Origin of the sequence: Paraclostridium sordellii, assembly GCF_000953675.1 — a bacterium.
Taxonomy (GTDB): domain Bacteria; phylum Bacillota; class Clostridia; order Peptostreptococcales; family Peptostreptococcaceae; genus Paraclostridium; species Paraclostridium sordellii.
This window is the reverse complement of record NZ_LN679998.1, coordinates 2,761,802-2,877,144: the sequence shown is the minus strand read 5'-3', so window position 1 is coordinate 2,877,144 and position 115,343 is coordinate 2,761,802. Positions and strand designations below refer to the sequence as shown.

At 27.7% G+C, this 115,343-nt stretch carries 112 protein-coding genes and 3 other annotated features (2 of these 115 running past the window's edge); of the genes, 106 read left to right on the top strand and 6 right to left on the bottom strand.

What is annotated here, in order from left to right:
* The 13 genes from ATCC9714_RS13950 to wecB all read left to right on the top strand — a co-directional run.
* A protein-coding gene (locus ATCC9714_RS13950) for an O-antigen ligase family protein (protein WP_057545395.1) crosses the window boundary here: on the top strand, positions 1-758 show its 3' portion. The gene continues 517 nt to the left of window position 1, outside the view; only the last 758 of its 1,275 coding nucleotides appear in the window; its start codon lies beyond the left edge, outside the window; its stop codon occupies positions 756-758.
* A gap of 16 nt (positions 759-774) precedes the next feature.
* A complete protein-coding gene (locus tag ATCC9714_RS13945) occupies positions 775-1,785 on the top strand; it encodes a glycosyltransferase (protein ID WP_057545396.1) in 1,011 nt (336 codons plus the stop codon).
* A 16-nt stretch (positions 1,786-1,801) separates the two neighbouring features.
* Positions 1,802-2,938, top strand: a complete 1,137-nt coding sequence (locus tag ATCC9714_RS13940; RefSeq protein WP_057545397.1) for a glycosyltransferase — start codon at positions 1,802-1,804, stop codon at positions 2,936-2,938.
* A gap of 70 nt (positions 2,939-3,008) precedes the next feature.
* Positions 3,009-3,773 carry a glycosyltransferase family 2 protein gene (locus tag ATCC9714_RS13935; protein WP_206541467.1) on the top strand — a complete coding sequence of 255 codons (765 nt, stop codon included), beginning with the start codon at positions 3,009-3,011 and terminating at the stop codon, positions 3,771-3,773.
* Positions 3,774-3,792: 19 nt separating this feature from the next.
* Entirely contained in the window at positions 3,793-4,587 is a 795-nt protein-coding gene (locus ATCC9714_RS13930; protein WP_057545398.1) for a glycosyltransferase family 2 protein, read from the top strand.
* Between the two features lie 159 nt (positions 4,588-4,746).
* Positions 4,747-6,420: an N-acetylmuramoyl-L-alanine amidase gene (locus ATCC9714_RS13925; RefSeq protein WP_057545399.1), complete on the top strand. Its 1,674-nt coding sequence runs from the start codon at positions 4,747-4,749 to the stop codon at positions 6,418-6,420.
* 77 nt (positions 6,421-6,497) lie between these two features.
* Positions 6,498-8,141: a family 10 glycosylhydrolase gene (locus ATCC9714_RS13920; protein WP_057545400.1), complete on the top strand. Its 1,644-nt coding sequence runs from the start codon at positions 6,498-6,500 to the stop codon at positions 8,139-8,141.
* A 205-nt stretch (positions 8,142-8,346) separates the two neighbouring features.
* Positions 8,347-8,967, top strand: coding sequence for a sugar transferase (locus ATCC9714_RS13915; protein WP_243130354.1), 621 nt, complete (start codon positions 8,347-8,349; stop codon positions 8,965-8,967).
* An 82-nt stretch (positions 8,968-9,049) separates the two neighbouring features.
* Positions 9,050-9,793 (top strand): WecB/TagA/CpsF family glycosyltransferase, encoded by a 744-nt coding sequence (locus tag ATCC9714_RS13910; RefSeq protein ID WP_057545401.1) that lies wholly within the window; start codon positions 9,050-9,052, stop codon positions 9,791-9,793.
* A gap of 2 nt (positions 9,794-9,795) precedes the next feature.
* The gene (locus ATCC9714_RS13905; protein ID WP_057545402.1) at positions 9,796-11,757 is read left to right on the top strand and encodes a DUF5693 family protein; all 1,962 of its coding nucleotides are present in this window, start codon (positions 9,796-9,798) and stop codon (positions 11,755-11,757) included.
* A gap of 14 nt (positions 11,758-11,771) precedes the next feature.
* Entirely contained in the window at positions 11,772-12,845 is a 1,074-nt protein-coding gene (gene csaB / locus ATCC9714_RS13900; protein ID WP_057545403.1) for a polysaccharide pyruvyl transferase CsaB, read from the top strand.
* A gap of 40 nt (positions 12,846-12,885) precedes the next feature.
* Positions 12,886-14,733, top strand: coding sequence for an FAD-dependent oxidoreductase (locus tag ATCC9714_RS13895; RefSeq protein ID WP_057545404.1), 1,848 nt, complete (start codon positions 12,886-12,888; stop codon positions 14,731-14,733).
* A gap of 129 nt (positions 14,734-14,862) precedes the next feature.
* Positions 14,863-15,969 carry a non-hydrolyzing UDP-N-acetylglucosamine 2-epimerase gene (gene wecB / locus ATCC9714_RS13890; protein WP_057545405.1) on the top strand — a complete coding sequence of 369 codons (1,107 nt, stop codon included), beginning with the start codon at positions 14,863-14,865 and terminating at the stop codon, positions 15,967-15,969.
* A gap of 38 nt (positions 15,970-16,007) precedes the next feature.
* Here the strand turns inward: wecB and ATCC9714_RS13885 are convergent, their stop codons facing one another.
* The gene (locus tag ATCC9714_RS13885) at positions 16,008-16,979 is read right to left on the bottom strand and encodes an LCP family protein (protein ID WP_057545406.1); all 972 of its coding nucleotides are present in this window, start codon (positions 16,977-16,979) and stop codon (positions 16,008-16,010) included.
* Between the two features lie 150 nt (positions 16,980-17,129).
* Here ATCC9714_RS13885 and ATCC9714_RS13880 point away from each other — a divergent pair, with 150 nt between their 5' ends.
* The 13 genes from ATCC9714_RS13880 (at position 17,130) to ATCC9714_RS13820 (ending at position 30,535) form a co-directional block, all read left to right on the top strand.
* Positions 17,130-17,696 carry a polysaccharide deacetylase family protein gene (locus ATCC9714_RS13880; protein ID WP_057574329.1) on the top strand — a complete coding sequence of 189 codons (567 nt, stop codon included), beginning with the start codon at positions 17,130-17,132 and terminating at the stop codon, positions 17,694-17,696.
* Position 17,697: 1 nt separating this feature from the next.
* Positions 17,698-18,216 (top strand): amidase domain-containing protein, encoded by a 519-nt coding sequence (locus ATCC9714_RS13875; RefSeq protein WP_057545408.1) that lies wholly within the window; start codon positions 17,698-17,700, stop codon positions 18,214-18,216.
* Positions 18,217-18,458: 242 nt separating this feature from the next.
* Positions 18,459-19,103, top strand: coding sequence for a polyprenyl diphosphate synthase (gene uppS / locus ATCC9714_RS13870; RefSeq protein WP_021129297.1), 645 nt, complete (start codon positions 18,459-18,461; stop codon positions 19,101-19,103).
* Positions 19,104-19,174: 71 nt separating this feature from the next.
* Complete coding sequence (locus ATCC9714_RS13865; RefSeq protein ID WP_057545409.1) at positions 19,175-19,957, top strand: N-acetylmuramoyl-L-alanine amidase family protein; 783 nt, start codon at positions 19,175-19,177, stop codon at positions 19,955-19,957.
* Positions 19,958-20,044: 87 nt separating this feature from the next.
* Positions 20,045-20,953 (top strand): patatin-like phospholipase family protein, encoded by a 909-nt coding sequence (locus ATCC9714_RS13860; protein WP_057545410.1) that lies wholly within the window; start codon positions 20,045-20,047, stop codon positions 20,951-20,953.
* Positions 20,954-21,021: 68 nt separating this feature from the next.
* Positions 21,022-22,749, top strand: coding sequence for an Eco57I restriction-modification methylase domain-containing protein (locus tag ATCC9714_RS13855; protein WP_057574330.1), 1,728 nt, complete (start codon positions 21,022-21,024; stop codon positions 22,747-22,749).
* A 51-nt stretch (positions 22,750-22,800) separates the two neighbouring features.
* Entirely contained in the window at positions 22,801-23,145 is a 345-nt protein-coding gene (locus ATCC9714_RS13850) for a hypothetical protein (RefSeq protein ID WP_021129293.1), read from the top strand.
* A 192-nt stretch (positions 23,146-23,337) separates the two neighbouring features.
* Complete coding sequence (locus tag ATCC9714_RS13845; protein ID WP_057545412.1) at positions 23,338-24,543, top strand: patatin-like phospholipase family protein; 1,206 nt, start codon at positions 23,338-23,340, stop codon at positions 24,541-24,543.
* A 56-nt stretch (positions 24,544-24,599) separates the two neighbouring features.
* Complete coding sequence (locus ATCC9714_RS13840) at positions 24,600-24,860, top strand: HPr family phosphocarrier protein (RefSeq protein ID WP_021129291.1); 261 nt, start codon at positions 24,600-24,602, stop codon at positions 24,858-24,860.
* Between the two features lie 82 nt (positions 24,861-24,942).
* Positions 24,943-26,655 (top strand): phosphoenolpyruvate--protein phosphotransferase, encoded by a 1,713-nt coding sequence (ptsP, locus tag ATCC9714_RS13835; protein WP_057574331.1) that lies wholly within the window; start codon positions 24,943-24,945, stop codon positions 26,653-26,655.
* 251 nt (positions 26,656-26,906) lie between these two features.
* Positions 26,907-27,171 (top strand) — a binding site (T-box leader).
* 138 nt (positions 27,172-27,309) lie between these two features.
* The gene (gene asnA, locus ATCC9714_RS13830) at positions 27,310-28,314 is read left to right on the top strand and encodes an aspartate--ammonia ligase (protein WP_021129289.1); all 1,005 of its coding nucleotides are present in this window, start codon (positions 27,310-27,312) and stop codon (positions 28,312-28,314) included.
* A 71-nt stretch (positions 28,315-28,385) separates the two neighbouring features.
* Complete coding sequence (locus tag ATCC9714_RS13825; RefSeq protein WP_057545413.1) at positions 28,386-28,769, top strand: DUF1232 domain-containing protein; 384 nt, start codon at positions 28,386-28,388, stop codon at positions 28,767-28,769.
* Between the two features lie 83 nt (positions 28,770-28,852).
* Positions 28,853-30,535, top strand: a complete 1,683-nt coding sequence (locus tag ATCC9714_RS13820) for an S-layer homology domain-containing protein (RefSeq protein ID WP_057545414.1) — start codon at positions 28,853-28,855, stop codon at positions 30,533-30,535.
* 34 nt (positions 30,536-30,569) lie between these two features.
* On the opposite strand, the gene ATCC9714_RS13815 is transcribed toward ATCC9714_RS13820, so the two are convergent.
* Positions 30,570-31,652 carry a pyridoxal phosphate-dependent aminotransferase gene (locus ATCC9714_RS13815; RefSeq protein WP_057545415.1) on the bottom strand — a complete coding sequence of 361 codons (1,083 nt, stop codon included), beginning with the start codon at positions 31,650-31,652 and terminating at the stop codon, positions 30,570-30,572.
* A gap of 203 nt (positions 31,653-31,855) precedes the next feature.
* Between ATCC9714_RS13815 and hpt the strand changes: the two genes are divergently transcribed.
* From hpt to ATCC9714_RS13765, 10 genes are all read left to right on the top strand, one after another.
* Positions 31,856-32,377 (top strand): hypoxanthine phosphoribosyltransferase, encoded by a 522-nt coding sequence (gene hpt, locus ATCC9714_RS13810; RefSeq protein ID WP_021129285.1) that lies wholly within the window; start codon positions 31,856-31,858, stop codon positions 32,375-32,377.
* 95 nt (positions 32,378-32,472) lie between these two features.
* The gene (locus ATCC9714_RS13805; protein WP_057545416.1) at positions 32,473-33,411 is read left to right on the top strand and encodes an ROK family protein; all 939 of its coding nucleotides are present in this window, start codon (positions 32,473-32,475) and stop codon (positions 33,409-33,411) included.
* Positions 33,412-33,556: 145 nt separating this feature from the next.
* Positions 33,557-34,033: a PTS galactosamine transporter subunit IIB gene (agaB, locus tag ATCC9714_RS13800; RefSeq protein ID WP_054631577.1), complete on the top strand. Its 477-nt coding sequence runs from the start codon at positions 33,557-33,559 to the stop codon at positions 34,031-34,033.
* A 14-nt stretch (positions 34,034-34,047) separates the two neighbouring features.
* Positions 34,048-34,815, top strand: coding sequence for a PTS mannose/fructose/sorbose/N-acetylgalactosamine transporter subunit IIC (locus tag ATCC9714_RS13795; RefSeq protein ID WP_021129282.1), 768 nt, complete (start codon positions 34,048-34,050; stop codon positions 34,813-34,815).
* Complete coding sequence (locus ATCC9714_RS13790) at positions 34,805-35,644, top strand: PTS system mannose/fructose/sorbose family transporter subunit IID (protein ID WP_021129281.1); 840 nt, start codon at positions 34,805-34,807, stop codon at positions 35,642-35,644. Before ATCC9714_RS13795 ends, ATCC9714_RS13790 begins: the two co-directional genes overlap by 11 nt.
* Positions 35,645-35,654: 10 nt before the next feature.
* Entirely contained in the window at positions 35,655-36,059 is a 405-nt protein-coding gene (locus ATCC9714_RS13785) for a PTS sugar transporter subunit IIA (RefSeq protein WP_021123096.1), read from the top strand.
* A gap of 80 nt (positions 36,060-36,139) precedes the next feature.
* Positions 36,140-36,985, top strand: a complete 846-nt coding sequence (locus ATCC9714_RS13780; protein ID WP_057545417.1) for a phosphatase PAP2 family protein — start codon at positions 36,140-36,142, stop codon at positions 36,983-36,985.
* 4 nt (positions 36,986-36,989) lie between these two features.
* Positions 36,990-38,213 carry a BaiN/RdsA family NAD(P)/FAD-dependent oxidoreductase gene (locus ATCC9714_RS13775; protein ID WP_055340508.1) on the top strand — a complete coding sequence of 408 codons (1,224 nt, stop codon included), beginning with the start codon at positions 36,990-36,992 and terminating at the stop codon, positions 38,211-38,213.
* 185 nt (positions 38,214-38,398) lie between these two features.
* Complete coding sequence (locus tag ATCC9714_RS13770; protein WP_021123091.1) at positions 38,399-38,617, top strand: alpha/beta-type small acid-soluble spore protein; 219 nt, start codon at positions 38,399-38,401, stop codon at positions 38,615-38,617.
* Between the two features lie 125 nt (positions 38,618-38,742).
* Positions 38,743-38,910, top strand: coding sequence for a hypothetical protein (locus ATCC9714_RS13765; protein ID WP_021123090.1), 168 nt, complete (start codon positions 38,743-38,745; stop codon positions 38,908-38,910).
* Between the two features lie 27 nt (positions 38,911-38,937).
* On the opposite strand, the gene ATCC9714_RS13760 is transcribed toward ATCC9714_RS13765, so the two are convergent.
* Positions 38,938-39,411, bottom strand: coding sequence for a hypothetical protein (locus tag ATCC9714_RS13760; protein ID WP_057545418.1), 474 nt, complete (start codon positions 39,409-39,411; stop codon positions 38,938-38,940).
* A 104-nt stretch (positions 39,412-39,515) separates the two neighbouring features.
* On the opposite strand from ATCC9714_RS13760, the gene ATCC9714_RS13755 reads away from it, so the two are divergent.
* The 7 genes from ATCC9714_RS13755 (at position 39,516) to pduL (ending at position 46,554) form a co-directional block, all read left to right on the top strand.
* The gene (locus ATCC9714_RS13755) at positions 39,516-40,004 is read left to right on the top strand and encodes a hypothetical protein (RefSeq protein ID WP_021123088.1); all 489 of its coding nucleotides are present in this window, start codon (positions 39,516-39,518) and stop codon (positions 40,002-40,004) included.
* A 33-nt stretch (positions 40,005-40,037) separates the two neighbouring features.
* On the top strand, positions 40,038-41,801 hold the full coding sequence (locus ATCC9714_RS13750; protein WP_021129276.1) for a SpoIIE family protein phosphatase: 1,764 nt from the start codon (positions 40,038-40,040) through the stop codon (positions 41,799-41,801).
* A gap of 11 nt (positions 41,802-41,812) precedes the next feature.
* Positions 41,813-42,415 carry a flavodoxin family protein gene (locus tag ATCC9714_RS13745; protein WP_057545419.1) on the top strand — a complete coding sequence of 201 codons (603 nt, stop codon included), beginning with the start codon at positions 41,813-41,815 and terminating at the stop codon, positions 42,413-42,415.
* A gap of 45 nt (positions 42,416-42,460) precedes the next feature.
* A complete protein-coding gene (gene aroC / locus ATCC9714_RS13740; protein WP_280136263.1) occupies positions 42,461-43,633 on the top strand; it encodes a chorismate synthase in 1,173 nt (390 codons plus the stop codon).
* Positions 43,618-44,646, top strand: a complete 1,029-nt coding sequence (gene aroB / locus ATCC9714_RS13735; protein ID WP_054631890.1) for a 3-dehydroquinate synthase — start codon at positions 43,618-43,620, stop codon at positions 44,644-44,646. The genes aroC and aroB overlap by 16 nt, the downstream gene beginning before the upstream one ends.
* Positions 44,639-45,901 carry a 3-phosphoshikimate 1-carboxyvinyltransferase gene (gene aroA / locus ATCC9714_RS13730; RefSeq protein ID WP_057545420.1) on the top strand — a complete coding sequence of 421 codons (1,263 nt, stop codon included), beginning with the start codon at positions 44,639-44,641 and terminating at the stop codon, positions 45,899-45,901. The genes aroB and aroA overlap by 8 nt, the downstream gene beginning before the upstream one ends.
* An 83-nt stretch (positions 45,902-45,984) precedes the next feature.
* Positions 45,985-46,554: a phosphate propanoyltransferase gene (gene pduL / locus ATCC9714_RS13725; RefSeq protein ID WP_021129271.1), complete on the top strand. Its 570-nt coding sequence runs from the start codon at positions 45,985-45,987 to the stop codon at positions 46,552-46,554.
* 59 nt (positions 46,555-46,613) lie between these two features.
* Here the strand turns inward: pduL and ATCC9714_RS13720 are convergent, their stop codons facing one another.
* Positions 46,614-46,991, bottom strand: coding sequence for a winged helix-turn-helix transcriptional regulator (locus ATCC9714_RS13720; protein ID WP_021123074.1), 378 nt, complete (start codon positions 46,989-46,991; stop codon positions 46,614-46,616).
* 241 nt (positions 46,992-47,232) lie between these two features.
* On the opposite strand from ATCC9714_RS13720, the gene deoC reads away from it, so the two are divergent.
* The 3 genes from deoC to ATCC9714_RS13705 all read left to right on the top strand — a co-directional run bounded on the left by deoC (position 47,233) and on the right by ATCC9714_RS13705 (position 53,298).
* Entirely contained in the window at positions 47,233-47,907 is a 675-nt protein-coding gene (deoC, locus tag ATCC9714_RS13715) for a deoxyribose-phosphate aldolase (protein WP_021129269.1), read from the top strand.
* Between the two features lie 244 nt (positions 47,908-48,151).
* Complete coding sequence (nifJ, locus tag ATCC9714_RS13710) at positions 48,152-51,688, top strand: pyruvate:ferredoxin (flavodoxin) oxidoreductase (RefSeq protein ID WP_057574332.1); 3,537 nt, start codon at positions 48,152-48,154, stop codon at positions 51,686-51,688.
* A 155-nt stretch (positions 51,689-51,843) separates the two neighbouring features.
* Positions 51,844-53,298: a UDP-N-acetylmuramoyl-L-alanyl-D-glutamate--2,6-diaminopimelate ligase gene (locus ATCC9714_RS13705; protein WP_054631036.1), complete on the top strand. Its 1,455-nt coding sequence runs from the start codon at positions 51,844-51,846 to the stop codon at positions 53,296-53,298.
* A 32-nt stretch (positions 53,299-53,330) separates the two neighbouring features.
* Here the strand turns inward: ATCC9714_RS13705 and ychF are convergent, their stop codons facing one another.
* Entirely contained in the window at positions 53,331-54,428 is a 1,098-nt protein-coding gene (gene ychF / locus ATCC9714_RS13700) for a redox-regulated ATPase YchF (RefSeq protein ID WP_054631035.1), read from the bottom strand.
* 113 nt (positions 54,429-54,541) lie between these two features.
* Between ychF and ATCC9714_RS13695 the strand changes: the two genes are divergently transcribed.
* The 53 genes from ATCC9714_RS13695 to ATCC9714_RS13435 all read left to right on the top strand — a co-directional run bounded on the left by ATCC9714_RS13695 (position 54,542) and on the right by ATCC9714_RS13435 (position 108,247).
* Complete coding sequence (locus ATCC9714_RS13695) at positions 54,542-55,657, top strand: CbiX/SirB N-terminal domain-containing protein (protein ID WP_057545422.1); 1,116 nt, start codon at positions 54,542-54,544, stop codon at positions 55,655-55,657.
* 9 nt (positions 55,658-55,666) lie between these two features.
* On the top strand, positions 55,667-56,929 hold the full coding sequence (yfmF, locus tag ATCC9714_RS13690; protein WP_021129264.1) for an EF-P 5-aminopentanol modification-associated protein YfmF: 1,263 nt from the start codon (positions 55,667-55,669) through the stop codon (positions 56,927-56,929).
* Between the two features lie 9 nt (positions 56,930-56,938).
* Positions 56,939-58,225: an EF-P 5-aminopentanol modification-associated protein YfmH gene (yfmH, locus tag ATCC9714_RS13685; RefSeq protein WP_021129263.1), complete on the top strand. Its 1,287-nt coding sequence runs from the start codon at positions 56,939-56,941 to the stop codon at positions 58,223-58,225.
* Positions 58,226-58,352: 127 nt separating this feature from the next.
* Positions 58,353-59,132, top strand: a complete 780-nt coding sequence (locus tag ATCC9714_RS13680; protein WP_057545423.1) for a tyrosine-protein phosphatase — start codon at positions 58,353-58,355, stop codon at positions 59,130-59,132.
* 10 nt (positions 59,133-59,142) lie between these two features.
* Positions 59,143-59,886, top strand: coding sequence for a prolipoprotein diacylglyceryl transferase (lgt, locus tag ATCC9714_RS13675; RefSeq protein WP_057545424.1), 744 nt, complete (start codon positions 59,143-59,145; stop codon positions 59,884-59,886).
* A gap of 13 nt (positions 59,887-59,899) precedes the next feature.
* Positions 59,900-60,835 (top strand): 16S rRNA (cytosine(1402)-N(4))-methyltransferase RsmH, encoded by a 936-nt coding sequence (rsmH, locus tag ATCC9714_RS13670; protein WP_021129260.1) that lies wholly within the window; start codon positions 59,900-59,902, stop codon positions 60,833-60,835.
* A 127-nt stretch (positions 60,836-60,962) separates the two neighbouring features.
* Positions 60,963-61,319, top strand: coding sequence for a cell division protein FtsL (ftsL, locus tag ATCC9714_RS13665; RefSeq protein WP_021129259.1), 357 nt, complete (start codon positions 60,963-60,965; stop codon positions 61,317-61,319).
* Between the two features lie 12 nt (positions 61,320-61,331).
* Positions 61,332-63,311, top strand: coding sequence for a stage V sporulation protein D (locus ATCC9714_RS13660; RefSeq protein WP_021129258.1), 1,980 nt, complete (start codon positions 61,332-61,334; stop codon positions 63,309-63,311).
* 249 nt (positions 63,312-63,560) lie between these two features.
* Complete coding sequence (locus ATCC9714_RS13655) at positions 63,561-64,934, top strand: UDP-N-acetylmuramoyl-tripeptide--D-alanyl-D-alanine ligase (protein ID WP_055340205.1); 1,374 nt, start codon at positions 63,561-63,563, stop codon at positions 64,932-64,934.
* A 39-nt stretch (positions 64,935-64,973) separates the two neighbouring features.
* Entirely contained in the window at positions 64,974-65,939 is a 966-nt protein-coding gene (gene mraY, locus ATCC9714_RS13650) for a phospho-N-acetylmuramoyl-pentapeptide-transferase (protein ID WP_101509230.1), read from the top strand.
* A gap of 18 nt (positions 65,940-65,957) precedes the next feature.
* A complete protein-coding gene (gene murD, locus ATCC9714_RS13645; protein ID WP_057536802.1) occupies positions 65,958-67,316 on the top strand; it encodes a UDP-N-acetylmuramoyl-L-alanine--D-glutamate ligase in 1,359 nt (452 codons plus the stop codon).
* A 31-nt stretch (positions 67,317-67,347) separates the two neighbouring features.
* Positions 67,348-68,478: a putative lipid II flippase FtsW gene (gene ftsW, locus ATCC9714_RS13640; protein ID WP_077065721.1), complete on the top strand. Its 1,131-nt coding sequence runs from the start codon at positions 67,348-67,350 to the stop codon at positions 68,476-68,478.
* A gap of 16 nt (positions 68,479-68,494) precedes the next feature.
* Positions 68,495-69,703: an undecaprenyldiphospho-muramoylpentapeptide beta-N-acetylglucosaminyltransferase gene (murG, locus tag ATCC9714_RS13635; RefSeq protein ID WP_057545425.1), complete on the top strand. Its 1,209-nt coding sequence runs from the start codon at positions 68,495-68,497 to the stop codon at positions 69,701-69,703.
* A gap of 84 nt (positions 69,704-69,787) precedes the next feature.
* Positions 69,788-71,041, top strand: a complete 1,254-nt coding sequence (gene murA, locus ATCC9714_RS13630) for a UDP-N-acetylglucosamine 1-carboxyvinyltransferase (protein ID WP_057545426.1) — start codon at positions 69,788-69,790, stop codon at positions 71,039-71,041.
* Positions 71,042-71,222: 181 nt separating this feature from the next.
* The gene (locus ATCC9714_RS13625) at positions 71,223-71,963 is read left to right on the top strand and encodes a cell division protein FtsQ/DivIB (RefSeq protein ID WP_057545427.1); all 741 of its coding nucleotides are present in this window, start codon (positions 71,223-71,225) and stop codon (positions 71,961-71,963) included.
* Between the two features lie 754 nt (positions 71,964-72,717).
* Positions 72,718-73,893 carry a cell division protein FtsZ gene (ftsZ, locus tag ATCC9714_RS13620; protein ID WP_021129250.1) on the top strand — a complete coding sequence of 392 codons (1,176 nt, stop codon included), beginning with the start codon at positions 72,718-72,720 and terminating at the stop codon, positions 73,891-73,893.
* A 128-nt stretch (positions 73,894-74,021) separates the two neighbouring features.
* Entirely contained in the window at positions 74,022-74,864 is an 843-nt protein-coding gene (locus tag ATCC9714_RS13615) for a sigma-E processing peptidase SpoIIGA (RefSeq protein WP_077065722.1), read from the top strand.
* 20 nt (positions 74,865-74,884) lie between these two features.
* On the top strand, positions 74,885-75,616 hold the full coding sequence (gene sigE / locus ATCC9714_RS13610; RefSeq protein WP_054631023.1) for an RNA polymerase sporulation sigma factor SigE: 732 nt from the start codon (positions 74,885-74,887) through the stop codon (positions 75,614-75,616).
* Positions 75,617-75,705: 89 nt separating this feature from the next.
* Positions 75,706-76,479 carry an RNA polymerase sporulation sigma factor SigG gene (gene sigG, locus ATCC9714_RS13605; RefSeq protein ID WP_021129247.1) on the top strand — a complete coding sequence of 258 codons (774 nt, stop codon included), beginning with the start codon at positions 75,706-75,708 and terminating at the stop codon, positions 76,477-76,479.
* A 200-nt stretch (positions 76,480-76,679) separates the two neighbouring features.
* Complete coding sequence (locus ATCC9714_RS13600; protein WP_130624434.1) at positions 76,680-77,066, top strand: hypothetical protein; 387 nt, start codon at positions 76,680-76,682, stop codon at positions 77,064-77,066.
* Positions 77,067-77,076: 10 nt separating this feature from the next.
* On the top strand, positions 77,077-77,739 hold the full coding sequence (locus ATCC9714_RS13595) for an accessory gene regulator ArgB-like protein (protein WP_021123022.1): 663 nt from the start codon (positions 77,077-77,079) through the stop codon (positions 77,737-77,739).
* A 2-nt stretch (positions 77,740-77,741) separates the two neighbouring features.
* A complete protein-coding gene (locus ATCC9714_RS13590; protein ID WP_021123021.1) occupies positions 77,742-77,861 on the top strand; it encodes a cyclic lactone autoinducer peptide in 120 nt (39 codons plus the stop codon).
* 63 nt (positions 77,862-77,924) lie between these two features.
* Positions 77,925-79,610: a bifunctional diguanylate cyclase/phosphohydrolase gene (locus tag ATCC9714_RS13585; RefSeq protein ID WP_054631022.1), complete on the top strand. Its 1,686-nt coding sequence runs from the start codon at positions 77,925-77,927 to the stop codon at positions 79,608-79,610.
* A 70-nt stretch (positions 79,611-79,680) separates the two neighbouring features.
* Positions 79,681-79,944, top strand: coding sequence for a YlmC/YmxH family sporulation protein (locus ATCC9714_RS13580; protein WP_021123018.1), 264 nt, complete (start codon positions 79,681-79,683; stop codon positions 79,942-79,944).
* 27 nt (positions 79,945-79,971) lie between these two features.
* Positions 79,972-80,427, top strand: coding sequence for a transcriptional regulator NrdR (gene nrdR, locus ATCC9714_RS13575; RefSeq protein ID WP_021129243.1), 456 nt, complete (start codon positions 79,972-79,974; stop codon positions 80,425-80,427).
* 1 nt (position 80,428) lies between these two features.
* A complete protein-coding gene (gene pgeF, locus ATCC9714_RS13570; protein ID WP_081013641.1) occupies positions 80,429-81,142 on the top strand; it encodes a peptidoglycan editing factor PgeF in 714 nt (237 codons plus the stop codon).
* Positions 81,143-81,160: 18 nt separating this feature from the next.
* Positions 81,161-81,853, top strand: a complete 693-nt coding sequence (locus tag ATCC9714_RS13565; RefSeq protein ID WP_021123013.1) for a winged helix-turn-helix domain-containing protein — start codon at positions 81,161-81,163, stop codon at positions 81,851-81,853.
* Between the two features lie 13 nt (positions 81,854-81,866).
* Positions 81,867-83,153 (top strand): HAMP domain-containing sensor histidine kinase, encoded by a 1,287-nt coding sequence (locus tag ATCC9714_RS13560; protein WP_057545429.1) that lies wholly within the window; start codon positions 81,867-81,869, stop codon positions 83,151-83,153.
* Positions 83,154-83,212: 59 nt separating this feature from the next.
* Positions 83,213-84,139: a YIEGIA domain-containing protein gene (locus tag ATCC9714_RS13555; RefSeq protein ID WP_021123010.1), complete on the top strand. Its 927-nt coding sequence runs from the start codon at positions 83,213-83,215 to the stop codon at positions 84,137-84,139.
* 18 nt (positions 84,140-84,157) lie between these two features.
* Entirely contained in the window at positions 84,158-85,072 is a 915-nt protein-coding gene (locus ATCC9714_RS13550) for a YIEGIA domain-containing protein (RefSeq protein WP_021129239.1), read from the top strand.
* 14 nt (positions 85,073-85,086) lie between these two features.
* Positions 85,087-85,278: a capping complex subunit for YIEGIA gene (locus ATCC9714_RS13545; protein WP_021129238.1), complete on the top strand. Its 192-nt coding sequence runs from the start codon at positions 85,087-85,089 to the stop codon at positions 85,276-85,278.
* A gap of 91 nt (positions 85,279-85,369) precedes the next feature.
* Complete coding sequence (locus tag ATCC9714_RS13540; RefSeq protein ID WP_081010664.1) at positions 85,370-86,698, top strand: DUF512 domain-containing protein; 1,329 nt, start codon at positions 85,370-85,372, stop codon at positions 86,696-86,698.
* 14 nt (positions 86,699-86,712) lie between these two features.
* On the top strand, positions 86,713-88,035 hold the full coding sequence (gene der / locus ATCC9714_RS13535; RefSeq protein ID WP_021129236.1) for a ribosome biogenesis GTPase Der: 1,323 nt from the start codon (positions 86,713-86,715) through the stop codon (positions 88,033-88,035).
* A gap of 11 nt (positions 88,036-88,046) precedes the next feature.
* Positions 88,047-88,658: a glycerol-3-phosphate 1-O-acyltransferase PlsY gene (gene plsY / locus ATCC9714_RS13530; RefSeq protein ID WP_172975159.1), complete on the top strand. Its 612-nt coding sequence runs from the start codon at positions 88,047-88,049 to the stop codon at positions 88,656-88,658.
* A gap of 30 nt (positions 88,659-88,688) precedes the next feature.
* Positions 88,689-89,711: an NAD(P)H-dependent glycerol-3-phosphate dehydrogenase gene (locus ATCC9714_RS13525; RefSeq protein ID WP_054630708.1), complete on the top strand. Its 1,023-nt coding sequence runs from the start codon at positions 88,689-88,691 to the stop codon at positions 89,709-89,711.
* A gap of 83 nt (positions 89,712-89,794) precedes the next feature.
* Entirely contained in the window at positions 89,795-91,267 is a 1,473-nt protein-coding gene (gene spoIVA, locus ATCC9714_RS13520) for a stage IV sporulation protein A (RefSeq protein ID WP_057545430.1), read from the top strand.
* A 118-nt stretch (positions 91,268-91,385) separates the two neighbouring features.
* On the top strand, positions 91,386-92,615 hold the full coding sequence (locus ATCC9714_RS13515; protein ID WP_021129232.1) for an HlyD family efflux transporter periplasmic adaptor subunit: 1,230 nt from the start codon (positions 91,386-91,388) through the stop codon (positions 92,613-92,615).
* Entirely contained in the window at positions 92,616-93,317 is a 702-nt protein-coding gene (locus tag ATCC9714_RS13510) for a YggS family pyridoxal phosphate-dependent enzyme (protein ID WP_021122996.1), read from the top strand. It begins immediately after the preceding gene.
* 32 nt (positions 93,318-93,349) lie between these two features.
* Positions 93,350-93,820, top strand: a complete 471-nt coding sequence (locus ATCC9714_RS13505) for a cell division protein SepF (protein ID WP_021129231.1) — start codon at positions 93,350-93,352, stop codon at positions 93,818-93,820.
* A 17-nt stretch (positions 93,821-93,837) separates the two neighbouring features.
* Entirely contained in the window at positions 93,838-94,089 is a 252-nt protein-coding gene (locus tag ATCC9714_RS13500) for a YggT family protein (protein WP_021122994.1), read from the top strand.
* A gap of 21 nt (positions 94,090-94,110) precedes the next feature.
* A complete protein-coding gene (locus ATCC9714_RS13495; protein ID WP_057545431.1) occupies positions 94,111-94,896 on the top strand; it encodes a YlmH family RNA-binding protein in 786 nt (261 codons plus the stop codon).
* Between the two features lie 11 nt (positions 94,897-94,907).
* Complete coding sequence (locus ATCC9714_RS13490; RefSeq protein ID WP_021122992.1) at positions 94,908-95,417, top strand: DivIVA domain-containing protein; 510 nt, start codon at positions 94,908-94,910, stop codon at positions 95,415-95,417.
* Between the two features lie 65 nt (positions 95,418-95,482).
* Positions 95,483-95,715: a binding site (T-box leader), on the top strand.
* Positions 95,716-95,769: 54 nt separating this feature from the next.
* Positions 95,770-98,877 (top strand): isoleucine--tRNA ligase, encoded by a 3,108-nt coding sequence (gene ileS / locus ATCC9714_RS13485; RefSeq protein WP_057545432.1) that lies wholly within the window; start codon positions 95,770-95,772, stop codon positions 98,875-98,877.
* A 271-nt stretch (positions 98,878-99,148) separates the two neighbouring features.
* Entirely contained in the window at positions 99,149-100,834 is a 1,686-nt protein-coding gene (locus ATCC9714_RS13480; RefSeq protein ID WP_057545433.1) for an AbgT family transporter, read from the top strand.
* Between the two features lie 111 nt (positions 100,835-100,945).
* Positions 100,946-101,175, top strand: a binding site (T-box leader).
* Between the two features lie 48 nt (positions 101,176-101,223).
* Complete coding sequence (locus tag ATCC9714_RS13475; RefSeq protein ID WP_057545434.1) at positions 101,224-101,922, top strand: 5'-methylthioadenosine/adenosylhomocysteine nucleosidase; 699 nt, start codon at positions 101,224-101,226, stop codon at positions 101,920-101,922.
* 9 nt (positions 101,923-101,931) lie between these two features.
* The gene (trpS, locus tag ATCC9714_RS13470) at positions 101,932-102,936 is read left to right on the top strand and encodes a tryptophan--tRNA ligase (RefSeq protein WP_055330369.1); all 1,005 of its coding nucleotides are present in this window, start codon (positions 101,932-101,934) and stop codon (positions 102,934-102,936) included.
* 110 nt (positions 102,937-103,046) lie between these two features.
* Entirely contained in the window at positions 103,047-103,424 is a 378-nt protein-coding gene (locus ATCC9714_RS13465) for a DUF5665 domain-containing protein (RefSeq protein WP_021122980.1), read from the top strand.
* Positions 103,425-103,435: 11 nt separating this feature from the next.
* Positions 103,436-103,930 carry a TraR/DksA C4-type zinc finger protein gene (locus ATCC9714_RS13460; RefSeq protein WP_057545435.1) on the top strand — a complete coding sequence of 165 codons (495 nt, stop codon included), beginning with the start codon at positions 103,436-103,438 and terminating at the stop codon, positions 103,928-103,930.
* A 17-nt stretch (positions 103,931-103,947) separates the two neighbouring features.
* Positions 103,948-104,697, top strand: coding sequence for a polysaccharide deacetylase family protein (locus tag ATCC9714_RS13455; protein WP_054630717.1), 750 nt, complete (start codon positions 103,948-103,950; stop codon positions 104,695-104,697).
* 122 nt (positions 104,698-104,819) lie between these two features.
* Positions 104,820-105,263, top strand: a complete 444-nt coding sequence (gene lspA / locus ATCC9714_RS13450) for a signal peptidase II (protein WP_021122976.1) — start codon at positions 104,820-104,822, stop codon at positions 105,261-105,263.
* 8 nt (positions 105,264-105,271) lie between these two features.
* A complete protein-coding gene (locus ATCC9714_RS13445; protein WP_057545436.1) occupies positions 105,272-106,183 on the top strand; it encodes an RluA family pseudouridine synthase in 912 nt (303 codons plus the stop codon).
* 182 nt (positions 106,184-106,365) lie between these two features.
* Positions 106,366-106,899 carry a bifunctional pyr operon transcriptional regulator/uracil phosphoribosyltransferase PyrR gene (gene pyrR / locus ATCC9714_RS13440; protein ID WP_021129221.1) on the top strand — a complete coding sequence of 178 codons (534 nt, stop codon included), beginning with the start codon at positions 106,366-106,368 and terminating at the stop codon, positions 106,897-106,899.
* A 100-nt stretch (positions 106,900-106,999) separates the two neighbouring features.
* A complete protein-coding gene (locus ATCC9714_RS13435) occupies positions 107,000-108,247 on the top strand; it encodes a uracil-xanthine permease family protein (RefSeq protein WP_057545437.1) in 1,248 nt (415 codons plus the stop codon).
* A gap of 15 nt (positions 108,248-108,262) precedes the next feature.
* On the opposite strand, the gene ATCC9714_RS13430 is transcribed toward ATCC9714_RS13435, so the two are convergent.
* Positions 108,263-110,032 (bottom strand): Rqc2 family fibronectin-binding protein, encoded by a 1,770-nt coding sequence (locus ATCC9714_RS13430; RefSeq protein WP_057545438.1) that lies wholly within the window; start codon positions 110,030-110,032, stop codon positions 108,263-108,265.
* Positions 110,033-110,211: 179 nt separating this feature from the next.
* On the opposite strand from ATCC9714_RS13430, the gene dapF reads away from it, so the two are divergent.
* From dapF to priA, 7 genes are all read left to right on the top strand, one after another.
* Positions 110,212-111,042, top strand: coding sequence for a diaminopimelate epimerase (gene dapF / locus ATCC9714_RS13425; RefSeq protein ID WP_054630722.1), 831 nt, complete (start codon positions 110,212-110,214; stop codon positions 111,040-111,042).
* A gap of 3 nt (positions 111,043-111,045) precedes the next feature.
* Entirely contained in the window at positions 111,046-111,927 is an 882-nt protein-coding gene (locus ATCC9714_RS13420) for a YicC/YloC family endoribonuclease (protein WP_054630723.1), read from the top strand.
* A gap of 11 nt (positions 111,928-111,938) precedes the next feature.
* The gene (gene remA / locus ATCC9714_RS13415; RefSeq protein WP_021122962.1) at positions 111,939-112,199 is read left to right on the top strand and encodes an extracellular matrix/biofilm regulator RemA; all 261 of its coding nucleotides are present in this window, start codon (positions 111,939-111,941) and stop codon (positions 112,197-112,199) included.
* 14 nt (positions 112,200-112,213) lie between these two features.
* Positions 112,214-112,828, top strand: coding sequence for a guanylate kinase (gene gmk / locus ATCC9714_RS13410; RefSeq protein WP_021122961.1), 615 nt, complete (start codon positions 112,214-112,216; stop codon positions 112,826-112,828).
* A gap of 1 nt (position 112,829) precedes the next feature.
* Entirely contained in the window at positions 112,830-113,099 is a 270-nt protein-coding gene (rpoZ, locus tag ATCC9714_RS13405) for a DNA-directed RNA polymerase subunit omega (RefSeq protein WP_021122960.1), read from the top strand.
* Between the two features lie 4 nt (positions 113,100-113,103).
* A complete protein-coding gene (coaBC, locus tag ATCC9714_RS13400; RefSeq protein ID WP_021129215.1) occupies positions 113,104-114,303 on the top strand; it encodes a bifunctional phosphopantothenoylcysteine decarboxylase/phosphopantothenate--cysteine ligase CoaBC in 1,200 nt (399 codons plus the stop codon).
* A 133-nt stretch (positions 114,304-114,436) separates the two neighbouring features.
* On the top strand, positions 114,437-115,343 hold the 5' portion of the coding sequence (priA, locus tag ATCC9714_RS13395) for a primosomal protein N' (RefSeq protein ID WP_208872219.1). 1,550 nt of this gene lie beyond the right edge of the window; only the first 907 of its 2,457 coding nucleotides appear in the window; its start codon is at positions 114,437-114,439; its stop codon lies off the right edge, out of view.

Here is a 115,343-nt window from a genome sequence, read left to right as displayed (position 1 = left end):
TCGCAAATCCAAATACATTTGCTATGTACTTAAGTATCGGATTGTATAGTAATATGTTACTTATAAATATAAAAAGAGGAAAAAAACATGTAAACATTATAAATATATTAATATTAATGGTAGCTATTATACTTTCGGGTTCCAGAACAGCATTAATATCAACTGTATTAGTTATAGGATTATATTTAATATTTATTAATAATATATTAAAAAAAGTTATATACATCTTAGAAAAAAATAAAAAACTTGTTATATGTTTATCAGTTGGAGTGATTATATTAATGGTAGTTTTATTAACTAAAATAGATATAAGTAATATACCTCTAATGGAAAAGTTTTCAGGAGGATCTAGAGGAAGAGTCGAAAAATGGATAGGTGTGTTAGATTTAATAAAAGATAATAACATTATATTTGGCGTTGGAAATATTGATAATATTATGGATCCTTATTATATAGGATTGTCACAAACACATAATGCATATGTAAATCTTGCCCTAAGAGGAGGAATAGGGTTATTAACTATATTTAGTATATATATAGTTAAGACTTTTATCTATGTACATATAAGTATAAAAAAATTAGATATTTCTAAATCAAAACTATTAAAAACTATGATTATAATTATAGTAGGATTACTTATAACCCAAATGTTTGAAATGGGAATAATATTTACAAATGTAACTTATTTTGGATCAATTTTTTTTATGTTAATAATGGCATATATATATATAATTATAGACAAACCTAATGAAATATAAAGTGAGGGATAATAGATTGAAAAATATAAAAATTAGTATTATAGTACCTGTATATAACGTGAAACCGTACTTAAATAAATGTATGGATACATTAGTAAATCAAACACTAAATGAGATAGAAATAATTGTTGTGAATGATGGGAGTACAGATGGATCTATAGATATTATTAAAAAATATAAAGAAAAATATCCAAATAAAATAGTTGTCATAGACAAGGAAAATGAAGGTGTCGGAGAAGCTAGAAATAGCGGTATTAAAATAGCTAAAGGAGAATACTTAGGATTTGTAGATTCTGATGATTATATTGAAACAAATATGTTTGAAGTTTTATATAAAAATGCTAAAGATAAAAACTCTGATATAGCTATATGTCAATTTAAAAATGTAGATGAAAATTATAATCTATTAGACACCGAAAATATATACTTAAAGCCAAATATAAAAACTAGTGAAGATTTAGATCAATTAATAAAAATAAATCCTGCTCCTTGGAATAAAATTTATAAAAAAGAGTTGTTTATAAAAAATGATGTATATTTTACTAAGTATTGGTTTGAAGATTTAGAGGCAATAACTAAAGTATTATTGTCCAGCGAAAGAATATCATTTGTTGATCAAAAGTTATATTGTTATCTATATAGAAGATCAACATCATCAAGTAACATAATAAAAAAAGATAAAATATATGATATATTTAATATATTCGACTCAATAATTTTATATCTTAAAAATAAAAATAAATACAACTTATATAAAGAAGTTATAGAATTTTATTTTATAAAACATATAACTTCATACTTAATACAAATTAAATCTCTTGACAATGAGGATTATAATAACGTATCAAATAAAGTTAAAAATTATTTAAATACTAATTTTAAAGATTGGAAGAATAATAAATACCTTAGCCAATTGTGGATTGATAAAAATAAAACTGGTAAGATAGTCACAAAGATTCAGTTAACATTTTATAAAATAGGAATGATAAGTCAATTTAAAACTCTATTTAATATGTTAAAAAAATAAGACATAGGGGTGCTATATGAAAAGAATATTATTTGTTATTCAGACACTTGGAGGCGGAGGAGCTGAAAAAGTTTTATTAAATTTACTAGATAATATAAATTATGATAAATATAAAATAGATTTATTAACTATTAGTGACGAAGGAGTATACAAAAATAAGATAAATCCTAATGTAGAAAAATTTCACATATTCAAAGGAACTGACAGTATTGAGAGTAAACTTTCTCAAAATATATATAAGTTATATCGAAGAATATATATGAAAATGATAGAAATAAAACCAAATATTATAAATAAAAAGATTAAAAATAGAAAATATGATATAGAAATATCTTTTTTAGAAGGATTAGGAGCTATTATTGTTGCCAATAGAGATTGTGATAAAAAAATATCTTGGATTCATACTGATTTAAGTAAATATGAAAGTATAATATCAAAAGAAAAACTTGAAGAGTCTTATAGTAAAATGGATAAGATATTATTTGTGTCAGAAGAAGCTAAAAAAGGATTTTTGAAAGTTTTTCCAATATTTGAAGCTAAAAATGATATATTAGATGTAATATATAACCCAATAGATGAAGAACAAATTAAATTAAGAGCTAAAGAACAAATAAATTATAATAAAAAAGCTATTACATTAATAGCTATCGGAAGATTAATAAAGTCTAAAAGAATAGATAGACTAGTTAAGATACATAAAAGGTTATTAGATGAGGGAATAAAACATGAGTTTGTAATTCTAGGAGAAGGTCAAGAAAAAAAACAACTAGATGCATTGATAAATGAACTGGAGGTAGCTGATACTTTTAAGCTTATTGGGTTTACCGATAATCCATATAAATGGATAAATATGGCCGACATATATACTATGAGCTCTGAGTATGAAGGGTTACCTTTAGTAATAGCTGAAGCTATGACTTTGAATAAACCTATAGTATCTACTGGGGTTACAGGTCCTAATGAAATGCTTCATTTTGGCGAATATGGAATGCTTACTGAAAACAACATTGATAGTTTATATGATGGAATAAAGGAAATGATTTTAAACGAAAATTTAAGAAATCAATATATAGATAAGCTTAAGTGCAAAAAAAGCGAATTTGATAAACATGAAATAATAAATAAAATAGAGCATATGCTAGATAATTTATAAAATACCAAAAAGTGTAGGCACTGTACTACACTTTTTGATTTATATGAATTATAACATTAGGAGGAAGAAAATGAACAACCAAATGGATAGTTTAATATCTATCGTAACGCCTGTATATAATGCTGAAAAATTTTTAGAAGAGACTATTTTAAGCGTTCTTAATCAAACTTATACAAACTTTGAACTTATATTAGTAAACGATTGTTCTAAAGATAATTCAATGCGAATAATTAATAGATTAATGAAAGACGACCCTAGGATAAAGTGCATAGATTTAAAAGTAAATGGTGGGGCAGCTAAAGCAAGGAACATAGGTATAAAGGCAGCTAATGGAAAGTACTTGGCTTTTATAGATAGTGATGATTTGTGGAAAAAAGAAAAATTAGAAACGCAAATTAAATTTATGAAAGAGAATAACATAGTTTTTTCATATACTGGATATGACATGATAAATGAAGAAGGTCAAGAACTTGGAAAAACAATAAAATGCAAGAAAATAGTTAGCTATAATGAATTACTTAAGTATAATATAATTGGATGCTTAACTGTAATGATAGATATTTCTGTTATAAAAAATTTATCTATGGAATGTATAAATCATGAAGATTATGCAACTTGGCTTAAAATATTAAGACAAGGTTATAAAGCATATGGAATTAATGAATCATTAGCATTATATAGAAAAAGAGAAAATTCATTATCAGGAAATAAGGTTAAATCGGCAAAGTGGACATGGAATATAATAAGAAATGTAGAAAAAACATCGTTAATAAAATCTATCTTTTATTTTAATATATATGCATTTATAAATTTAAAAAAACATTTTATGAAATAATATGAAGGGAATTTAAAATATGAAATTTAGTCTTTTACTACCAACTCTAGGAACGAGAGAAAATGAGATAAAAAACTTGCTTGATAGCTTAAAAAAACAAACATACAAAAACTTTGAATTGATAATTGTATCTCAAGGAAATCATAAGTTTATAGATGAAACCTTAAAGAACTATAAATTTGACTATAAGCATATAACTATGAATGAAAAGGGAATTTCAAAGGCAAGAAATAGGGGAATACCGCATATAACAGGGGATATAATGACATTAGCTGATGATGATGGTTGGTATGATGAAAAAGCATTTGAAACAGTCAAAAAGTATATTGAAGAGTATGATCCAGATATAGCTTGTTTTAAACATTATGATCCGGATAAAAAAGAGTTTCCTAAAAAGTACCCAGAAAAAGAAATATTAAATTTCTCAAAATCAAATGTATTAAGGCAATCATCTTTTGATGTTTATGTAAATATTAAAAATGTTTCCGATTATAAGATTGGATTTGATGAAAGATTTGGGGTAGGAGGAACTTATAATTCAGGAGAGGAGAATATTTACTTAATGGATCTATATAACTTAGGATATAAGAAAATGTGTTTTTTCCCAGAAGTAATAGCATATCATCCAAATAAAGACTGTAATTACCTAGATGAAAAATCTTTTATGGCAAAAGGGCCTTTATTTAGGAGATTATTTGGATTTGTATCTGGATTTCCACTTTTTATAGCTTTTGGATTAAAGAAAAGCAGACAAATAGATAGTTTTTGGCGTGTATATTTTAAATCTATAAATGAATTTATAAAGTTTAAATAAAAAATAACGATAATATTAGATATATCTAATATTATCGTTATTTTTTATTTAAACATAAGATTTAAAATAATTTATTTATTACAATATACGATATATGGTAATATAATATATAGAAAATATTTTAGAAAATGTAAAAATTTAGAATTGGGAGGCGGATTAATGAGAAAAAGGAAAAAATTAATAAAAAAAATGCTTATATTAAATGTAATATGTACTATGACTCTTTTATCTAGTGTTACAATCGCTAATGCAAGTAACAGTACGGAAGGTGAGTTAAAATCTATTATACAAAATTATAATCAAAAAGATGTAATAGTAGAAGATGGAATATCCTTACACATCGGTGAAACAAAAGATTTATCACAACATCCCGATTGGAACCTATCAAATAACTCAGTAGTATCTATAGATAAAAATGGTCAATTAAAGGCTATAGGAAGTGGAACGGTATTTATAAGTCAAAAATTAGGTAATAAGTTACATGTAATTGAAATTTATGTTCCGGATAGCTCACCCAGATATTATAGTTTTTATAAAGCAGAGCCTAAAAGTAGAAATTATTATAAGGTGTTTATAGATCCAGGACACGGAGGAGATGACTCAGGAGCACCTGGGCTTGGTAGTAAAAATGAAGATGATTTAAATTTAGAAGTTGCAATGAAAGTAAAGAAAAAATTAGAAGCTAAAAATATAGATGTAAAAATGAGTAGAGAATCAGATGAGTTTATAAAGTTAGGTGAAAGGGCTAATATGGCAAATCAATACGGAGCTGATGTATTTGTATCTATACACCAAAACTCTGCTGATGCAGAAAGTGCACATGGAATTGAAACATATTACCATCCAAACAAAGGCATGTATGAGCCACTTGCAAAAGATATACAAGATAATGCTATTAATCAAACAGGAGCAAGAAATAGAGGAGTCAAAAGTTCTAATTTAGCTGTACTTAGAGAATCAAATATGCCATCGTCTCTATTTGAAAGTGGATTTGTATCGAATCTACAAGAGTACCAAAAATTGATAAATCCATCATATCAAGATAAGCTTGCAACAGGAATTGTAGAGGGAATTGAGACATATCTAAAAAATAATATACAGTTAGATGGACAAGATTTACCAGTAATTAACACAGGAGTAGTTACAACAGATGGGCTTAATGTAAGATCTGGTGTTGGAACATCTTATCCTGTGATAGGAACATTATCTAATGGAAATAAAGTCGACATAGTGGAAACTATAGATGGATGGCATAAAATAAAATATAGAGGATCGTATGGGTATGTATCAGGAAAATATATTCAAATAGATTCAAAAACAACTTTTAATGATATAGATGGTCATTGGGCTAAAAATGCAATTATTGATTTTGCAACTAAGGGGTACATAAATGGTTATGGAGACGGTACTTTTAAGCCAGATAATTCAATAACAAGAGCAGAATTTGTTAAAATTTTAAATAAGGCATTTGGATATACAAATGTAGGAAAAGAGAATTTTTCTGATGTTAATCCTTCAGATTGGTATTACAATGATATCTGCATAGGAGTTAATGCTGGATATATAAATGGATATGAAGATAATACTTTTAAACCAGATAAACAAATAACTAGAGAAGAAGCGTCAAAAATAATAGCAACAGCTCTAAATTTAAATGGGGATGGAAAGCTAAATTTTAAAGATAGTTCAGAAATTTCTAATTGGGCAAAGCCATATGTGGATGCGTTAAGTGATAATAACATAATAAATGGTTATGAAGATAATACATTTAGACCTCATAACAATATGACTAGAGCAGAAAATGTTACAATATTAAGCAGAGCTAAACATTAAAAGCTATAAAAGTAAAAAAGTACCCTATAAATTAGGGAACTTTTTTATTTTCATTTTAAATTAGGGAGATTGACTAGATGAAAAAGACAATAATTACAATCATAACATGTGCTTTATTTTTATTGGGCATAAATACTAATGTTTATGCCGCAAATAATGATGTAAAAGCGGCTTGGATTACAACTGTATACAATGCTGACTGGCCTAAAGTACAAAATAATGTTGTTAAGCAAAAAAATGAAATGATAAATATACTAGATAACTTGAAGGATACAGGAATAAATACTATTATGTTCCAAGTTAGATTAAAAGGAGATGCTTTATATAAATCTGATATAAATCCATGGTCTGATGTTCTAACAGGAATTCAAGGAAAGGATCCTGGTTATGATCCATTAGAATTTGTTATACAAGAAGCTCATAAAAGAGGTATGAAAGTACATGCATGGTTAAATCCATATAGAGTTACAACATCAGGTACAGATTTAAATAAACTCAGTAATAAGAGTCCAGCAAAACAACATCCAGATTGGACTTTAGCAAATGAAGGTAGATTATACTACAATCCTGAAATGCAACAAGTTAAACAACATATATATGATACTGTAGGAGAGATTGTAAAAAATTATAATATAGATGGAATTCATTTTGATGATTATTTTTATCCAGAAAACTATCCACTTCCAGCAGGTGAGGGTAGGGATGGAAAGGTAGCAAACAATAGAAGAAATCATATAAATGAAATGATATTAGGTGTAAAAAGAACTATAAAGAATATTAATCCAAATGTTAAATTTGGAGTCAGTCCAAGTGGTATATGGAAAAATAAAGATAGTGATCCAATGGGATCAGATACAAATGGAAAAGAAAGTTATTACTCTGATTACGCAGATACCTTAACTTGGATAAATAATAATTACATAGATTATATAGTTCCACAGATATATTGGAATATAGGTCATGATAAAGCGGATTACTCTAAATTGATCAATTGGTGGGCAAATAAATTAGATGGTAAAGGTGTAGATTTATATATAGGACATGGTATATATAAACCTGAAATAGCAAATGAAATTGATACACAAATAAATTTAAATAAACAGTACCCACAAATTAATGGAAGTGTATTTTACTCTACTTCAGATATAATATCTAATAAACAAGGTTGTAGAGATAAAATAAAACAATTATTTAAACAAGAATCTAATTTTACCGATATAAGAGGACATTGGGCAGAAAATTATATAAATGAATTTTACAACAATGGATATATAAATGGATATGAAGATAATACTTTCAAGCCTGAAAATCCAATAACAAGAGCTGAATTTGTAAAAATATTTAATAGAGTGTTTGGACTAACAAGTACTAGTGGAAAAGTTTTTACTGATACTATAAATCATTGGGCAAAAAAAGAAATAGACATAGCTGTAACAAATGGAGTGGCAAATGGAATGTCAGATGACATATTTGCTCCAGATAAACTAATAACAAGAGAAGAAGCTGCTAAAATGCTGGCTAATTATAAAGGTATAGCTGACGCTAATCATGATAAATCTAAAAGATTTAATGACTATAATGACATATCAGATTGGGCAAAAGATTCAGTTGAAGGAGCAATTGAATATGGTTATATAAATGGAATGGGAGATGGAACTTTAGCACCTAAGAATCCTATGAAAAGAGCAGAAGTAGTTGTAATGCTAAACAGAGTTAAATAAAAAACAAGTAAAATAAAAATAGTATTTATAAAATTTAGATTTTATAAATACTATTTTTATTTTATAATTAAAATATTTGTCAAAAAGTGAGTAAACACAGCTTAAAAAGTAAAAATATGTACAAAATAAAATTAAAATGATAAAATATATAGATAATTGACAAAAATAGTATTTTAAAATTAAATAAACAATTAGGAGGATATTTGTGGAAAATAAACTCAAGTTAAAGGCAGAAAATCAAATTAATAACTATAATAAATTAAAAAGATCAATAGATATAATTCTATCTACATTAGGAATAATAATACTATCTCCTGTATTTTTAATAATAAGCATAATTATAAAATTAGAATCAGAAGGACCTATTATATTTAAACAGTTAAGAGCAGGAAAAGATAGTAAACCATTTTATATTTATAAGTTTAGAAGCATGAAAGCGGATGCTCCAAACTTAAGTACAAATGAATTTGAAGATGTAAATCTATTTATTACGAAGATAGGTAAATTTATAAGAAGGACGAGTATAGATGAATTACCACAATTAATTAATATACTCAAAGGAGATATGAGTATAGTTGGACCAAGGCCAGTTATATTAGATGAAAAAGAGTTAATTTTGCTAAGGAAAGAGTATAATATAGACAGTATACTTCCCGGAATTACAGGACTAGCTCAAATAAATGGTCGTGATATTATAGGTACTGAAGAGAAAGTTAAACTAGACTATGAGTACTTAAAAAATAAATCTTTGAATTTAGATGTTAAAATAGTTTTTATAACTATATTTAAAGTTTTAAGAAAATCAGATATAAAAAAAGAAATATAATAAAGAGGCTGTCTTAAATACTATTACTTTAGGACAGCCTCTTTAAAGCAATTAAAATTAATAGTTAGGAGAATTTAGATTAATGAATTCAGTAAAAATATTTGACATACCATTTATGACTTTTAAAAAAAAGGATTTAATTGAAGAAATTTTAAAAAGAGTTAATAAAAATGAAAAAACATATATAGTAACTGCTAATGCTGAAATAGCAATGTATGCAAAACAAAATAAGGATTATGAAAATATTATAAAAAAGGCTAATTATATAGTGCCGGATGGTATAGGTGTTGTAAAAGGAGCAAAGATATTAAATCAATATATTCCAGAGAGAGTACCTGGAATAGAATTGATGGTAGATTTATTAGAGAAAGCAAATGATAATGGATATAGTGTATATTTTTATGGAGCAAGAGAAGAAGTTTTAAATATGATGATTAAAAATTTGCAAGTCAAATTTCCAAAGTTAAATATCATTGGATATAATCATGGCTATGATAATGATGATAATAATAAGATAACAAATGATATAATAAATTTAAAACCAGATTATATATTTGTTGCAAAAGGATATCCTGCTCAAGATTTATGGATAGATAAGGTTATTAATAAAGTTGATAAAGGATGTTTTATTGGAGTTGGAGGAAGCTTTGATGTTTTAGGTGGATTTGTAAAGAGAGCTCCAAAAATATGGATAAAATTGAATTTAGAATGGTTATATAGAATAGCAGGCGATCCTAAAAGGTGGAAAAGATCTATTGCTCTTCCAAAATTTATAATAGAGGTTTTAAAAGAGAAAGCGAGTATAAAAAGAAAGGATACTAAATAAATATGAAAAAAAACTTAAAAGTTGTGTTTGCATTAGTATTTATAATTTCGCTTATTTTAGGAAGTAAAATTCTAATAAATAGAGTAAAAGAAGAAAGTAAAAACAATACGTATGAAATAGGGATAAGCGACAGTTCTATTTCAAGTATGAATGATAGTGAGTTAAAAAATCTTTATAAACAAATGAATCAAGAAGGTGTAAAAAGTATAATTGTTAAAAATGAGTCCTTATATCAGGTTTCAAAATATAGATCACTACAAATTTTAGATTTAGATACTTTTTTAAAGAAAAATGAAAGATACAAAGATACAGATGTATTTAAAGAAAAATCTAAAAATAATATAGTTATAAGCTTAGATAAAAAAGAATTTTTGAAAAATGAATTAGATATTATAGAATCTTACTTATCGAGTTATAAAGTTTTAAACAATAAGGATAAAATGATATTCTACATAGATGAAAAAATGATGATAAATAATAATGGAAAGAAAGTAGAAAATCCAATACTTACAAATCAATTTTTTATAAATGAAAAAAGAGTTAGAGAAATAGAATTAAACAAATTTAACGCAGTTTTAGGAATTGCAAATGTAGAAAATGAAAGAAATCAAAAACTATTACTAAATCAAATAAAATATATGGCTAGAGTATATGGAACTGATCAAGTTCAATTAAGGGGACAATCTTTACTTGGATATCCAAATAATACAAAACATTACTTTGAAGAATTACAAAATGAAAAAATAACAGTGTTCCTTACAGAGTTTCAAAACAGTATAGGGTTAACTACCTACTCTGAATTAAATAAAGGAAATATAACAAGGGCTCATGAAGTTAATGTAAATGAGTTGAATTTAAATAAAAATGAACTTGCAGCAAGAATATCAAGAGCAATAAAAGAAAGAAATATAAGATTTATAGCCATAGGTGATTTTATAAACTATAAAAATAGTGGATCTGTGGAAAGTAGCATAAATGATTTAATGTATTCTATAAAAGAAGCTAAGGAACAAATAGGAAATAAATACAGCATTGGTATAGCTAAGCCGGTACCTATTATGCAGCAACACAATATATCTATAATTTTTATTTGTATGGCATTTGGGGCTCTTTTATCTCTTACTATATTAAGTTTATTTGAAAAAAATTTAAAAGTATCTATTGCTTTATTTTCAATAGTTACATTAGTATCTGTATTTGTAGTAAAAAGTGATATCGATATTTTAATAAAACTATACACTTTTTCAATAGCTATATTTGGAGCATTTTCATCTATAGTTATTCCATATAAGTCAAAGTTAAAATCATTTTTACTTAAATATATCTTGAGTTCATTTATAGCAATATCAGCAGGAGTGATTATAGCTTCAATAATGTATGGAACAGACTATATGCTTAAATTGAAATCATTTTCTGGAGTAAAGTTTTTATATGTGTTGCCACCTGTGCTAATAACTATATGGGTTGTTTTAAGTATTAATATGGGACAAATAAAAAATTTAAAATCATTAAAATCTATAAAGTATGAAATTATAAAAAAATTTAAGAAGTTGAGATTATATCACTTAGTGATAGGAATATGTATATTAGCAGCAATATATATATATGTAAGTAGAAGCGGTAATGGAGGAAATGCTAGTGAATTTGAATTGAAAATTCGAGCATTTATGGAAAAGATATTATATGTAAGACCTAGGACAAAAGAATTTTTAATCGGTTATCCTGCTTTATTTATATCTTACTATTTATATAATAAAAATAAAAAAATTTCTCAATATATATTAATACTTGGATCTATTGCTACAATGTCTACTGTAAATACATTTACCCATTTACATACGCCATTTTTATATTCACTATTAAGAACTATGTATGGAGTTGCCTTTGGAGCAATTATAGGGGTATTATATATTTTCCTACTTAATGTACTCATTAAGTTTATATATAATAAAAAGAGAATCTAAGAAGGAGAAAATTTATGAGGATATTAATTTCTGGATATTATGGTTTTAACAATGCAGGAGATGAAGCAATATTAAAGTCTATAATTATAGCTTTAAGAGACGTTAATCCAACTATAGACATAGTAGTTTTATCTAATGATGTTGAGCACACAAAAAAAACCTATAATGTAGATGCTATAAATCGATGGAATATATTTAAGATATATAGTGAATTAAGAAAAAGTGATGGATTAATTAGTGGAGGTGGGAGCTTATTACAAGATGTAACAAGTTCTAGGCCTATACTATACTATACAACTATAATTAGACTAGCTAAATTAGCTAAAAAACCTACCTTCATATATGCTCAAGGAGTAGGACCTATAAATAAAGAGAAAAGTAAAAAAATAATAAATAAAGTTTTAAATAATGTTGAATATATCACTCTTAGAGATAATGAGTCACTAAAATTATTGAATGAAATAGGCGTAAACAAGCCTATAACTATAGTTCCAGACCCTGTAATGGGATTGAATATAACTAGGTTAAATAAAAATAAAACTAGACAAGAAAAAGATTATATTACAGTAAGTGTAAGAGATTGGGATAAGTGTGATGAAAGCTTTTTAGAGAAAATTGCTATTGTATGTGATAAGATAGTAGAGTCTAATAAAAAAGTTATATTTGTACCTATGCATGGAGAACATGATTATAAAACATCTAAAAAAGTTGTAGATATGATGAAACAAGAGGCTAATATACTAGATCATAAATTAGATATAGAAGATAAGATTTTATATATAAAAGAGTCTAAACTTATGATAGGAATGAGGTTGCATGCATTGATATTTGCAGCAACTGTAAATACTCCAATGATAGGAATATCTTACGATCCTAAAATTGAATCTTTTTTAAAGTTAGTTAAACAGCCATGTATAGGCTCGGTTGAGGAGAAATGGTCTTCAGAAAGTCTATTAAAATTAAGTTTGAATATGATAGAGAACTATGAAACATTAAAAGAAGAATTAAATCAAAACTCAAGTGAATTAATTAAACTATCTAAAAGCACAGCTAATAAGGCAATAGATATTTTAAACAAAAAATATTAAGGCAGTTTACGCATAAACTAAGAGAAGGGAAAATATTAGTGTGAAAAAAATTTTAGGGATATTATCAGTTATAATTGTCATTGTATTAATTGGTATTTTTATTTTAAATAAAGAAAATAAAAATAAAATGATAACTCAATCTGAAGAAAATAAAAATAAAAGTATTATCGTTTTAGGAAGTGAGCCTGAATCTATAACAGCAGCCGTAACAGCTGCTAGGCTTGGGTACCATGTTGATATGATTACACAAGACAATAATTTAGGAGGACTGTTTACTGAAGGAATGCTAACGGCACTAGATTTAAACTATGTTAATGGAGATGAAATACTTCATGAAGGATTTTTTACTGAGTTTTATAATAGTGCAAGTAATGGGCACAATTTAGACCTTAAGAAAACTCAAGAATTTTTTAATGAAGTAGTAAAAAACAATAATATAAGTTTAGTAAAAGGTGTAACAGATATAACACCTATAGTTGACAAAAACAATAATAAAAAGGCAGTTGGAGTTTCTTATAATAAAGATGGTAAAATAAAAGAAGTAAGAGGATCATATATTTTTGATGGGTCATATGAAGCTGAATATACTAGAAAAATGGGTGGAGAATATAGAACAGGAAGAAGCGAGTTTGGACAGCCTAACGAATATGCAGCAGCAGGAGTAATATTTTCTGTAAAAGATGTGAATTGGAATGAAATAAAAAAGGCTCTTAAAAATGATAATGATCCAAACACTGGAGTTACAGGTAATGCCGCATGGGGATTTGCACAGATGTATAAATATATTCCTAAAAATGAATTATTGAAGATGAGAGGGTTAAATATATCTAGACAAGATGATGGAAGTGTAGTTTTAAATGCACTATTAGCTTTTAAAGTTAATCCTTTAGATAAAGAATCTTACAACAAAATAATAGATATATCTAAGCAAGAAGTCCCGCACATAGTGGAATATATGAGAAAAAATCTACCAGGGTTTGAAAATGCTAAGGAAGGTATAATTGCAAAAGAATTATATATAAGAGAAGGTGTTCGAATAGTTGGAGATTATACATTAAATGGATATGATATAATAGCCCACAAAAAATTTAATGATGTTATTGGTTTTGCAAGTTATCCTAGTGATTTACAAACTACATACAAAGAAGGTTATGGAAATGCTATGAATGGGAATAGTATATATGAAATACCTTTATCATCTATGTTACCAAAGAATATTGAAAATGTAGTAGTTTTAGGAAGAAATGCAAGTTTTGATGTTGTTGCACATGGTAGTGCAAGGACTGTACCTGTTTTAATGAATATTGCACAAGGAGCAGTACATGCCGTAGATTATGCTTTAGATAATAATATGAATTTAAGAGATGTTAGAGATAATCATATGGATGAAGTACATAAAGAAATGAAAGAAGTAGGTAAAATGAAATTTTCGGATATGCCTAAAAACCCATATGAAGGGCACTATGCTGAAAAGTATATAAAACATTTGAGGGTAAGAGGTTTATTAGGATCAAAATATAAAGGGTCAATACCTTTAGATGATAAAGCTAATAAGTCTGAAATAAAAAATATTGTAAATTTAATAAAAGAACATAGTAATGTGAAATTTGATGAAAAACAGAATCAATTTATAAACAATATGAGTGATAATATAACAAAACAAGATTTTATAAAATTAGCGTCAATACTATTTAACAAAGATTTTAAATCTTTAAATAATCTAAAAGAGGCAGGAATATTAAATAAAGTCGTTTATGATGAAATCAATAAATCTAAATATATAACAAATGCACAGATATATGTATTATTTAGTGAGTATATAGATTTTATACAGCCTAACTTTAAAGAAGATATAGAAAAACAAAAACTAGATGTTATAGAAAAATAAAAATATAATTAAAAATAAGTATATATTTTCGCATTTAGAATTATATATACTTATTTTATTTATTGATTCATATAGAAGCTGAATCGATATTAATTACAACTTATATAAAACTTAAAAGGAGTAGTATATATGAAAAAAATAAAGGTAATGACTATCTTTGGAACTAGACCTGAGGCTATAAAAATGGCTCCTCTAGTAAAAGAACTAGAGTCAAGAAAAGAAATTGACAGCATAGTTTGCGTAACAGCACAACATAGACAGATGCTAGATCAAGTTTTAGAAACTTTTAATATAACTCCAGATTATGATTTAAATATAATGAAACAAGGCCAATCTCTAGTTGATATAACAACTAGGGCTCTAAAAAGTTTAGATGAAGTTATTAAAAAGGTAATTCCGGATATAGTATTGGTACATGGGGATACGACAACAACATTAGCAGGAAGTTTAGCCGCTTTTTATAATAAGGTATTAGTAGGGCATGTGGAGGCAGGACTTAGAACGTACGATAAATATTCTCCGTATCCAGAAGAAGTAAATAGACAAATAACTGGTATTATTGCAGATATGCATTTTACACCAACCAAATCATCAAAATATAATTTAGTTATAGAGGGTAAAAGTGAAAAAGATATATATATAACAGGAAATACTGCTATAGATGCACTAAAAACGACTATAAAAAAAGATTATTCAAATCCGCTACTTGATAAAATAGAGTCGGATAGAATAATAATGTTAACCGCTCATAGGAGAGAAAACTTAGGGGAGCCAATGAAAAATATGTTTAGAGCTATAAAAAGGATAACTGATGAGTTTTCAGATGTACAAGTTATATATCCAATACATTTAAATCCATTAGTAAGGAAAGTTGCAGATGAGATTTTAGGAGATAATAAAAAAGTTCATATTATAGAGCCTTTAGAAGTATTTGACTTTCATAATTTTTTGAACAAATCATATATAATAATGACAGATAGTGGAGGAATACAAGAGGAAGCTCCATCTTTAGGAAAGCCTGTATTAGTATTGAGGGATACAACAGAGAGACCAGAGGGAATAGAAGCAGGGACTCTTAAATTAGTAGGGACTGATGAGGATAATATTTATAAACTTACTAAGGAGTTATTGATAGATGATGCAATGTATACAAAAATGAGTAAGGCTTCAAATCCATATGGAGATGGGAATTCAAGTAAATATATAGTTGATGCTATTATAAAAAATATAAAATAATAAAAAATACCTAGAGTTTAAACTCTAGGTATTTTTTATTATTGTTCTGGTTTTTCATACATTTTACTTTCAAATATAAAGTCATGTAGAATTGGTAAACACTTATCAGCATTATAACGCCAAACCCAACCAGCTTTACCATATATTCCCCCTATACTATATTCTTCCATAGGGAACTCTAATGATTTTATATTAAAATCACCTATTTGAAGTGCAGTAGCTCCAAGTGATAAAATAGTTGTAGGTTTCATGTTAGTTTTAATATAAGGTAAAATACTATCTACTAATTCTGGATACTTAGTAACTGGAAGATTTTTAATTCCATCTATTATACCTTGTATAAGAGCTCTTTGTCTTCCATCTCTTTCTAAGGCGCTATCATTTTTTCTGATACGGCCATAAGATAAGGCTTGGTATCCATTTAGTTTTTGAGTACCAGAATTCTCAATTAATTCCATTGGACCTTTATTTTTATTTTTATCAAATTCATAACACTCAGGAATAAATTTATTTAATTCATTAATTTCGCCTGGCTTAACATCTACAATAACTCCACCTAAAGTGTGAACTATATCCATAAATGAGAAGAAATTTACTATAGCATAGTTTTGTATATCTAGTTTAAAATTATTCTCAATAGTTTCAACTAATAAATTAATTCCACCATAAGCATATGCATGAGTAAGCTTTTGCATACCATGTCCAGGTATATCCACATATGTATCTCTAGCCAAAGAAGTAAGTTTTAAGCTTTTATTTTTATTATCTATAGTAAGAATCATCATAGAATCTGATCTAGATGTTTCCTCTAAAGTCCTACCATCTGTCCCAACAAGTAAAATATTTGTTATACCTTTAACTTCTTTATAATTGGTTTTATTAAGTATTTTGCTATCTGTACTTCCATCATACATGGTATCTAATTTAAAATATAAATACCCAAAAGCACCTGCTGGTATTAAGATAACTAACAATAGCAGGGCAATAACGAACTTTTTCAAATTCGACAAAATAATCCCTTCTTTCTCATGATTTTTAATGTACACCTAATTATATTAAACTATAAACATATATTCAATACATAAAGAATATAAAAAAATAACAAATTTGATACAAGTTACATACATAATAATATATCAATGAAACAGGGGGATATATAAATGGTAGATATAAAAACTAAATATATAAATATATACAATGATAAATTAAATTGTACAATAGAATATCCAGAAATATATATAAAAGAAAAAGATATTTTTATACAACAAATAAATAGTAGAATAAAGGAAGATATAAATATTTTTATAGATATGGAAAATGACAACTTTAAAATAGACAAAGACAAATCAAATATATTTATAGATTATAAACTTCATTTTAATAAAAATAATATAGTAAGTTTATCTATAATATTTTCTGAAATATATAGATATAAATGTTTAATTAACTATGTAAAAACTTACAATTTTGATTTGAATAAAGAACAAATAATAAATATACAAGATCTAATAAAAGAAAAATATATAGATAACAGTATCACAGGTAAAATATTAAATGAATATGTAGATTATATGCAAAACTTTTATATTGAAGAGGGTAGCATTAATTTCGTTTATTCATCATATGAAATTTATAATATGAATGAAATTATAGAAAAAGAAATAAAATTTAAAGATATATACAATTATTTAAGTGAGTATACAATTCAAAGAATAATGGGGGAGTAAGATGAGGCAACTAAAAGAATATAACAGAAACTTAGCTGTAGAATATGCTAGAATGTGGGCTTTATACAGAAATCCAAAGTATAAAGATTATGATCCGTGGGGAGGAGATTGCACAAACTATATATCTCAATGTATACATGCAGGAGGAATACCTTTTGATCATGAAGGTAAAGATGAGCTTCAAAAATGGTACTGGTATAGTGATTCAAGCAGAACTCCATCGTGGACAGCGGCAGATCCATTTGGTAGATATATATTAAATAATAATAATGATAATACTCAAAATAAAGGAATATATGCAGTAATTGCAGAATATAACGAACTTGAATTAGGCGATATTATACAACTTATATATCAAGGTAAAGCTTATCACACAATGATAGTAACGGAGGTAATTTTAGATGATAGAAACTATTTAATAGATTATCTCATATGTCAGCATACAGAGGACTTACTTGATTTTCCTTTAAGTGAAAAGATAGGAGAAAGAAAATATATTAAAATTTTAGGGTATTACTAAAAATCTGACTTTAATTAAAGTCAGATTTTTAGTTAGAATGAATATATATTTTATTATATTTAAATATTGTTTATATTTATTAATTTTATTTACAAAGTTAAGTTTAAAAATTACTAGTCTTTACAGTTTAAGATAGATCAAAAAAATGAATTTACTTACAAGAGAAAACAAAATTAATAAAACAAAGAAAAATGTGTAAAATTTTATTATATGGAAATAATCACACTCAAGAGGTGATTATAATGAGAATACCAAAACATGTGGGAATAATACCAGATGGAAATAGAAGGTGGGCTCAGTCAAAAGGGCTTACAAAAGATAAAGGATATGACAATGGATTAGATCCTGGGCTTGAGGCATATAGAGTGTGTAGAGACTTGGGAGTAGATGAAGTTACTTTTTATGGATTTACGACAGATAATGTAAAACGACCATCGTATCAAACAAAGGCATTTACAGATGCATGTGTAAGTGCTGCTCAAATGTTGGCAAATGAGGGTGCATCTTTATTAGTTATAGGAAATACAAACTCTCCTATGTTTCCTAAAGAGCTAATGAAGTACACAAAACGTACAGAGGCAAAAGAAGGACAGATAAAAGCAAATATTTTAGTGAACTATGGATGGCACTGGGATTTAAATACTCTTTCAACAGCTGAAGGGAATAATAAAAACAATATACATGAGTATATACAATCTTTTGATATATCTAGATTGGATTTAATTGTTAGGTGGGGAGGAAGACGTAGACTAAGTGGATTTTTACCAGTGCAATCTATATATGCAGATTTTTATGTGTTAGATGATTATTGGCCAGATTTTAAAAATGAACATATTTATGACGCTATAGATTGGTATAGTAAGCAAGATATAACCCTTGGAGGATAAGGTAGATATATTGAAAATATAGACAAAAAATGCTAAAATTAACCTTAATTATTGGATAGAAGGGTGAATATATGGCAAAGAAAAAAAAGATTATAAAAAAAAGAAGAATAAAAAAGTCTAGGTTAATTATTATAGTGTTTTTATTATTAATTTCTATATTTTCACTATCATTTTTATTTAAGCTATTATTTGTATCTGAAGCAGATGATAAAAATGGTAAAGAGAATGATGTAAAAGATAACCAACCGAAAAAAGTAGAGATTGAGCATCTCAGTTTAGACAATGAAAATTCTGATCATAAATTTAAAGTTTTAATAGACCCAGGTCATGGAGGAAGTGATACTGGCACAAAAGGGGTTGATGGAGTTTTAGAAAAGGATATATGCTTAAGTATAGGTAAAAAAGTAGCTGGGGCCCTATCTCAATATGATGACTTAGAAGTTATATTAACAAGAAGCGAAGACACTTATGTTTCAGGAGCAGATAGAATAAAAATGGCAAATTCTCAAAACGTAGATGCAGTAATATCTATAGAAGCAAATGCACAAAGTGGAAGAAATGATGCTTATGGCACAGAAACATATTACCAACAAAATGGAGTAGTGGACTCTGAAAAGTTAGCAAAATCAATACAAAGCACTATATGCTTATATTTAAATACAAGGGATAGAGGCATATATCCATCTAATCTTGAAATTTTAAAAAATACTGATATGCCATCAGCATTAGTTGAAGTAGGATTTATAACGAATGAAAAAGAAACTAAAAAATTAAAAACTGAAAGCTACCAAAATAAAATGGCAGAAGGTATTGCTCAAGGTATTTTAAGATACATAGACTCTAAAAATAAATAAAAAGGAAGTATATAAATTTATATACTTCCTTTTTGCATAGCAACATATAAATTTATTAAAACTACAATAAATGGAGGTTGCTTATTTATGTTTGAAGATATTAATAATTTTAATATATTGGCATTTGATGGAGGTGGGATAAGAGGAGCTATAAGTATATCTATACTAAATATGATACAGGAACACTACCCATCAATACTAGATAAAATGAGCCTTATAGGAGGAACTTCTACTGGAAGTTTTATAGCTATAGGAATAGCATACGGATTAACTTCAAAGGAGATATTAAATATTTATACTGGAGATGGGGGAAAGCAGGTATTTGGCAAAAGCTCACCGGGAATAATTATGAGTAAGTATGAAACTGATGATCTTAGAAATTTATTATTAACTATATTTCCAAAAGATTTAAGGTTAAAAGATTTAAGTAAATTTGTGGTTATACCAACTTTTTATCTAGGTGAAAATGGTGATAAGTGGGAACCTATATTTTACAATAATTTACCTGGTTCAGATAATGAAAATAGTAGGGTGATTGATGTTATGTTGGCTAGTAGTGCAGCTCCCATATATTTTCCAATATATAATAATCATGTAGATGGAGGAATAATTGCAAATGATCCTAGTCTAGTTTGTTTAATACATGCTCTAGATTGTGGGTTAGCTAAAAGTATATCAAACATAAAGCTTATTTCTATAGGTACAGGAGATTTAAATAAAAAAATAAGTATAGAAAAATCAAATTGGGGAGCTATAGATTGGATTATAAACAAAGAGGTTTCTTACCCAATAATAAACTTGATATTAGAAAGTAATTCTAAATTTAGCCAATATTGTATAAAAAAAATATTAGATGAAAATTATATAAGAATAAACCCTAGCATAGAAAAAAATATATCGTTAGATGATATTAAATTTATAAAAGAGTTAGTGAAAATAGGAGAATCTTATAGTATTGAAAAAGAACTAGAGTGGATAGGTCAAAATTGGAATTAATGTATAGAATACAGTCAGTTACATTTGCTATAATAAACTATATGAAAAGGTATTCTAGGGGGGATGATATGGAGGTATTAAGTAGTGATAATTATTATTTAGCGAACTTATATGAAAATAGCTTAATGGAAGAAGATAAAAGAAATTTAGGTATTTATTACACACCAAAGTATGTTATAGATTATATTATAAAACAAGCTTTGTATGATCATGACTTTATTAAAAATCCATATCCTAAAATTTTAGATATTTCTTGTGGTTGTGGTAATTTTTTATTAGAAGTTTATGATTTTCTTTATGAAATGTTTGAAAAATATAACTATGAGCTAAACATTAAAGATATTCATAATCATATTATTTGTAATTGTATATATGGCATAGATATAGATGAAAAAGCTGTAGAAGTACTTAAATATTCTCTAAAGAATAAAGATATATCTTCTACTTTTGATAAGCTAAATATATATTGCTTTGATAGTTTGGATAGGGATTGTGTCAATGATGAATTAAAGGAATTATTTTGGGAAGAAAAATTTGATTATATAGTTGGAAATCCACCATATATAGGGCATAAAAAGCTTACAATCAAGTATAAAAAGTGGTTAATAAAAGAATACAAAGATGTATATAAGGATAAATCTGATATTTACTTTTGTTTTTATAAAAGGATAATAGATTTATTAAAATCAAAAGGAATAGCAAGTATTATAACTCCTAGATATTTTATAGAGAGTCCTAGTGGGAGTTGTTTAAGACGATACATAATGGAAAATGTAAGTATAAAAGAGATTGTAGACTTTAATGGCATAAATATATTTAAAAATGCAAATATAGCAAGCTGTATAATAACTATGTCAAAGGAAAAAATTAAAAATGAATATATGAATGTGTATAAGTTAAACAATTCAAATCTAGGTTTAAAAGATAGAAAGGATATTTTATCTAAATTAAATGATATACATTATTTTGATAAGATTATATTAAATCAAAAGGATTTAGAGGAAGATTGGATTATAGATAAGATAGAAAATATTAAACTATATAATCAAATAGAAAAAAATTGTGATTATAAGTTAAAGGAAATATGTTTAAGTTTTCAAGGAATAATAACTGGATGTGATAAAGCGTTTGTAGTTGAAGATATGACACGATTTGAAGAAGATGAAATATTAAAAAACTGGATAAAAAGTAAAAATATAAAAAAGTATGTGATTAAAAATAATTCTCAAAAACTTATATATAGTGATGACATAGATGATTTAGAGAAATATAAAAAATTTATAGACTATATACAAAAATATAAGAGTAAATTAGAAAATAGAAGAGAATGCAGAAAAAATATAAGAAGATGGTATCAATTACAGTGGGGACGAGATAAATCATTATTTCAAAGAAAAAAAATAATGTATCCTTACAAGTCTAGTGAGAATAGATTTGCTATAGATACAATAGAGAGTTTTTGTAGTGCAGATGTATATTCTTTTTATATAAGACCTGAATATGAAAAAGAATTTTCTTATGAATATTTAGTAGGATTATTAAATTCAGATGTATATGATACATACTTTAAAACATTTGCAAAAAAGATGGGTAAAAACTTATATGATTATTACCCAAATAAAGTTATGGAAATAAGTATATTTAAAGATCATAATTACAAAAAAATAGAAAGTTTATCTAAAAAAATTATAAATATAATGAAAAATGATGATAATTACAATGAAGAATTGATTAATTTACAATGTAAAATAAATGATTTAATAATTAAATCACTGAATTTGAATTCACTAACTTAAAGTACTTTTCATATACTCATATTAATATAAATTTGAGGAGGAAATGTTGATATGATGAATGTTGATATTATAAATAGTGAAAGTAGTGTATATGTAAAAGTGGAAGGTAAATTAAGTGATAGAGAAATAAAATCGTTTACAAGTGATTATAAGCAAAAAATAAAGGGAATAAAAACACAAAGATATAATTTAATTATAGAGGTAGATCCGTTTGAATACGATAAGATTTCCACTATAAAAAATACATGTATGATGTTTTACAAAACAGGTTATAAAAATATATACTTAGTAGATCCTATGAACTATATAATGTCAAATATAAAACTAAATTCAATTGAGAGAAAAGTATTTTTAAACTCAATAAAAATAGTAAATTCTAAAAATGACATAAAATAAATTAAAAAATACATTATTTTTATATATATTAATTTAAAATATAAAGGCTAAAATATGAATGTAGAATGAAGTATAAAATTAAAATTTAATAAATATTATAAAAAAATATAATTTTTACTTGAAATAGGGTGAAACTTGTAATATATTTGTTTTTAGGAACACATATCTTTGTAACTTGATAAGGAGATATTTATGAAAGGATTAGTGCTTGAAGGCGGAGGCACAAAGGGTGCTTACCAGATAGGAGCATTTAAAGCTTTAAGAGAATTAGGTATAGAGTTTAAAGGTGTTGCAGGAACATCTATAGGAGCTCTAAATGGAGCTTATATAGTTCAAGATAATATTGATGTCTTAGAGGATATATGGACCAACTATGACTATACTCATTTTATGAATATAGATGAGGAAACATATAACCGTATAAAGCATGTTGACTTTACGCCTAAAAATATAAATATGGTACTTTCTTTGATGAATAAGGCTAGAAAAAATCAAGGTATAGATATAAGTCCATTTAGAAGTTTATTAGAAAAAACTATAAGCGAAGATTTAATAAGAAAATCTAATAAAGATTTTGGATTAGTAACTGTTATGTGGGATGGTAAAATAATTCCAAATCCAATGTTTTTAGATGATATCCCAAATGGCAAATTATTAGACTATTTAATAGCTAGTGCAAGTTTGCCTATATTTAAACTAGATAAGTTAGACGATAAACTTTTTTTAGATGGTGTTTTTCATAATAATATACCTGTAAGTTTATTAAGAGAAAAGGGATATGAAGATATTGTTGTAATTAGACTTATTGATGATTTATTTGGAAAAATAAATTTAAATCATCATCAAGATGCTAACATGAAGGTTATAGTTCCTTCAGAATATTTAGGTGGATGCTTAAATTTAGATCCTGATAATGTAAAGAGAAATATTAGCTTAGGATATATGGATACTATGAAAACCTTTAACAGATATGGTGGAGTTAGGTATTATTTTAACTTAGATTATAAATATGATGAAGATTATTGTTTTCATAAGTTAAGTAGTTTAAGTAAAAATGCAATTGAAGGATTATGTAAGATACTTAATATAAAAAGAGATATTAATAAAAGGACTCTTTTAGAATCTATAATACCAAAGTTAGGCGAGAACTTTAATTTGCCAAAAGAATTTTCATATAAAGATTTATTTTATTGTATATATGAAAAAAAGCTTGAAGAAAATAACATAAATAGAATTAATCTTTATGATTTTAATAAGGTAGTAGAAGTAGTAAACACTAATATAAATTCAAATTTGGATTGGGTGTCTAATTTTGAAAATAGACACATAATACCGACTCATAGGAATAGGTTTACTAAACTTTTAACAAATATAATAATAAATGATATAAAGTCATAAATTAAAAAATGGTATTATATCATAAAATAACAAATGAAATTTATGGAGGTATTAAAATGGAAAAAATAGTAACTATTAAAAATGCAAGTGGATTACATGCTAGACCAGCTGGAATGTTTGTTAAGAAAGCATCTGAATTCAAATCTACAGTAGAAATAAAAGCAAAAGATAAAGTTGTTAACGCTAAGTCAATAATGGGAATAATGAGTTTAGGATTAGCTCAAGGAGATGAAGTAGTTATAGTTGCAAATGGTGAAGATCAAGAAGCAGCAGTAAATGCTTTAGTTGAGTTAATAGAAAGTGGATTTGGTGAATAATAAAAACTAATAAACCTCGGTGAAAACCGAGGTTTATTGAATATATAGATATTGTATACAAGAGACAATAGGAGGAAGCCATATGTATAAAGGAACAGGAGCGTCGCCTGGAATAGCTCTAGGAAATGCATTAGTTATAGAACATAGTGAACTTAATATAGAAAAAAAGAATATAGAGAATATTGAGGTTGAAATAGAAAAATTACAATCAGCAGTAGAGACTTCAAGAATTGAGTTAGAAAAAGTTAAGGAAAGAGCTAAAGTTGAATTAGGTGAGCATGAAGCTGAAATATTTGAAGCTCATTTATTAGTATTAGCAGATCCAGAGTTAATAGATCAAACTATATCTAAAATAAAAGATGAAAAAGTAAATGCTGATTTTGCTTTAAATGAAGTTAAAGATATGTTTGTAAGTATATTTGAATCTATGGATAATGAATATATGAGAGAAAGAGCAGCTGATATAAAAGATGTTACAAATAGAGTACTAAGACATATATTAGGTGTAAAAGTAGTAGACCTATCTGCTTTAGATGAAGAAGTTATATTAATAGCTCATGATTTAACTCCATCAGATACTGCTACAATGAATAAAAAAATGGTTTTAGGATTTTTAACTAATATAGGTGGAAGAACTTCTCATACAGCTATAATGGCAAGAACTTTAGAAATTGCAGCTATAGTTGGATTAAATGATGCTACAGATCAAATAAAAGATGGTGACTTTATAGTATTTAATGGTGAAACAGGAGAAGTTATCATAAATCCGGATGAAGAAACTATAAATCAATATAGAAAATTAAAGGCTAAGCATGACGAAGAGAAAGAAGCTTTAAAACAATTAATAGGAAAAGCTTCTTCTACGCTTGATGAAAGACATGTGGAGCTAGCAGGAAACATAGGAAGCCCAAATGACTTAGATGGATTATTAAAAAATGATGCTGAAGGTGTAGGTCTTTATAGAACTGAGTTTTTATATATGGATAAGGAAGATGATTTCCCAACAGAACAAGAGCAATATGAGGCGTATAAAGCAGTTCTTGAAGGCATGAATGGAAAGCCTATAGTAATAAGAACATTAGACATAGGTGGAGATAAAGAATTAAAGTATTTTAAAATGGATGAAGAAATGAATCCATTCTTAGGATATAGAGCTATAAGATTATGTTTAGATAGAGTTGATATATTTAAAACTCAATTAAGAGCTTTATACAGAGCAAGTGTTCACGGAAAATTAAGAATAATGTTCCCAATGATATCTTCATTAGAAGAACTTTTAAAAGCTAAGGAAGTTATAAGAGAAGTTTTATCTGAATTAGATTCAGAAGGTATAAAATATTCTCATGAGGTAGAAGTAGGAATGATGATAGAGATACCATCAGCTGCTGTTATTTCGGATATATTAGCTAAGCATGTTGACTTCTTCTCTATAGGAACTAACGATTTAATACAATATACTTGTGCAGTTGATAGAATGAATCAAAAAATAAGTTACTTATATAACCAATTTAATCCAGCGGTACTTAGACTTATAAAAATGGTAATTGATAATGCTCATAAAGAAGGTAAATGGGTAGGTATGTGCGGTGAATCTGCAGGAGATAAGAGAATGATTCCTATACTTTTAGGAATGGGTCTTGATGAGTTCTCAATGTCACCAATATCAATACTTCCAGCTAGAAAATTTATAACTTCTGTAAATTATTCAGATATGAAAAAATTTGCGGATGAAGTATTAACTATGGGTACTGCAGAAGAAATAAAAGCTTATGTAGATAAAACTTTTAATATGTAGGAAAAAGGTCGCTTATTAAGCGATCTTTTTTATTAAAATTTAAATTAATCAGAAAAATTTAATTTTTTAGAAAAAATAATAAAGCAAAGGATTAACCTTATAAAATAAAGTTAATATTATTAAAACATAAAAAAATAAACTAAAGTAAATTAATATATAATTAAAATTAATTTATTAAAGAGTGGATTTTAAAAAAATTTATTGACAGAACTTATATATTAAATTAAAATTACTTTAAATAATTTCAATAAATAAAGACATTGAAAGGAAGAGTATTTATAGGAAGTAGTTAAGAGCGAGCTGGTTATGGTGAGAGTCCAGTACGAAGCCTATATTGAAGAACATCCTGGAGTTGCTAACCGAAATTTTTAAAAAGAGTAGGCTTAGACGGAACCAAACCGTTATCAAGTTGGAACGCACTAAGATAAGTCTTGCTGCGTTATTTGAGAGAACTTGATAATTAGTTTCAAGTTAATCAGGGTGGTACCGCGGAAAAGTTAAACTTTCGTCCCTATATTTTTACATATAGGAGCGAAAGTTTTTTTATTTTCAAAAGTATAATTTTGGCCAAATTATACTCAAATGTATGACGTCATACTCTCTAGAGGACATAAAAACTTAAAATCATAAATTAAATAAAAGGAGAGTATAAATATGAGCTTAATAATACCAAAAGGATATAAATCAAGTTTAGGAATTATAAAAACACAAGAAGCAATAAAAGACTTAAAAGATTTTTTTGAAAAACGATTAGGAGAAGAGTTAGAACTTACTAGAGTGTCATCACCATTATTTGTTCTACCTGAGACTGGTACAAACGATAACTTAAATGGTGTAGAAAAAGCAGTTAGTTTTGAAATTAAAGATATGAAAAAAAGAGCAGAGATAGTACATTCACTAGCGAAGTGGAAGAGAATGGCTCTTAAAAAATATGGATTTAGTATAGGTAAAGGTATATATACAGATATGAATGCAATAAGAAAAGATGAAGAATTAGATAATATTCATTCAATATATGTAGATCAATGGGACTGGGAGCTTATTATAGATAAAAAAGATAGAAATATAGATACTTTAAAGGCTAAAGTACAGAAAATATATTCCGTATTTAAAGAAACAGAAGAACATGTACACAAATTATATCCTCAAATAAAAAAAGTTTTACCTAAAGATATAACTTTTATAACAACACAAGAACTTTTAGAAATGTATCCAACATTAACACCAAAAGAAAGAGAAAATCAAATTGTAAAAGATAAAGGTGCAGTATTTTTAATGCAGATAGGGAAAGTTCTTTCTAGTGGAGAAAAGCATGATGGAAGAAGCCCTGACTACGATGATTGGGAGTTAAATGGAGATATTTTATTTTATAACCCTATTTTAGACAATGCTATAGAGTTATCATCTATGGGAATTAGAGTAGATGAAGAAAGTTTAGATAAACAATTAGAGGTATCTGGCTGTAAAGAAAGAAAATCTCTAGACTATCACAAAGCATTAATGAATGGGGAACTTCCATACACTATAGGAGGAGGAATTGGCCAATCTAGGATATGTATGTACTTTTTAAATAAAGCTCATATAGGAGAAGTTCAAGCAGGTATATGGCCAGCAGACATGATTAAAGATTGTGAAAAATATGGAATTAACTTATTATAAGGTTTAATACATTTATCAAACCACTTACATAGGTTATAATAATTTTAAATTATAACTTTAGGAGAAGGTAAATGAAAAAAGTAATTAAAGGATTTGAGCTATTTTTAGATATATTTAAGAAGAAGTTAGTTAAATTAAAGAATAATAAGTTTGGTATAACATATTTGATAAATTTATTCAAGGTTCCGAACTTTTATAAAGATAAAGATGTAAGCCTAATAAGTAAATTTAAAGTAACCTTTTCAATAATAATAGCTTTAATATACTTAATATTAGGAATTGATTTTATTCCAGAATTTCTTTTAGGGGCATTTGGATTTGTAGATGATTTAATAGTCATCATTTGGAGTTTAGAAATCGTTAATAATGAAATTGAAAAATATAAAAAGTTAAAAAAAGAAATAAAAAACTCTAATATTATAGAAGGTGTGACTTTTTCGATAAAAGATGAATAATAATATTTTTAATCTTTTATTTAGTATTTTGGATATTTTAGTTGTATGTGGTATTCATCAAAAAACTTAGAATGGGTGAAGAGATGGAGAATAAAAAAATAGTAAAAAATATATTGTTAATGATTGTAATGATAGTATGCATAGGATTCCCAAAAAGTATTTTTGCTGATAATGGATGTGTTATAGACCCATACATTAAAGAATCCAAAAAATATAGTTACAACTATGAAGACCCTGCAGAAATAAATAAGGGTCAAGAAATTTATAATTCTATATATAAGGCTCTTGTGAACTTAGATGATTCAGTTGATCTTTCAAAGTATGGAACACCAAAAAGTAGTGAGGTGTTTGATATAAGAAAGAAAGTTTTAGATGATCATCCAGAAATATTTTACTTTACACATCAAGGTTCTGTTTATTGGACTAATGGTAAATTAGAGTTTAAGTATATCTCATCAAAAGATGTAGTAAAAAATATGAAGAGTGAACTAGACAATAAGGCTAATAATATCATAAAAACACAAATATCAAACTCTATGAATAATATGGATAAGGTTATAGCAATACATGATTACTTAGTTTTAAATACTAAATATGACTTAAATGCAGAATATGCTTTTGATCCATATGGAGTAATTGTAAAAGGTAGCGGTGTATGTCAAGGATATGCTACAAGTATGAAATTACTTTTAAATAAAGTTGGGATAGATAGTGTATATTTATCTAGCCAAGCTATGAATCATATTTGGAATATTGTAAATATAGATGGACAAAACTATCAAATGGATGCTACATGGGATGATCCTGTTCCTGATAGAGAAGGAGTTGTAAGATATTCATACTTAGCTTTAAGCGATGATGAAATGAAAAAAGATCATAATTGGGAAGATAAAAATGCTCCAAGATGTGATAGTACTAAATACAACTATATGAGAGAAATGGACTATGTAGTAAATTACAAGAATTATAGATACTATTCGAATGTATCAGATGGACATAGAGTTTATAAAATAAATAAAAATGGAAGTGAGAAGCAAAAAATAGTTAGCTCACCAGGTACGCCTTTATATGTAAAAGAAGGATATCTTTACTATAAGGATTTATACACTGGAGGTATAAAAAAATTACAAATAGAAGAACAAAGTAAAGATGAAATAAATAAAGACGACCAAAATAAAGAAGATGAAAACAAAGATAAAGACAAAGATAAAGATGAAGTAAATAAAGGTGATGAAAATCAAAATAAAAAAATATTTAATGATGTAAAAAATCATTGGGCTGCAGAGAAAATAGATTTATTTACTCAAAAGGGTTATATAAATGGATATGAAGATAATTCATTTAGACCAGATAATTCAATAACTAGAGCTGAATTTGTAAAAATAGTAAATAAATACTTTGGGCTAAATAAAAAAAGTGGAAAAGTATTTAATGATACTGTAAATCATTGGGCTAAAGATGAGATTGATATAGCAGTTACAAATGGTGTTTGTAAAGGAATGTCAAATGAAGAATTTAGTCCAGATAAACCTATTACAAGAGAGCAAGCTAGTTTAATGATATCAAATTATAAAAAAATAGCAGATTACAACTATGATAAAATAAATAGATTTGCTGATAAATTAGAAATATCAGATTGGGCAAAAAGTGGTGTGGAAGGTGTGTTAGAAAAAGGATATATGAACGGATATCCAGATAATACATTTAAGCCACAATCAAATATAACAAGAGCAGAAGCAGTAGTTACTCTTAGTAGAGTTAAATAAAAAATAGCATGTAGATTTTTCTACATGCTATTTTTTATTTATTTATAAATATAGATTCAAGAGTTTTTATTAATAAACTATTTTGATTGTGATTTAAAGTGCAAACTCTAAAGAAATATTCATCTAGGCCTTCGAAGGATTTACAATCTCTAATTATAATTTGTTTGCTTATTAAAATTTCTCTAATTTCAGAAGCTTTTATTTTTTTTGATTTAATTTCACTTAATATAAAATTTCCTTTACTAGGATATACAGTTAAATCTTTAAAAGAAGAAAGCTCTTTTAAAATAAATTCTCTTTCGCTAGTTAAAGTTTGATATGAATTTTTTATAAAAGAATCATCTTTAAACATAACCTCGCCCATGATGGTTGCAAGTGTATTTATATTCCATAAATCTAGATTACTATTTATAGAATTTTTTATATTACTATTAGATGTAAGGCCATATCCTAATCTTATGCCAGGGGTACCAAAAAATTTTGAGGTACCTCTTATTATGAATAATTTATCAAAGTTATCTACTAATTTAGTAGATGAATAAATATTTGTATCTGTAAATTCAATATAAGTTTCATCTACCATAATTAGCGCATTAGTATTTTCTAAGATTTTTTTCATTTCACCATTTGAAAAAGCAAAACCAGTAGGATTATTAGGATTGCAGATAACAACTATATCATTGCAATCACTATTTATAAAATTTATAAATTCATCTACATTTACTTTAAAAAGATTTTCTTTTTTTGAAAAAAACTTATTTATTATACAGTTTGATTTTGACAATTCTTTTTCGTACTCTGAATACGAAGGTGATAATAAAACTGCCTTTTTAGGACTTACTATATTTATGAATGAAGATATAAGCTCTGTAGCTCCACTACCTAAAAGTATATTATCAGTAGCACAACCACAATAATTTGAAATTGAAAGTTTTAAATCATGATATGAAGGATCTGGATATATAGAAACCATATCAATATTATCTATTACAGCTTGTTTAGCCAATCTAGAAGAACCTAATGGATTTATATTAGAACTAAAGTCCATTAGTTCGTTTTTATTTAAACCTAACTTACTTGATAAGTCGTATAAGTTAGCACCGTGATTTGAACTCATTGGAAATTACCTCCTAAAAAATTATGACTATATTAATAATTATATATAATAATTTGTAGATAATATATAGAAATGTAGAATAAAAATAAAGTTCAAAACATAAACACGAATTATATTTAAAAAAAATAAAAAAACATTCTAAAAATATTAAAAGATATGATATAATGATATATATTAATATACGGTAAATTGGAGGTACAATTATGTACAAAGTTACAGGTGTAATGATAAGTGAAGAAGAAATACAAAAAAAAGTAAAAGAATTAGCTAAAAAAATAGAAAAAGATTTTGAAGGACAAGAACTTTTAGTTGTAGGAATACTTAAAGGGGCTAGTGTATTTGTTGCAGATTTAATAAGAAATATAAACCTAGACGTTAATATAGATTTTATGAGTGTTTCTAGTTATGGAAATTCAACTGAATCATCTGGTACAGTGAAAATTTTAAAAGACTTAGATGTAGATATAGAAGGAAAAAATGTTTTAATAGTTGAAGATATAATAGATAGTGGATTAACTTTAAGCAACTTAGTTGCAGCTTTAAAAACTAGAAATCCTAAATCTTTAAAGCTATGTACATTATTAGATAAGCCTGAAAGAAGAAAATCTAATATACATGTTGATTATGTAGGATTTGTTATAGAAGATAAATTTATTGTTGGATATGGAATTGATTATGCAGAAAAATACAGAAATTTACCATATATAGGAATAGTAGGAGAGTAATCTCCTACTATTTTTTTAAAAATTATTTTAAATAATTAAGTTTGAATGTATAATTAAATTATAAATAAAACTTAATTACTATAGGGGGAGAAGTTATGTACTATATAGGTATAGATATTGGAGGTACAGGAGTACAAGCTGGATTAGTAGATGAGTCAGGAAAAATAATCTTTACAAATGAATGTATAACAGATGTAGCTGCTGGATTTGATAAAGTTATGGAAGATATAAATATTATGGTAAGAGATTTACTGAAGGAAAACGATATAAAGATTAGCGATATTAAATCTATTGGTTGTGGAGTTCCTGGATTCATAAATAAAAAAGGTCAAGTTACTTGTGTTAACCTAAATTGGAAATCAGAAGAATTTATAAAAACATTACAATCTAAATTCCCAGAAGTTAAAGTCTATGCAGATAATGATGCAACAGTTGCAGCACTAGCAGAAGCCAAAGCTGGGAGCATGAAAGGTTGCGATGTTGGAGTGATGTATACATTAGGTACTGGTGTAGGTGGTGGAATTATAATAAATGGAAAAGCATTTAGTGGAGCTCATAATATGGGATCTGAGTTAGGTCATGTAATTATAGATTCAAATTATTATGATTGTAGTTGTGGAAATAATGGATGCTTGGAAACTTTTTGTTCAGCTACTGCTATAATAAATTATTCTAAGAAACTTATATCTGATGGCAGAAATAGCAAGATTTTAGAATTAGCAAACAATGACATAGATAATGTAAATGCTAAAAATATATTTGATGCATATAGAGAAAATGATGAGGTAGCAGTAGAAACTATAAATAGATTTAAAGAATATTTAGCAAAATCTATAGCTTCAATTATAAATACTATAGATCCAGATATTATATCAATAGGAGGAGGAATATCCAGATCTGGAGATATAATATTAGATGGATTAGATGAAATTGTTAGAAAATATGTAGTTTTTAAAGAAGAAGAATTTGCAGATATAGTTATAGCTACATTAGGAGCAGATGCAGGAATAGTTGGATCTGCATTTTTAAGCTAAAAAATAGAAGTCTTTTAGGCTTCTATTTTTTTATGGAAAATAAGTGAAAAATTAATAATAAATTTATAACTACATGCGTAAAATGAATCATAAGCAATATAAATTAATATTAAATCTAACATATGAAATTTAAGGGGGAGATATTATGCCAAATATAGTTTTAACTAGAATTGATAACAGATTAATACATGGTCAAGTAGCAACTATGTGGTCTTCAAGTGTAGGAGCAAATTTATTATTAGTAGCAAATGATGAAGTAGCAGGAAACGAATTTAGACAGGGTCTTATGGATATGGCTGCTCCAAGTTTTGCACAAACTAGATATTTCACAATAGAAAAAACAATAAATGTAATACACAAGGCCAGTGAATCTCAGCATATAGCTATAATTTGTGAAAATCCTCAGGATGTTTTAAAGCTTGTAGAAGGTGGGGTTCCTATAAAAAAGGTTAATATAGGAAATATGCATATGGCTCCAGGGAAAAAACAAGTTTCAAAAGCTGTATGTGTAGATGATGAAGACATAAAATCATTTAAAAAGCTTAAGGAGTTAGGTGTAGAGCTAGAAATCAGGAGAGTTCCTAGTGAATCTGCTGAAAGTATAGATGAATTATTCAAATAAGGGGGAAAGTGTTTATGGAACTTGGGTTTATGCAAATTGCTTTAATTTTAATTGTTACATTTATAGCAGCTATAGACCAATTTAATTTCTTGGAATCATTATATAGACCTATTGTAATGGGGCCTATAGTTGGAGCTATAATGGGTGATTTAAACACAGGGCTTATAGTAGGTGGATCATATGAACTTATGATGATAGGAGCAATGCCTGTTGGAGGAGCACAACCTCCAAATGCAGTTATAGGTGGAATAATGGCAACTGTATTTGCTATAACATCAGGACTAGACACAAGTGCAGCATTGCCACTTGCAATACCATTTGCATTGTTAGGTCAATATGCAGTAACAGCTTTATTTACAGTTATGTCTCCATTAATGAGATTATGTGATAAAGCAGCAGAGAACTCTAATCCAAAAGGAATAGACAAAGTTAATTATATGGCTATGGCAATACTTGGAATATCTTTTGCACTGATAGTTTTAGCAGGGTTATTATCAGGTCAGGCAATTGGGGATACTTTAACTAAAGTTTTACCAGAGCAAGTATGGACTGGATTAAGTGCAGCTGGAGGAATGATGCCAGCACTAGGATTTGCAATGTTACTTAAAGTTATGTTAAGTAAGGAATATGCAATATTTATGATGCTTGGATTTGTATTAGTCGCTTATTTAAATTTACCACTTTTAGCATTAGCTATGATAGGTTTAGTTGTAGCTATCTACGATTTTAATATGAGCATAAAAACTAAAAATATTGGAGGAGGTATGAGTGATGGCATCTAATATAAAAGAAACAGCAATGATTCATACTGAATATATAGATAAAAGTGAGAGCCAAACTTTAGATAAAAAGACACTAAATAAAATGGCTTGGAGATCTATGTTTTTGCAAGCTTCATTTAACTATGAAAGAATGCAAGCAGGAGGATGGTTATATTCTATACTTCCAGGTCTTCAAAAAATACACAAAAACAAACAAGACTTATCTACATCTATGAAACATAACCTAGAGTTTTTTAATTGCCATCCATTTTTAATAACATTTGTTATGGGGATTATTTTATCATTAGAGCAAAAGAAAGCAGATGTTCAAACAATACGTTCTTTAAGAGTGGCAGCTATGGGACCTTTAGGAGGAATAGGAGATGCAATATTTTGGTTTACTCTACTTCCTATAGCAGCTGGAGTTGGTGCCAACTTAGCCCTTGAGGGAAGTATAGCTGGGCCTATAATATTTTTACTAATGTTTAATATAGTTCATCTAGGTCTGAGATTTTGGCTAATGCATTGGTCTTATAAGACAGGTGTAGAAGGTATAACAAAACTTACTAAAAATGCTAAGGAATTTACAAGATCAGCTACAGTATTAGGAATGATAGTTGTAGGAGCTTTAATAGCTTCATATGTAAATATAGATATAGTTACAGAAATACCAATAGGAGAGACAGCTTTAAAAGTTCAGGAAATACTAGATGGTATAATGCCTAAGTTATTGCCTCTTGGATTGACTTTTGGTATGTATGGATTGGTTAAAAAGAATGTAAGCCCTATGATAAATATATTAATTATGGTAATTATAGGCATAGTAGGAGCTTATATAGGATTATTCTAGGGGGAATCAAATGATTATAATAACAGGGCATGGGAATTTTGCTACAGGATTAAAAAGTAGCTTAGATTTGATAGTAGGAAAATATGACTTTATAAAATCTATAGATTTTACAGAATTAAAAACACCAAAAGATTTAAAGTGTGAGATAAAAAGTGAAGTAATCAAATCTGAAAATGAGAAAATTTATATATTTACTGATTTAGCAGGTGGAACTCCTTTTAAAGTAAGTATGGAGTTAGCATTAGAAAATAAAAATGTAGAAGTATTTTGTGGAACAAATTTACCGATGCTTGTAGAATCTACAATGATGATATCATTAGGAAGCGATTTAGATTCAATAGCAATAAAGGAAGTAGGTATAAATAGTATAAATCCAAAAAGAAAAGTTGTAGAGTTTCAAGAAGAAGGCATATAAAAAAAGAGTAGCTTAAGCTACTCTTTTTTTATATAATGAAAAATACATAGTAAGATATCTCAAAATAAGGAGGATTAGATATGGGCATTCAAGTTGAAATATTAAAATATATACAATTATTTAAAAATCCTGTATTAGATGGGATATTTTTAGGTATAACCATGAGTACAGAAGTGCCTGTCATATTAATAATGGCATCTATTTTATACTGGTGTATAAATAAAAAATATGGACAAAGATTACTGTTTGCACTTACAGGGAACATAGCTTTAAATACTGGAGTAAAGGAATTTTTTAAATCGCCAAGACCAATAGGTGTGCCAGGAATAGAATCTATGAGAACTTCAACTGCTACAGGTTACTCATTCCCAAGTGGACATACTCAAATAGGTACTACATTTTGGGTTAGTATTATGAGTATAATTAAAAAAAATTATATGTATATAATAGGAACAATAATATTTATAAGTATAGGGTTATCTAGACTATACTTAGGCGTTCATTGGCCAATGGATGTATTGTTTGGTTGGATATTTGGAATTGGATTTACATTAATTTGTAACTATATACTAGTTAAAATAGAAAAAAATAATAAGTATACATATTTTGGATTTATAATAATACCTATGTTCTTTTGGATATTTATTGTAAATAGTGTCGAGTATGTAAAGATGTTTGGATTAATAACAGGATTTATAGCAGGATATATAATAGAAAGAGAGTATGTAGATTTCGATGTAAATGTTTGTATTAAATCAAAAATTTTTAGATATATATTTGGATTATTAAGTCTGGGATTAGTCTACTTAGTCTTGAAATTCATTATGCCTGAAAACTATATAGGTGGATATTTAAGATATGCATTATTAATGATATATGCTATAGCAGGAGCACCGATGATATTTGAAAAAATTTGGAAGGAATGATATTTTGAAAAAAGTAGTAGTTATAGGTGGTGGAGCAGCAGGAATGGTAGCAGCTTCTACTGCAGCGAATATGGGAAATGAAGTTATTTTATTAGAGAAAAATGATAGACTAGGAAAAAAGTTACTTATTACAGGTAAAGGAAGATGCAATATAACAAATAATTGTGATATAGAAGAATTAATAGAAAACATACCTACAAATGGAAAGTTTCTATATAGTGCATTTTATACTTTTACTAATGAACAAGTCATAGATATGTTTAACTCACTTGGAGTAAAAACGAAAACTGAAAGAGGAAAAAGAGTATTTCCAGAAAGTGATAAGGCAAAGGATGTAGTTATAGCGCTTGAAAAACAATTAAATCAAAATAATGTAAAAGTAATTTATAATGCTAAGGTTGATAAAATAGAACAAAAAAATGGACATGTTAATAGTGTAATATTAAGTAATAAGAAGACAATACAATGTGACAGTGTCATTGTAGCAACTGGAGGAGTAAGCTATCCAAGAACTGGATCTACAGGAGATGGGTATAAGTTTGCCAAAAACTTTGGGCATACTATAATAAAACCGACACCATCACTTATAGGATTAGAAACTATAGAAGATGTAAAGAGCTTAGAGAAATTAGCCTTAAGAAATGTTGAGATAAGACTTATTGATAAAAGAGGAAAATGTATATATGAAGATTTTGGAGAAATGGAATTTAGTAATGTAGGAATTGAAGGTCCTATAATTAGGTCTGCAAGTTGTAGAATGAAATCACTTGAAAATGAAAGTTATAAAATAATTTTAGATTTAAAACCTGCTTTAACAGAAGAAGTTTTAGATAAAAGAATTCAAAAGGATTTTAAGAAATATATAAATAAAAAATTTGAAAATAGCCTAGATGATTTACTTCCTAAAAAGCTTATACCATTTATAGTAAATTTAAGTGGAATAGATAGTGAAACTGTAGTTCATCAAATATCAAGAGAGCAAAGAAAAAGTTTAGTAAGTTTATTAAAAGGTATTGAATTTAATGTGAAAAGATACAAACCTATAGACGAAGCAATAGTAACCTCAGGTGGAGTTAAAACAAATGAAATAAACTCATCTACAATGGAATCTAAATTAGTAAAAGGATTGTACTTTGCTGGTGAAGTTATAGATGTAGATGCATATACAGGTGGATTTAACTTACAAATTGCTTTTTCTACTGGATATGTTGCAGGTATAAATTGCTAAGAGATTTTATTAGTTTTTTATATATTTTTTATAAAATTTAAGTATATAAAAAATATATTTTGGCATAATAAGAACATGAACAACACAAATAGTAAATGGAGATAAGTTGTTCAAAGTAAAAATTATCTTTAAAGATAAAGCTCCATAATTACTACAAAAAAACTAATAAAAGTGAGGTAATCAACATGACAAACAACAACAACCAAAACTCAATATCAGTACCAGAAGCTAAAGCAGCATTAAAACAAATGAAATTAGAAATAGCTAATGAATTAGGAATGTCAAACTATGACACTGCTGATAAAGGAAACATGACAGCTAGACAAAATGGATATGTTGGTGGATACATGACTAAAAAATTAGTTGAAATGGCAGAAAAACAAATGAGTGGACAACAACAATAATAAGTAAAAAAGGGAAGGTTAATTAACCTTCCTTTTTTTATAAAATACATACTAACTAGTGTAAAAAAATATAATATGGACAAAATAAAATTAAATACAAATATTTTTATTAAGGAGACTTATTTATGAATATGAACTTTCAAGAAGTAAAAAACAAATTTATAAATGCAGATTTAGATGAAAAAATAAGAATATATACAACTACTGAGGGTCTTACAGTTGATCAATTTAAGGAACTTTTAAAATATTATCCTATACAACATCTTAGTAAGTTAGAAAAAGCATTAGGATAGATTTTAAGCACTAAGGATAAAAAAGCCTTAGTGCTTATTTAATTTAACTACATAATTATAAATTTTTTCATTACCTAAATCTATGGTACCTGTAGAAATAAATTTTGAAATTTCAATAACATCACTAGAATTTAAGTATTGAATTGGAATGGCTAATTCATATCCTGTTTCTAGTAATAAGTTTTTTAATTCTATTCTTTGAGATATAGTTGGTTTAGAATTGTTTTGGATAAAATTCTTTCGGTTTGCCTTTTTTAGATTTTCATTTTGATTTTTTATCAATTTATCTATGTACTTTATATAAGAATCTTTAAAGTCTGCATCCTTTAATGTAGTTTCGTCTATTAAATCTAACATGTCATCATTTGATAATATATTTTCTGCAAAGTTAATAGATGTAAGTTTACCAGTAGTTATTCCTTTTTGATATTTTCTTAAAGTTTTTTTTGTATGAGCATAAATCTTACTTCTGGTTTCTAAATCTAATTGCTCTATAATCATTTTAAGCCTCCTTTTAAATTAGCCTTACATACTATTAGTATTGACAAGTATAAAAAAATTATAATTGTAAACATTACAAATATAGTTTAAAGGAGGTAATTTAAGTGATAAGTGGAATAATTAAGCTATTTTACTCAGAAATAGTAAAAACAAAAATGAAAAGTATGCCAAATAAACAGTATTCTATAAGAGATGAATACAAAGAAATGAGCAATATAGCTATGAAGGTAGATAGTATCTTTATGATATCTATAAAAGCTATACTAACTCTTCTTTTAATAGTCATGTCCTTACGTATAAACTTAATCTTTGGTATTGGTACAATATTAATTTTAGGAACTTACATATTATATAAAATATATATTGAAAACCAATTTAAAAATCATGTTAAAAATAGTGTAGGTAATTTAAAAAACAATATAGAACAAGGGACTCAATATATAGTTACAGATAAAATAAAACAAAAAATAAATGCATTAATAAGCTTATTATTAATAGGAATATTTTCAAATTTTAACTACATAATAATAGGTTGCTTTATATTAGTTTTTATGTTTACTATAAAAGATATATATAGTAATATTAATAAATAGACTTAATATAAAGAGGGGAGATGAAATACTTACATGAAATATTATAATGAAAACGAAAGACTTAAGAGAGTTGTAGAGATATCCACTTTAGTTACTGAGTCTAATAACTTTTTTGAAATAAAAGACAAAATTATAGAAAAGATGTTAGATGTAGTACACCCAGCTAAAGCATGTGTTAATTTATTTTATAAAAACAATTATGATTATGCTTACTTAGTGTGCTCTCAAACTTTAAACTATATATCGCAAGTATTTCCTATGGACCGACCGATAGGAGTTAAAATAAATTTTGATGAATATCCAAGATATATACATGAAGCTGTTGAAGGACAAAAAGTTGTTTATGTAGAAAATGTATTTGAAGATGAAAGAGCTTTAAATGAAAGAGAACTAGCTACTCAAGAAGGTTATGTAGGAAGGATTGTTTTTCCTTTAATTGTTAATGATAAAGTTACAGGGTTTATGACTTGTTTTTTAACTGCAGAAGATAAGATAAGTGATGATGACATGAATTTCATATCATCAGTAGCCTCTCTTATAAGTTTATCAATTGAGATAACTAGTAAGAATAATGATATTCAAACTTTAATAAATAAGCTAAGGGGAGCTATATCTTCTATAAATGAAGCAACTAAAAAACTATATCTAAATAAGGATATTAAAAGCTTTTTAGACCATTTGAGCAAACAAGCTTGTAACATAACTAACAGTAAAGAATCTGTTATACTTATAAAAAATAAAGATAAAAACAGAAGGGTATATAGCTTTTTTAGTTTAGATGGAAGTAAAAGTCTAGAGGCATATTCTAATTTAGAACAATTAATAGATGAAAAAGTAACTGGGTCTTATTTAAATGAAATTGATAATATAGAAGGGTCAAAAAATATTAATACGTATATATACCATAAACTTATAAATAAAAATGAAGTAATAGGATATATAGCATGTATTAATAGTAAAAACTATACAAAAGATGATTTAAATATACTTAGTATACTTGCAAAGCAGGTTTCTGTTGCTATGCAATTATATGAATATAGTAAAAGAGAAGTAAAGCATCATGTTTTAGAGAATGAACTTAAGGTATTAAACCAACAACAAAAACTTATAATGAATAAGGGAAATAAAGAACTTGGTAAAAATAGAGAATTAACATATTTTCATAAGCCAGCTAAGGTTGTAGGAGGAGACTTTTATCATACTATCAAAAAGGAAGATGGGACAATTGTTGCTATACTAGCAGATGTTATGGGCCATGGTATTGTATCAAACTATATGGTTGCTATGATAAAAGGAGCTTTTAAGGTTTTAGCAAAGCAATTTGAAAAGCCTAGTGAAATTCTAGAAAATATAAACCAATTTTTATTTGATGAATTTGATAAAATGGGTGTTTTCGCAACATGTATAGTTGCAATTATAAAAAATGAAGAACATAAAATGATTGTATCTAATGCTGGACATTATTACCCAATTGGGGTAGATTATGAAAATAATGCAAAGTTTATTAAATGTAGTAAAGGAATTCCTATAGGTATATTAGAGGACGCTGAATACTCAGATAAAGAAATAAATATTTCAAAATATAAGTCTATTTCTCTATACACAGATGGAGTTTTAGAAATTAAAAATGAAGAAAAAGAAGAGTTTGGAATAGAAAGATTAAAAGACTTTTTACAAGAAAATAGCAATGTAGATAAGGACACAAAAGTTACTAACTTAAAAGCTAAACTATGGGATTTCTCTAAAAAAAGCAACTTTGAAGATGATATATTAATAGTTACACTTAGAGAAAAATAAGGAGTTAAAATATGATTGAACTTAATCCTGAAGTTTTAATAATAAATGGAAGTCCTAGAAAAAATAAAAATTGTTTTAATATGATAAATGAAATAACAAAAGAATTGATAGATAGTAAAATAAGTTATAAAGTATTTGACATATATGATATGAATATAGAATATTGTACGGCTTGTGGATTTTGCGAAAAAACTGGATATTGCAAGTTTAAAGATGACATGACACCTATGTATGATATGTTTGATAAAGCAAAAGGAACTATAGTTGTTAGCCCTGTTCACTTTGACTGTATATCTGCTAAAGTTAAAACAGTAGTAGATAGAACACAAGCAATTTATGCAAGTAAGTATATACTAAATAAACCATCTATAGATAGAAATAAAAAAAGAATTGGAATGTATATAGCAGTTGGAGGAAGTAGCCCATATCAAAGTCAATTTAAAGGTGGACAAATTGTTATGGATTTTTTCTTTAAAAGTATAAATACTAAACTTACGTATAACTATTATTTAAATAATAGTGATAAAGTTGCTTTTATTGAAAATAATCAAGCTATTAAAGATTTAAAAAAATATATAACTAACTATATAAAAGATATAAAAGAGCTTGGTTAAAAACAAGCTCTTTTTGTAGCATAAACATAAAAAGGAGTGAAAATATTGATAAGATATATAACAAGTGGAGAATCCCATGGTAAGTGTTTAACATCTATAATAGAAGGTATCCCAGCTAATGTAAGTATAGACATAGATGAGATTAATAAAGCGTTGAAAAAACGCCAATCGGGGTATGGACGTGGTGGACGTATGAAAATAGAAAATGATAAAGTAGAAATTTTAAGTGGAGTTAGAGGAAATATAACTATTGGAAGTCCCTTAGCTATTCAGATCATTAATAAGGATTATGAAAACTGGGCTAATTATATGAATCCGACAGGAGACATTGACAGAGAAAGTAAAAAAGTAAGTCATGTAAGGCCTGGACATGCAGATTTAGTTGGGTCATTAAAATATAATTTTGATGATGCTAGAAATGTACTAGAAAGATCAAGTGCAAGAGAAACAGCAAGTAGAGTTGCAGTTGGAGCAATATGTAAACAAATATTATCAAAGTTTAATATTGATATTACTTCACATGTAACACAAATTGGAAAGGTAAAATTAGATAGATTATACAGCTTTGATTATATAAAAGAAAAAGTAGACTTGAGTTTGGTAAGATGTATTGATGAAGAAACTGAAAGATTAATGATAGAAGAAATTGAGAAAATTAAAGATGCTAAAGACACAATAGGAGGAGTTATCGAAGTAATAGTTAAAAATGTACCTCCTGGACTTGGGTCATATGTACATTATGATAAAAAAATAGATGCACATATAGCAATGAATGTAATGAGTATACAAGCTATAAAAGGGGTAGAAATAGGTATAGGATTTGATGTTTCAAGTAAAAATGGTTCTGAGGTAATGGATGAGATTTATTATAGAGAAGAAAATGGAATATATAGAAATACAAATAATCTAGGTGGAATCGAAGGTGGAATGACTACTGGAGATGAAATAATAATAAGGTGTGCAATGAAACCTATACCGACACTATACAAACCTTTAAATTCAATAAATATGAATACAAAGGAAAATTATAAAGCCACAGTTGAAAGGTCGGATACTTGTGCTGTTCCTGCATGTAGTATAGTTTGCGAAAATGTAGTTTCAACTGTCATTTTAAATTTCTTTTTAGAGAAGTTTGGAAATGATAATATTGAGGATATAAAAAATAATTACAATTCATATATGAATAGGTTAGGTGAAAGAGGATGGAAAAATCTATAGTTATAGATTGTGGATATGAAAATTTAAAATTAGATAAAGGATATGATAAAGTTTTAATTATAACTGATGAAAATGTATATGAAAGTCAATTTGAAAAATTTATCAAAAATCTTAAACATAAATATATAGAGTTATTTATTATAAAAAGTGGAGAAGAATCAAAATCATTAAAAGTATATGAAGAGATAATAAAGTTTTGCATAAAAACAAACATAACTAGAAAATCTTTAGTTATAGCTTTAGGGGGAGGTGTAGTTGGAGATTTAGCTGGATTTGTAGCATCTACGTATATGAGAGGAATTGAATTGATTCAAGTTCCAACAACTTTACTTTCACAAGTAGATTCATCTGTTGGAGGAAAAACAGGAATAAATTTAGGAAATATAAAAAATATAATGGGGACGTTTTATCAGCCTAAGCTTACGTATATAAATGTAAACTCATTAAATACATTAAGCGAAGAGGATTATATTAGTGGACTTGGAGAAGTTTTAAAATATTGTTTTATATATGACTATGAATTTCTAAAATATATAAAATGTAATTATGAAAATATATTAAATAGAGATGAAAAAACTCTACATTATATAATTAAAAAATGTACTGATATCAAATGGGACGTAGTAAATAAGGATGAAAAAGAAAGTGGATTAAGAAAAATTTTAAATTTAGGACATACTTTTGGACACGGGATAGAAAAACTTTGCAATTTAAGTCATGGTAAATCGGTAAATATAGGAACAAATTTGGCTTTTGAATTAGCTATAGAAAAAGAATTAATAGATTATAATTATTATGAAGAATTTAAAGAAGTATCTAATTTATTAAATTTACCTACTAAATGTAGTATTAAAGATTGTGAAGAAATACTTTACATAATGAAAAGCGATAAAAAAAATAGTTTTGGGTTTATAAATTTAGTTCTTCCAATAGGCAAAGGTAAAGTTGAGATTTTTAATAATATAAATGATAATGATATTTTAAATGTAATGAGGAGATGTTTAAATGCTTAGAGGAAGTTTTAAATTAATTGGAGATAAATCTATTTCCCACAGATCGATAATGTTTTCATCCATAGCAAAAGGAAGCACAAAAATAAGTAATTTCCTTATGGGGCAAGATTGTTTAAGTACTATTAATTGTTTTAGAAAAATGGGAGTAGACATAGATATAGATCAAAATAATGTTATTGTAAAAGGAAGAGGTCTTAGAGGATTAAAAAGACCTAGTGATATATTAGATGTAGGAAATTCAGGAACAACTATAAGACTTATGATGGGAATATTAGCTGGGAATGAATTTGAATCAACAATAGTTGGAGATGATTCCATAGGTAGAAGACCTATGAAGAGAGTTACTGACCCATTAAGGTTAATGGGATGTGAGATAGAAGGAAAGGATGATGCAAATTATACACCAATAACTATAAAAGGTGGAAATTTAACTGGGATAGATTATAAAATGCCAGTTGCATCAGCTCAAGTTAAATCATCTATAATATTAGCATCACTATATGCTAATAGTCCAAGCACTATAATTGAAAAGGCTAAAAGCAGAAATCATACAGAAATAATGTTAAATTCTTTTGGAGCTGATATAAAGTCCAACGATTTAAATATAAATATCAACCCTATTGACGAATTATATTCTATAGGAGATATAAGTGTACCAGGAGATATTTCATCAGCAGCATTTATAATAGTTGCGGCGAGCATTGCAAAAGGGTCTGAAGTAACTATTTTAAATGTAGGGTTAAATGAAACTAGAACTGGAATATTAGATGTTTTAAAAAACATGAATGGAAATTTTGAAGTATTTAACAGAAGGTTAGTAGGAGGAGAATTAGTTGGTGATATAGTAGTTAGGTATAGTGAAGATTTAGCTTCAACAACCATAGATTCTGATTTAATACCTAGGTTAATAGATGAAATTCCAGTTATTGCAGTTTTGGCAACTCAAGCGAATGGTGACACCATAATAAAAGATGCAAAAGAACTTAAAGTTAAAGAAAGTAATAGAATACAAGCTGTTGTAGATAACTTAAAAAGAATGGGAGCAGATATCGAAGAGCTAGAAGATGGTATGATTATAAAAGGGAAAAGAAAACTAAAGGGAGCGAAAATAAGCACTTTTAATGACCATAGAATAGCAATGGCATTTTCTATAGCTGGATTAATTTGTGAAAGCGATGTAGAGCTTGATAACACAATGTGCATTGATATATCTTTTCCTGGATACTTTGAATTACTAAATTATTTAATAAAATAAAATTAGAATAAAATTTGATTTTATTAGGAATATTATGTATAATTGTATTGCAATATTTTAAAAAACTTAGGAGGACTTTCAAAATGAAATTACCAATAGCATTATCAAATAGACACGTTCATTTAAGTCAAGCTGATATAGAGACATTATTCGGAGCAGGTCATAAATTAGTAGAATTCAAGCCATTAAGCCAACCAGGACAATATGCTTGTGAAGAGAAAGTTGATTTAGTAGGACCTAAAGGAACTATAAAAGGTGTTAGAGTTTTAGGACCAGCTAGACCTAGTACACAAGTTGAAATATCTTTAGCTGATGGATTCGCTTTAGGTGTAAAAGCTCCAATAAAAGAATCTGGTGATATAGCAGGAACTCCAGGAGTAAAATTAGTTGGACCAGCAGGAGAAGTTGAATTAACAGAAGGTGTTATAGTAGCTTCAAGACATATACATATGAGTCTTGATGATGCAGCTAAATTCGGAGTAAAAGACAAGCAAATAGTTAAAGTTAGAACTTTCGGACCTAGATCTATAGTATTCGAAAATGTATTAGTAAGAGCTAATCCTAACTTTGCATTAGAGATGCATGTTGATGTTGAAGAAGGAAATGCAGCAGCTGTTAGAAATGGAGACATGGTAGAATTAATAGCTGAGTAATATAAATAAAAAAAGTATGTGAATTTTCACATACTTTTTTTATTTATTTAAAAAGTCATTTAGTCAATAATACCATGTTCTAAGAAATCAATTCCACAGCTATACATAGTTTCTAAAACTGGTATAAGCTTTTCTCCAAACTCTGTTAATCCATATTCAACTTTTGGTGGAACTACAGGGTAAACATGTCTATATATAATATTATGAGACTCTAAGCTTCTAAGTTGTTGAGTCAACATCTTTTGAGTAACGTCAGGTAGCTTTCTTTTTAAATCACTGAATCTAAGTGGAGCTGGAGTTAAATACCAAAGAATTAAAATTTTCCACTTTCCTGAAATTATTTTATGCACTAAATTTATAGGGCACATTTCGTACTTGTTACACCTTTCATTCATATGACATTGTGAGTGGTCTTGAACTTCTAATTGAATTTTCATTATATCACCTTAGATCTAATAGTATACTTTTAGGTACTATATAACAAAAAAGTACCTACTTGCTAGAAATATATCTAACTGTTATTATTATACCATCAATTTCATAAGCTATCTATCGGTAATATATTTAATAAAAAGATATACTACTTTTGAATTTATAATAAATAATGATGCATATACAAAAACGTATGCATATTTGCTATAATAAAATAGCATTATAATACAAAAAGGAGATATATATATGAACAATAATATAGCAAACATGATAGACCACACAATTTTAAAAGCTGTTGCGACTAAGGAGGATGTAAAAAAGCTTTGTAATGAAGCTAAAGAATACAACTTCTTTTCAGTGTGTATAAATCCAGCAAACATAGAATTTGCTAAGAAAGAACTTGAAGGATCAAGTGTAAAAGTATGTACTGTTATAGGATTTCCTTTAGGAGCTAATACATCTGAAGTAAAAGCTTTTGAAACAAAAGATGCAATAAAAAAAGGTGCAGATGAAGTGGATATGGTTATAAACATAGGTGCATTAAAAGATAAAGATTATGACTATGTTTTAAATGATATAAAGGCAGTTGTTGATGCAGCTAATAAAGAAGCATTAGTTAAGGTAATAATAGAAACTTGTTATTTAACTGATGATGAAAAGAAAATAGCTTGTGAATTATCAGTTAAAGCAGGAGCTGACTTTGTAAAAACATCAACAGGATTTGGGACAGGCGGATCAACTCCTGAAGATATAAAGCTTATGAGAGAAGTTGTTGGACCTAATATCGGAGTAAAGGCTTCTGGAGGAGTTAGAAACCAAGAAGATGCAAAGGCTGTTATAAAAGCCGGTTGTTCAAGAATTGGAGCTAGCGCTTCTGTTGCAATTACAAAAGGTGAGGATTCAAAAACTAGTGGTTATTAAAAATTTTAAAAATTTTTAAAAAAAATGTTTTAATAATGTTTCAAGTATACAAAATTGGGTATTCATATAATGATGTGATACTTTTGAACTTTTAAGTATACAAAACACAAAAACATTAATATGATAGAAGGATTTTGTAAGTTAATGTAGAAATTATTAACTTAGAAAATTTTATCAAAATATTTACTCATAATAGAAACAAGCAAATCTATTTTGGGAGGAATATACAAGGAGGATACATACTATGGCAAAATTTATGAAAACAGTAGATGGTAACACTGCTGCTGCTCATGTTGCATATGCATTTACAGATGTAGCTGCAATATATCCTATAACTCCATCATCTACGATGGCAGAGGTTGTGGACGAATGGGCTGCACAAGGAAGAAAAAATATATTTGGACAAAAAGTTAGTGTTGTAGAAATGCAATCAGAAGCAGGAGCTGCAGGAGCATTCCACGGTTCATTACAAGCTGGTGCATTAACAACAACATTCACTGCATCACAAGGTTTATTACTTATGATACCAAATATGTATAAAGTAGCTGGTGAATTATTACCAGGAGTATTCCATGTAAGTGCTCGTGCTTTAGCATCACAAGCATTATCAATATTCGGAGATCATCAAGACGTTATGTCAGCAAGACAAACAGGATGTGTATTATTAGCTTCTGGATCAGTTCAAGAGGTTGCTGATATAGCACCAGTTGCACATTTAGCTGCAATAGAAGGTAGATTACCATTTATACATTTCTTTGATGGATTTAGAACATCTCATGAAATACAAAAAGTTGAATTATTAGAAAATGAAGATTATGCTAAATTATTAAATATGGAAGCTGTTCAAGAGTTCAGAAATAGAGCTTTATCTCCAAATCATCCTGTTACTCGTGGTACAGCACAAAACCCTGATATATACTTCCAAACAAGAGAAGCTTCAAATAAATATTACAATGATATCGTAGGAATAGTTGAAAAATACATGAACCAAATGTCTGAGTTAACTGGAAGAAAGCATGGACTATTTGATTACTACGGAGCAGAAGATGCTAAGTATGTAATAGTAGCTATGGGATCTGTAACAGAAGCTATAGAAGAAACTATAGACGTATTAAATGCTCAAGGCGAAAAATATGGTTTAGTTAAAGTTCACTTATACAGACCTTTCTCAATGAAGCATTTTATGGATTCAATGCCTTCAACAGTTGAAAGAATATGTGTATTAGACAGAACTAAAGAACCAGGAGCAACTGGAGAGCCGTTATACTTAGACGTTAAATCAGTATACTATGGAAATGAAAAAGCTCCTATGGTAATAGGTGGAAGATACGGATTAGGATCAAAAGATACTACTCCTACTCAAATAAAAACAGTTTATGATAACTTAAAATCAGAAACTCCTAAAGATCAATTTACATTAGGTATAGTTGATGATGTTACTAACACTTCTTTAGAATTAGCTGATGAATTAAAAATAGCTCAAAAAGGAACTGTAAGATGTAAGTTCTGGGGATTAGGATCAGATGGTACAGTTGGAGCTAATAAACAAGCTATAAAAATAATAGGAGATAACACTAAGAAATATGCTCAAGCATACTTTGCATATGACTCTAAAAAATCTGGTGGTATAACAATGTCTCACTTAAGATTTGGAGATGCTCCTATAAGATCAACTTACTTAATAGATGAAGCTGATTACATCGCTTGTCATAACCAAGCTTATGTATATCAATATGATTTATTAAAAGGATTAAAGAAAGGTGGAGTATTCGTTCTTAACACTATATGGAATGAAAATGAGTTAAACGAACACTTACCAGCAGCTATGAAAAATTATATAGCTAAAAATGATATCCAATTCTATACAGTAAATGGTACTAAATTAGGACAAGAAATAGGACTTGGAAACAGAATAAACATGATAATGCAATCTGCATTCTTCAAGTTAGCTCAAATAATACCAGAAGCTGATGCTATAGAATACTTAAAAGATTCTATAAAGAAAGCTTACGGTAAAAAAGGTGAAAAAATAGTTAACATGAACTACCAAGCTGTTGAAGCAGGTATGAATTCTTTAGTTAAAGTTAATGTACCATCTGAATGGGCAGATGCTAAAGACGAAAGCAAAAAAGAAGTAAATGAACCAGACTTCGTAAAAGATATAGTAAGACCTATGAATGCACAAGAAGGAGATAACTTACCTGTAAGTACATTCAATGGAATAGAAGATGGTACATTCCCAGCTGGACTTGCTGCATATGAAAAGAGAGGGGTAGCAGTAAACGTTCCTGAGTGGATAGTTGATAACTGTATACAATGTAACCAATGTGCTTACATATGTCCTCATGCATGTATAAGACCAGTATTAGTTAATGAAGAAGAAATGAAAAATGCTCCTGAAAAATTCGAAACTAAGAAAGCTATAGGTAAAGGATTTGACGGATTACAATATAGAATGCAAGTAAGTCCAATGGACTGTACAGGATGTGGAAACTGTGCTGACGTATGTCCAGCTAAAGAAAAAGCTTTAGTTATGAAACCTCTTGATACTCAAGAAGTTGAAGTAGAAAACTGGGCATTCGCAGTTGATACTAAGAAAGTTGCTCCAAAAGGAGATATAATGGCTCCAACAACAGTTAAAGGAAGTCAATTTAGACAACCACTTATAGAGTTCTCTGGTGCTTGTGCTGGATGTGGAGAAACTCCATACATCAAGTTAGTAACTCAATTATTCGGAGATAGAATGATGATAGCTAATGCTACTGGATGTTCTTCTATATGGGGAGGATCAGCTCCATCAACTCCATACACTGTTAACCATGAAGGTAAAGGTCCATCTTGGGCAAACTCATTATTTGAGGATAACGCAGAGTATGGATACGGAATGTTCTTAGGTGTTAAACAAATGAGAGCTAAGTTAACTGAAACTATGGAACAATTAGTATCTATGGATATATGTGATGCAGCTAGAGATGCATTTAATAACTGGTTAGAAAATAAAGAAGACAGTGAAGCATCTGTTAAAGCAAGTGAAAAAGTACTTGAAGTATTAGCAAATGCTCATGAAATAGAAAATGCTGAAATAAAAGCATTAGTTGCTGAAATAGAAGCTAGAAAAGATTACTTAGTTAAGAGATCTCAATGGATACTTGGAGGAGACGGATGGGCTTATGACATCGGTTACGGTGGATTAGATCACGTTCTTGCTTCTGGTGAAAATGTAAATGTATTAGTATTTGATACTGAGATATACTCTAATACAGGTGGTCAAGCATCTAAATCTACTCCAGTTGCAGCAATGGCTAAATTCGCAGCAGCAGGTAAGAGATCTAGAAAGAAAGATTTAGGTATGATGGCTATGTCTTACGGAAATGTATACGTAGCACAAGTTGGTATGGGTGCAGATAAGAACCAATTAATGAAGGCTGTAGTAGAAGCTGAAAAATACGATGGACCATCATTAATAATAGCTTACTCTCCATGTATATCACACGGATTAAAAGAAGGTATGGGAAGAGCTCAAGCTAACATAGAGCAAGCTGTTAAGTGTGGATACTGGCATTTATACAGATTCAACCCAACTCTAAAATTAGAAGGTAAGAATCCATTTACATTAGATTCTAAAGAGCCAACTGAAAGTTTCAGAGACTTCTTAATGAAACAAGTAAGATATGCTGCTATAGCTAAACAATTCCCAGATGTAGCAGAAGAATTATTTGAAATGGCAGAAGATAATGCTAAAGAAAGATATGAAAGCTATAAGAGATTAGCTCAATATTAATCTTAATTAATAGAAATAGAGAGGAATATTCCTCTCTATTTTTTTATTTTGCATTTTTTGCAATAAAAATAGCACTCAAGACAATTTATATTTTATTATTATTATTATATAATAGTATAAGTATAAATTTTTTTATTGAAAGAAGGTAAAATTTTATGTTACTAAGAGAAGTAATAGATGGCTTAGAAATATTAGATACTAAAGGTAGTTTAGATATACAAATAGATAATATTCAATATGATTCAAGAAAAGTAAAAGATAACGGATTGTTTGTATGTATAAAAGGTTTTACTGTTGATGGACATAAATTTATAGATAAAGCTATTGAAAATGGAGCTAAAGCATTCTTAGTAGAGGAAGATATAAATAGAGATGATGCAACTTTTATAAAAGTTAAAGATACTAGAGAAGATATGGCTAAAATAGCAGATAATTTTTATAATCATCCAAGTCAAAGATTTGATGTTATAGGAGTTACAGGAACAAATGGAAAAACTAGTATAACAACATTTTTAAATGAGATATTAAGATTAGATAAAAATAAAGTTGGACTTATTGGAACTATAAAAATATTTGATGGAGATAACGAAGTTGAATCAAACTCTACAACTCCAGAGAGTGTAGATTTACAAGGATATTTCAATCAAATGATAGAAAATGGATGTAAATATTGTGCAATGGAGGTTTCATCTCATGCACTAGCGTTAAATAGAGTGGCACAAACTAAATACAAAGTAGGAGTTTTTACTAACTTAACACCAGATCACTTAGATTTTCATAAAGATTTAGAAGATTACAGAAAAGCTAAAGAAAAATTATTCTATATGACAACAAATGCTAATATAATAAATATAGATGATAATGGCGGAAAAATAATATATAATAATGTTAAAAATTTAGATACTAAGTGCTACTCTTATGGAATAGATAATGAAGCTGATTTCATGGCTAAAAATATAAAAATAGAAGCAAGAGGAGTTTCTTATAGACTTATAACTCCAACGTATGAAACTGATATATTTGTACCTGTACCAGGTAAATTTACAGTTTATAATACCTTAGCAGTTATAGCAACTTGCTATGCATTAGGAATAGACAAAGATGTTGTTATAAATGGATTAAAAAATACAGGTGGTGTAGCTGGAAGATTTGAAGCTATATCAAATGATACAGGTATAAGTGTAATAGTTGATTATGCTCACACTCCAGATGCATTAGAGAATGTAATAAAAACAGCAAGAGAGTTTGCTAAAAATAGGATAATAACAGTTTTTGGATGTGGTGGAGATAGAGATACTACCAAAAGACCGTTAATGGGAGAAATTGTACAAAAATATTCAGATATATGTATAGTAACTTCAGATAATCCAAGAACAGAAGACCCTGAGCTTATAATCAAAGATATATTAGAAGGGCTAGATAAAAATAAAGAAAATTATAAGGTTGTAATAGATAGAAAAGAAGCTATTAAAGAAGCGATAGAAATGGCACAAAAAGATGATGTAATATTAATTGCAGGAAAAGGTCATGAAAATTATCAAATAATAGGTAAGGTTAAACATCATTTTGATGATAAAGAAATAGCTAATGAATATTTACATAAAAAATAAAAAGAGATGTATCTAATCGATACATCTTTTTTCTATACGTTAAATCTGAATAATATAACATCTCCATCTTTAACTATATACTCTTTACCTTCAAGTCTAACTAATCCTTTATCTTTTGCAGCAGTCATAGTTCCAACTTGAACTAAATCATCAAATGCTATAGTTTCCGCTCTTATGAATCCTCTTTCTATATCAGAGTGTATTTTACCACCAGCTTGAGGAGCTTTAGTTCCGACCTTTATAGTCCAAGCTCTAACCTCTTGAGGTCCAGCTGTTAAGTAAGATATTAATCCAAGTAATGCATATGAAGATTTTATAAGTTTATCAAGTCCGGATTGCTCAAGACCTAATGTTTCTAAGAATTCTTTCTTTTCTTCATCAGTATCAAGTTCAGCTATTTCAGCTTCTATTTGAGCACAGACAACAACAACTTCAGCATTTTCACTTGCAGCGAATTCTCTAACTTTATTAACATATTCATTATTTAAAGCTTCATCAGCTAAATCATCTTCACTAACATTAGTAGCATATATTACAGGTTTAGACGTAAGTAAGTTTAATGAATTAACAAAAGTTTGTTGATCTTCAGTAAACTCCATAGTTCTAACACATTTGCTATCTTCTAAAGTAGCCATTATTTCTTTTAAGAATTCAAGCTCAGATGCTAAACTTTTATCAGCTTTAGCAGCTTTTTGAGTCTTTTGTATTCTTCTTTCTAATATTTCTATATCAGAGAAAATTAACTCTAAGTTTATAGTCTCTATATCTCTTAAAGGGTCTACAGAACCGTCAACATGAACTACGTTAGGGTCTTCAAAACATCTAACAACATGTACTATAGCATCTACTTCTCTTATATGAGATAAGAATTTATTACCAAGACCTTCACCCTTAGAAGCTCCTCTAACTAAACCTGCTATATCGCAAAACTCGATAGCAGTAGGTACTATTTTTTTAGAATCATATAATTCCTTTAATTGATTTAATCTTTCATCTGGAACAGCCACAACACCAACATTTGGCTCTATTGTACAGAAAGGGTAGTTAGCAGATTCCGCACCTGCTTGAGTTATAGCATTAAATAGTGTACTTTTACCTACGTTTGGTAAACCAACTATACCTAATTTCATATTGTATCTTCCTCTCTTCTTAAGTCTCGTGTTTATTTTAAATTAGACATACATTCTAATTATACATCATATACATTAGCGATGCAAATTATACTTTCAATGGAGTTGATTTTATGATAATACCAATATGTTCAGGTATACTGCTAGGATTAAGTCTTATATTTGATGGGTATATGGAAAATATATTTATTATAGCGACAACCATAATTATATATTATTATATTACTAATTATAAAAAACAATATAAGGAAATATTTATAGGTTTAATTATTTCATACTTTTTAGTAAATATATTTTCAATAATAGTATTAAAAGATAATATAAATCAAAATATAGTAGACTATGATGAAGAAGTTAGTATAAAAAAAGAAACAGCAGTCGTACTTTTATATGATGGAGAAGATAGAAACTATGATTTAAGCGAAAGGGCTAATGAAATATATTTTGAGCAAGGATATAAATCTTATGGAAATATGGTTTATAACTTAAATAAATTTAAAAGATATTACGAAAATTTAGGTTCTAGTGATTTTAAAGATACAGCAAATGAGATAGCTATTAATTTAAAAGAAAAATTAGGTAAAGATTACAAAGTTATCAATTCATATCTATACACAAAGCCGTACTTTGAAAATGTTATAAAAAATATTATAAATCAAGGTTATAAAGAAATAGTAATATGTCCTATGTTTATAACTCAAGGTAAAGATTTTGAAGTATTTAATGAAAGGCTTCAGAAAATGCAACTTAGTAAATTAGGAGTACATATTGAACTTACAGATTTATTTTATAAATCTGATAATTTAGCAAAGTCATATAAAAATGAAATAGTTGGAAGCGCTAAAAATGAAGATACAGATATAGGAGTATTACTTATAGGCTTAGAGGATGAAAATAATTTAGAACAAGATATAATTTTTAGAGAAAAAATAAAGTATTATATTGAAAAAGAAAAAAGTACTAAAATTCAAATAAAATTACCACTTTTAGAAAATAATAAAAACGATATAATAAAATCAGGAGAACAACTTCTAGAATTTGGAATTGATATATTGCATGTAGTTATACCTACATGTACAATTGACAATATGCATAATAAGAATTTAGTTGAAAGTATTTTACAAGAACTAGATGGACCAGAAATAAAATTTCACTATATATATCCTAAGGACAAAGTTAAAATCTTGGTTGAAGAAATATATACTCAAATATCATTAATAAAAAAATAGGAGGTAACTATGGAGAGTGTAAAAAAAATAAATTTATGTGAGAATGTAAATTTAACTTTAATAAATTCTAAAAAATTTAAAACAAATTTAGTAAGTGTATACATACAAAGAATCCTAGATAAAAATGAAGCTACCAAAAATGCATTAATACCTAATTTAATAACTAATGCTAGTAGCGAATATAAAAGTTTAAGAGAGATATCTAATAAACTAGAAGATTTGTATGGAGCATCACTTTTAGCTGATATAAGCAAAAGAGGAGAAAGACAAGTTTTAAATATAAAACTAGTGACAACAAATGAAAAATATTTAGATGAACAAATTTTTAATAAAGCTATAGAGTTTTTAAATGAAATAATAAATAATCCATTAGTAGAAGATGGTGGATTTAGTGAAGAATATCTTAAATTAGAAAAGCAAAATTTAAAAGAAAGAATAAAAGCCAAAATAAATGATAAGGGAAGATATGCACTTGAAAGATGTTTTGAGGAAATGTGTAAATATGAAAAGTTTAGCATAAGTGAATATGGATATATAGATGAAATTGATAAAATCACAGCTAAAGAACTATATAATCACTATAAAGAAATTTTAAAAACATCTCCTATAGACATTATTGTAGAAGGCGAATTTAATGAAAAAGATGTTGAAAGTATTATTAAAAGTAAATTTAACTTTGATAGAGGATCTGTAATAGATATTCCAAGAGAAGAGTTTAAAAAAGATGTAGATACAGTAAAGAATATAGTTGATAAGATGGATATAACACAAGGAAAACTAGTTATGGGATATAGAACTAATATAGATTTTGCAGATGCAAAAAGATATTATCCATTAATAGTAGGGTGTAATATATTAGGTGGTGGACCCCATTCTAAAATGTTTATAAACATAAGGGAAAAAGAAAGCTTATGTTACTATATATATTCATCTATAGAAAAATATAAAGGAATATTATTTATATCATCTGGTATAGAAACTCAAAATTATGAAAAAACAACTGATTTAGTAAAAAAACAAATTGAAAAAATTGTAAATGGAGATATAAATGATGAAGAATTAAATAACAGTAAGATATCACTTATAAGTTCAATGGAAGCATTAACAGATAATATAGGTGGATTATCTGACTTTAAATTTGCTCAAGATATAAGCAAAACAAATTTAAGTATAGAAGATATTATAGATTATATAGACAAAGTAACTAAGGAAGAAATAGTTGATGTGTTTAAAGCATTACAATTAGATACTATTTATTTCTTAAGAAACTAGGAGGACTATATGGAAAAAATAGTTAATGATATATTAAAAGAAGAAGTTTATTATGAAAAATTAGATAATGGTTTAGATGTTTATTTTATGCCTAAAAAAGGATTTACTAAAAAGTTTGCAGTTTTAGCTACCAATTATGGATCAAATGACTTGGAGTTTATACCTATAAATCAAACTGAGAAATTTAAAGTAAATGAAGGTATAGCTCATTTTCTTGAACACAAGATGTTTGAACAACCAGATGGTGGTAATGCATTTGATAAGTTTTCAAAGTTAGGAGCTAGTGCAAATGCATATACTAATTTTACAATGACCGCTTATTTATTTTCATGCACTGAAAATTTCTATGAAAGTTTACAGCATTTAATAGATTATGTTCAAACTCCATATTTTACAGATGAAAATGTAGAAAAAGAAAAAGGAATAATAGAACAAGAAATAAAAATGTATAATGACGATCCGGATTGGAATGTATATTTTAATTGTTTAAAGGCGATGTATTCAAAGTATCCTGTAAACATAGATATAGCAGGAACAGTTGATAGTATATATAAAATAACCAAAGAGGAATTATACACATGTTATAATACTTTTTATAACCCGGGAAATATGATTTTATTTGTCGTAGGAGATGTAGATGCAGAGAAAGTTATGGAAATAGCTAAAAAAAGCAATCATTATGATGTTGATAAGCTTAAGAATGAAATAGAAAGATTTTACCCAGAAGAACCTAAAACTGTAAATGAAAAAGAAATCGTAGCTGAATTTCCAATATCAATGCCAATGTTTAATATAGGATTTAAAGATAGCGATGTAGGTATGAAAGGAAAAGAGTTACTAAGAAAAGAAGTTATCACAGAGATATTACTAGATATGATTTTAAAAAGAGGTAGTGAAATTTTTGAAGAATTGTATATGAGTGGGTTAATAAATGATAACTTTGGATGTGGATTTACATCGCAAGTAGATTATGGTTATACATTAATAGGTGGAGAATCTAATGAACCTAGAAAAGTTAAAGACACCATTATTAAGTATATAAATAAATATAAAGAAGATGGATTGTCAGAAGATGATTTTAATAGAGTTAAAAAGAAAAAAATGGGTCAATTTATAAAATATTTTGACTCAGTAAATTTTATAGCTAATAATTTCATTTCATATAAATTTAAAGGTATAAATTTAATGGATTATTTAGAAGTTATAAAACAAGTAAAATTTGAAGAAGTTGAGGAAAGATTAAAAAATCATCTTAAAGAAGAATATTGTTCTATATCAATAGTAGAACCAAAGTAAAAGTGCTAAATATTTAGCACTTTTTTAGTTTTAATAATAAACTATTTTAGTGGGAGATTATAAAGAAAATTGATGCTTAGTATTTAATGTGGTATTATTTATTTTATAATAAGGAGGGAATTATTACATGATAGATATACACTGCCATATACTGCCTGGAGTTGATGATGGATCTGAGAATTTATCTGAATCAATAGAAATGGCAAAAATAGCTTACGATGAAGGAATAAGGACGATAATAAATACATCTCACTATCATCCTGATTTTAAATATAAAAAAGGAAAAGAGTTAAATAAAGTTCTTAATGACTTCAACAAGGCTTTAAAAGTTGAAGGAATAGATTTAAATATAATTTTGGGAAATGAACTATATTATACAGAAGATTTATTTGAAAATTTTGAAAACCTAGATTTTTACTCTTTAAACAGTAGTAGATATTTACTTATTGAGTTTTCTCCAAATAATTTTCCTAAAAATCTAGTTGATATAGTTTATGAAATAAAATTAAGAGGTTATATACCTGTATTGGCTCATGTGGAAAGATATCCAAAAGTTCAAGAAAATCCTAATTTAATTTACGATTGTATAAATGAAGGAGCTTTAATACAAGTAAACGCCTCTAGCATAACTGGTAAAAATGGAACTGAAGCACAAAAAACTAGTGATATTCTTTTGAAAAATAAAATGATTCATTTCATAGCTACAGATGCACATAGTAGTACCAGAAGAAGGCCATTAATAAAAGAGGCATATGAATATGTATCTCAAAAATACAGTATGGAATTGGCTGAAAAATTATTTTTAGAAAATCAAAAGGTTATAATTGAAAATACTGAATTGGAAATTGAAATCCCTAGTATGTATGAAAAGAAAAAGAGTTTTCTAAAAAGATTATTTAAAAGGTAGGTATTAATTTATGGATAGAGTTGCGTTTACTATATTCGGAATAGATGTAATGTGGTATGGAATACTTATGGCTATAGGTATGATTTTAGGAACGTTAATAGCTTTGAAAGAAGCTAAAAGAGTAGAAATAAAAGAAGACAATATACTAGACTTAGCTATAATTGCCATACCGGTAGGATTAATATGTGCAAGATTGTACTATGTCATATTTAACTGGGAGTATTATGCTAGCAATCCATCACAAGTATTTAATTTTAGAGGTGGAGGAATGGCTATACATGGAGCTTTAATAGGTGGAGTTTTAGCTGGATATTTATTTTCAAGATATAAGAAAATAAATTTCTTTAAATTAGCAGATACTGTAATTATAGGTATGCCTTTAGCACAAGCTATAGGAAGATGGGGAAACTTTATAAATAAAGAAGCTCATGGAGGACCGACAAATTTACCTTGGGGAATAATGGTAGATGGAGTTAAGGTTCATCCCACTTTCTTATATGAATCAATATGGGATTTTGGTATATTTGTATTTTTATGGATGTTTAGAAAAAAGAAATCATATGAAGGTCAAATTATAGTTTTATATGCTATACTATATTCTCTTGGTAGATTTTTCATAGAAGGACTTAGAACTGACAGCCTTATGATAGGACCGCTTAGAATGGCTCAAGTTATAAGTTTAGTAGGAGTAATAGGTGGATTAATAGCCCATATATACTTATCAAAGAAAAGTAAAACAAATAGACAAAATTAAGGAGCGATAAAATATGGAATTTCATCACGTATCAGTGCTATTAAATGAATGCATTGATAATTTAAATATAAAACCAGACGGTGTATATGTAGACTGTACAATGGGTGGAGCTGGCCATTCAAAAGAGATTGTAAAAAAATTATCTAAAGATGGATTATTTATTGGATTTGATCAAGATATAAATGCAATAAATACTGCAAGAGAAAGACTAAGTGAGTATAGTGATAGAGTAAAATTTGTTCATAGTAATTTTGAAAACTTAAAAGAAGAATTAGAGAATCTAGGAATTTATAAAATTGATGGAGTACTTGCAGATTTAGGAGTATCTTCTCATCAATTAGATGAAGCCGATAGAGGATTTTCTTATATGCAAGATGCACCATTAGATATGAGGATGGATGTGAGATGTTCTTTCTCGGCACATGATGTTGTAAATACTTATAGTGAAGAAGAGTTAGCTAAAATTATAAAAGATTATGGAGAAGATAACTGGGCAAAGCGTATTGCTAAATTTATAGTTGAAGAAAGAAAAGAAAAAAGTATAGAAACTACTGGTGAGTTAGTTGATATAATAAAAAAAGCTATCCCGAAAAAAGCTAGAATAGATGGTCCACATCCTGCAAAAAGGACTTTCCAAGCTATAAGAATAGAGGTTAATAATGAGTTAGGTGTTATAACAAATATGATAGATGATGCAGCTCAAATGCTAAATGAAGGTGGAAGAATATGTATAATAACATTCCACTCATTAGAAGATAGAATTGTAAAGAAAGAATTTAAAGATTTAGCAACAGATTGTATATGTCCATCGTATTTACCAATATGTCAGTGTGATAAAGAAGCATTGGTAAAAGTTATAACTAGAAAACCTATATTACCAACAACTGAAGAGGTAGAGGAAAACCCAAGATCAAGAAGTGCTAAATTGAGGGTTGCTGAAAGAATATAAAAGTCTAAGTGAAAGCTTAGACTTTTTTGTTTTTTATTGCATTAATTTTGTATCAAAACTTAAAAGGAAGCTGTATTAAAAGGTTAAATATAATATATAACTATAAAAATTTAAGGAGTTATATATTATGAAAAGAAATAAAAAAATAAAAGAGATAAATGAATATAGATTAAATAAAAAGAATAATTATAAAAGAAAGCTATTAAAAAAAATAATCAAGTTATCAATTAAGGTAGGGTGTTTACTTTTTATTTTCATTATTATATCTGGTTGCATGTACGGTTATAGTGAAATATCTAAATTGAAGTATGAAATAGGTAAACTAGAATCTGAGTTACACAAAAAAAATATAGAAAAAGATAATATAAAAGTTGAAGTAGATATACTGACTACAAGCAAAGATATAGAGAAAAAAGCTAATGAAAAACTAGGTATGAATTATCCAAAGGAAAGTCAAATAAGATACATAGAAGTAAATAAGTAGGGGGAGAGTTACTTGAGTAAAATTAAGAGGATAAGTAAAAAACGATTAGTAGCAGTTTTAATAATGGCATGTTGTGTATTTTTTATGCTTATATTTAGGACTGGATATTTACAAATCGTAAAGGGAGATTGGTTAACAGCTAAAGCTCTAGACCAACAAACTAGGGATATACCTATAGAACCTAAAAGGGGAACTATATATGATAAAAATATGAAAGAATTAGCAGTAAGTGTAACAAAGTATACTATATGGGCAAAACCTGTGGAAGTAAAAGATAAAGAAAAAGCTGCTAAAGTAATATCTAATCTAATAGACGAAGAACATGAAGAGGTTTTAAAGTTATTAAAAAAGAAAAATATGGCGCTAGTGAAAGTTAAAAGATGGATAGATGATGAAACTGCTGAAAAAATAAGAGAGGCTAAATTACCAGGAATATGGGTAGCTGAAGATAATCAAAGATATTATCCATATGGAAATTTTGCATCTTATGTACTAGGACATACTTCAGATGATGCTACAGGAATAGCAGGAGTTGAAATGCAATATGATAAACACTTAAAGGGAAAATCAGGAAGGCTTATTGTTAGTACCGATGCATCAGGAAGAGAAATACCTCATGGAATGGAAAAATATTATGAGCCAGTTCAAGGAAACGGTTTAGTTTTAACTATAGATGAAGTTATACAACACTATACAGAAAAAGCAGTTCAAAAAGCTTATGAATTAAATAATGCAAAAAGAGTAACTGCAATAGCTATAGATCCTAAGACTGGAGATGTATTATCTATGGCATCTAAACCTGACTATGATCCTAACAATTCAAGAACTCCTATATATCCATACTATGAAGAAGAGTTAGAGGGTTATGGAGACAAAGATAAAATAAAAGGATATTTTTCTATGTGGAGAAATCCTGCAGTTAGTGATACATATGAACCTGGATCAACATTTAAATTAATAACATCTTCAGCGGCACTAGAAGAAGGTGTTATTAAGGAAGGTGAGAAGTTTAACTGTACAGGGAGTGTAATGGTTGGAGGAAGAAAAATTAAATGTTGGAGACACTATAAACCTCATGGAGCACAAGAATTTAAACAAGGGGTTCAAAATTCTTGTAACCCTGTATTTGTGGAGCTAGGAAGTAGACTTGGAGTATCTAAGATGTATGACTACATTGAAGGATTTGGATTTATGGATACTACAAAGTTAGATTTACCTGGAGAAGCTAAAGGAATTTTATACAATGAAAAAAATGTTGGGCCTGTGGAATTGGCTACTATATCTTTTGGTCAATCAATATCTGTTACTCCAATGCAATTAATAAGTGCCATAGGTGCTATAGCAAATGATGGAAAACTTATGCAACCTAGAGTTGTAAAAGAGTTAGTAGATAATCAAGGAAATGTAACAGAAAGTATAAAACCAAAAGTAGTTAGACAGGTTATATCAGAAGATACTTCAAATAAAATGATGGAAATAGCTGAGTCAGTTGTTAGTGAAGGTTCAGGTAAAGCAGCTTACATACCAGGTTATAGAATAGGAGGTAAAACAGGAACTGCTCAAAAAGTTATCGATGGTAAATATGCACAAGGTAAATATATATGTTCATTTGTGGGTATTGCTCCATGTGATGATCCGCAAATTGTAGTTTTGGCTATAGTTGATGAACCTACAGGAGTTAGTGCATTTGGTAGTACAACAGCAGGACCTATAGTAAAAGAAATAATGAATGATTCTTTAAAATATTTAGGAGTTGAACCAAAATATAGCGAAGAGGAAAAACAGGAGTATGAAAAAGAAAAAGTTAAAGTTCCTAATATTATAGATCTTAGTGTTGAAGATGCGATTAAGGTTTTAGAAGAAAATAAACTAAAGCCAATTCAAGATGTAGATACAGAAATTAAAGGAACAGCTAAGGTGGTAGATATATTCCCAAAACCTGGAGCAGAAGTTTCAGTAGATTCAGGAATAGTTATATATACAGAAAACTAAAGTTTGATATATAATAAATAACTTCAAAAAATTTAATATATAGTATATAATTAATTAGTTAATAGTTTAAAAGAGCAATGTACATAGTACTATGTACATTGCTCTTTATTAGGATTTTAAAGGTTTACAAAAGTGTAAAATATTTGATATTCTATAAAATTACATATTAAAATATTATAAATATAGATGATGAACGTATCAAAAAGATTTATAATGTTTTAGTAGACTTATTTAGAAGGAGGTTTAAGTATGGAATCTTTATCCATAAAAGAACTAGTAGTGGCATCTAATGGTACATTAGTAAATGGAAATGAATTAGATGAAATCAAAAAAATAGTTATAGACAGTAGAGCTGCTAATGAAGGTGATGCCTTCATAGCTATAATAGGTGAAAATTTAGATGGACATAAATTTATTCAATCAGCACTTGAAAATGGATGTAAAACTTTTATAAAAAATAAAAGTAATGGCATAAAATTTGAAAGTTCGGATATAAATTTAATAGAAGTAGATGATACTACAAAAGCACTTGGAGATATAGCTAAATTTTATAAAGAAAAATTTAATATACCATACATAGGAGTAACTGGAAGTGTAGGAAAAACTACAACTAAAGATATGATATACTCAGCTATATCTACTAAATTCAATACATTAAAAAATGAAGGAAACTTCAATAATCATATAGGAGTACCACTTACTTTATTTAATTTAAACTCAAACCATGAATGTGCAATAATAGAAATGGGAATGTCTCACTTTAATGAAATTGAATATTTAGCAAATATAGTAAATCCTAAAATAGGAGTGATATCAAATATAGGCCTATCACATATAGAAAACCTAGGATCTCAAGAAGGCATATTAAAAGCAAAATTAGAAATCACTTCGAATTTTGACAAGTCTAATACTTTAATTATAAATGGTGACGATGAATATTTAAAAAAGGTATGTAATGATGAACTTGGATATGAATTAAAAACTTTTGGATTTAACAAAAATAATGATATTTACTGTTTAGATTATTCAATTGGAGAGGAAAGCTTAAACTTTAAATGTTTTATAAATGGTAAAGAAGAAGAAATTTTTATACCAACAGTAGGAAAGCATAATATATATAATGCTATGGCATCTATCTTAGTAGGGTTAAGTTTAGGCATGGATTTAAGCGATATAAAAGCTGGATTAAAGAATTTCAAAGCTAGTAAGATGAGACTTGACATAATAAAAAAAGATGGCATAACAATAATAAATGATGCTTATAATGCTAGTCCTGATTCTATGAAAGCTGCACTGGATATATTAGGTAGATATAAAAACAGAAGAGTTGCAATACTTGGAGATATGTTTGAAATGGGAGAACACTCGGAATATGGCCATAGGCTTGTAGGAGGATATGCAATCGATAATGTAGATGTATTAGTTACAATAGGTGAAAACTCTAGACATATAGGAGATGAAGCTAACAAACTAGGATTTAATAAATTAAATATACATCATTTTTCTAATAAAGAGACGGCAATTAAAAAATTAAATGATATAATAGTTAAGGATGATGTGATCTTAGTTAAAGCTTCTAGAGGTATGCAACTAGAAAATATAGTACAATATTTAAATAGGTAAATAACATTAAAGAAATAGCCAACAAGGGAGAGGAGTTATATTATGTTAGGAATAACAGAACTTACGTATACATCGATGATTTCATTTCTTATAGTAATAATACTAGGTCCGATATTTATACCGATGTTAACTAAATTTAAATTCGGACAGACGGTAAGAGATGACGGACCACAAACACACTTACAAAAAAATGGAACACCTACAATGGGTGGAATAATGATGATAGTAGCAATATTAATAACAATTCTTACAAGAATGAAAATAAGCTCAGATATGACTATGGGACTTTTATGTATAGTTGGATTTGGATTTGTAGGATTTGTAGATGATTTCTTAAAAATAAAGTTTAAAAGATCATTAGGATTAAAAGCATATCAAAAGTTATTATTACAAGTTGCATTAGCTACATTATTAGCATATTACCAATATACTAATTCACCAAGTGCTACTCAATTTATAATACCTTTTACAAATATTACATTTAATTTAGGTGCATTATATGTTCCTGTTATGGTATTTATAATACTTGGAACAGTAAATGCAGTTAACTTAACAGATGGACTTGATGGTTTAGCATCAGGAATAACTGTTATAGTTTCTGCATTCTTTATGCTAGTTGCAACTAGCTATGGTAATACAGATGTAGCTATATTAGCAGCGGCTACTGTAGGAGCTTGTATAGGATTTTTAGGGTTTAACTCATATCCAGCAAGAGTATTTATGGGAGATACAGGGTCTATGGCTCTAGGAGGTGCTGTGATATCATTTGCAGTACTAACAAATAATGTTCTTATAATACCTATTGTTGGAGGTATATATTTTGCAGAAGCAATTTCAGTTATACTTCAAGTTGGATCTTATAAATTAAGAAAGAAAAGAATATTTAAAATGGCACCAATACATCATCATTTTGAACAATGTGGATGGCCTGAGACTAAGGTTATATTTGTATTTTGGATAACATCTATAGTTTTAGCTTGGATAGGTATAATAGCAGTATTCTAATTTACGGGGGTAAGAACCATGGACTTAAATAATAAAATTGTCTTACTTGTAGGACTGGCAAAGACTGGAGTATCTACTATAAAAAAATTAGATAAATTAGGTGCAAAAATTATAGTAAATGATATTAAGTCTAAAGACCAATTAAAAGATATAATAAAACAAATTGAAAATTTAGATAGCGTTGAGTATATCTTAGGACATCATCTTGAAGATATAAGTAATATAGATTTAACTATAGTATCTCCGGGAGTTCCATTAGATTTACCATTTATAAAAAAATTACAATCTGAAAATATAAATATAATTGGAGAAGTTGAATTAGCATATAAGCTATCTAAAAATCCTACATTTGTTGGTATAACAGGAACAAATGGAAAGACTACAACTACAAGTTTAGTTGGAGAAATATTTAAAAAGGCTTCAAAAGATTCATATATAGTTGGAAATATAGGAAATCCAGTTATTGATACTGTTGATTTAACAGATGAGAATTCTTTTCTTATAACAGAATTAAGTAGTTTTCAATTAGAAAGTATAGAGGATTTTAAGCCTAGAGTTAGTACTATTATAAATATAACGGAAGATCATTTAAATAGACATCACACTATGGAAAACTATATAAATGCAAAGGCCAATATATTTAAAAATCAAGATGCAAATGATTTTTGTATATTAAATTATGATGATGAAATAGTTAGAGAATTAGGAAATAAAACTAATGCTAAAGTTTTATACTTCTCACAAAAAGAAAAAGTAAGCCAAGGAGCATACTTAGATGATAATAACAACATCGTTATAAAAGTTAATGATAAAGAAATAAAATTATTAAATAAAGATGAATTAAGTTTACCAGGAAATCACAACTTAGAAAACTGTATGGCAGCTATTTTAATGTCTTATGTATTAGGTATTGATTTAGAAATTATAAAAGATACATTAAAGACTTTTAAAAGCGTTGAACATAGATTAGAATTTGTTACAGACAAAGATGGAATTATGTTTGTTAATGATTCAAAAGGAACAAACCCTGATTCAACTATAAAAGCTATAACATCTTATGATAAGCCTATAGTTTTAATTGCTGGAGGAAAAGATAAGCAAAGTGATTTTACAGAAATGATTAGCTATGCAACTAAAAATGTAAAAGCAATAGTATTATTAGGAGAAACAGCAGATAAAATTGAGCAAACAGCAAAATTACAAGGTATGAACAATATTTTTAGAGTTTCTGATATGAAGGAAGCTGTAAAAACGGCATACAAATTAGCTCAATCAGGAGATGTAGTTTTATTATCACCAGCTTGTGCAAGTTGGGATATGTATCCAAACTTCGAGGCGAGAGGATTAGACTTCAAAGAAAATATATATAATTTATAATATATACTGGGAATGGAGGTAGGTCTAATTAATGCCTAAAGAGATAAGAAAGAAACGTGTTAGTAGGGGGATTAAAACTGATTTTGATAATGTTGTATTTTATACAACTATGTTGTTAGTATTTATAGGAATCATAATGGTTTTTAGTGCTAGTTTTATACAATCTACATTTAAACTAGATGATTCCTATTATTTTTTAAAAAGAAATTTAATATATGCAATATTAGGATTTATTGTAATGATTTTTACATCTAAAATTGATTATAGATTTTGGTATAAAAACTCTAGAAAGCTAGGTATTGTTGTTGTGATATTACTATTGTTAGTTTTATCACCTCTAGGAACATCTTTAAATGGAGCTCAAAGGTGGCTTGGATTTGGAGGATTGACAATTCAACCAGCAGAATTGGCTAAGTTTTCAACTATAATAATTACTGCCAAATTAATCGAATTAAAATATGATAAGATTAAATCTTTAACAAAAGGGATTATACCACTTCTTATAATACCAAGTATTTTCTTCGCTTTAATCATATTACAACCCAATCTATCTACGGCAGGTACAGTAATATTAGTTACATTTGTAATGATATTTGTTGCAGGTATGGATATGAAAATTGTATATGCAATGTTTGGAGCAGGAATTGCGTTGTTTGGAGCTATGGTTTTAGCAGCACCATATAGACTTGCACGTGTTACTTCTTTTTTAGATCCATTTAAAGATCCTTTGGGAGCTGGATATCAAGTTATACAAGGACTGTATGCACTTGGATCTGGGGGTCTATTTGGACTAGGATTAGGAAAGAGTAGACAAAAATATTTTTACATACCTGAACCTCAAAATGACTTTATATTTGCTATAATTGGAGAAGAATTGGGTCTTATAGGATGTGCTATAGTCATTATGCTATTTGTATTTTTAGTGTATAGATGTATAAGAATTGCAATTAGATGTCCTGATGTATTTTCATGTATGTTAGTTGTGGGTATAGGTGGTCAAATTGGTATTCAAGCAGCTTTAAATATTGCAGTTGCAACGTCATCAATGCCTGTTACAGGTGTAGCACTACCTTTTATAAGTTATGGTGGGACATCGCTTATAATATTCATGGCTGCTATTGGGATAGTACTTAATGTCTCTAAACATGTAAAAATGAACTAGACAGGAGATGAGAGAAATGAAAATTTTATTATCTGGTGGTGGAACGGGAGGACATGTATATCCTGCCATAGCCATCGCAAATAAAATAAAAGAAGAAAATCCAGAAGCAGAAATCATATTTGTGGGAACTGAAAAAGGTATAGAATCTGAAATTGTTCCTAAGTATGGATATGAATTAAAAACAGTTACTGTACAGGGATTTAAAAGAAAAATAGATTTTGAAAATGTAAAAAGAGTATTTAAACTATTTAAAGGACTAGAACAATCAAGAAAAATTGTTAAAAAGTTTAAGCCTGATGTGGTTATTGGAACAGGGGGATATGTTAGTGGACCGGTACTGTTTAACTCATCTATGAGTAAAGTTCCAACTATAGTTCATGAGCAAAATTCATTCCCTGGAGTAACAAATAAAATATTAGCAAAAATGGTTACAAAGGTATTAACTAGTTTTGAAGATTCACATGAAAGATTTCCAGAAGAAACTAGAAGTAAACTAGTTCTTACAGGAAATCCTGTTAGAAAAGAAATCCTTATATCTAAAAAAAGTGTTTCAAGAAGAAAACTTGGAATACAAGAAGATAAAAAAATGGTTTTATGCTACGGGGGTAGTGGGGGATCAAGAAAAATTAATGATTCTATGAAATTAGTTATAAGAAACCTAGTAAATGATGATATAGCATTTATATATGCTACAGGAAAGAACTTCTATGATGGATTTATTAATGATATAAATGACTTAGATCTGAAACCTTATCAAAAAGTAGTACCGTATCTAGAAGATATGGCTACAGCATTGGCTGCTTGTGATATTGTTATAGGAAGTGCAGGAGCAATATCTTTAGCTGAAATTACAGCTCTAGGTAAACCATCTATAATAATACCTAAAGCATATACTGCTGAAAATCATCAAGAGTACAATGCTAAGAGTGTAGAGAGTAAAGGGGCTGGTATAGCTATACTAGAAAAAAATCTTACTCCTGAAACTTTAAATGAAACAGTATATAAATTATTAGGAGATAGAGATCTATTATTAGATATGTCTAATGCAAGTAAAGAAATAGGAAAGCCGGAAGCAATAGATATAATATACAAGGAAGTTATGGAAGTTTATAACAGAAATAACAAAAAAAGTAAAAGTTTAAGTGATGAACAAGTTAAAAAGATAGATACACAGGAAAATGAAGAAAAACAAGTTAAAACAATCGGAATAAAAAATAAAAAGTAACATATTTCCCCTCTAGGACATAGTATTAAAAATATAAGTAAGTTATATTTTAGCCTTAAATACTTGCTACTAGGGGGGATAGTTTTGTCAAAATATATAATCAATGGAGGTAATAAGGTAGAAGGAAGGCTATCAATAAGAGGAGCTAAAAACTCTGTATTACCTATAATGGCAGCATCAATATTAAATGAATCAGAAAGTATAATTGAAAATATACCTAATATATCAGATGTTCATGTCATGATAGATATATTAAAAAGTATTGGATGTAGGATTGAATATAAAGGTTCTACTGTCTATATAGATAGCTCTAACATAAATAGTACAAATGTTAGGGAAGAATACATGAAGATGCTAAGATCATCAATTATTGTAATGGGAGCTATGATAGGGAGATTTAATAGTATAAGCATAAGCTATCCAGGTGGATGTTCAATTGGAGCAAGACCAATTGATTTGCATTTAAAGTCATTAGAAAAACTGGGAGTAAAGGTAATAGAAGCTGATGGATATATACACTGTAATAGGGATAAATTAGTAGGAAATACTATAAACTTGACATTCCCAAGTGTTGGAGCTACAGAAAATGCAATATTAGCAGCCGCAAAAGCACAGGGTATGACTATTATAAATAATGCTGCTAGAGAACCTGAAATAGAAGATTTACAAAATTTTTTAAATAAAATGGGAGCGAAAATAAAAGGAGCAGGAACTGGTAGAATTATAGTTGAAGGTGTTGACAAATTAAAATCAGTAAAACATAAAATAATTCCTGATAGAATAGCTATAGGGACATATATGATAGCAAGTGCTATCACAGGTGGAGAGTTAGAAGTGGATAATGTTATTAAAGACCACATGGATCCTATAGTAGAAAAGCTAAGGGAAGCAAATTGTAATATTGAATATAGGGATAATGGATTAATTATAAAAGCTCCAAAGACAATACTTCCTATTAAAAGTATAAAAACTAGTCCTCATCCAGGCTTTCCTACTGATATGCAATCTCAAATTATGACATTATTATGTCTAAGTAATGGGATTAGTCTAATAGAGGAATCTATTTTTGAGAATAGATTTATGCATTGTAATGAATTAAATAAAATGGGAGCAAAAATAATTAAGCTATCAGATAATGTTTGTCAAATCCATGGAGTAAAAAGATTAGTGGGAAAAAATGTAGAGGCTATGGATTTAAGAGGAGGCGCAGCTTTAGTATTAGCTGGCTTAATTGCTGATGGGAAAACTGAAATAAATAATATAAACTATATTGAAAGAGGTTATGAAGATATAGAGTTAGTTTTAAAAAAACTTGGAGCTAATATAAAGAAAGTTTAATGAAAATTTAGACTAAAAATAAGGGCTTCAATTTGCTATGGATTTAATCTATAGTGAATTGAAGCCTTTATTTTATTTTAAAATATTGAATATAAACAAAACAAAAGGAAATGACAAAGAAAAGTAGTATTTTATATATATGACGATTTAAAACTAAATTTGAATTGAAAAGGGGTGAAATATGAAAAGAACTAGTAGATATAAGCTAAATAAAAGAGGAAAAATAACTATATATGCTTTTATTTTTTTAGTAATTTTATTTATATATATTTTTATTAGTAGTAGCTTTTTTGAACTAAAAAATATAGAGGTAAATGGAAATGAAAAGTTGAATACAAATCAAATAAAGAAATTAACTTCTATAGGTGTGGGTAAAAATTTATTCCAATACAATTTAAAAGATATTGAAGAAAATATAAAATCTAATCCATATATAAAATACGTAGAAGTAAAAAGAAAAATTCCTAATCAATTAATTATAAATATAAAAGAAAATACAGAAGATTTTATTATAAATTTAGATAAAAAGTATCTATATATACAAAGTGATGGATTGATTTTGTCTGAAAAATCGAAAATTGAAAATAAAAATATTCCAATTATAAGCGGTTTAAAAATAAAGGAATATAGATTAAAAGAAAAAATAAAAATAGAAAAATCTACTTCTGAAAAATATTTTATTTTAATGCTAAAGTCATTAAAGAAAAATAATATGATAAGGGAACTTAAAACTATAGATATTAATAAAAACTTTATTAACATTAAGACTAAGGATGGAATAAGAGTTAAATTAAAATTAGACTCTAATATAGAATATAATATAAATAGGCTAAATGAAATTTTAATTAATTTGAAGTCAGAAAAATCAAAAGATGGAGAACTTGATTTACTTAATGATAAACAAGCGACATATTTACCTTGATATAATATATAAAAACCAATAAAGAAAGAATTACTAGTTAAATTGATTTTTAGATGGGTATATTAATAAGTATGCGTAGAAGTCTGTAAAAATATCATGAAGGCATTTCACTAAAGAATGATATCAAATTTTAATTAAATAACACTCTAAATAATCTAAGAAATACGCATGATATAAATAAATCAATTTAAATGATTCTAGATTAATATATATGAATATAAGTATATAATATTTTTTTCAATGCTTAAAAATGTTAATATATTTATAAATTGTTACAAAAAGATACATAAAAAAACTTGAATAATGCATATGTTTCAAAGTAAAATATAGAAGGTGAATATTTATGATATGAATAGTTAGAGAATTATGTTAAAGTAAATAACTATAGTTATTATAGAAATAAAACTTACTTTGCATACTAATCTTTATATATGGCAGTAGTAATATTAGCTACAAAGTATTTTATAAAAATAATATCTGAAGATATAATTTTATTTTTAGAATAGTTTAAACTTCTCATTATGATAAATTAAGTTAGATTTATAGATTTAGTTGGAGTATTGATATGTATATTAAGATTAAATGACATATTTTGGATTATAATGATATATATATTATCTAATTTATCATATAAAAAAAGAGGAAATTGAACTTTTTTGTGGAATAACTTAGTTAAATATTAACAAAATGCTAATATAAAATGATATAATTAATACATAGATTTACTTTGAACATTAAATAAGGAGGTTTATAGATGCTAAACTTTGACGTAGAAATGGATAACTTTGCAAAAATCAAAGTAATAGGCGTAGGTGGCGGTGGAAACAACGCTGTCAATAGAATGGTTGAAGCGCAACTTAAAGGTGTTGAATTCATAGCTGTTAACACAGATAAACAAGCTTTATACACATCTAAAGCTGAGTACAAGATTCAAGTGGGCGAAAAGCTTACTAGAGGATTAGGTGCAGGAGCTAACCCAGAAGTTGGTAAAAAATCTGCAGAAGAAAGTAAAGAAGAAATAATAAAAGTTCTTGAAGGTGCGGATATGGTATTTGTAACTGCAGGAATGGGCGGAGGAACTGGAACAGGAGCTGCTCCGGTAGTTGCTCAGTTAGCTAAAGAAATGGGTATACTTACTGTAGGTGTTGTAACAAAGCCTTTTGCATTTGAAGGTAAAGTAAGAATGAAAAATGCAGAGCAAGGTATAAAAGACTTAAAAACAAAAGTTGATACTCTAATAACTATACCTAATGATAGATTATTACAAATAGTACAGAAAAATACATCTATGTTAGAAGCATTTTCTATAGCTGATGATGTACTAAAGCAAGGTATAGAATCTATATCAGATCTTATAGCTGCTCCTGGATTAATAAACTTAGACTTTGCGGATGTTCAGTCTATAATGAAAGAAAAGGGATTAGCTCATATGGGAATGGGTAAAGCTCAAGGTGAAAATAGAGCTATAGAAGCGGCAACACAAGCTATACAATCACCACTTCTAGAAACATCTATAAAAGGAGCCAAAGGTGTTTTACTTAACATAACAGGTGGGGCTAATCTAGGATTATTTGAAATAAATGAAGCATCTACATTAGTTCAAGAATCTTGTGATTCAGAAGCAAATATAATCTTTGGGGCTACAATAAAAGAAGATTTAAAAGATGATCTTGTCATAACAGTTATAGCTACTGGATTTGAAGATGGGCAAGATATGGAATTAGATTTTAATAGAAATAATAATAATATGAACCAAAATCAAGGGTTTCAACAATCACATATAAATAATAATATGAATAGAGAAGTTCAAAGACCAGTTATGCAAGAAGTGAAAAAAGAAGAAGAGCCAGAAGCTAAGCAAAATGCAAGTTCTTCGTATATAGAAAATGACGATATGGAAATACCAACATTTCTAAGAAGAAGAAGATAATAATATCTTCTTTTTTTTTGCGATTTTTTGTTTAATTAGAGAAAAAATAAATTATAATTCGACTATCAATTATGACATAAAACTCTCGAGTCCTAAACTATAATATAGTTAAATGTTTAAGTGGGGGGATGAAATTGTATGTTGAGTATTATGCAATTGAAAATTTGATAGTAAATTATATTATAATAAGTTGCACTTCAATTTTAACTAAAAATTATACGAGCAGTAAAAAAAAGTGGACTGGAGCTGTAATTGGTATGATCTATGCCATTGCATATTTAGTTCCTAACTTAGATGTAATGTTTACATTCCCAATGAAAGTTTTAACTATATTAATAGTTTCTAGTATAAGCTTTAGTCATAATAATATTAAGGAGTATATACGTATTTTACTTGTATTTTACTTTGTAAATATATTTATAGCTGGTAGTTCTTTTTTTATAATATATTTTACGGGAATTACTCATATAACTATTTCTTTTACAATAATTGTGTCATATATAAGTGGAATAATTTTAAAATTTATTTATAGAGATATAAAGGAATTAAAATACATAAATTCTATGAAAAAAAATATTAAAGTTTGTATAAATAAAAATGAAATAGAACTTAAAGCACTGATTGACACTGGTAACTTACTAAAGGACCCAATTAGTCAAGAGGAAGTCGTTATTATAAGTGCTAATAAATTATATGATATTTTGCCTAAAGAATTCCAATTATTAGACTTTACAAATATAAATATAAACACTATTAACGATATTATATCCCATGTTGATGAGAGTATTTCCTATAGGATAAGGATGATACCTGTTAGACAAATAAATGATGAAAATTTAGTTTTAGGAATAAAGTCAGATTATATTGATATTGATGGTAAAAAATTACCTAATGTTATATTAGGACTTTCTAATTTTAAAGAAGAAGGATATAGTGCTATACTAAATCCTCAGTTATTGGTTAATACATAAATTCAAAGGGGGAGAGTTTATTGAAAATATTAGTACGATTAAAGGCTAGATTTTTAGCTGGTTTCATTAAGGTTCTTAATAAATTGGGACTAGCAAAAGTTAAGGGGTTATATTATCTAGGAGGTGTAAATGTTTTGCCTCCACCACTTACAAGTAAGGAGGAGGCAGAGCTTTTACAAAAACTAGAAAATGATGAAAGTGTAAAAACTATATTAATAGAAAGGAATCTTAGGTTAGTTGTTTATATATCTAGAAAATTTGAAAATACAGGGATAGATGTTGAAGATTTAATATCTATAGGAACTATTGGACTTATTAAAGCTGTAAACACATTTAAACTAAATAAAAATATAAAATTAGCTACATATGCATCAAGATGTATAGAAAATGAAATTCTTATGTATCTTAGAAAAAATAATAAGAAAAAGTCTGAAGTTTCATTTGATGAGCCATTAAATGTTGATTTAGATGGAAATGAACTTTTGTTATCTGATATATTGGGAACAGATAATGATGAGATATATAAGGTTATAGAAGAAGAAATAGATAAAGACTTATTAGTTATGGCTTTAGATATACTTTCAGATAGAGAAAAGCAAATTATGGAATTGAGATTTGGGTTGTCTAGTAAAGGAGATGAAAGAACTCAAAAAGAAGTAGCTACTATGTTGGGTATATCTCAATCTTATATATCTAGATTAGAGAAAAAAATAATTTCTAGATTAAAGAAGGAAATGAAAAAATTTGTTTAACAAGTAAATAATTCTTCTTAAAAAGTATAAAAATACACCAGGTGTAAATAATTGTATAAGAAATACTTTTTAAGAGAGGACTGAGAAAAATGCAAATAAATAAAGTTGAAATCTGTGGAGTAAATACCTCTGAGTTACCGATTCTTAAAAATAATCAAATGACAGAACTTCTTATCAAAATAAAAAATGGAGATGAAGTTGCCAGACAAGAATTTGTGAGAGGAAATTTAAGATTGGTTTTAAGTGTAATTCAAAAATTTAACAATAGAGGGGAAAATATTGATGATTTATTTCAAATAGGTTGTATAGGACTAATAAAAGCAATTGATAATTTTGACTTAAGTCAAAATGTAAGATTTTCAACTTATGCAGTCCCTATGATTATAGGTGAGATAAGAAGATATCTAAGAGACAATAACCCTATAAGAGTAAGTAGATCTTTGAAAGATATTGCATACAAAGCTCTTCAAGTTAGAGAGAGACTAGTAAGATCTAATTCAAAAGAACCAACAGTATCTGAAATAGCTAAAGAGTTAGAGTTAGAAGTAGAGGATGTAGTAATGGCTTTAGATGCCATACAAGATCCAATATCTTTGTTTGATCCTGTTTATCAAGATAATGGAGATGCTATTTTTGTAATGGATCAGGTTCAGGACAAAAAAGATACAGATGAAAATTGGTTACAAGAAATAGCTTTAAAAGAAGCTATAAAAAAATTAAATGGGAGAGAAAAATTAGTATTAGATTTGAGATTTTACAAGGGAAGAACTCAAATTGAGGTGGCAGATGAAATTGGGATTTCTCAAGCTCAAGTTTCTAGAATAGAAAAAAATGCCTTAAAAAATATGAGGAAATATATATAAAAATGCAAAAGCTTATATGCTTTTGCATTTTTTATATAATGGGAATGGATATCAATTGTAAAAAAATGTAAATAGTGATATAATTTATGTGGAATATTTAATAAAAGAAGGAGATTTAGATGCTAAACTCATCATTATCTTATATTATAATAAGGAGTCTACCAGAATGCATATTGTTAATTATATCGAGTTATATTCTAATGAATATTAAATTAGATAAAATAGATATTTTAAAAAAATCTATTTTATATTTAATTATTCTGACATTAATAAGAGTACTACCAATAAATTTTGGAATACATACGGTTTTAAGTATGTTTGTATTAGGGACTATACTTTATAGGTTAAAAGGACAAGACATAATAAATACTATATTAACAATATCTAAAATTTTTATTTGCTTAGCGATGAGTGAAGGAATATATATGGTAATGGCTAATGATGTAATGGGAATACCTTTGAAATTGTTAACAGATAATACTAAAATTGTAAGTGCAATGTTAACGCTTCCGTCACTTTTAATATTTTTTATTTTAGTTTTAATTATAAAAATGTTAACAAACAAAATATACAAATTTTATAAATAGGGGATAAAATATGTCAGTTTTAGAAAAGGTTTCATATAATATTTCTAGTAAGTTAGGAAGAATTACAAATAAAGATGAAGATGAAATAGAAGTTATGAATTATGGATTATTTATGGCAATGCATACACTTTTAGCGATAATATTAACATTAATAGTAGGTGTTATCATAGGGAGACTAAAAGAAGTTGTATTGATATCTATAGTGGCCGCATCTTTAAAAAGGTGTTCAGGTGGAGTTCATGCTACATCTGCAAACAGATGTTTAATAATTGGAATTATAACCTCATTAATTTTTACATATATATGCCTATGGCTAAACAGTATAAGTAACTTATCTATATTTTATATATTTACATTAATAAATTTATCTTTATGTAGTTTTATTTTTTATAAAAAAGCTCCTATGGGAAATAAAAATAAACCTCTAAACAAGGAGAGTACAAGAAAGAAACTTAGAAAGCAGTTATTTAGATTATTACTTATATACTATTTATTAATACTATTTATTATAGTACTTATTAATTACAAAATTATAGGTTATAATAATCTTATTTTTGCTTACTGCATAGAATTTGGGGTTTTACTTCAATGTATTGGATTAACTAAAGTGGGAGAATCTACTATCTTAAAATTAGATAGTATTCTTAAATATAATATAATTAGGGGGATTTAATTATGAACTTTTTAACAAATTTATTTTCTGATTTTGCATTAGCTTTAGGTAATGGAGCAAGCACTATGTGCTCATTTATATTCTTTGAACCAGAAATGCCAAAATCAAAAAGAGATAATTAATTAATAAACCATGAGGATTTTTCCTTATGGTTTATTAATTAAGAGATAAAATAGGTGGTAGTGATGAAAGAATTTGAAAGCACTAGGAATCAAAAAGTTTTTGAGATATTAGCAATAATTAAAGTTATATATATACTTTTAGGAATTGTTGCAATGATAAGCTCATATAAAGCTGTAAATCATCTTAATTATGTTGTAGCTAGTATATATACAGCTGCTATTATATCTCTTATAATAGTTTATTTTATATGGTTGTCTAAAAAACATTATAAAATAATAAATGATAAACCTAAATTAAGAGATAATATTGAAACTATACTTCTTATGCTTATATGCACAGTTATAATAGTAGCTACTGGAAAAGAAAGTAGCCCATATAAATTTTTATATGTGTTTATAATAATAATATCATCTATACAGTTTGGAAGAAATTATGCCATATATGTTTCTATTATATGTTCGGTATTGGTATTTTTAGTAGATATAATATCTATTGACACTACAAGCTTATTTAGCTTTCACTATAAAGAATTGTTGATTAGATATTTTCAAATAGATATAGTTATTGCTAGTGCTTTTTTAGTTACATCCTGGATATTAGGTATGTATGTAAATATAGAAAAAGAACATAGTAAGGAATTACAAAAATTAGCAAACATAGATGAACTGACGGGATTATATAATCATAGATACTTTCAAGAGCATTTAGAAAATACTATGAGTGAAGCAGATGAAAAAAACACTTGTGTCTCATTACTATTTATGGATATTGATTACTTTAAAAATTATAATGATATAAATGGGCATCAGGCTGGGGATGTGGTTTTAAAGGAAGTTGGATATATTTTAAAGTCTAATGTAAGAGAAAATGACGTTGTAGCTAGATATGGAGGAGAAGAATTTGCAGTGATACTCCCAGATACAACAGAAGAGGGCGCCATAAAGGTTGGAGAAAGAATTCGAACAAGTATAGAGGAAACTTATTTCTATGGACAAGAAAGTCAACCAAATCATAATATAACTATGTCTATAGGAGTATCTTCTTATCCATTAAGAGCGAGCAATAAACATCAATTTATAAATACAGCAGACGATGCTTTATATAGAGCTAAATCATTAAATAAAAACAGAGTAGAGGTATATTATAGTGTACTCGAAGAAATTGCAGATCATATATATATTGATGAGGAAACTACTAAATCTTTAAAAAGATTTATAAATATGATTAATAAAAAAGATAGATACACATATGGACACACTGAAAGAGTTGTAATATATTTAGGATGGTTTGCAAATTACTTAGGATTAAATGAAAAAGATAAATTAAACTTAAAGTTAGCTGCATATCTTCATGATATGGGTAAAATAGAAATTCCGGAAGAAATATTAAATAAAAAAGAAAAGCTTACAGATTCAGAATATGAACTTTTAAGGCAGCATCCTATACTAGGGGTTAATTTAGTAAAACATATAAAAGCATTTGAAGAACTGTTACCGCTTATTAAACATCATCATGAGAGATATGATGGAAGTGGATATCCAGATAAATTGTCAGGAGAAGAAATTCCATATTTGGCACGGATAATATCTATAGCAGATAGTTTTGACGCTATGACATCTCATAGGCCATATAATTTTAGAAGAGGGCATTATGATGCAATAAAGGAATTGCGAAGATGTGCTGGAATTCAATTCGATCCTGAATTAGTAGAACAGTTTGTAAAAATGATTGAATTAAAAAATAATTAAAAAATGGCCAAGATGGTCATTTTTTTTTATTCTTGTACATATTTATTTTTAAGAGGAGGTAGATTATAATATGATTAGAATTTCTGATATAATGGATAAAGAAGTAATAAATGTTAAAAATGGTAAAAGAATGGGATTTATTACCGATATAGATATGGATATAAATGAAGGTAAAATAGTATCATTTACAATTATAGGTGATGGAAGTATGAACTTTTTTTCTAGAGGTTCTGAAGGACAAGTAGTTTTTTGGAATGATATAATAAAAATAGGTTGTGATACTATTATAGTTAACCAAGGTCAAGATCATAGTTTAGATGAGTTTAATATATAAAAGACAGAATGAAAAGGAGGGATAGACGTGTTATGTCCTTACTGCAATTATAAAGAATCAAAAGTAATAGATTCAAGACATACAGATGGTCAATCTATAAGAAGAAGAAGAGAGTGTGAATCATGTAAAAAAAGATTTACAACATATGAAAAGATAGAATTTACACCAATAATGGTTATAAAAAAAGATAATAGTAGAGAAAGCTTTGATAGAAATAAAATAAAAAATGGTATATTAAAATCTTCAGAGAAAAGGCCTATTTCTATAGAGCAAGTAGAAGAAATAGTTTTATACATAGAAAATGATATTAATAGAAGTTATATATCTGAAATTGAAAGTAAAAAAATTGGGGAAATGGTAATGGATAAGTTAAAAGATATGGATGAAGTTTCATACGTTAGATTTGCTTCTGTATATAGACAATTTAAAGATATAAATACATTTGTAAAAGAATTAAAAAATATACTAATGGAGAAGAGATAAAATGATAAAAGACTATATAAGATTTGAAGAAACAGAAGAAAAATGTAAATTTGCAAATTTAGTATTTACAACTATTAATGTAGATATGGCATCAAAGGAAGACAGGGAAAAAATTTGTAAAGAACTTAATATGAACTATGAAAATTTAACAAATAATAAGCAAACTCACTCAGATATTGTAAATATTATTAATCAAGAAAATATAGGTGAAATCCAAGAAGGTGATGCATTAATTACAAATTTAGAGAAAACTCCTCTACTAATTTTTGTAGCAGATTGTGTTCCAGTTGCTATTATGGATCCAAATAATAAAGCTATATCATTATGCCATGCTGGATGGAGAGGTACATATGCTAAGATAACAAAAAAATCTATAGAAAAGATGAGTAATTTATATAATACTGATCCAAAAGATTTAGTTTGTGTATTAGGACCATCAATAGGGCCTTGTTGTTATGAAGTTTCAAAAGACTTAATTGAAAAATTTAACACAATCATTACAAATCAAGATGAAAAATTTTATATAATTAAAGAAGACAAGTACTATCTAGATTTATGGAAAGTAAATGAACTAATCTTAAAGAGCTGTGGTGTAAAAGATGAAAACATAATTAACTTGAATTTATGCACTAGTTGCAACAGTGATAAGTTCCATTCTTATAGAAAGCATGATAAAACAACTAAGAGGCTAGGTATGATACTTGAGATAAAGTAGAGAGGAGCTAAACTTAAGATGAAAACGAAGGTTTTAGTTATAGACGATGAAAAGCATATAGTAGAACTTCTTAAATTTAACTTAGAAACTATGGATTATGAAGTACATTCATCTTATGATGGGTTTGATGGATTTATTAAAGCTAAGGAAATAAACCCAGATTTAATTTTATTAGATTGGATGTTACCAAATATAAGTGGCATAGAACTTTTAAAGAAGATAAGAAGTGATAAGGATTTAAAAAATATACCTGTAATAATGTTAACTGCAAAAAATATAGAAAATGATAAAGTAGAAGGATTAGATGCAGGAGCTGATGACTATATAACTAAGCCATTTAGCATAAAAGAATTATTAGCTAGAAGCAATTCAGTTTTAAGAAGATATAATGTTAATAATAACTCACAAGAGAATTTATTGCTTAAAGTTGGAAACTTAACAGTCAATTTACAAAAACATGAAGTGTTAAAAGGAGATCAAAAAATTGACTTAACACTTAAGGAATTTGAGCTTTTAAGATTGTTACTTGAAAATAAAGGAAAAGTATTATCTAGAAACTATCTTTTAGATAAAATTTGGGGATATGAATACTACGGAGAAACTAGAACTGTAGATGTACATATAAGGTATTTAAGAAAAAAGATAGAGGGTAATACAGAAGATGAAAAATATATAGAAACTATTAGAGGTATTGGATATAAAATAGACTAAGGAGATTTTAAATATGGCAAATAGTAATATATATTTTTTTATAGTTTTAATATCTATCATAGTTTCTATAATTTCTATAAGATATGCAATTAATCTTAGAAATTATTTAAAGGAGTTTATAGCTGTTTCTAAAAAAATAAGTAATAAAGAATTTCATTCTAAGATAAATATTTCTGCTAAAGGTGAATTAGGGCAGTTAGTAGATAATTTTAATTATATGATAGACACCATTGATACTACTATTCAAGAAGTTGAGTATAAAAACTTACAATTAAAGTCTATAGTAAAAAGTATATCTCATGGAATTTTAGCTATAGATATAAATGGGAATGTACTATTAATTAACAAAGAAGCTAAAAATATTATAAAGGCTTCTTATGTAGATCCTATAGAGGGTAAGAATATAAATAATGTAATAAAAGATGAAAAAATATTAAATGAAATTTCTAGATTCATAGGATCTAAAAAAACTAAAATGAATCAAATTACTAACGATGAAGAAATTGTTTATAACATTAAATTAGATCCTATTTACCTACAAAGTAGTAAAAATGTAATTATAGGATCGATAATAAATATTGAAAATATCACAGAAAGAGTAAGACTTGAGAATATGAGAAGTGACTTTGTAGCCAATGTTACACATGAATTAAAAACTCCATTAACATCTATAAGTGGATTTGTAGAGACACTAAGAATAAATGAAAATATAGATCATAAAACTAGAGATAGATTTTTAGGAATAATTGAAAATGAATCTGATAGGTTAAAAAGGCTGATTGATGATATCTTACTTCTTTCTTTTATAGAAAATAAAGATACTATCTCGTATGAAAAAATAGATATATCAAATTTATTTAAAGAAATATATGAATTAACTATAAATTATGCAAAGAGTAAAAATATAGAATTAAGATATAATATAGAAAATGAAGATATTATAATCAATTCTAATAGAGATTATATAAAACAAATATTTTTAAATCTAATAGATAATGCTATAAAATATACTCCTGACGGCGGGTTTGTAGAAACAAGTGTATACCAAAACGATGAAAATATATTTATAAATATAAAAGATAATGGAATCGGAATTTCTAAAGAAGATACATCTAGGGTATTTGAAAGATTTTATAGAGTAGATAAGGCTAGAAGTAGAGATGTTGGAGGAACTGGTCTTGGCTTAGCTATAGTTAAGCATATAGTAAAATCATTAAATGGAACAATAGATATTAAAAGTGAATTAAATGTGGGTACAGAGTTTATAGTTTCTATACCTAAAAAAAATTTCCTTAATTAAGGAAATTTTTTTTGTTTTTTGAGCAAAATAAAGGTAGCAAAATAAAAGGAGGATTAAATATGGATGATGCTACATTATTTAGACGGGCGTTTGGTATAGCTTTGATTTTAGGAGTATTATCTAGACTTATTGTATTAAGAATAGTAAATAGACAACAGCCTACACTTCCACAGGATTATATAGAACAATTGATATTATCTTTTATAGCTTCTGCACTTGGGGCAATAGCATTCCCGGCTTTGTTAAATAAAGAGTTTGCTGCATTGACGTTTTTATCTGTTGGAATACAACAGTTTCAAGAAGTTGCAAGTGAGGAAGAACTTACACTGTCAAATATAGAACCAAATGAGCTAGTGAGCAAAGGAATCACTTATATTCATGATATTTCCAAAAACTATGAAGTTAGAAATTATTTAAGTATATTTTCATCTTTGGCAGCTTCTATGGCGTTTATATTATGTAATAATATTTTGAAATTTAATTTTATAATGTGTGTTATATCAGCAATTATAGCTACGGGTATAGTTGGATACATATTTAAAAAAATACTATCAAACAAGAGTTTAGAAGATATAGTTGATGTTGAGGTAGTACCCATAGAATTTGATGGAGCATTATTGAAGATAGGTGGAGTTGTTATAACTAACGTAGGTTTGGAAAATTCAAGAAAAAGATATTTAAAAAAAGGGATTGGATTAAAAGTAATACCAAAAGATTTAGTATCTGCAGGGATAATTGGAGATCCAGCTCAACAACAAGCTATGCTTTATAATGTATACATACATATGGGTATAGACAAAGATGTAGATGAACCGGAATTTACTCCTATAGCCAGAACTAATCCTAATGATAACTCTGTAAATTTTGGGTTTATTCCATTAGTTAAGGATATAGATTTAACCGTAGAAGCTATAAAAAGTACGCCTATACTAGACAGCTCTAAAGGAAATAACAATGCATACAGTAAAAGTAAACAAAATAAATGATTATAAGAGGTGTAATTTATGAAAGGTATTTTCTTAATAGGTATCGTAATCGGTATTGTTTCTAGGATGATAACCTTAAAAAATGATAGGAAGCAGTATCCAACGCAACCCAATATGCTAGTATCTCAAATTGTTTTAGCTGTTATAGGATCGGCTCTTGGAGCTATGCTTGTTCCAGCCCTGATTAAAAAATCATATACATCTATAACTTTTTTATCTTTAGCAGCAAGTCAATTTAGACAAGTTAGACATAGCAAGCGAAACGTATTAAATGATATGGAGGACTCACTTTTAGTTAAAAGAGGTGGAGGATTTATAGAAGAGATAGCTCTTACGTATGAGGTAAGAAGTTATACATGTATATTAACAGCACTTACAACCTCTTCTGTTTATCACTTAGCAAAAACAGAACTGCATTTAAATGAAGGAGGAAGTATATTTATTGGGGCTATGGCAGGTATAGGACTAGCACTTATATTTAAAAAACTATTTGTTCGAGAAAGTATAGGAGCTATAGCTGAGGTAGTTCCGGCAAAAATATCTTTTGATGGACCGCTTCTAAAAGTTAATGATGTTGTTATATCAAACATAGGTTTAGAATCTTCAAGACAGAGGTATTTAGATTATGGTCTAGCCGTGGAAATAATACCTAAAGATAAAAGCTATACAAATAGTGGAATAATTTTAAATCCAGGACAAAGACAAACTATAGCAAATATAGCTTATTCTAGACTAGGTATAATGAGAACTCCTGATGAACCTGACTTTGTTCCATTGCTAAGAAGAAATCCTAAAAATGAAAGTTTAGTGATGCCCTATATACCAATAGAAAAGGATATAAATAAATTAATAGATGCAGTTAAAAGTACACCGATAATAGAAAGTTCTAGAGGGAAGAACTGGGCATTGAAAAAATTTGCTATAAAAAATTAAAAGGAGTGTAAAATATGAATATAGGAATAACTGATGCTACTTTAGCTATTGTAACTATAAATAAAGATATGAAATCTTCTAATTATCCAGTTTTTTATGCAGAAAATGAAAAAGAATTACAAGATAGGGCATTAATAATATCTAAAACTATGGGTGGAATGGTCCATGATGTATTACATGGAACCCTAATAATAGTAAGACATTAAAGGTACCGTAAAAGGTACCTTTTTATTGACTATTTCAAATAAAACATGTTATTATAATGTGATGTACTTAAAATGAAGAGTGGTGAAGTTTATGGAAGTAAATGTAAAAAATACAAACAATATAATAAGTAAAGTATATAAAAATAGTATTGCAGAAGAGTTAGGCATAGAAGTTGGAGACTTACTAATTTCTATAAATGATCAACCTATACATGACATAATAGAATATAGATTTTTATTAAGTGATGAGTACTTAGAAGTTGAAATAAAGAAGAAAAATAATGAAATATATGTATATGAAATAGAAAAAGAATATGATGATGATTTAGGAATTGAATTTACTAATCCTATAATCGATAAAGCTAAGAGTTGTAGAAATAAATGTGTATTTTGTTTTATAGATCAATTACCAAAAGGAATGAGAGAAACACTTTATTTTAAGGATGATGATTCAAGACTATCATTTTTACAAGGAAACTTTGTAACTCTTACAAATATGAGTGAAGAAGATATAGATAATATAATTAAGTATAGAATAAGTCCAATAAATATTTCTGTACATACAACTAATCCTGAACTTAGAAAAACTATGATTAAAAATAAGTTTGCAGGAAAATTGTATGAAATAATGAAGAGGTTAGCAGATGCGCAAATACAAATGAATTGCCAAATTGTATTATGTCCAGGATATAATGATAAAGAAGAGTTAGAAAGAACAGTTTCTGATTTGACAAAATTATACCCTTATGTAAATAGTGCAGCTGCAGTTCCAGTTGGAATTACTAAGCATAGGGACCATCTTCCACATTTAGAAATATTTAATGAAAAAACAGCTAGTGAAACTATAGATCTGGTTAACAAACTACAAGAAAAATACTTAAAAGAGTTAGGAACAAGATTTATATTTTTATCAGATGAGTTTTATATGATAGCAAATAGACAATTACTAGATTATGATGAATATGAAGGATTTATACAATTTGAAAATGGAGTAGGAATGATAAGTAAGTTGGAAAGAGAAATCAAAGATTACTTAGCTACAAATCCTAAAAATAGTATGGATGTTAAGAAAAAGGTATCTATAGCAACTGGACATTCTGCTTATAATTTCATTTGTGATATGGCAAATTGTATGATGGAAAAGTATCCAGAATTAGATATAAAAGTGCATAAAATAATAAATAATTTCTTTGGGGATACAATAACTGTATCTGGGCTAATAACAGCTACAGATATAATAGATCAACTTAAAAATGAAGATTTAGGACAAACTTTATATATACCAAGAAGTATGTTAAAAGCAGATGAAGAAATATTTTTAGACAATATCACATTAGAAGAATTACAAAAAATTATGAATATGGAAATAGTTCCTTGTTTAAATGAAGGAAAAGATTTTGTTGACAAGATATTGAAATAAGAAGGGAGATAATTATGAGCGATAATAGACCAGTAGTTGCAGTAGTAGGAAGACCAAATGTTGGGAAATCTACACTATTTAATAAATTAGCAGGAAAGAGAATATCAATAGTAGAAGATACTCCAGGAGTTACAAGAGATAGAATATTTACAGAGGTAGAATGGTTAAATAAATACTTTACACTTATTGATACAGGTGGGATAGAGCCAAATAGTGATGATATAATATTATCTCAAATGAGAAATCAAGCTATGTTAGCTATGGATATGGCTCATGTTATATTATTTGTAGTTGATGGTAAGGCAGGGCTTACAGCAGCAGATAAAGAAGTTGCTCAAATGCTTAGAAAAACTAAGACACCAGTTGTATTAGTTGTAAATAAAATTGATAGCCAAAGTCAATTTGATAATGTATATGATTTTTATGAGTTAGGACTTGGAGTTCCATTTGCAATATCTAGTGCAAATAGTATGGGACTTGGAGACTTACTTGATGAAGTTGTTGCAAACTTCCCAGAAGGATTAGACACAGAGTATGACGAAGATATAATAAGAGTAGCTATAACAGGTAAGCCTAATGCTGGTAAATCTTCTATACTAAACAATATGTTAGGAGAAGATAGAGTTATAGTAAGTCCTATAGCAGGAACTACTAGAGATGCAATAGATACTTACTTAGAAAAGGGAGACCATAAGTTCCTTTTAATAGATACTGCAGGACTTAGAAGAAAAAGCAAAATATATGAAAATGTAGAAAAATACAGTGTAATAAGAGCTATGAGTGCTGTAGATAGAGCTGATGTAGTGCTTATAGTAATAGATGCAGAACAAGGTGTTACAGAGCAGGATACTAAGGTTGCAGGTATAGCACATGATGAAGGTAAAGCTTGTTTATTTGTAATAAACAAGTGGGATTTAATAGAGAAAAATGATAAGACTATGAGTTTATACACTAAAGATATAAGAGAAAAATTCCCGTTTATGGCATATGCTCCGATAGTTTTCGTATCAGCTAAAACTAATCAAAGAATGAATAAAATATTAGAATCAGTAGTATTTTTAGCTGAAGAACATGCTAAGAGAGTTCCAACATCAACATTAAATGATGTAATTGGAGAAGCTGTACTTCTTAATCAACCGCCTTCAGATAAAGGTAAGAGATTAAAGATTTACTATGGTTCTCAGACAGGAACACAACCACCTAAGTTTACTTTATTTATAAATGATAAGAGTCTTACTCACTTCTCATACCAAAGATATCTTGAGAATAAAATAAGAGAAAACTTTGGGTTTGAAGGTACACCTGTTAGATTTGAATATAGAGAAAAGAGAAAATAAAAATTAGGGGGATGAGTATGATAAATTACCTAATTATAATTATTATTTCATATTGTGTCGGAAGCATATCAACATCGTATATAATTGCTAAACGAATGATGGGTGTAGACATTAGAACACAAGGATCTGGTAATGCCGGGTCGACCAATGTATTAAGAACTTTAGGAAAGAAAGCAGGAGCACTAACTTTTCTAGGAGATTTATTAAAAGGTGTTATAGCTGTATTAATAGCAAAATTAATAGCTTATATAGCTCATATGGATATGACAAATGCTGCTTATATAGCTGTTGTATTTGTTGTAATCGGACATAACTGGCCTGTATTCCTAGGATTTAGAGGTGGAAAAGGGGTTGCAACGTCTTTAGGAGCTATGATTGCGGTTAATCCTATAATAGCACTAAGCTGTTTTGCATTCTTTATATTAATTGTATATGTTACTAAGTATGTTTCATTAGGTTCGGTACTTAGTATATGTACTTCTCCTATAATAATGCTTTTTTTAGGAAACTACAAAGGTTTAGCAGTTACTTTATTTTTATCTATATCAGTAATATATAAACATAAAGAAAACATAAAAAGGCTTATTCAGGGAACAGAAAGAAAGATAGGCGAGAAAAAATAATACTTTAACTGTATTTAGGTGGTGTTTTTTATGGAAAAAATTTGTGTATTAGGAGCTGGAAGTTGGGGAACTGCACTAGCTCTTGTAGTAGCAAAAAAAGGGTACGACGTTTCAATGTGGACTTTAAATGAAAAACAGTGTGAAGCTATAAAAGAAACTAGAGAAAATAAAGATTATCTTCCTGGTGTAAATATACCGGAAAATATAAAAATGACTACTAGTTTAGAAGAAGCTGTTTTAAATAGTTCATTAATCGTATTGGCGGTTCCATCTCAGGCTATTAGAAGTATATGCAAACAAATAAAACCATTTGTTAATAAAAATCAAATTTTAGTTGATGTAGCAAAAGGTCTAGAAAAAGGAACTGGGCTTAGACTTTCTCAAGTTTGTGAACAAGAATTAGAAGAATGTAAATATGTAGTTTTATCTGGTCCATCGCATGCTGAAGAAGTATCAAGAGATATACCAACAACAGTTGTTGTAGCATCAGAAAACCTAGAAGATGCAGAAAAAGTACAAGATATTTTTATGACTTCAAAGTTTAGAGTTTATACTAATCCAGATATTATAGGAGTTGAACTTGGTGGAGCTTTAAAGAATATAATTGCATTTGGAGCAGGTATATGTGACGGATTAGGATATGGAGACAATGCAAAAGCAGCACTTATGACTAGAGGTATAAGGGAAATAAGCAGATTAGGTGTTGCATTAGGAGCTAAAACATCTACTTTTTCAGGATTATCTGGAATTGGAGATTTAATTGTAACATGTACTAGTATGCATAGTAGAAATAGAAGAGCGGGTATACTTATAGGACAAGGTAAAAGTTTAAAAGAAACACTAGAAGAAGTTAAAATGGTTGTTGAAGGAATTACAGCAACAGAAGTAGCTTATGAAGTTGCTAAAAGTTTAAATATAGAGATGCCTATTACAAATGCTATCTACTCTGTTTTATATAATGGAGCAGATACTAATAATGTTGTAGACGAGCTAATGATGAGAAATAAAACCCATGAAGTTGAAGAGGTTGTTATAGAAAAACTAGACATTTAGGTCTAGTTTTTTTTTCTTTTTGTAATATTAATGAAATTATTCAAATATACTTTATTAAGAATTTTTATGCAGGAGGGTTATAGATGAATAATATATATGAAGACATAGCAAAAAGAACTCAGGGGGATATCTATATAGGTGTAGTTGGGCCTGTAAGAACAGGAAAATCTACTTTCATTAGGAAATTTATGGAGTTATTAGTACTTCCCAATATTGAAAATGAGTTTAAAAGAGAAAGAACGCAAGATGAAATTCCTCAAAGTGGATCAGGAAAGACTATTATGACAGTAGAACCAAAATTTGTTCCGGCAGATGGAGTAGAAATAAAGATTAAAGACAATGTTTCAATGAAAGTTAGAATGGTAGATTGTGTTGGGTACATAGTTGATGGGGTTTTAGGACATGAAGAAGATGGGAAACAAAGGTTAGTTTCTACACCGTGGTCAAGTGAGGCTATGACTTTTGAAAAAGCAGCAGAAATGGGAACTAAAAAAGTTATAAGGGATCATTCTACAATAGGAATTGTAATAACGACTGATGGTAGTGTTACAGGTATAGAAAGAAATGGATACTCTATACCAGAAGAAAGGGTTATAAATGAATTAAATGATCTTAAAAAACCATTTGTTATAGTTTTAAATACATTAGATCCAAACTCAGAAGAAACATTAGAATTAAAAAGAGAAATGGAAGAAAAATATGATAAGCCAGTAATACCACTAAATGTTTTGGCTATGGATGAGGATGATATAGAAGAAGTTATGGAAAATGTATTATATGATTTTCCTGTGAATGAAATAAATATAAACTTCCCTAAATGGATAGAAGGTCTAGAGAAAAATCACTGGATAAAAAATAATATAATAGAATCTATAAAACAAAGTATAAATGATGTAGGAGTTATAAGAGATGTAAATAATATAATAGCAGGATTTGAAGAACTAGACTTTTTAGAAGAAACTCAAGTTGATAATGTTGAGTTAGGTGAAGGTGTAATAAGTATAAATTTAGGAACTAAAAAAGATTTATTTTATAATGTTCTTGAAGAGAAAAGTGGATTTAAAATAGATGGAGAATATGAATTATTAAATCTAGTTACTAGACTATCGAGAGTTAGTAGTGAGTATGAAAAAGTTGAGCAAGCATTAATAGATGTAAGAGAAAAAGGTTATGGACTTGTTGCTCCTACTATAGATGAGCTTACATTAGATGTACCAGAAATAGTAAAACAAGGTAAGCAATATGGAGTTAGATTAAGAGCAAAAGCTGGATCAATTCATATGATTAAAGCTGACATATCAACAGAAATATCTCCGGGGGTAGGAACTGAGCAACAAGGAAAGGAAATGCTAGAGAGTCTACTTAAAGGATTTGAAGAAAATCCTAATGAAATATGGGAATATAATTTATTTGGTAAATCATTGCATGATCTAGTAAAGGATCAATTACAAAGTAAGTTATACATGATGCCAGAAGATGTTAGAACAAAAATACAAAAAACTCTACAAAAAATAATAAATGATGGATGCTCAAATATAATTACTATAATTTTATAAATTAAAAGAGTACATACAAATTTGTATGTACTCTTTTAATTTATAAAAAAGTATTTTAAAGGAGTTGCATTTAAACTGAAGAAATAGATATATAGGAATTGGTAGAGGGGGATAAATATTGAAAAAAATAAGGTTGAAATATAATAGAATTATTTTATTATTTATATTTATTTATATAGTTTCAAATGTGGTAATTTTGCTAGGAAAAACCACTACTAAAACTCTTACTTTAAAAAATGAAATGGTAGAGGAAAGTTTTAATAAAAAAGGGTTAATAATTAGAGATGAGTATGTAATCAATTCTAACTTTGATGGCAAAGTAGAGTACTATTTAAAAGATGGTGATAGAGTTAAGAAAAAAGAAGATATAGCTTGTGTATATAGTAATAATATTAGCAATGATGATTTAAAGAATTTAAAAAACATCAAAAACGATATATCTAGTATAGAGAATGGTGATACTGCGTTTATAAAAAAAGATATTGAGAATATAAACAAAGAAATAAGTTTACTATCTCAAAAACTACAAATAGAGTTGTTAAATGAAAATATAGATGTATATGGTCAAATAGAAAAAATTAATAAACTAATAGATGATAAAAATCTTTTAATAAATAGTGATTTAAATGATAAGTCATTAAAAAACAAACAGGTTCAAGAAAAAGAAGTTACTAATTTAATTGATAAAAACACAGAAGTATTTAAGTCTAAAAATTCAGGTGTAGTTTCTTATCAATTTGATGGGAATGAAGAAAAGTTTAACTTTGATAATCTTAATCAAATAAAAATAAAAGATATTGAGGGGACAAAAAATAACTATAAAGATATAAGTAAAGAAAAGAAGTTAGATAAAGGGGAACCAATAGCACGAATAATAAATAATTTAAAACAATTTGTAGCAATTAGTTGTAATGAAGAAGAAATTAAAAAAATTAAAATCGGTCAAAAAATTATTTTAAGTAGCGACATTGAAAAAATAAATAGCAAAGTATATGATATATATAAAGAGGGAAAACAATATATAGTTATACTTGAGATAAGTGAACAAAATGTTGAAATTTACGATACAAGAATAAAAGAATTTGATATAATATATAAGTCAATAGAAGGTTTAAAAGTTCCTAAAACAGCTGTTGTTAATTTAGATGGAAAAAAAGGTGTATATATAGTATCTGAGACTGGAGATGCAAAATTTGTAGAACTTAAAGGAACTTTATATGAAAGTGAAGAATATATAGTTATAGACCATTATAAAAATGATATAAATGGAGTAAATACTATAAAAATTTATGATGAAATAATATTAAATCCCAAATTAAAAAAAGGATTTATAAAAGCAGGTGATTAAATGGATAATATTAAATGTAATATGATCGATATAAAAAATAAAATTGATAAAGCTTGTGAATTATCAAATAGGAATAAAGAAGAGGTTACCTTAATAGCTGTAAGCAAAACTGTAGATGTAGATGCTATTAAAGAGGCTATAAATTCTGGAGCCACAGATTTTGGCGAAAATAAACCTCAAGAACTAGCAAGAAAATTTGAAACAATAGGTGATGATGTTAATTGGCACCTTATTGGAAGTTTACAAACTAATAAAGTAAAATATATAATTGATAAGGTTTATATGATACACTCAATAGATAGATTATCTCTTTGTGATGAAATTCAGAAAAGAGCTGAGAAAATAGGAAAAACAATAAATTGTTTAATTCAAGTTAATATATCAAAAGAAGAAAGTAAACACGGAATACTTGAAGAAGATGCAATTGATTTTGTAAAAACTATAGCAAAAAATTATCCAAATATAAGAATAAAAGGACTTATGACAATGGCTCCAAATACAGATGATAAAGAGTTAGTAAGATCTGTATTTAAAGGGCTTAAAGATTTAGCTATAAAAATAGATAAAGAAAATATAGAAAATATATCTATGGATGAATTATCTATGGGTATGAGTAATGATTTTGAGATAGCCGTTGAAGAAGGAGCTACATTTGTAAGGGTAGGAACTTCTATATTTGGACAAAGAAATTATAACAAATAAAATAAAATAAAATGTAATGGAGGAGATTAATAATGGGCAATGGATTCATAGGTAAAATAAAAGATTGGATGACTGATGAAGTAGAAGATGATTTCATGGATGAAGAGTTAGAAGAAATGGAAGAAGAAGTAGAAATAGACGAAGAGTTAAGTAGTAATGTAGGGGCTATAGCTCAACCTAAAAGCAATAAAATAGTTAATATACATACAGCAGGTCAAATGAAGGTAGTTATAGTAGAGCCTAAAAAATATGAAGAAGTTACGTCTATAGCAGACCAATTAAAGCAAAGAAGAGCTGTTATAGTTAATTTAGAAAATTTAGATGATGCAGTTACACGTAAATCTATATTTGATTTTATGAATGGAGCTGTATATGTTTTAGATGGAAGTATACAAAAAGTTTCTAAAGCTATATTTATACTAGCTCCAAATAATGTGGATATTGATGCAAACATGAAAAAAGAATTAGAAAGTAAAGCATTTTTCCCATGGCAAAATAAATAAAAAGGAGTAGTAGTATTATGATAAAATACTCTGTACTTGTTTTAACTGACATAATTCAATATGCAATAATAATAAGAGCAATTATGAGTTGGATTCCAGGGGCGATTGATTCCAAAGCATATGATGTAATTGGAATGTTAACGGAGCCTATAGAAGGACCTATAAGAAATTTAATGAATAGATATTTTGAAGGACCTATTGATTTTTCTCCAATAATTGCTATATTTGCAATACAATTTATAAGAATGATTATAGGTTACATATTTTAGTAGCATATACAGGATTATAAAATGGACAAAATTACACTTACAAATTATATAAAAGACATTGATCTTAAGAATAAGATGTATAAGGTTATAGACAAAGCATACTCATCTATAAAAAATTATGATGTTCGATACACTGATTTTTTAAATCCATACGAAATAAAAAATGCTATATCTATATTAAATAGCTTTGATGATATAAAGTATACTGTTGATGGAGGAATAGATGAGGCTGAAAGAAGTTTAATATGTATATACCCTTATTATATGGAATATGAGGACATAGAATCGCCGGTTAAAGCATTGCAAATTGAGGGGAATTTTAAATTTAAAGAAATAAAACATAAAGACTATTTAGGCGCACTACTCAATTTAGGTATAAAAAGAGAAAAAATTGGAGATATAAATATACATGATAACTTTTGCCAAGTTATAGTAAATAAAGATATATCTGATTTTATAACTATAAATTTAAATAAAGTTTCAAGAAATAATGTAGAAGTTAAAGAAATACAATTAAGTGAGATAATAAAATCACAGCCTAAGTTCAAAGAAGTTTCTGGAACTATTTCATCAGAAAGATTAGATTGTGTAATTAGTTCAATATACAATATCTCTAGACAGGAGAGTTTAAAGTTTATAAATGCTGAAAAGGTATTTGTAGATTATGAAAAAATAGATTCTCCATCTAAGATAATTAAAAAAGATTCACTTATATCTGTAAGAGGTAAAGGTAGAACTATAATAACCGATATAGGAGATATAACTAAAAAAGGAAAAATAAAGGTTAAAGCGAAAATAATATTATAGGAGGGGAATATATGTTAACTCCAGTAGAAATTGAAAATAAAGAGTTTAAAAAAGGAATACGTGGATACAGAGAAGATGAAGTTGACGAATTCCTAGATATAGTTAAAGAAGACTTTGAGAATTTATACAGAGAAAATGCAGATTTAAAAGAAAAAATAAGAATGTATAATGATCAAATTAATAAATATGAAAATATAGAGGAAACTTTAAAGGCTACACTTATAACAGCTCAAACTGCAGCAGAAGATACTTGTAGTGCAGCTCATAAAAAAGCAAAAATAATAGTTGAAGAAGCTGAACTTAGATCTAGACAAATAATTGAACAAGCTAATAATAGAGTTATAGAAATAAGAAAAGAGTATGATTCTATCGTTAAGGAATTTAAAATATTTAGAAATAAGTTTAAATCATTATTAGAAGATGAAATAAGAAGTGTTGATGATATATTCTCTGATATTGATGAAAAAAGTGTAGAGAAAATAGATGAATTACAAAAAGAGTTATCAGATGCTTTAGAATAAAAAAATATTGACTATTTTGATAAAGTATTATAAAATTTCATACATATACAATAATATATTAATAATTAAAAGCTATGATGGAGAGAGTAGTCTTTAGATAATTTCACAGAGAGTTGGGAAAGGCTGAGAACCAATAAATTTATAAAGGTGAAGATCACTCCTAAGCTGCAGGCTGAACGATAAAACTATTAAGCTGTGCCGGTTAAAAACCGTTATATTGAAAGAGTGTTACATATGTAATGTATTATTTGCATATGTAAAATTAGGGTGGTAACGCGAGTAATAACTCGTCCCTTTTCGGGGCGGGTTTTTTTATGTAAAAATTTAAAATAAAAAAGGAAGGTGGATTAGAATGACTAAATTTAAGTCTCTAGTGGATTCTTCTGTAAAAGAAGCTGAAGCTGAAGTATCAAAGTACTGGGATGACATAAATATATTAGAGAGAACTTTAGAAAAAGGAAAAAATGATCCAAGTTTTGTATTCTACGAAGGACCTCCTACAGCAAATGGAAATCCTGGAATACATCACGTTATAGCTAGAACACTTAAGGATTCTGTTTGTAGATATAAAACTATGAATGGATACCAAGTAAAAAGAAAAGCTGGTTGGGATACACACGGATTACCAGTTGAAATACAAGTTGAAAAAGAATTAGGTTTATCTGATAAGCAACAAATAGAAGCTTATGGAATAGATAAATTTAATAAGAAATGTAGAGAGTCAGTTTTTACATTTGAAAAGCAATGGAGAGATATGACTGAAAGAATGGCTTATGAAATAGATTTAGATAATCCATATATAACTCTAGACAACAATTATATAGAATCTGTATGGTGGATATTAAATAAGTTTAATAAAGAAGGATTTGTATATGAAGGTCATAAGATACTTCCATATTGTCCAAGATGTGGAACAGGTCTTGCATCTCATGAAGTTGCACAAGGATACAAAGAAATAAAGAACAATACAGTAATAGCTAAGTTCAAGAGAAAAGATGCTGATGAATATTTCCTAGCATGGACAACAACACCTTGGACACTACCATCAAACGTAGCATTAACTGTAGGACCTGAAATAGACTATATAAAAGTTAAACAAAATGATGAAGTTTACTATGTAGCTAAAGCTTTAGCTAATAAAGTTTTAGGAGAAGACTACGAAGTTATAGAAGAATTAAAAGGTAAAGACTTAGAGTATATTGAATACGAGCAATTAATGCCATTTGTTGAAGCTGATAAAAAAGCATTCTTTATAACATGTGGTGACTATGTAACAACTGAAGATGGTACAGGAATAGTTCATACTGCACCTGCCTTTGGTGAAGATGACTACAACTTAGGTAGAAAGTATGATCTTCCAGTATTACAACCAGTTTCAGAAGCAGGTAAATTTACAACTACTCCATGGGAAGGTAAATTTGTAATGGAAGATGGAGTAGACGTTGAGATAATAAAATGGTTACACGGAGAGAATAAATTATTCGGTAAAGAAAAAGTAGCTCATAACTATCCACACTGCTGGAGATGTCAAACTCCACTTTTATACTATGCTAAGCCAAGCTGGTATATAGAAATGACAAAGTTAAAAGATCAATTAATAGCTAATAATAAAACTGTTGAATGGTATCCAAACTTTGTTGGAGAAGGAAGATTTGGCAACTGGTTAGAAAACTTAAATGACTGGGCTATATCTAGAAGTAGATATTGGGGAACTCCACTTAATATATGGAAATGTGAATGTGGACATAAAGAATCTGTTGGATCTAGAAAAGAATTAGCTGAAAAAGCTATAGAAAATATAGATCCAGAAACTATAGAATTACACAGACCATACGTTGATGATATACACTTTAAGTGTGAAAAGTGTGGTGGAACTATGACAAGAGTAACAGACGTTATAGATTGTTGGTTTGATAGTGGATCAATGCCATTTGCACAACATCACTACCCATTTGAAAATAAGGAAAACTTTGATGAGTTATTCCCAGCAGATTTCATCTGTGAAGGAATAGACCAAACTAGAGGATGGTTCTATTCATTACTTGCTATATCTACTTTCGTTACAGGAAAAGCTCCATATAAGAGAGTGTTAGTTAACGACCTAGTATTAGATAAGGAAGGTAAGAAGATGAGTAAGTCAAGAGGAAACACAGTAAATCCTTTTGAATTATTTGATCAATATGGAGCAGATGCCCTAAGATGGTACTTATTATATGTATCACCACCATGGACTCCAACAAGATTTGATGTAGATGGATTAAAAGAAGTTCAAAGTAAGTTCTTAGGAACTATGAAAAATGTATACAATTTCTTTACACTATATGCAAATACTGATGAAATCAATCCTTCTGAATTCTTTGTTGAATACAAAGAAAGACCAGAACTTGATAGATGGATATTATCTAAGTTTAATAACTTAAAGAAAGAAGTTGAAGAAAACTTAGCAATATTTGAATTAAATAAAACTGTAAGAATGATACAAGAGTTTATAAATGAAGATTTATCAAACTGGTATATAAGACGTTCAAGAAGAAGATTCTGGGCTACAGAATTAACTGAAGATAAAAAATCAGTTTATAATACAACTTATGAAATATTAACAGAACTTTGTAAGTTAATAGCTCCATTTACACCATTTATAGCTGAAGAAATCTATAGAAACTTAACTAATGAAGAATCAGTTCATTTATCTACTTATCCAAAAGCTAATATGGATTTAATAGATAATGAATTAGAAGAGAAAATGGATTTAGTTAAAAACTTAGTTACATTAGGAAGAGCTTCAAGAGAAGCGACAAGAATAAAAGTTCGTCAACCAATACAAAAAGTTTTAGTAGATGGTAAATACGAAGAAACTATAAGTGATGTTGTAGACCTAATAAAAGAAGAGCTAAATGTTAAAGAGGTTGTATTTGCAAAAGATTTAGGAGAATACATGAACTTTACATTAAAGCCAAACTTTAAAGTATTAGGACCAATACTTGGAGCAAAAATGAAGTTCTTTGCAGGAGCTTTAAATAAACTTGATGCAAGTGAAGTTGTAGCTAAATTAGAAGCTGGAGAATCTATAGCTGTTGATATAGATGGAGAAGAATTTAACTTTAATAAAGATCATGTATTAATAAATATATCAGCTAAAGAAGGATTTAATGTTACTATGGAAAATAACTTATTTGTAATATTAGATACAACTTTAAATGAGACATTAATAAATGAAGGATATGCAAGAGAATTTATATCAAAAGTACAGCAATTAAGAAAATCTAATGATTTTGATGTATTAGATAATATAGTAATAGATTACTGTTCAGATGATGAAATAGCTAAAGCAATAAATGAATACTCTGATTATATAAAATCAGAAACATTAGCTTTAGAAATAAATAGAGTAGAAGATGAAAGTATAGAAAAACATAACTTAAATGACCATATGACTGGAATTAAGGTTATAAAAAAATAATGAATTTTAATAAAAATCCCTAGAATATTCTAGGGATTTTTTATTTTATGCAATTTATTAAATGAAATATTCAAATATATGGAAATAATATTGTATACAACTTAAAAAACAAAAGTATTTGATATAAAACTCCTAAAAAAAATATGTGAAAAAACTCGAAAAATATCGAAAATAATAAAAAATAAGAACTTTTCTAAAATTTATGAAAATGTTTGCCTGATATGTTAAAATGGAAAAGTATCAAAAAAAGACAACAGGGGAGGATTAATGAATGAATGCAACAAGTAAAAAGAAAACAAAAGTTCAAGCTTTTATGGATTTTATAGAAAAGCTTGGAAATAAATTGCCTCATCCAGTACTTATGTTTATGTATATAGCAGCATTTGTATTGGTACTGTCGGCAATTTTAGGTTCGTTTGGAGTGGTAGCGAAAACACCTTTAGGAGATTTCCCAATAAACAATTTATTAGGGCAAGAACCAATAGAAGTTTTAAAGGTTGGAGCTAATGGAACTACTGTAGCAGAGAGGTATTCCAATGGATTATCTTATGTAATTGGAACTGCAATATCTAATTTTATGAATATGTACGCTATAGGGACTATACTTATAATCATGCTAGCTATAGGTCTTATGGATCAAAGTGGATATTTATCTATGGCTATGAAAAGTATAGTTTCATCTACACCTTCTAAATTAGTAACACCAGTAGTTATATTTTTAGGAGTTATGTCTAATATGGCATCAGATGCAGGGTATGTTGTTTTAATACCTCTGGCAGCATTGATGTATTATACATTAGGAAGACACCCATTAGTCGGTCTGGCAGCAGGTTTTGCAGGGGTTTCAGGTGGATTTAGTGCAAATCTTTTTGTAAGCTCTACTGATGCTTTATTATTACCTTTTACTCAAGCAGCAGCAGAAACTGGAGATGCAATGGTAGGAAGTAGTTTAGCTGGAGGACTTTCAGTAACAAGTAACTGGTTTTTCATGATGGGATCAACTCTTGTAATTATAATATTAGGAACAATAGTAATTGATAAATTTGTAGAGCCAAGATTAGGGACTTATAATAAAAAAGAAGCTGATGTTGAAGCTGATCATGAAATAACTCAAAAAGAAAAAGACGCATATAAGTTTACAAATAAGATATTATTGTTAGTTATAGGACTTATAGTATTAGCGGCATTACCTATAGATACAGGCAATAAAATACCTTTAGCTGGAGATTTATCTACTAACGTTGGATTATGGGTAGTTAACTCAGATGGCACAGCTACTTTTAATATGGTAGATAGCTTCTTAGATTCGATATTCTTTAAAGGCGATATGGTAATCATGTTAATGTTTGTTATATTTGCTATAAGTGGATTAGTATATGGATTTAAGTCAGGTAAGTTTAAAAAGAGTGCAGATATAGTTCCTGCTATGTGTAAAGCAATGGCTGATATGGCTCCTATAATAGTTATATTATTCTTTGTTGCACAATTTATAAACTATTTTAATGACTCTCATTTAGGAGTATTAGTAGCATCTCTAGGGGCAGATTTAGTTTCATTAATTCCAGAAGGAAATATGTTTATGTCTATAGTACTAATGGTTGCATTTATATTCTTAACTGCATTCGTAAATTTATTTATGGGTGGAGCTTCATCAAAATGGGGACTTTTAGCACCTATATTTGTACCTATGCTAATGGTTGCAGGATTTTCACCAGCAGGAGTTCAGTTAATGTATCGTATAGGAGATTCATCTACTAACATAATATCTCCATTAATGAACTACTTAGGGGTTATAGTTGTATTTGGTCAAAAATATAAAAAAGATTTTGGTGTTGGAAATTTAATGAGTATGATGATGCCAATTTCTATGGCCTTTTTAATAGGTTGGACTATATTTGCTATAATATGGGCTTTAACAGGAATTCCAATAGGACCAGGAACTCAATTTTTCTTATAAAATATAGAAAGAGTAAAGAAAATTTTCTTTACTCTTTTTTATTTTTCAAATTAAGTGGTTGACTTTTTAATTATTAAAACATATTATATAAAATAAATAATTATAAAAATATAAAATCCTAAGAAGAGGAAGAGTAATTAAATTACTATTTAATACAGAGAGTTAAGGATGCTGAGAACTTAACAAAAATATATTTAATGAATGGGCCTTGGAGGAATTCGGTGAAAACTAAATAGTAGCCGATATCGTGACTGCACGTTATAGCAGGAAAATTAAGTGATATGTACAAAAAATGTATATATAATTTAGGTGGTACCGCGGAAAAATTGTCCGTCCTATTTATTTAGGGCGGATTTTTTAATATAGAAAAACATAGGAGGAAATAAATTATGAATAAAATAGCAATAATAGGTGCAATGGATGAGGAAGTAGATATACTTAGAGATGTAATGGACATTGAAGAAACAATAGAAAAAGCTAGTTTAAAGTTTTATGTGGGAAAATTAGAAGGAAAAGAAGTTGTTTTAGTTAGATGTGGAATCGGTAAAGTAAATGCTGCATTATGTGCTCAAATTTTAATAAGTGAATTTAAAGTAGATGCAGTTGTTAATACGGGAGTTGCAGGAGCTTTAAATAATGAATTAGATGTATATGACATAGTTATTTCAACAGATGCTATACAACATGACTTTGATACAACTGTATTTGGAGATAAAAAGGGTATGATTCCAAGAATGGATAACTCTATATTTGTAGCAGATGAAAAATTAATAAATGCAGCTTATGAATCTTCTAAAAAGGAAATTAAGACTCATAAAGTTTTAAAAGGAAGAGTATTAAGTGGAGATATTTTTATAAGTAATAAAGAATTAAAAGATGAGCTAGTAAAAGAGTTTAATGGTTACTGTGGAGAAATGGAAGGAGCTGCTATAGCACATGTTTGCTATGTGAATCATACTCCATTTGTAGTAATAAGAGCTATGTCTGATAAAGCTGATGGAAGTGCTGATGTTACTTATGAAGAATTTGTAGGGCAAGCAGCTCATAACTCTAAAGATATAGTACTTAGAATGTTAAAAAATTTATAGGAGGCAATTATGAGTGATAAAAAGATAATATTTAGTGGAGCTCAACCATCTGGTAAGTTAACGTTAGGTAATTACTTAGGTGCTATAAAAAATTGGAATGAGCTACAAGATAATTTCAATTGCTATTATAGTGTAGTTGATTTACATGCAATAACAGTACCTCAAGAAGCAAAAAATTTAAGAGCAAATACTATGCAATTATTAGCTCAATATTTAGCTAGTGGACTAGATCCTGAGAAAAACACTATTTTCATTCAATCTCATGTAAGTGCACATACAGAACTTATGTGGATACTAAGCACTATGACTTATATGGGAGAATTAAGTAGAATGACTCAATTTAAGGATAAATCTCAAAAAAGTGAGGCAAACTTAAATGCAGGTTTATTTACGTACCCTGTTTTAATGGCAGCTGATATATTATTATATCAAACAGATTTAGTGCCGGTTGGAGAAGATCAAAAACAACATTTAGAACTAGCAAGAGATTTAGCAAATAGATTTAATAATAGATATAGTGAAACATTTAAAGTTCCAGAACCATATATACCAAAAGCTGGAGCAAGAGTTATGAGCTTACAAGAACCTACTAAAAAAATGAGTAAATCAGATGAAAATGAAAATGCATATATTTTACTAGTAGATGATGAAGATACCATAAGAAGAAAAATAAAAAGAAGTGTAACGGATTCTATAGGAATAGTTCAATATAATGATGAACAGCCAGGTATAAAAAATCTTTTAGATATATACTCTAAATTAGATAATAAATCTGTAGAAGAGATAGTTTCAATGTATGAAGGTAGAGGATATGGAGACTTTAAAAATGATGTATCTGAAGTTATAATAGAAACATTAAAACCATTAAGAGAAAAATATGAGTATTTATTAGCTAATAAAGATTATTTAGAAAATATTTATGCTCAAGGTGCTCAAAAAGCAGAATATCAAGCAAGAAAAACACTTAGAAAAGTATATAAGAAAGTAGGATTAATTGAGAAAAAATTCCTTTAAATCCAAATTTAAAAAGCCCTATTTATAGGGCTTTTTTGCATTTAAAATATAAAATTTAGCATACTAAAAACTGTAGAATATTTTTATATGAATTTAGGATGTGTAGAGTTTTGAAAAAATATAGAACTGGAAATAAAATGATAATTAAGGTTATTAACATGAAGGATATTGATAAAAAAATACATGGGGATGAAAATGATCCAGTTTATTTAAGAACTCTTAATGTTGTAAATAATAAACTAGATGATTTGATGTATATCATTGAGAGAAGTAGAATTAGAGAATTTATGATTTTAACAGATAGTAGACGGAGGATGTTTACTACAAATTTTATAGCAGGAATAGGAAAGGGCTTTGGACAGGCTATAGGTTTTAGTATTTTAACAGCTATATTTATATATTTTATATCTAAATGGGTTAATCTTCCTATAATAGGAGCTTATTTAGCAGAATTTTTAGATATAGTTGATAAATATAGAAGAAAATAAAGGAGGTTATTATGGACATAAATAAATACAAAAATAATTTGTTAAATGAAAAAAATAATATAATAAAACTGGTTTCCGAGATGGAGGATAATACTTTATTTGGAAACTCTGTGCAACATACTAGTGAAAAATTTACATCAGGTGAATTATCAAGTTATGATAATCATTTAGCAGATATGGGAACTGAAGTTTATATGCAAGAAATGCAAAATAGTTTAACTAATCATGAAAAATTCAAATTAAATGAAATAGATAATGCCTTATATAAAATGGAAAATGGAAGTTATGGAAAGTGTGAGAACTGCAATAAATGTATAGATGAAGAAAGATTAGAATTTATTCCTGAAACAAGATTATGTGCTAAATGTGCAAAAGAAGATGACAGACCAGTAAATAATATAGAAAGTGTTAGCGTAAAAGACAATTTTAGTGGGCCAAACTTATATACAAAGGTAGTAGAAGATTTAGTTAATATGAATAGAGACATGAGAGGTAATGACTTATAAAGAAAAGAGGGAAAATTATGAAAAAAGTACTAATATACGCTGTATCTGCATTTATGTTAGTGACTTTATTTTATAATATTGATATTTTTAACAAGTTTGAAATAGGAACTAAACAAAAAGCAATGATAAATAATAATATATCTAAAAAATATGGAGATATTATTATTAAAAAAGGGAATGAAAATAAAAAGATGATTGCTTTGACATTTGATGATGGTCCAGATGAAGATTTTACGCCTCAGATATTAGATATATTAAAAAAATACAATGCAAAAGCTACATTTTTTGTAGTAGGGCAAAAAGTAGTTTGGAATCCAGAAATTGTAAAGAGGGCATATGAAGAAGGCCATGAAATTGGGAATCATACTTTTACTCATATAAATATATGTAAAAGTTCTAATGAACAGATAAGAAAAGAAATAAGGGAAACTCAAGAAATAATAAAAAAAGAAATAGGAAAAGAACCTACATTATTTAGACCCCCATATAGAGCTATAAATGAAACATTATTTGATATGATAAAGTCAAATAATATGAAAGTTGTTTTATGGTCAGATTTAGACACTAAAGATTGGAGTAACCCTGGAGTATATAATATTGTAAAAACTATTGAAGAAAAAGCAGAAAATGGAACAATAATATTACTTCATGATTATAATAAAATCAGAAATAATAAATCACAAACTATACAAGCTTTAGAAAAAATAATACCAAAAATGCAAAGCTTAGGTTATGAGTTTGTAACTATACCTGAAATTACAAAATAAATAATTAATTAAAATAAGATAGAGAATTCTCTATCTTATTTTGATTTATAATCTATATTGCTCCTTGTAATATTAATCTATATAATAAAAGAATAGATTAATATTACAAGGAGGAAATTTTATTGTTATATATATTAATAATAATAGGACTTATAGCGATAGATCAAATATCTAAATATTTAGCTGTGAATTATTTAGCCAATATTGGAAGTATACCTATAATAAAAAATATATTTCATTTGACATATGTTGAAAATAGAGGAGCAGCTTTTGGAATGTTCCAAAATAATCAAATTATATTTATAGTAGTTGCTATTGCAGCTTGTGTTTTTGGTTTATATTATTTATATAAAAAAGATTTAAATATCTTAGGTAAGTCAGCAATAATTCTTATAATATCAGGAGCGTTAGGAAATTTAATAGATAGAATAAGATTGGGATTTGTAGTAGATTACTTTGATTTTAGAGTAATCTGGGATTATGTATTTAATGTAGCAGATGTTTTTGTAGTAGTTGGGACAATACTGCTATGTGTATATATTATATTTTTTGAAAATGACAAGTAGGTGAAGATATGGAAGAAAAAAGACAATTTTTAGTTATAGAAGAAGAGGAAGGCGATAGGCTAGATGTATACTTATCAGCTCAGTTAGGTGATATGTCTAGAAGTTATATACAAAAACTTATAAAAGAAAAAAAAGTTAGTGTTAATGGAAAGATAGAAAAAGCAAAATACTTAGTTAAAGAAGATGATGATGTAGTTATAGAAATACCTGAGCCAAAAGATTTAGAAGTAAAAGCTCAAGATATTCCTATAGATATAGTATATGAGGATAGTGATGTACTTATAGTAAATAAACCACAAGACATGGTTGTTCATCCTGCTCCAGGAAATTATGAAAATACATTGGTTAATGCAATTTTATACCATTGTAGAGATAATCTATCATCTATAAATGGAGTTATAAGACCAGGAATAGTTCATAGAATAGATAAAGACACTTCTGGACTTTTAATGATTGCTAAAAATAACAATGCACATAATAGTTTAGCAGAGCAGTTAAAAGATCACTCTATAACAAGAGAGTATGAATTTATATGCCATGGAGTAATAAAAGAAGATAAAATAACTGTGGATAAACCTATAGGTAGGAACCCTAAAGATAGACTAAAAATGGCTGTAGTAAAAGATGGTAAAAATGCAGTAACTCATTTTGAAGTTATAGAAAGGTTTAAAAATTATACACATGTTAAAGCAACTCTTGAAACAGGAAGAACACATCAGATAAGAGTTCATGCACTATCTTTAAATCATCCTCTTTTAGGAGATCCTGTTTATGGTCCAAAGTCTAACAAATTTGGAATAAAAGGACAAGTTCTACATGCTAAAAAACTTGGATTTATTCACCCATCGACAAAAGAATATGTAGAATTTGATTCAGAATTACCAGATAATTTTAAAAATATAATTAGGAAAATTAAATAAAATTAGTTGAGAAAATATTACTACTATTATATAATGATATAAATGATATTTACCTTTAAGCGATTCAGAGAAATTGCAAGGCAAGAAAGTTTACACATGATTTTATGTGTTATACAGGCTAACTATAGCTTCTTGTCTTTGGCAAGAAGCTTTTTATTTACCTATTTTGAAGGAGGATTTTAATGAAAGAAAAGGCTCAATTAATGGATGAAAAAGCTATATCAAGAGCTATAACAAGAGTAAGTCATGAGATTATAGAGAGAAATAAAGGTATTGAAAATGTAGTTTTAGTAGGAATAAAAACTAGGGGAGTACCTATAGCAAATAGAATAGCAAAGAAAATTGAGAGTATAGAAGGTGTAGCTATAAACACAGGTCAAATAGATATAACTCTATACAGAGATGATTTAAAAGAAATTGATGTTGATCCAGTAATAAATGGTTCAAGTATTGACTTTGATATAAATAATAAAGTTGTGGTTCTAGTGGATGATGTATTATATACAGGTAGAACTGTAAGAGCTGCTTTAGACGCAATAATGGATGTAGGTAGACCTAATGCAATTCAATTAGCAGTATTAGTAGATAGAGGTCACAGAGAATTACCTATAAGAGCAGATTATGTTGGGAAGAATGTTCCAACATCAAGACATGAGATAATTTCGGTTATGTTAGATGAAATTGATAAACAAGATTCAGTAACTATAAACGAATAATAACATAAAATTATATAAGGTTAATGCCTTTTAAATCAGTACAGAGATGCTGAAAAAGGGAGAATTATTTCTCCCAAACTAAAAATAGGGAGGTTTTTTTATGAAAAAAACAATTTTATCATTACAACATTTATTAGCTATGTTTGGAGCTACAGTATTAGTTCCGATTTTAACAGGCTTTGATCCTTCGGTTGCAATATTTTGTGCAGGAATTGGTACATTAATATTCCATGCATGTACAAAAGGAGTTGTACCAGCGTTTTTAGGTTCAAGCTTTGCATTTATACCAGTTATATTAGCAGCTAAAGAAGCTCATAATGGAGACTTAGCATATGCTCAAGGGGGTATAATTATTGCAGGACTTATATACCTAGTAATGGCACTTATAATAAAAAAAGTTGGAGTAGCAAAAATAAAAAAATACTTCCCAGCTCAAGTTGTTGGAGCTATGATAGCTGTTATAGGTTTAAACTTAATACCTACAGCTATAGATATGGCATCAAACAATTTTATTGTAGCTATAATAACATTAGGATTGGCAGTGGCTATAAATGTATTTGGTAAAGGCTTTGCAAAACAGTTAAACATAATAATCGCAGTAGCTATAGGATATATAGTTTCACTAATATTAGGTAATGTAGATTTATCATTAATGAGTGGATCATCAATTTTACAAATACCACACTTTAGATTACCTAAGTTTAGCTTAGATGCAATAGTTTTAATAGCTCCTGTAGTTTTAGCAGTATTTATGGAGCATATAGGAGATATGACAACTAACGGAACAGTAGTTGGAAAGAATTTCATAGAAGAACCAGGACTTCACAGAACATTAATGGGAGATGCGTTTGCTACTATGGCAGCTGGATTTTTAGGAGGACCTGCAAATACAACTTATGGAGAAAATACAGCAGTACTTGCAATAACTAAAAACTATGACCCAACTATATTAAGAAGAACAGCAGTTTGCGCTATAGTACTTGCTTGTGTAAGTAAATTTGGAGGTTTTTTACAAAGTATACCTACAGAAGTTATGGGTGGAATAAGTATAATGCTATTTTCTATGATTTCTTATGTAGGATTGAAAACTATAAATGATAGTAAATGTATAAGCAATAAAAAGAATATAATAATAATAGCAACTATAATGATAATTGGACTAGGAACTACTTACTTAGGAAATAAAGGTATAGTAATAGGGATACCTATAACTAAGACAGTTACGATAACAGGACTTAGCTTAGCAGCTATAGTTGGAATTATATTAAATAGAGTTTTAAATAAAGATGAATTTAAAAATGAAGAGATTAAAGAAGAATCTTCAGTTCTTAATTCCCAACTTATATAAATTAAAAAACAGGGCTTAGCCCTGTTTTTTTAATTTTACAACCAATTCTTCTGATGGAGTTACATAAATTGTACTGTTAGTTTCATAAATCACCATACCTGGTTTAGCACCATTAGGCTTTTTTATATTTTTCTTTAATGTATAATCAACTGGAACCTGAGAAGACATTCTAGATTTACTAAAGAATGCAGCTAACATTGCCCCTTCTAAAAGAGTAGAATCTGGAACATCTTTCCCTTCTGATTTAATTATTACATGTGAACCAGGAATATTTTTTGTATGCATCCATATGTCTTCGTTGTTTGCTATTTTTAGAGTTAAAAGATCATTTTGTTTATTATTCTTACCTACTAAAATTGTAAAACCATCTGAAGATACAAATTCATTTGGTTTAGTACCTACGTTAGTTTTTTCTTTTTTTGACTTAACTTTGCCCTTCATATAGCCAAGTTTTTGAAGTTCCTCTTTTATATCATCTAATTCAACTAAATTATCACAATTATCTATACTCAAGAGTATATTTTCTAGGTAATTTATCTCTTCAAGACTTAATTTAACTTGAGCAGTAATTTCTTTTTTAGCATGTTTTAACTTATTATACTTTTTAAAGTACTTCTGAGCATTTTCAGAAGGAGTTAGATTTGGATTAAGATCTATTTTTATATTACTTAATTCAGGGTCATAGAAGTTTTGAACATCTACACTGGACATACCTTTTTCAATAATATAAATATAAGAAGTTATAAGTTCACCCTTAACCTTGTAAAACTCAGCGTTATCAGATTCCTTAAGTTCTATTTCTTGTTTTTTAAGCTTATTGTATAATCGATCTAATTTAATAGAAACACTTTTTTTGAAATCTGATGCCCTTTGATTAATTCTTTCCTTAATATCTTTATTAGCATAAAAACTTTCTACTATAAAAGACATACTATCGTCATAAACCATTTTTAGCTTATTAAATAATGTTAAATCAATACAACTAAAATCAATAAGTTTATCTATAGTAGGATCTATGGATAAGCAAGGACTATAGTTATTATCTTTTATATTATTCATTAGATTTGAAAAGTTAGAGTATATATTAAATACATTTTCACAACTTAATGATGATATAGGTGCAGAGTAATCAATATTAGATCTAAAGCATATTTCCTTTGCTATTGTAGGACTTATGCCTAAGAAGCTTGAGTATATACATTTTTGTATATTTCCATCAAAATTATTAACTATAGATTCAAATTCAGATATAGATATATGATCAAGTGGATTAAGTTTATCTTGAGATGGAGGTAATATATATTTAACCCCAGGTAATATTTGTCTTACTCTACTTATACTTGGAGGAATTCTTTTTATAGAATCTACTATTTTATCTTCCTCATGAGTTAATATTATATTACTGTGTCTTCCCATTATTTCTATTATTATATCTTTGGTAGTCTTTGACTTAAGTTCATCTAAAGACTCCACAGTTATTTTAATTATTCTTTCAAATCCAATTTGTGATACGCTTATTATATTTCCACTTTGAATGTATTTTCTAAGCAACATACAAAACATAGGTGCATTTATTGGATTTTCTTTTTTATAATTTCTAGAAATATAAATTCTAGGATTAGAAGCACTAGCACTAAGTACAAGCTTGAAATTTTCTTTGTTATTTCGTATATGTAAAACTATTTCATCATTTTCAGGTTGATATATTTTATCTATTTTACCACCAACTAATTTGTTGGAAAGTTCATTTGATATAGAATGAACAACTAAACCATCGAATGCCATAAAATCACTCCTTTCATAATTCATTGATAAGTAGATTATTACACATATACATAATAATGTGAATATAATATTTGCAATATAGTTTAAAATAATATATAGGTTATAGTTAATATAATTTCCTTTTATGAACAAAATATTGTATAATAAGCTAAGAATTCAAATTTATAGGGGGGATATAAATGAACTTCTGGAAATTACATGGAGTCGGAAATGATTTTATAGCAATCGATGGTAGATTTGATAATATAGATTCTAATGATTATTCAGATTTAGCTAAAAGAGTTTGCCATAGACATTTTGGAATTGGAGCAGATGGATTGTTAGTAGTTAAAAATTCAGATGTATGTGATGTCGAAATGGTATATTACAACTCAGATGGATCAAGAGCTAATATGTGTGGAAATGGTTTAAGATGTTTTTGTAAATTCGTATATGATAATAATATAGTAAACGAAAATGAGTTTACTGTATATACACTTGACGGAGTAAAGAAAATATCTTTAAATATATACAATGATAAGATTAATACCATAAGAGTAAATATGGGAAAAGCAAATTTCAATCCAAAAAACATTCCAGTAAACACTGATAAAGAAGTATTTATAAATGAAAAACTAGTAATAGATAATAAAGAATTTCTTGTGAGTTCTGTACTCATGGGGGTTCCACATACTATTGTATTTGTAGATGAAATAAATAAAAAAGATATATATAGTTATGGAGAACTAATAGAAAAAAATAAAGTTTTTCCTCAAAATACTAATGTTAACTTTGTAAAAATAGATGATAGAGACAATATAAAAGTATATACATGGGAAAGAGGATGTGGATATACTTTAGGATGTGGGACAGGAATGACTGCATCTGTAATAGTTGCTAATTATTTAGATAAGGTTGATAATATAGTCAATGTAAGTTCAGAAGGAGGAACAGTAAAGATAGAAATATTAGATGACGTATATATGATAGGAAATGCAGTTAAAATATGTGAAGGAACTTTGGAGGTATAGTAAATGGCTATAAGCATGACAGGCTTTGGAAGAGGCGAATATAAAAATGATAATTATCATTTTATAGTAGAATGCAGAACTATTAATCATAAGTATGTAGACATAAATGTACGACTACCAAGAAAAATATCATTCTTAGAGGATAAAATAAGAAATATAGTCAAAGATTATGTTAAAAGAGGAAGAGTAGATTTATATATAAAGCTTGACTTAATAGGTAGTGAAGATGTAAACTTAAAATTTGATGAGAAGTTAGCATCTCAATATGTAAATATATTAAATAACATAAAATCAACATTTGATTTAAATGATGATATAACTGTTATGAATATTGCTAAGTTTCCAGATATAATAAAATGTGAAGAAAAAGAAGAAGATGCAGATTTATTATGGGAAATGTTAAAATTAGCTTTAGAAGAGAGTCTTAAAAATCTAAAAGAGATGAGATGTGAAGAAGGTATAAAGCTTTCTAATGATATAGATACAAGATGTGATTTATTAAAAGATTATATTGAAGATATAGAGAAGTATTCATATAATGTTGTTAATGAATATAAAGAAAAATTAAATAGTAGAATAGCCGAAATACTAGAAAATCCAAGCCTTGTAGATGAAAATAGATTAGCGCAAGAAGTTGCTATATATGCAGACAAGTGTAGTATAACAGAAGAAATAGTAAGATTTAAAAGTCATATTACACAGTTGAAAAAGGCAATACATAAAGATGAGTCTATAGGTAGAAAGATAGACTTTTTAATACAGGAGATGAATAGAGAGACTAATACTATAGGATCTAAGTCATCAGATTTAAATATAACTAACTTAGTAGTAGAAATCAAAAGTGAGTTAGAGAAAATAAGAGAACAAATACAAAATATAGAATAGGAGAGATGTTTATGAGTATGAACCTTATAAATATAGGATATGGTAATGTAGTTATGGCTAACAAGGTGGTTGCTATAGTAAGTCCAGAGTCAGCTCCTATAAGAAGATTAATACAAGAGAGTAAAGAAAGTGGAAGATTAATCGATGCTACTTATGGAAGAAAGACTAGAGCAGTTATAATAACTGACAGTCAATATATAATATTATCATCAGTTCAACCAGAAACAGTAGCACATAGATTTATAGATAAAGAAGAGCATATAGAGAATTAGAAAGGAAGATATAGATGAAGAGGAAAGGTTTATTATTAGTTATTTCTGGACCATCTGGAGCAGGTAAAGGAACTATATGTAAAGAGTTCTTAGAAAATAATAAGGATGTTAAACTTTCAGTTTCAGCAACTACTAGAAGCCCTAGGGAAGGAGAAGTAGATGGAGTTAATTATTTCTTTGTAACTAAAGATAAGTTTAAAGAAATGATAGATAACAATGAGCTATTAGAACATGCTCAAATATATGATAATTTCTATGGAACACCAAAGGCTGCCATATTAGAAAATTTAGAAAATGGAAATGATGTAGTTTTAGAAATAGAGATGCAAGGTGCTAGACAAATAAAAGAAGTCTATCCAGAAGGTGTATTTATATTTATACTTCCTCCATCTCTTGATGAGTTAAAAAATAGAATAGTTGGAAGAGGAACAGAAACAGAAGATCAAATAAAGAAAAGATTCGGATCTGCACTTGACGAGATATGCCAAATAAAAGATTATGATTATTTCATAATAAATAAAGATGTACACACTTCAGCTAAAGAGGTAGAACATATAATATCAGCTGAAAAAAATAAAGTTTATAGATATAAAGATAGTATAATAAAGAAATTTAAGGAGGAATTATAAAATGATAAAGCCGTCAATAAACGAAGTTTTAAATCAAATTGATAACAGATACTATTTAGTGGTAACTGTAGCTAAAAGATCTAGAGAGTTAATAGATGGAGCAACACCATATGTTCCTACAACTAAGCATCAACAAATAAAACCTGTTACATTAGCAACACAAGAAGTTGCAGATAGAAAAATAAGTTTTAGAAAACTTACAGAAGAAGAAATAGAAATAGAAGAAGCTAAACATCATTTAGCTCAAGTTCAAAACATAATAGAGGAGTAATATCATGTTAAAAGATAAAACTGTAGTTTTAGGAGTTAGTGGGGGAATTGCTGTATATAAAGCTTGTGATTTAGTTAGTAAACTAAAAAAAGCTGGAATAAATGTTCACGTAATAATGACTAAATCAGCTACTGAATTTGTAGCTCCACTTACGTTTCAAACATTAAGTCAAAATTATGTTGTTGAAGATATGTTTGAATCACCTAAAACTTGGGATGTAGAACATATTTCATTAGCAAAAAAAGCAGATTTATTTGTATTAGCGCCTGCTACTGCAAATGTAATTGGAAAAGTAGCAAATGGAATATCTGATGATATGCTAACAACGACTGTTATGGCTACTAAAGCTAAAGTTCTTGTTGCACCTGCAATGAATACTAATATGTATGAAAATCCTATAGTACAGAGAAATATACAAATATTGAAAGATTTAAATTATGAATTTGTAGAACCTGAAAGTGGACGATTAGCTTGTGGAGATGTTGGATCAGGAAAACTAGCATCTGTAGACACTATATTTGAAAAAATAATTAGTTTATTAAATGTAGAGCAAGACCTAAAAGGCACAAGTATAATAGTAACAGCAGGACCTACAGTTGAGAGTATAGATCCAGTAAGATATATAACTAATAGATCAACAGGTAAGATGGGTTATTCTATAGCAAAAAAAGCTATAGAAAGAGGTGCAGATGTAACTCTTATATCTGGACCTACAAATATATTACCACCTCAAAACTTAAAAAAATTTATAAAAACTGAATCGGCAGAAGATATGTATAATGCTGTTTTAGAAAACATAAAAGATAATCAAGTTGTAATAAAGAGTGCCGCGGTTGCTGATTACAAACCTAAAGGCTACTCTGACAAGAAGATTAAAAAATCAGATGATGATTTAAGTATAAAGTTAGATAGAACTAAGGATATAGCACTAGAAATCGGGAAAATAAAAGAAGATAAGATTTTAGTTGGTTTTGCAGCGGAAACTAATGATTTATTAGAAAATGCTAAAGGAAAAATCAAGAAAAAGAATTTAGATTTTATAGTAGCAAATGACTTGACTCAAGAAGGTGCAGGATTTGGAGTTGACACTAATATCGTTAAAGTTATCGATAAAGATGGAATCATATCTGAGTATCCTAAAATGAAAAAAGAAGAGGTAGCAGATGTTATCTTAGATAAGATAAAAACTCTATTAAACATGTAAGCATCTATATTAATTATAGATGCTTAATTTTCATTTATAAATAAATGCTATATCTAAAAGGATACTTATAAAGATTGCATTTGCTGTAAATGATAGATATTAAGTAGGTAAAATAAAAAATAGAGGTCAAAGTATGAAGCAATATGCAAAAGTTATAGTAAGAAATAATTCTACACACACTGATAATTTATTTACATATGAAATACCTGAGTTTTTAAGTGAAAATATATGTATTGGACATAGGGTATTAGTTCCTTTTGGTATGTATAATAAACCAGTAGAAGCATTTGTTTTTGAAATAGATGATTATGTAGATGAGAATATAAGAACTAAAAAGATTACTGACTTATTAGATGAAGAACCAATTTTTAATAAAGATGATATAAACTTAATAATTTGGATGAAAAATAAATATCTATGTACATATATTGACTGTATAAATTTACTTTATCCCAAGGGATATAAATTAAATAATTATAAGGTTATAAATCTTATAGATGAAAACTATACAAGTGAAAATAAAAATGAACAAAAATTAATAGATACTTTAAAAGAAAATAAAAATGAAGTTAGAATTGATAAGATAAAAAAAATACCAAACTTAAATAATATTATATATAAATTAAAAAAATTAAATGTAGTAAATGTAATATGGAGATATAATGATCATAAAAATGAAAAAAAAGTTTATATGATTTCACTTAGCAAACAAGCTGAAGAAATTGATGTATATTTAAAAGAGAATAAAATAAGATTAGGAAGTAAGCAAAAAGAGATACTTGAATATATAAAAAATGTTAAAGAAATTGATTTAGGCAAGCTACTAGAAAATACAAATGCAACAAGACAGAGTATAAATGGATTAAAAGAAAAAAATATTATAAATATAAAAGAGACTGACTTTTATAGAAATCCTGAACAAATATATTCTGTGGAACATAAAGATATAAAATTAAATGAAGAACAAGAAAAAGTTGTTAATTTAATAAATCAAGAAATGTTTAATGAGGATAAAAAGCCATATATGATCCATGGAGTAA

Excerpts from the sequence above, each read along its gene's own strand:
- ATCC9714_RS13940 (WP_057545397.1), top strand. The coding sequence starts at position 1,802 with ATGAAAAGAATATTATTTGTTATTCAGACACTTGGAGGCGGAGGAGCT.
- ATCC9714_RS13935 (WP_206541467.1), top strand. The coding sequence starts at position 3,009 with ATGAACAACCAAATGGATAGTTTAATATCTATCGTAACGCCTGTATAT.
- ATCC9714_RS13930 (WP_057545398.1), top strand. The coding sequence starts at position 3,793 with ATGAAATTTAGTCTTTTACTACCAACTCTAGGAACGAGAGAAAATGAG.
- ATCC9714_RS13925 (WP_057545399.1), top strand. The coding sequence starts at position 4,747 with ATGAGAAAAAGGAAAAAATTAATAAAAAAAATGCTTATATTAAATGTA.
- ATCC9714_RS13920 (WP_057545400.1), top strand. The coding sequence starts at position 6,498 with ATGAAAAAGACAATAATTACAATCATAACATGTGCTTTATTTTTATTG.
- ATCC9714_RS13910 (WP_057545401.1), top strand. The coding sequence starts at position 9,050 with ATGAATTCAGTAAAAATATTTGACATACCATTTATGACTTTTAAAAAA.
- ATCC9714_RS13905 (WP_057545402.1), top strand. The coding sequence starts at position 9,796 with ATGAAAAAAAACTTAAAAGTTGTGTTTGCATTAGTATTTATAATTTCG.
- csaB (WP_057545403.1), top strand. The coding sequence starts at position 11,772 with ATGAGGATATTAATTTCTGGATATTATGGTTTTAACAATGCAGGAGAT.
- wecB (WP_057545405.1), top strand. The coding sequence starts at position 14,863 with ATGAAAAAAATAAAGGTAATGACTATCTTTGGAACTAGACCTGAGGCT.
- ATCC9714_RS13880 (WP_057574329.1), top strand. The coding sequence starts at position 17,130 with ATGGTAGATATAAAAACTAAATATATAAATATATACAATGATAAATTA.
- ATCC9714_RS13875 (WP_057545408.1), top strand. The coding sequence starts at position 17,698 with ATGAGGCAACTAAAAGAATATAACAGAAACTTAGCTGTAGAATATGCT.
- uppS (WP_021129297.1), top strand. The coding sequence starts at position 18,459 with ATGAGAATACCAAAACATGTGGGAATAATACCAGATGGAAATAGAAGG.
- ATCC9714_RS13865 (WP_057545409.1), top strand. The coding sequence starts at position 19,175 with ATGGCAAAGAAAAAAAAGATTATAAAAAAAAGAAGAATAAAAAAGTCT.
- ATCC9714_RS13860 (WP_057545410.1), top strand. The coding sequence starts at position 20,045 with ATGTTTGAAGATATTAATAATTTTAATATATTGGCATTTGATGGAGGT.
- ATCC9714_RS13855 (WP_057574330.1), top strand. The coding sequence starts at position 21,022 with ATGGAGGTATTAAGTAGTGATAATTATTATTTAGCGAACTTATATGAA.
- ATCC9714_RS13850 (WP_021129293.1), top strand. The coding sequence starts at position 22,801 with ATGATGAATGTTGATATTATAAATAGTGAAAGTAGTGTATATGTAAAA.
- ATCC9714_RS13845 (WP_057545412.1), top strand. The coding sequence starts at position 23,338 with ATGAAAGGATTAGTGCTTGAAGGCGGAGGCACAAAGGGTGCTTACCAG.
- ATCC9714_RS13840 (WP_021129291.1), top strand. The coding sequence starts at position 24,600 with ATGGAAAAAATAGTAACTATTAAAAATGCAAGTGGATTACATGCTAGA.
- ptsP (WP_057574331.1), top strand. The coding sequence starts at position 24,943 with ATGTATAAAGGAACAGGAGCGTCGCCTGGAATAGCTCTAGGAAATGCA.
- asnA (WP_021129289.1), top strand. The coding sequence starts at position 27,310 with ATGAGCTTAATAATACCAAAAGGATATAAATCAAGTTTAGGAATTATA.
- ATCC9714_RS13825 (WP_057545413.1), top strand. The coding sequence starts at position 28,386 with ATGAAAAAAGTAATTAAAGGATTTGAGCTATTTTTAGATATATTTAAG.
- ATCC9714_RS13820 (WP_057545414.1), top strand. The coding sequence starts at position 28,853 with ATGGAGAATAAAAAAATAGTAAAAAATATATTGTTAATGATTGTAATG.
- ATCC9714_RS13815 (WP_057545415.1), bottom strand. The coding sequence starts at position 31,652 with ATGAGTTCAAATCACGGTGCTAACTTATACGACTTATCAAGTAAGTTA.
- hpt (WP_021129285.1), top strand. The coding sequence starts at position 31,856 with ATGTACAAAGTTACAGGTGTAATGATAAGTGAAGAAGAAATACAAAAA.
- ATCC9714_RS13805 (WP_057545416.1), top strand. The coding sequence starts at position 32,473 with ATGTACTATATAGGTATAGATATTGGAGGTACAGGAGTACAAGCTGGA.
- agaB (WP_054631577.1), top strand. The coding sequence starts at position 33,557 with ATGCCAAATATAGTTTTAACTAGAATTGATAACAGATTAATACATGGT.
- ATCC9714_RS13795 (WP_021129282.1), top strand. The coding sequence starts at position 34,048 with ATGGAACTTGGGTTTATGCAAATTGCTTTAATTTTAATTGTTACATTT.
- ATCC9714_RS13790 (WP_021129281.1), top strand. The coding sequence starts at position 34,805 with ATGGCATCTAATATAAAAGAAACAGCAATGATTCATACTGAATATATA.
- ATCC9714_RS13785 (WP_021123096.1), top strand. The coding sequence starts at position 35,655 with ATGATTATAATAACAGGGCATGGGAATTTTGCTACAGGATTAAAAAGT.
- ATCC9714_RS13780 (WP_057545417.1), top strand. The coding sequence starts at position 36,140 with ATGGGCATTCAAGTTGAAATATTAAAATATATACAATTATTTAAAAAT.
- ATCC9714_RS13770 (WP_021123091.1), top strand. The coding sequence starts at position 38,399 with ATGACAAACAACAACAACCAAAACTCAATATCAGTACCAGAAGCTAAA.
- ATCC9714_RS13765 (WP_021123090.1), top strand. The coding sequence starts at position 38,743 with ATGAATATGAACTTTCAAGAAGTAAAAAACAAATTTATAAATGCAGAT.
- ATCC9714_RS13760 (WP_057545418.1), bottom strand. The coding sequence starts at position 39,411 with ATGATTATAGAGCAATTAGATTTAGAAACCAGAAGTAAGATTTATGCT.
- ATCC9714_RS13750 (WP_021129276.1), top strand. The coding sequence starts at position 40,038 with ATGAAATATTATAATGAAAACGAAAGACTTAAGAGAGTTGTAGAGATA.
- ATCC9714_RS13745 (WP_057545419.1), top strand. The coding sequence starts at position 41,813 with ATGATTGAACTTAATCCTGAAGTTTTAATAATAAATGGAAGTCCTAGA.
- aroB (WP_054631890.1), top strand. The coding sequence starts at position 43,618 with ATGGAAAAATCTATAGTTATAGATTGTGGATATGAAAATTTAAAATTA.
- aroA (WP_057545420.1), top strand. The coding sequence starts at position 44,639 with ATGCTTAGAGGAAGTTTTAAATTAATTGGAGATAAATCTATTTCCCAC.
- pduL (WP_021129271.1), top strand. The coding sequence starts at position 45,985 with ATGAAATTACCAATAGCATTATCAAATAGACACGTTCATTTAAGTCAA.
- ATCC9714_RS13720 (WP_021123074.1), bottom strand. The coding sequence starts at position 46,991 with ATGAAAATTCAATTAGAAGTTCAAGACCACTCACAATGTCATATGAAT.
- deoC (WP_021129269.1), top strand. The coding sequence starts at position 47,233 with ATGAACAATAATATAGCAAACATGATAGACCACACAATTTTAAAAGCT.
- nifJ (WP_057574332.1), top strand. The coding sequence starts at position 48,152 with ATGGCAAAATTTATGAAAACAGTAGATGGTAACACTGCTGCTGCTCAT.
- ATCC9714_RS13705 (WP_054631036.1), top strand. The coding sequence starts at position 51,844 with ATGTTACTAAGAGAAGTAATAGATGGCTTAGAAATATTAGATACTAAA.
- ychF (WP_054631035.1), bottom strand. The coding sequence starts at position 54,428 with ATGAAATTAGGTATAGTTGGTTTACCAAACGTAGGTAAAAGTACACTA.
- ATCC9714_RS13695 (WP_057545422.1), top strand. The coding sequence starts at position 54,542 with ATGATAATACCAATATGTTCAGGTATACTGCTAGGATTAAGTCTTATA.
- yfmF (WP_021129264.1), top strand. The coding sequence starts at position 55,667 with ATGGAGAGTGTAAAAAAAATAAATTTATGTGAGAATGTAAATTTAACT.
- yfmH (WP_021129263.1), top strand. The coding sequence starts at position 56,939 with ATGGAAAAAATAGTTAATGATATATTAAAAGAAGAAGTTTATTATGAA.
- ATCC9714_RS13680 (WP_057545423.1), top strand. The coding sequence starts at position 58,353 with ATGATAGATATACACTGCCATATACTGCCTGGAGTTGATGATGGATCT.
- lgt (WP_057545424.1), top strand. The coding sequence starts at position 59,143 with ATGGATAGAGTTGCGTTTACTATATTCGGAATAGATGTAATGTGGTAT.
- rsmH (WP_021129260.1), top strand. The coding sequence starts at position 59,900 with ATGGAATTTCATCACGTATCAGTGCTATTAAATGAATGCATTGATAAT.
- ftsL (WP_021129259.1), top strand. The coding sequence starts at position 60,963 with ATGAAAAGAAATAAAAAAATAAAAGAGATAAATGAATATAGATTAAAT.
- ATCC9714_RS13655 (WP_055340205.1), top strand. The coding sequence starts at position 63,561 with ATGGAATCTTTATCCATAAAAGAACTAGTAGTGGCATCTAATGGTACA.
- murD (WP_057536802.1), top strand. The coding sequence starts at position 65,958 with ATGGACTTAAATAATAAAATTGTCTTACTTGTAGGACTGGCAAAGACT.
- ftsW (WP_077065721.1), top strand. The coding sequence starts at position 67,348 with ATGCCTAAAGAGATAAGAAAGAAACGTGTTAGTAGGGGGATTAAAACT.
- murG (WP_057545425.1), top strand. The coding sequence starts at position 68,495 with ATGAAAATTTTATTATCTGGTGGTGGAACGGGAGGACATGTATATCCT.
- ATCC9714_RS13625 (WP_057545427.1), top strand. The coding sequence starts at position 71,223 with ATGAAAAGAACTAGTAGATATAAGCTAAATAAAAGAGGAAAAATAACT.
- ftsZ (WP_021129250.1), top strand. The coding sequence starts at position 72,718 with ATGCTAAACTTTGACGTAGAAATGGATAACTTTGCAAAAATCAAAGTA.
- ATCC9714_RS13615 (WP_077065722.1), top strand. The coding sequence starts at position 74,022 with ATGAAATTGTATGTTGAGTATTATGCAATTGAAAATTTGATAGTAAAT.
- sigG (WP_021129247.1), top strand. The coding sequence starts at position 75,706 with ATGCAAATAAATAAAGTTGAAATCTGTGGAGTAAATACCTCTGAGTTA.
- ATCC9714_RS13600 (WP_130624434.1), top strand. The coding sequence starts at position 76,680 with ATGAATATTAAATTAGATAAAATAGATATTTTAAAAAAATCTATTTTA.
- ATCC9714_RS13595 (WP_021123022.1), top strand. The coding sequence starts at position 77,077 with ATGTCAGTTTTAGAAAAGGTTTCATATAATATTTCTAGTAAGTTAGGA.
- ATCC9714_RS13590 (WP_021123021.1), top strand. The coding sequence starts at position 77,742 with ATGAACTTTTTAACAAATTTATTTTCTGATTTTGCATTAGCTTTAGGT.
- ATCC9714_RS13585 (WP_054631022.1), top strand. The coding sequence starts at position 77,925 with ATGAAAGAATTTGAAAGCACTAGGAATCAAAAAGTTTTTGAGATATTA.
- ATCC9714_RS13580 (WP_021123018.1), top strand. The coding sequence starts at position 79,681 with ATGATTAGAATTTCTGATATAATGGATAAAGAAGTAATAAATGTTAAA.
- pgeF (WP_081013641.1), top strand. The coding sequence starts at position 80,429 with ATGATAAAAGACTATATAAGATTTGAAGAAACAGAAGAAAAATGTAAA.
- ATCC9714_RS13565 (WP_021123013.1), top strand. The coding sequence starts at position 81,161 with ATGAAAACGAAGGTTTTAGTTATAGACGATGAAAAGCATATAGTAGAA.
- ATCC9714_RS13560 (WP_057545429.1), top strand. The coding sequence starts at position 81,867 with ATGGCAAATAGTAATATATATTTTTTTATAGTTTTAATATCTATCATA.
- ATCC9714_RS13555 (WP_021123010.1), top strand. The coding sequence starts at position 83,213 with ATGGATGATGCTACATTATTTAGACGGGCGTTTGGTATAGCTTTGATT.
- ATCC9714_RS13550 (WP_021129239.1), top strand. The coding sequence starts at position 84,158 with ATGAAAGGTATTTTCTTAATAGGTATCGTAATCGGTATTGTTTCTAGG.
- ATCC9714_RS13545 (WP_021129238.1), top strand. The coding sequence starts at position 85,087 with ATGAATATAGGAATAACTGATGCTACTTTAGCTATTGTAACTATAAAT.
- ATCC9714_RS13540 (WP_081010664.1), top strand. The coding sequence starts at position 85,370 with ATGGAAGTAAATGTAAAAAATACAAACAATATAATAAGTAAAGTATAT.
- der (WP_021129236.1), top strand. The coding sequence starts at position 86,713 with ATGAGCGATAATAGACCAGTAGTTGCAGTAGTAGGAAGACCAAATGTT.
- plsY (WP_172975159.1), top strand. The coding sequence starts at position 88,047 with ATGAGTATGATAAATTACCTAATTATAATTATTATTTCATATTGTGTC.
- ATCC9714_RS13525 (WP_054630708.1), top strand. The coding sequence starts at position 88,689 with ATGGAAAAAATTTGTGTATTAGGAGCTGGAAGTTGGGGAACTGCACTA.
- spoIVA (WP_057545430.1), top strand. The coding sequence starts at position 89,795 with ATGAATAATATATATGAAGACATAGCAAAAAGAACTCAGGGGGATATC.
- ATCC9714_RS13510 (WP_021122996.1), top strand. The coding sequence starts at position 92,616 with ATGGATAATATTAAATGTAATATGATCGATATAAAAAATAAAATTGAT.
- ATCC9714_RS13505 (WP_021129231.1), top strand. The coding sequence starts at position 93,350 with ATGGGCAATGGATTCATAGGTAAAATAAAAGATTGGATGACTGATGAA.
- ATCC9714_RS13500 (WP_021122994.1), top strand. The coding sequence starts at position 93,838 with ATGATAAAATACTCTGTACTTGTTTTAACTGACATAATTCAATATGCA.
- ATCC9714_RS13495 (WP_057545431.1), top strand. The coding sequence starts at position 94,111 with ATGGACAAAATTACACTTACAAATTATATAAAAGACATTGATCTTAAG.
- ATCC9714_RS13490 (WP_021122992.1), top strand. The coding sequence starts at position 94,908 with ATGTTAACTCCAGTAGAAATTGAAAATAAAGAGTTTAAAAAAGGAATA.
- ileS (WP_057545432.1), top strand. The coding sequence starts at position 95,770 with ATGACTAAATTTAAGTCTCTAGTGGATTCTTCTGTAAAAGAAGCTGAA.
- ATCC9714_RS13480 (WP_057545433.1), top strand. The coding sequence starts at position 99,149 with ATGAATGCAACAAGTAAAAAGAAAACAAAAGTTCAAGCTTTTATGGAT.
- ATCC9714_RS13475 (WP_057545434.1), top strand. The coding sequence starts at position 101,224 with ATGAATAAAATAGCAATAATAGGTGCAATGGATGAGGAAGTAGATATA.
- trpS (WP_055330369.1), top strand. The coding sequence starts at position 101,932 with ATGAGTGATAAAAAGATAATATTTAGTGGAGCTCAACCATCTGGTAAG.
- ATCC9714_RS13460 (WP_057545435.1), top strand. The coding sequence starts at position 103,436 with ATGGACATAAATAAATACAAAAATAATTTGTTAAATGAAAAAAATAAT.
- ATCC9714_RS13455 (WP_054630717.1), top strand. The coding sequence starts at position 103,948 with ATGAAAAAAGTACTAATATACGCTGTATCTGCATTTATGTTAGTGACT.
- ATCC9714_RS13445 (WP_057545436.1), top strand. The coding sequence starts at position 105,272 with ATGGAAGAAAAAAGACAATTTTTAGTTATAGAAGAAGAGGAAGGCGAT.
- pyrR (WP_021129221.1), top strand. The coding sequence starts at position 106,366 with ATGAAAGAAAAGGCTCAATTAATGGATGAAAAAGCTATATCAAGAGCT.
- ATCC9714_RS13435 (WP_057545437.1), top strand. The coding sequence starts at position 107,000 with ATGAAAAAAACAATTTTATCATTACAACATTTATTAGCTATGTTTGGA.
- ATCC9714_RS13430 (WP_057545438.1), bottom strand. The coding sequence starts at position 110,032 with ATGGCATTCGATGGTTTAGTTGTTCATTCTATATCAAATGAACTTTCC.
- dapF (WP_054630722.1), top strand. The coding sequence starts at position 110,212 with ATGAACTTCTGGAAATTACATGGAGTCGGAAATGATTTTATAGCAATC.
- ATCC9714_RS13420 (WP_054630723.1), top strand. The coding sequence starts at position 111,046 with ATGGCTATAAGCATGACAGGCTTTGGAAGAGGCGAATATAAAAATGAT.
- remA (WP_021122962.1), top strand. The coding sequence starts at position 111,939 with ATGAGTATGAACCTTATAAATATAGGATATGGTAATGTAGTTATGGCT.
- gmk (WP_021122961.1), top strand. The coding sequence starts at position 112,214 with ATGAAGAGGAAAGGTTTATTATTAGTTATTTCTGGACCATCTGGAGCA.
- rpoZ (WP_021122960.1), top strand. The coding sequence starts at position 112,830 with ATGATAAAGCCGTCAATAAACGAAGTTTTAAATCAAATTGATAACAGA.
- coaBC (WP_021129215.1), top strand. The coding sequence starts at position 113,104 with ATGTTAAAAGATAAAACTGTAGTTTTAGGAGTTAGTGGGGGAATTGCT.